Here is a 113,342-nt window from a genome sequence, read left to right on the forward strand (position 1 = left end):
CGCTCAAGCATCTGGAAGCGGCTGGCGCGATCGTCAGCGAAGTGCGTTTCGCGCCGCTCGACCGTTTGCCCGAGATCAACCGCTTCGGGTTCTCGCCGATCGAGGCGTATGCGTGGCATCGTCCGCTGCTGGAAAAGCATCGCGACCAATACGATCCGCGCGTGCTGGTGCGCATTCTGAAGGGCCAGCCGGCCAGCGCCGCCGACTATCTCGACCTGCTCGCCGAACGCGAGGCGATGCTGGCCGAAGCCGCCCGCACGCTGTGGCAACGTTTCGACGCGGTCGTGGCGCCTACGGTGCCGGTGGTGCCGCCGCGCGTCGCCGATCTGGTCGACGACGATGACGCCTTCGGCCGCACCAACGCGTTGATCTTGCGCAACCCGAGCGTGTTCAACTTCCTCGACACCTGCGCGCTGTCGCTGCCGTGCCATTTGCGCGGCGACGCGCCGGTCGGCCTGATGCTGGCCGGCGCGCCGCACGCCGACGACGCCCTGCTCGCCATCGGCCGCGGCGCCGAAGCGGTGCTCAAGGCGATTCGCTGATCAAGGAACGCCAACGCGCTCGATCGGGAAATACGCCGTAAAAGCAGGATAAGCGGCGGGGCGAGGGTTCGCGCTAGAATCGCGGGCACCCGCCCTTTCCGTTTCGAGACAGCCACACGATCCATGAATAACGACACTGCAATGCTGCGCCGCGAGCGCTCCCTGCTGGTTCTGCTTGGCCTGATCTGCGTCGCCCTCGTGGGTGGCGCGCTGTATCTGCAGTATTTCCTGCACGAAGACCCGTGCCCGTTGTGCATCATCCAGCGGTATTTCTTCCTGCTGATCGCGATCTTCGCGTTCCTCGGCGCGCGTTTCAACAACTGGCGCGGCGTGCGTCTGCTGGAAGTGCTGGCGGCCCTGTCGGCGCTGGCCGGTATCGTCACGGCCGTGCGCCATGTGTATGTTCAGGCGAATCCGGGCTTTAGCTGTGGCTTCGACGCGCTGCAGCCGTTGGTCGACAGCTTGCCGCCCGCGCATTGGCTGCCGGGCGTGTTCAAGGTCGCCGGCCTGTGCGAAACGGCCTATCCGCCGATCCTGGGTCTGACGCTGCCGCAATGGTCGCTGGTCGCATTCGTGGTCGCTTTCATCCCGCTGGTGCTGACGCTGGTGCGCAACCGTCGCCGGATTGCCTGACCGGTTCTGCCGCCCCGCGTTCACCGCGCTGAACAACGAACACCGGATTTTGCGCCGCCGAGTGCGACGACGCGGAATCCGGCGTTTTTTCGTCCCGAAGCCACGCTGCTTCTGGTCCGCCAGACCTTCCCTTTCCCCCGCAGCGCCCGGCCACGCCTGGCTTTCCGCCTTCCGTCCCGATTCACGCAACTTCCCGCCTTAGCGCGAATCGTACTTATCTCATGACCGCTTCCGAATAAGCTTCATGTGACATGGGAAATCTTTTTGGGACAAGGTAATGCTATCTTCGGGACTGGATGGCGATCTACGTGCGCGAGGCCGGCTTTGGCACGACCCCATGCGTAACGCGCGCCCGGTCCGCAGTGTCTTCTGGATTCGCCATGACAACGCAAACCATCCGCTTTTATCACCAGGGGGCCGTCCGTGAGGTCGCGGGCGTTCCTGCGTCGCGCACCGTGCTCCAGCACTTGCGCGAAGATTTGCATTGCACCGGCACGAAGGAAGGCTGCGCGGAGGGCGACTGCGGCGCCTGCACAGTCGTTATCGGCGAACTGGACGCGCACGGCGGCCTCGCGCTGAAAGCGGTCAATGCCTGCATCCAGTTCCTGCCGACTCTGGATGGCAAGGCACTCTTCACCGTCGAAGACCTGCGCGCCGCCGACGGCGCGCTTCACCCCGTACAACAGGCCATGGTCGCCTGCCATGGTTCGCAATGCGGTTTCTGCACGCCCGGTTTCGTGATGTCGATGTGGGCGCTGTATGAAAATCAGCCGGCCGCCGCCGGCCTGCCCACGCGCGATGAAATCAACGCCGCGCTCTCCGGCAATCTGTGTCGCTGCACCGGCTACCGGCCGATCGTCGACGCGTCGCAGAAGATGTTCGACTATCCGCAATACCCGCGCGTAACGCTCGACCGCAAGGCCGTCGCGGATCAGTTGCGCGAACTGCAACGGCGCGACACCTTCGAATACCACGCGCCCGACACGCGCGGCGCCGCGTTCGGCTCGCCTACCTTTTATGCGCCGATCTCTCTCGATGCATTTGCCAAGCTCCGCGCCGAGCATCCGCAAGCGCGACTGTTGGCCGGCAGCACCGACGTCGGCCTGTGGGTCACCAAGCAATTCCGCGATCTCGGCGACATTCTGTACATCGGCAACGTCGCCGAATCGAAGACGATCGAGCGCGATGCGCAGACGCTGACAATCGGCGCCGCCGTCACGCTCGAAGATGCGTACTCAGCACTCGCCGTCGACTACCCCGAACTCGCCGAACTGTGGACGCGTTTCGCGTCGCTGCCGATCCGCAATGCCGGCACGCTCGGCGGCAACGTCGCGAACGGCTCGCCGATCGGCGATTCGATGCCGGCGCTGCTCGCGCTCGGCGCCGAAGTCGTGCTGCGCCACGGTCCAAAAACGCGCACGCTGCCGCTCGACGCGTTCTACCTCGGCTACCAGAAGACCGCGCTCGCAGCCGGCGAATTCGTCGCGGCGCTGCGCGTGCCGCGGCCGGCCGGTAACCTGCGTTTTCGCACCTACAAAGTGTCGAAGCGTTACGACCAGGACATCTCCGCCGTGTGCGCGGCATTCGCGCTGCACCTCGGCGAACACGGGGTCATCGAGCAAGCGCGTATCGCGTTCGGCGGCATGGCGGCCACGCCGAAGCGGGCCGCGCAAACCGAAGCCGTCCTGAATGGCGCAAGCTGGGACGAAAGCACCGCGCGGCAAGCCATGAATGCGCTCGTCGCCGATTACCAGCCGCTCACCGACATGCGCGCGTCCAGCGCGTATCGACTGAAGGTGGCGCGCAATCTGCTGTGGCGCTTTCACCTCGAAACGCGCGATGACGCGCCGCTCGCCCTCTTCGACGTGAATGCGTTCGCGTTCGAAGCCGGCGCGCCGGACGCCGCCGTTGCGAAGGAGCCGTCGTGATGAACCGGACCGATGCTTTCGTCGAACATGCTGCCAGGCACGTCGCTCATGAGAGCGACGCGTCGATCGGCGTGTCGCTGCCGCATGAATCGGCTGCGCTGCATGTGAGCGGCGAAGCCACTTACACGGACGACGTGCCCGAGTTGCAAGGCACCTTGCACGCGGCGCTCGGCCTGTCGCGGCATGCGCACGCGCGGATCGTGTCGATGGATCTGGACGCGGTCAGGAAAGCGCCGGGCGTAATCGCCGTGTTGACCGCCGAAGACATCCCCGGTGAAAACAATTGCGGTCCGGTACTGCACGACGATCCGATACTCGCGGTAAATGAGGTGCTCTATCTCGGCCAGCCGGTGTTCGCCGTGATCGCCGAAAGCCACGAGCTCGCACGCCGCGCCGCCTCGCTCGCAAAAAGCGACGACGTGGTCCGCTACGAACCGCTCGAAGCCATCCTCACGCCCGCCGATGCCAAAGCCGCAAAGCAGTTCGTGCTGCCGCCGCTGCATCTGAAACGCGGCGAGCCGGATGCAAAGATTGCCGCAGCGCCGAACCGGATCAGCGGCACGTTCGAAGTCGGCGGCCAGGAACAGTTCTATCTGGAAGGCCAGATCGCCTACGCCGTGCCGAAGGAAATGGACGGCATGCTCGTCTACAGTTCGACGCAGCACCCGAGCGAAATGCAGCAGGTGGTCGCGCATATGCTCGACTGGCCGCAACACAATGTATTGTGCGAATGTCGGCGCATGGGCGGCGGCTTCGGCGGCAAGGAATCGCAATCGGCAGTGTTCGCCTGCGTGGCTGCGCTTGCGGCGAAACTGCTGCGCCGTCCGGTCAAACTGCGCGCCGACCGCGACGACGACTTCATGATCACCGGCAAGCGCCACGACGCGGTCTACGCGTACGAAGCGGGCTTCGAGGACAGCGGCCGCATTCTCGGCGCACGCGTCGAAATTGCGTTGCGCGCGGGCTATTCCGCAGATTTGTCCGGCGCCGTCGCCACGCGTGCTGTCTGCCACTTCGACAACGCGTATTACCTGTCCGACGTCGACATCGTCGCGCTTTGCTGCAAGACCAACACGCAATCGAATACCGCGTTCCGCGGCTTCGGCGGTCCGCAAGGCGCGCTCGTAATGGAAGTGATGCTCGACAGCATCGCGCGTCAGTTGAACTGCGATCCGCTCGACGTGCGGTTGGCCAACTACTACGGCATCGGCGAGCGCGACACGACGCCGTATGGACAGCGCGTCGAGGACAACATCATTGCGCCGCTGACCGACGAACTGCTCGCTACCAGCGACTATCGCGCGCGCCGCCAGGCGATCGCGGCCTTCAATGCAAGCAGTCCAGTGCTCAAGCGCGGCCTCGCGTTTTCGCCGGTGAAGTTCGGCATCTCGTTCAACGTGCCGTTTCTGAATCAGGCCGGCGCGCTGGTGCACGTGTACAAAGACGGTTCTGTGCTCGTCAATCACGGCGGCACGGAAATGGGCCAGGGGCTCAACACCAAGGTCGCGCAAGTGGTCGCCAACGAGTTCGGCTTGCCGCTCTCGCGCGTGCGAGTCACGGCAACCGACACTTCCAAGATCGCCAACACGTCGGCAACGGCCGCGTCGACCGGCAGCGACCTGAACGGCAAAGCGGCCGAAGCCGCGGCAAAAACCATTCGCGCGCGGCTCGCTGAACTCGTCGCCAAACAACTCGGCGGCACTTCGAACGACGTGCAATTTGCCAACGGCGAAGTATCGGTGAACGGTGGCGCGATGCCGTTCGAACAACTGGTCGGCGCTGCGTATCTGGCGCGCGTGCAGTTGTGGTCGGACGGTTTCTACACCACGCCGAAAGTGCATTGGGATGCGAAAACGCTGACCGGTCACCCGTTTTATTACTTCGCGTATGGCGCGGCGGTATCCGAAGTCGTGATCGACACGCTGACCGGAGAATGGAAACTCGTGCGCGCGGACGTGCTGCACGACGCCGGTCAGTCGATCAATCCAGCCATCGACATCGGCCAGGTGGAAGGCGGCTTCATTCAGGGCATGGGCTGGCTCACCACCGAAGAACTTTGGTGGAACCGCGATGGCCGTCTGATGACGCACGCGCCATCCACCTACAAGATCCCTGCGGTCAGCGACACGCCCGCCGCGTTCCACGTGCAGCTCTATCAAAACCGCAACGCCGAGCCGACCGTGTTCCGCTCGAAGGCCGTCGGTGAGCCGCCGTTGCTGTTGCCGTTTTCGGTGTTCCTCGCGATTCGCGACGCGATCGCGGCCGCGGTGCCGGATGCGCAGGAGGCGCCGCAGTTGCGCGCGCCGGCCACGCCCGAAGCGATTCTCGACGCACTGGACGCCTTGCAGCCGCCGCCAGCGCCGCAGCCGGCAACGGAACCCGCGACGACCGACACAACCGACACGACTGCGTGAAAAGATAACCCCAAGGTCTGACGCGACACGAACGCGTGAGGCCACACTCAACCGGCCGCACGGACACCCCGCGCGGCCACGTATGGAGAACGCCGGATGCAAGCCTGGCTACCTGACCTGCAACAACTGCTCGCGCACGGCGACGCTGCCGTGCTGGTGACGGTCGCGCGCGTCGAAGGTTCGGCGCCCCGCGAAGCCGGCACCAAGATGATCGTCACGCGCGATTCGGCGAAACACACCATTGGCGGCGGACACCTCGAATGGAAAGCCATCGAGACCGCGCGCCAGGTGCTGCGCGACGGCATGCGCTCGCCGCATATGCGTCGTCTGGAGCGTTTCGCGCTCGGCCCGAGCCTCGGCCAATGCTGCGGCGGCGCGGTGATTCTCGCGTTCGAGCGGCTCGACGTAGGCGACCTCGGCTGGATCACGACGCTCGCAAAACGCGTGGCCGCGGGCCAGTCGACGGTGCGTAGCGTATCATTCGGCCCCGCACCGGATGCGGTGATGCTGTCCGACCCCGAGCCGGGCGTCGACGCCGCTGACTGCCTGCTGTGGGACGGCGCCGGTTTCGACGACAGCGGCGCGCTGCTCACCGAAACCGTCGCGCCAGGCGACTTCTCGGTCGTGCTGTTCGGCGCCGGCCACGTGGGCGCCGCGCTGGTTCGCGTGCTGGCCACGCTGCCGTGCGCAGTCCGCTGGGTCGACGAACGCGACGCGCAATTTCCGCCCGCGGAAACGCTGCATGCTCCGAACGTGAAGATCGATCCGAACGACGCCCCCGACGAAGCCATCGACCAGGCCGCGCCGAACACGTACTTCATCGTGATGACGCACAACCATGCGCTCGATCTCGAGTTGGCCGAGCGCATTCTGCGACGTGGCGACTTCGCGTTCTTCGGCATGATCGGCTCGCACAGCAAGCGCAAGCAGTTCGAACACCGGCTGGCCGCGCGCGGTCTCGACCCGTCGCTGATCGCGCGGATGAAGTGCCCGCTCGGCGTGGACGGCATCGTCGACAAGTCGCCGGAGATCATCGCGATCTCGGCGGCGGCGCAGGTGCTTCAGGCCGTCGAAGCGAACGCGGGCGTGCATCACGCCACGCAGACGGTTTGATGCGCGGCATGTCGTCGATACGACGCCTACGCATACGGTGCGCGATGATTCCACAAGCGACTCCAATGAAATCCTGACCGACCATGACTACAACGACTGTTACCCCCACGCCGCTGGCCGAAAAAACCGCGCTGGCACCGAAGGCCGAATTGCATATTCATATTGAAGGCTCGCTCGAACCCGAACTGATTTTCGCGCTCGCCGAACGCAACGGCGTGAAGCTCGCCTACGACTCGATCGACGCCTTGCGCGCCGCGTACGCATTCACTGACCTGCAATCGTTCCTCGACATCTACTATGCGGGCGCGAGCGTGCTGCTGCATGAGCAGGACTTCTACGACATGACGATGGCGTACGTCGAGCGCTGCCTCGCCGACAACGTGATTCACAGCGAGATCTTCTTCGACCCGCAGACGCACACCGAACGCGGCGTGCCGATCGCGACCGTCGTGGCCGGCATCGAGCGCGCGCTCGCCGACGCGGAAAAGCGCGGCATGACGAGCAAGCTGATTCTGTGTTTCTTGCGTCATCTATCGGAAGAAGACGCGCTCGCCACGTTCGAAGAAGCGCTGCCGCTGTTCGAGCAGTACAAGCATCGCCTGATTGGTGTGGGTCTCGATTCGTCGGAACGCGGCCATCCGCCATCGAAGTTCGAACGTGTATTCGCCAAGGCGCGCGCGCTCGGCCTCAAACTCGTTGCCCATGCCGGCGAAGAAGGCCCGCCGTCGTATATCTATGAAGCGCTCGATCTGCTGAAAGTGGATCGCGTCGATCACGGCGTGCGCAGTATCGAAGATCCGGCGCTCGTCGCGCGTCTCGCGGATTCGCGCGTCGCGTTGACCGTGTGTCCGCTGTCGAACCTGAAGCTCTGCGTGTTCGACGACCTGACCAAGCACACGCTGAAGGACCTGCTCGATCGCGGCGTCGCCGTGACGGTGAATTCCGACGATCCCGCGTATTTCGGCGGCTACGTGAACGCCAACTATTTCGCCACCATCGACGCGTTGAAGCTCAACGATGCCGAGGTCTACACGATCATCCGCAACAGCTTCGAAGCGTCGTTCGTCACGCCCGAGCAACGCAGCGAACTGATCGCGAAGCTCGACGCGCACTGGCACCCAAGCGGCCCGCACTGACGGGCCGAACTAACGCAGCCGGCGGCGGCACGGGCTCATGAGTGAGCCGAGGATTCAACCGTCGTCCGGGCTGTGCAGCTTCCCACAATCGGAGACGGTTTTTCCATGACTCATTCCGCCAACCCGGCTAAAACGGCCCAATCGGCATTCCGCGCGCAACTGCTGACCTTCAACGGCGATCCCGCGCAATCGCCCAACGCGGCGGTTTTCAACGAGGACGGCCTGCTGATCGTCGAAGACGGCCATGTCGTCGCGGCCGGCGCGTATGCCGCGCTCGCGCCGCAACTCGCGCCCGGTACGCAAGTGCAGGAAATGCGCGACAAGCTGATCGTGCCGGGTTTCATCGATACGCACATTCACTATCCGCAGACGGACATGATCGCGTCGCCGGCGCCGGGTTTGCTGCCGTGGCTCGAAACGTACACGTTCCCGACCGAGCGCCGCTTCACGGACCCGGCCTACGCGCGCGACACCGCGAGCTTTTTCGTCGACGAACTGCTGGCGTGCGGCACGACCACCGCGCTCGTGTATTGCACGGTCCATAAGGAATCGGCCGATGCACTCTTCACCGAAAGCGAAGCCCGCAATCTGCGCATGGTGGCCGGCAAGGTGCTGATGGACCGCAACTGCCCCGAGTTCCTGCGCGACACCGCGCAATCGGGCTACGACGACAGCGCCGAGCTGATCGGCCGCTGGCACAATCGCGGCCGCCAGATGTATGCGCTCACGCCGCGTTTCGCGCCGACCTCGACCGAAGCGCAACTGGAAGCGTGCGGCGTGCTGGCGGGCAAGCATGCGGACATCTTCATTCAGAGCCACGTCGCGGAAAATCACGACGAAGTGAAATGGGTCGCCGATCTGTTCCCCGGCCACCGCAGTTATCTGGACATCTACGATCACTACGGTCTGCTGCGCCGCCGCGCTGTGTACGGCCACTGCATCCACCTCGACGAGGAAGACCGCAAACGCATGGCGCAAACCGGCACGGTCGCGTCGCATTGCCCGACCTCGAACCTGTTCCTCGGCAGCGGCCTGTTCGACTTCGACAAGGCCGATGAAGCCGGCATGCCGGTCGCGCTGGCGACGGACGTCGGCGGCGGGACCTCGTTCTCGATGCTGCAGACCATGAACGAAGCGCACAAGGTCGCGCGTCTGGGCGGCCATCACCTGACGGCCACGCGCATGTTCTATCTCGCGACCGCCGGCGCCGCCGAAGCGCTCGATCTGGCGGACAAGGTCGGCACGCTGAAGCCGAAGTCGGAAGCGGACTTCGTCGTGCTCGATCCGCGCGCGACGCCACTGCTTGCACGCCGCACCGCGCGCACTGAAACATTGGAAGAGTTGCTGTTCGCGTTCGCGCTGCTCGGCGACGATCGCGCGATCTATGAAACGTATGCCGCCGGCAAGCGCGTGCATCGTCGTGATGATGTGCGGCAAGCTGCGTCATCGGGCGCGGCGAGGATCGCCGCTTGATCTGCTTGATTTACGCGGCTGAATAAAGAAACGGCGCTTCGATAACGAAGCGCCGTTTTCATTGATGCGTTCCGCGCAGTTGCTTTAACGCTGCATGCACACCTCATGCAACGCATTCAACCGACGCACCGGATCCGCGACATACGGGTTCGTCTCATCCCACGCGTAACCCGCCAGCACCGAACTGATCATGCGGCGAATCGACGGCGTCTGGTCCGGATAGAAAATGATGTCCTGCAGCGCGCCCGAATACCAGCGCTCGACAAACGCGCGGAACGTATCGATCCCCTTGCGCAACGGGACGTCGTAAGCGGCCGACCAGTCGACCTGCTCGCCGTCGAGTTGCCGGTTCAACGTCTGCACCGCGAGATGCGCCGAGCGCAGCGCGATCGTCACGCCGGACGAAAACACCGGATCGAGAAACTCGCCCGCATTGCCGAGCAGCGCGTAACCCGGCCCGTGCAGACGCTCCACGTTCGCCGCATAGCCGCCGATGTGGCGCACCGGCATCAGGAACGGCGCGTTGCCGATCAGGCGGTTCAACGTCGGCTCCTGCTGGATCAGCGCGCGCAGTTTCGCGTCGCGCTCCGCGTCCGGCACGTCGAGAAAACTCGCCTCGGCGACACACCCCACCGACGACCGGCCACCCGCCAGCGGAATCATCCAGAACCACACGTCGCGATGTTCAGGATGCGTCGCCACGCAAATCTTGTTGCGGTCCGTCATGCCGGCCGGAATGCCGTCCTGCACGTGCGTGAAGATCGCAGCGCGCGTCGGCATGCGCGTCGGCGCTTCGAGGTTCAGCAAGCGCGGCAGCACGCGGCCAAAGCCGCTTGCGTCGAACACGAAACGCGCTTCGATCTGGTAAGCGTGGTCCGCTTCGTCGATCACATCGACCAAAGGTGTGGCGCCGGTGTGAATTGCGCGCACCGCATGGCCGAAGCGCACCTCGGCGCCCTGCTCTGCCGCGCAGCGAATCAGAATGTCGTCGAATACCGCGCGTTCGACCTGATACGTGGTGCCCCAACCAGGCGAATGCTTGTCGCGGAAGTCGAACGCCGACGACTGGTCGCGATACACGAAGTGCGCACCGTTCTTGTACTGGAAGCCTGCTTCGACCACGGCCTGCAGCATGCCGGCCTCTTCAAGATAAGCCATGCTTTGCGGCAACAGACTCTCGCCGATGGAAAAGCGCGGAAAGTGCTGGCGTTCGAGCACCAGAACGGAGCGCCCGGCTTTGCGCAACAAGGCTGCCGCAACCGCGCCTGCCGGTCCGGCACCGATGATCACGACATCGACGGTCGTGCGCTTTGACGAATGTGTACTCAAAATTGCCTCAATCGTTTGGCTTGCCCGGAGCAGCGTTTCGCTGCATCCTTACGTCTCGTTACAACTTCGCTTCACAGCAAGAACGCTATTTCGCCGGGAGCCCAGCGTGTCGCCATCCGAAACATCCAGTGTGCCTTTCGTGCCGGAAACGGCGTTCGGAATCTGGTTCCTGCGTACCTATACCTGGGAACATCATGTGCTGCGGGTTGCGATCAACGACCTCAAAGGCCTGATCGACACGCCCTTGCCCGAGGCGCCGGTGATCGTCGACGTCGGCTGCGGCCAGGGCATTTCCTTCCGTCTGCTCGCCGAGGCGTTCAAGCCGCGCCGCCTTATCGGTATCGACTTCCACGAACCGTCGTTGACGCTCGCCGCTCAGGCTGCAAACGCCTGCCGCGACAAGCTGGCGGATATCGAACTGCTGCACGGCGACTGCGCAAAACTGCCGTTGCCCGACGCGAGCGCCGATATCGTGTTCTGCCACCAGACCTTCCATCACCTCGTCGAGCAGGAGCGCGCGCTCGCCGAATTCCACCGCGTGCTCAAACCGGGCGGCGTGTTGCTATTCGCCGAATCCACCGACGCGTACATCAAATCGTGGGTAATCCGACTGCTGTTCCGTCATCCGATGCAAGTGCAAAAGAGCGCCGACGGCTACCTCGACATGATCCGCCGCGGCGGCTTTAACTTTAGCGAGCGCAACGTGTCGCTGCCCTACCTCTGGTGGAGCCGTGCGAAAGACTTTGGTCTGCTCGAACGGCTCGGCCTGTTTCATCCGCAACCCGGCAAGCGTCGCGAAACGCTGGTCAATGTCGCGGCGGTCAAAGCCGGTTAACACGCAGCAAGGCACGCGCCCGATGCGATAAAACAGCGCGAGGCGGCGTACACCGCCTTCCTGCTTGCCTCGCGCGCATGCGTGATACTCCGCGCTGACTTGCGCGCACCCACTCTTACTTGCGCAACGTCACCACTTCACCCGTCAACGCGACGCCGGCAACCACCGCGCCCGCACCGCACGTGTACTCGGTGGCGCTCTCACGCAACTCGTTCTTGTAGTTGCTCTTGATGTTGATCACCGCGTTGCCGCCTTCCTTGCGCGCGCGTTCCTGCAACTCGATCACCGCCGAGAGGAAAACGTGCTGGCAGGCTTGCAGATCGCTCTTGCCGAACGCGTTGGTCTTCTTGTTGGTGGCGAATTCACCCATCGTCTTCACGACTGCCGGATGGCGCTGGCCCGCGAAATACAGCGTGATGTCTTCGCTCACTTTGCCCGGTTCGCTTTGCAAGGCCTGCTCGACCGGAAAGTAGCTGACCGTGTCGCGGGCGAAGGCCGGCGCAGCGCTCAGCGTGGCAAACGAAGCAAACAATGCGGCAAACAGCAGATGGCGTTTCATTGAGACTCCTTGGTGGTTGTTGTTGCTCTGTGAGTTCTATTTCAATCAGCCTGGCTCGGCTCAGTTCGATTCCAGCACGACGAGTTGACCGCTCACCGCAATCGCGGCGGCGCTCGGACTCACGCCGCAGGTGAATTCGGTCGACGAGTTGCTCTCGGTGCTATGAAAACGCGTCGCCACGTCGATTACGGCATTGGCATGGCGTTCGTTGGCCGCCGCGCGCAGTTTCTGCACGGCTTCGGCAAGCGCTTCGTGACAGGCGTCGTCGGGACCGGCGACCTTACGCGCGATCCGCACCGAGTACGACACGTCGCCGAGCCGGCTCTTGACCGCCGGATGGTTCTGTTGCCCGAAATACACCGGCACGTTGCCGCGCGATTCGCCACCTGCCGCCGCAAGCGGCAACGACTTCACCTGCGTCGCGCATCCCGTCAGCGTCAGCGCCATGACTGCCAGCGCGCCAAGTACACCTGCTCTTTTCATTTTTATCGCCCTCGTTTTTTTAAAGTCGCGGCCGTTTCAGCCGCCCTGCCATGCTTCGAACACCAAACTCGCGCAACTGCCACCGAACCCGTACGACACCGACATCGCCGTGCCGATACGCGCGTCGCGCGCCGTGCGCACGAGCGGCATGCCGTCGAGCGCCGGCTCCGGCGTGTCGATATTCGCCGTGCCCGCGATAAAGCCGTCGCGCATCATCAGCAGCGTATAGATCGCCTCGTGCGCGCCGCACGCGCCGAGCGGATGCCCCGTCATGCCCTTGGTCGATGAAAACGCCGGTACGCGATGGTCGAACGCCGTGCCGAACACTTCGTTCAACGCGTGCAGTTCTTCGAGGTCGCCGAGCGGCGTCGACGGTGCGTGCGTGTTGACGTAGTCGGGCCGCTTGCCCGCTTCGTTCAGCGCACCGCGCATGGCCCGCGCAATCCCCGCCGCGCGCGGCGTGACCATGCCGGCGCTGTCCGTGCAGTCGCCGAAGCCGGTGAGCTCCACGTAGATCCGCGCGCCGCGCGCGAGCGCGTGATCGAGCGCTTCGAGCACCAGCACGCCGCCGCCCGACGCGATCACGAAACCGTCGCGCTCTGTGTCGTAGGGACGCGATGCCTTGTGAGGCGTGTCGTTGAAGCGGCGCGACAACGCGCCCATCGCGTCGAACATCAGCGTCATGTTGTCGTGCAACGATTCGCTTCCGCCGGCCAGCACGATCTGTTGACGGCCGGTCTGAATCAGTTGCATCGCCTGGCCGATCGCGAGCGCCGAAGTCGTGCACGCCGACGACGGCGAGTAGCTGACGCCTTCGAGCCCGAACACCTGCGCGACATTCGCCGACGCGGTGCTGCTCATCGCATGCGGCACGACGTAGGGCGGCACTTTCTCGACGCCGCGCGCGTTGGCGACCGCCATGGCCGCGTCGTAGCTCAGCATGTTGCCTACGCCCGAGCCGATCACCGTGCCAGCACGCGGCGAACGCAACTGCGCCGCGTCGAGTCCGGCATCGTCGATCGCCTTGCGCGCGGCGTGACACGCAAACCTTGCGGTGTCGCCCATGAAGCGTTCGAGCTTGCGCTCGAACGGCGTCTCATGCGCGACCGACGCAACGCCCGCGATCTGCGAGCCGAAGCCGCGCTCGCGCCACGCGTCGATCCGTTCGATCCGCGAGCGGCCCGTGCGCAACGCAGCGGACACTTCATCGAGCGAATTGCCGAGACACGAGACGATACCCATGCCGGTCACAACCACGCGTTGCATCGCCACGCTCATCGAACGCGCCTGAAAATCAGCGACGTGTTGATGCCGCCGAACGCGAAGTTGTTGCTCATCACGTATTCGGCGTCGATCTCACGCCCCGTGCCGACGATGTAATCCAACGGCGCGCAGGCCGGATCGACATTCTCCAGGTTCAAAGTCGGCGCATACCAGTTGCGCTTCATCATCTCGATGGTCCACCACGCTTCGAGCGCGCCGCATGCGCCGAGCGTGTGGCCGACATAACTCTTCAGCGAACTGATCGGCATGCGCGCGCCGAAGGTCTGCGCGGTCGCGTGGCTCTCGGCGATGTCGCCGCGATCCGTCGAGGTGCCGTGCGCGTTCACATACTCGATCGCTTCGGGTGGCAATTGGGCGTCGTTAAGTGCAAGCTGCATCGCGAGCGCCATGGTTTCGGCGGTCGGCTGGGTCATATGCGCGCCGTCCGAATTGCAGCCGAAGCCGACAATCTCCGCGTGTATCCGTGCACCTCGCGCCACTGCATGCTCATATTCTTCGAGCACCAGCGTAGCCGCGCCTTCGCCGACCACGAGGCCGTCGCGCGCGGCGTCGAACGGGCGCGGCGTCAATTGCGGCTCGTCGTTGCGCGTGCTGGTGGCGTATAGCGTATCGAACACGGCGACAGCCGGCCCCGACAATTCCTCCGCGCCGCCGGCCAGCATCAGCGTCTGCTTGCCGCTCTGGATCGCTTCGTACGCATAGCCGATCGCCTGGCTGCCCGACGCGCACGCGCACGAGGTCGGAATGATCCGTCCTTTCAGATCCCAGAACAGGCTGACATTGACCGCAGTGGTATGCGGCATCATCTGCACGTAGCTGTTCGACGTGACGTCGCTCATCGAGCCGGTTTCGAGCATCGTGCCGAACGCGCGGATCGGCTGCACCGAGCCCGACGACGAACCATAAGCGACGCCCATGCGGCCGTCCTTGATGGTGGCGTCGTCGGCGAGGCCCGCGTCGGCGAGCGCCAGTTCGCTGGCGCGCACCGAATACATCGACACCGGACCCATCGAACGGGTCTTCTTGCGCGGATAGTTCGCGGGCAACGTGAAACCCGGCAGCGGACAAGCGAGCCGCGTATGCAGCGATTCGAAGTAATCCCACTCGGGCATGCGGCGCACGGCGTTCACACCGCTTTTCAAGCGCGTTTCGATCACGTCCCAGCTATCGCCCAACGCCGTGACGCCGCCCATGCCTGTAATGACGACGCGCTTCATCAGATCATCCCGCCGTTGACGCCGATCACCTGACGCGTGACATACGAGGCCGCATCCGACATCAGGAAGCTGACCACGGACGCCACTTCGGCAGGCTGGCCGACGCGGTTCATCGGCACCGTCTTGAGCGCCTGCTCGAGCGGCATTTCATCGAGCATGCCGGTCTCGATCAGACCCGGCGCCACGCAATTGACGGTGATATTGCGCGACGCCAGTTCGACGGCGAGCGCCTTGCTCGCGCCGATCAGTCCGGCCTTCGCCGCGCTGTAGTTGACCTGGCCGCGGTTGCCCATCACGCCGGACACCGAAGCGATCGTGACGATGCGGCCGCCCTTGCGGGCGCGCACCATCGGCATGGTCAACGGATGGACGACGTTATAGAACGAGTCGAGACCGGTTTCGATCACGATGTCCCAGTCTTCTTCGGTGAGCGCGGGGAACGCGGCGTCGCGGGTCACGCCGGCGCTGCACACGATGCCGTAGTACGGGCCATGCGCCGCGACGTCCGCTTCGAGCACTTCGCGGCACACGGCGCGCTCGCGCACGTCGAATTGCAGCACGCGCGCCGTGCCGCCCTGCGCGGCGATGCCCGTTGCCACCGCATCGGCTTCGCTGCGTCCCGTGCGGCAATGCACGGACACCGCGAAGCCATCGGCGGCCAACTTGTACGCAATCGCGCGGCCAATGCCGCGGCTTGCGCCGGTAACGAGAACACGCCGGCTCATGAACTGAAACTCCCTTCGATGAATGACTGAAAATCGCGCGGTTGAAAAACCTTGATGACGGCTTCGGCGCACACCGCGTCGCCGTGCCGGATGATGCATTCGTAGGCGCCGTGGCCTTCTTCGCTGCGCAGCAGTTCCGAGACGTGGACCGATAACTGGGCGCCTGCGGAGAACGACGGCTGCAATGCCTTGTAGCTGCGCGAGCCGAGCAGCACGCCGGGGCGCGCGCGGCCGCCGCCGCGCATGGCCAGCAACGCGACGTGCGCGGCGATCGCCTGCGCCATCAGTTCGATGCCGATCCACGCGGGCATGGCGCCGTCGGTATCGGCATACCAGGCGTCGGCGCGCGCCGTGGCGCGCGCGGTCAGCGTTTCTTCGCTGAATGTGTCGACCGAGTCGATCAGCAGCATGGTGCCGCGATGCGGGATGATCGCTTCGATCGGCTGCTGGACCAGTTCGTCAACGGTGGGTGTCGGGTTCATCGTGCAACTCATCGGGCAAGGACAAGGCTGACATTGCTGCCGCCGAACGCAAATGAATTGCTCATCGCGTATTGCGCGCCGCCTCGCGGCATGAAGCGTTCGCTCACGACCAGGTCCAGCGCGGGCAACGCGGGATCGGCCTCGCCGTCCCACAGATGACGCGGCAGCGGCACGTTGTCATGCGCCAGCGAGAGCCACGTGAAGGCGAGTTCGGTGGCGCCCGCAGCACCGAGCTGGTGGCCGGTCAACGGCTTGGTGCCGCTCGTCGCCACGCCTTGCGGAAACACGCGCGACATCAAGCCCGCTTCCATCTCGTCGTTCTTGCGCGTGGCGGTGGCGTGCAGATTCACATAGCCGATCGCCGACGACTCGATGCCCGCGTCGGCCAGCGCCGCGCGCAAAGCGAGTTCGCCGCCCACGCCTTGCGGGTCCGGCGACGAAATGTGATGCGCGTCGCTCGATTCGCCGACGCCCGCAAGCCGCACCGCTGCTTCGTCGCGGCTCATCAGGAACACGGCTGCGCCTTCCCCGACGTTGATCCCGCACCGGTTGCGGCTCATCGGATTGCTGCGCACGTTGCTGGTCGATTCGAGCGATGCGAAACCCTGCACCGTCAGCTCGCACAACGAATCGACGCCGCCCACCACGACCGCGTCGCACAGCTGTAATTGCAGCAGCCGGCGCGCGGATGCAAAGGCCTTCGCGCTCGACGTGCACGCAGTCGAGATGGTGAATGCCGGACCATGCACGCCGAGCACGGCGGCCGCGAACGGCGCGGCGGTGCCGATTTCCATTTGCCGGTAGTTGAAGTTCGCGGGCAGATCGCCCGCTTGCGCCTGATAGACGAACGCGGCTTCGGCAGCCTCGATGCCGGACGTGCTGGTGCCGAGCACCACGCCGATGCGATGCGCGCCGTAGCGCTCGCGCGCCGCCTCGACAGCGGGCGCGATTTGCGTCAGCGCGGCGAGCAGCAAGCGGTTATTGCGGCAGTCGTAACGGGCGAGTTCGGCGGGCGGCGCCAGCTCCAGCGGCGCAAGCACGCTGCCGACGAACGCCTCGCCGATCCCCGTATGCGCGTTCGCCATACCCGGCGAACGACCGGCAGCGAGCGCCGGGACAATGCTGTCGAGGTCGCCGCCGAGCGCGTTGATCATGCCGAGCGCGTGCAAATAGACTGATGGCGCTTTCATGCGGCCCTCCTTGATTCCGATGGCATGCCGATCGGCGCGAGCAGTACCGAGACCGCGATGCCGAGCGCGAGCGTCGCGCCGAAACTCTTCAGCGCGGGCATCGCGCTCATGCCGAGCATGCCGAACGACAACAATGTCGTAGCCGCCGACAGCAGCACGCCCGTCCACACCGCGCCGAGATCCGCGTCCGCGCGCAGGCAGCCTTCGCGCAGGAACACGGCGTAGTTTGCGCCCACGCCGAGCACGAGCATCAGCGCGAGCCAGTTGAACAGATTGAGCGGCACGTGCGCATAGCCGAATACGGCGAGCGTGACGCCCACCGCGAGCAGCACCGGCAAGGTCACGGCGATGCCGCCGCGCACTTTGTATCGCACCATCAACAGAACGAGCACGAGTGCGAGTGCGCCGCCGAGCCACCAGCCGCTATCCACGCGATACGCGCCGAACAGTTTCGACACGCTGGCGGCCTTGTCGACGAACACGACGCCGGGCAAGCCTTGCTCGGTCGCGATTAACGCGGGTTCGTTCTGCGGCGTCACGCCCTGCGGGATGACGACCGCCGCATAGGCCTTGGTCGTGGAATCGACTTCGCCGAGCCAAAGGTGTTTGTACGGTTGCGACCACGGCGTCGCGAGCCACATATCGACTGTCAGCGGCGCTTGTGGTTTCGCGTACGCCGCGAGCCAGGCGTCGGCGACTTCGTCCTTGAAGCCTGCTTGCAGCAGCGTGGCGCGCAACGCGGCGGGATCATTGAACACGTGTTGCGCAAGCAACGCGCGGTCTTCACTCTGCTGCTTCGCGGAGGGCACGAACTGCGCAACCGACTGATAGCTGCCGACCTTGTTCGCGGTGCCGTTCAACGCATCCAGTTTTGTGCCCAATGCTTCCGCGCGTTGCAACACGACCTCGGGCGTCTCGCCGCGCACGATGAAAAACTGCGCACTGTTATCCACGCCAACAGCCGCGCGCACTTTGTCTTCCTGCGCGACGAGCGCCGGATCGCGCTGGATCAGCAGATGGATATCGTCGTCGCTGGTCAGACGCAGCCAGCCTGGAATCGCCAGCAACAGCAACAGCGCCGCCACGAACCACGCCCGCTTGCCGCCGATCGTGCGATGCCACACCGTCAGCACGCGCGCCGCACCTGCAAACACGCGCTTGGGGCTGCGTTTGGGCGCGCGCGTGAGCAGCGCGGGCAGCAGCCACAGCACGGACGCGAACGCCGTCGTAATACCGGCAATCGCGAAGCAGGCGATCTGCTTGAGCGCGGGAAACGGCACCCACGTGAGGATCGCGTAGCCGAGCAGGCTCGTGGCGAGCGCCACGCTCAACGCGGGACGCACCGCCCGCGCGCCCCGCCGCGCGTCCCAATCGCGTCGCGCGCCAAGATACACCACGAAGTACTGAATCGAATAATCGACGGCCTCGCCGATCAGGCTGGCGCCGAACACGAGCGTCAACAGATGCAGCTTGCCAAATATCAGCATCGTGACCGCCAGCGCGCAGACAATGCCGAGCGCGGTCGACACAAAGCCGAGCAACAACAGACGCGGCGAGCGGAACACCCACATCATCAGCAGCGCGATGCCGCACAGCGACGCAACGCCGATCAGATGCACTTCATGTTCCGATGCGCTGCGTGCCGATTCCGCGTAGAAGACGGCGCCGGTTCGCGCCACGGAGACATCGGGGAACGATTGTTTTAACGTGCTTTCGCCTTGAGCGAGCGCTGCAAGTACTGCGTGCTGCGTCTTCGTTTCGTACGCGGAGCCCGGCAGCGTCGCTACGATCAGCACGCTGGTTGCGGCGCCGCGATGCGCGACCAGCATGTTGTCTTCGAGTTCGAGATTCGAGGTGGCGAGCGGCGGGCCGCCGAGCCAGTGTTCGAGCCAGCCAAACGGATCGTCGGCGAGTGGTGTGGTGAGTCCGCCGCGTAGTGGGCTGTAGATGCGCTGGGCGAGCGCGTCGTGCAGCGTCGTATTGGCCGCGCCGCCTGCTGTACTTGCGAGCGCCGCGCGGTCTGCCGGCGCCAGCAAGCCGAATCGATAAGGCATGTACAGCGCCGCGATCTGCGACAGATCGAACGGCGGCAACTCAGCCGTCACCGAACCGAACGCGCCGCTCTTTTGCAACGATGCGCCGAGTTGCTTCGCCGCGGCTTTCGCGTGCGCGTCGTCGTTGCTGGTGACGAGAAAAACGGTGCGGTCGCCGAGCGCGCCCGCCAGTGTATCGACCGCCTTTTCAGCGACCGGATCAGCCTCTGTCGCCGGCAGCAACGCGAGCAAATTAGTTTGCAGCGGCGACGGTCCCGCGAATCGCCAGCTGCAATACAGCGCTGCAACGAGCGCGAGCAGCAGCCACGCGGCGCGCATGCCCCACGCCTGTTTCGCGGATCGCTGTTGCAGCATGTCCATTACGGCGCCCCGAGCAGACCGCGTTCAGCCGCGGTGAGTTCGGTCACGGCCGCGCTCTTCGTGAATTCGAGTTGGGTGATGTCATCGTTCGCGAGCGTGATGCGCAAGCGCTGCAGATAGTCGCCGCCGTGCATCTCCAAGCCTTTGATCGACTGCGCGATCTGCGGCTGATTCGGCGTGAGTTGCATACGCCACTGCGCGGCGCTGCCTTCGGCTTGCACGTCGAATTGGGAGTACAGCGCCGATAGATCGCCGCCGAGCATCGCGCGCATCATCTTCGAGACTTGCGCGACGCCGCGCGTGCCCTGCGCGCTGTGAGCCGTGACGCGCTGGCCGTTGGCGTTGACTTCGGCCACTCCGGCATCGGTGATCACGTAGGTGGCTTTGTATGGCGTATCGATTTGCCAGATCACGCCGCGCTCGCGGAAGAACAGCAGCGAGCCGGTGCTCACGAGCGGCTGCTTCATCGCGGCGAGCGTTTGCGTCTGCGTGAATTGCGCACGCACGCCCTTGGCCTGCGCGAGATGCGCGGCGATCTGCGAGACGAGCGCGGGATTGCCGGGCGCGGCTTCTTTCGTCGAGGCGGATGCAGCCGATGCGGGTTCCATCCATACGACTGTCGTGGCAATTACGCTCAATGCGCTCAACGTGCCCACGACGGCGGCGCGCAAATTCATCGTGCCCATACGCGCTCCAGCTTCTCGAACACGACCGGCGGCGAGACGAACTGCAACTCCTGGGTGGCGGCATCGACCGCGACCTGGATCGTATAGCCCTTGGTCAGCCGCGCACCGGTCGCGCAATCCACGATTTCATAGCCTATTTTCAGGCGGTTTTCGTGTTCGAGCAGTTGCGTGCGCACTTCGATCTGCTGACCGTAGGTAGCCGGCTTCACGTACTTGAGATGCGCTTCCACGATCGGCCATAGATAACCCGAGGCCTGCATCTCGCGATAGTCGTAGTCGAACGCGCGCAACAACGCCGCGCGGCCGATCTCGAAGTACTTCAGATAATGGCCGTGCCAGCACACGTTCATCGCGTCGACATCGTGGAACGGCACTTCCACCGTCGCGCTCGCGCTCAACACTTTGCAGGAACCGGTCATGCGCTCGGTCCTCCGCGATAGTCGCTTGCCAGATCGCACGCGGCAATGCGCGCGGTCAGCGCACGCAGTTCGTGTTCGAGCGCGCGGTCTTCGTCGACGAACGGCGACTGCGCGCCCACGCTGTCGATGAACGCCTGCAGCGGCGCCGGCACCGGCGTCGCGCTATCGATCTTCAAGCGCAGCCGCGCGGCTTGCACCGTTGCGAGCGTATGCGCGGCGGCGACCTGTTCGGTCAGTTCCAGCACGCGCAAACAGTCGCGCGCGGCGATCGTGCCCATGCTGACCTTGTCCTGATTGTGCGCCTCGGTGGAGCGCGAAAAGACGCTCGCGGGCATCGTGTTCTTCAATGCCTCGGCAGTCCATGCGGACGACGAAATCTGCACCGCCTTGAAACCGTGATTGATCGCGGCTCGCGCGGGCGCCGCGCCCGACAGATTGCGCGGCAAGCCGTTGTTGAAATTCACGTCGACCAGCAGCGCGAGTTGGCGGTCCATCAGATCGGCGAGATTGGCGACCGCGACTTTCAGCGAGTCCATCGCGAAGGCAATATGGCCGCCGTAGAAATTGCCGCCGTGCAATACGCGTTCGTTGTCCGGATCGATCAACGGATTGTCGTTCGCGCTGTTCAGTTCGTTCTCGACATCGCGGCGCACCCACGAAAGCGCATCGCGCGCCACGCCGATCACATGCGGCGCACAGCGAATCGAATAACGGTCCTGCAGACGGTGGCCCGGCGTATCGTCGCGTCCCGACAGGTCATCGCGAATCCATGCGGCGGCTTCGGCCTGGCCGGCATGCGGCTTCACTTCAAAGAGCATCGCGTCGAAGTGCGCGGCGCGGCCGTCGAGCGCGACAGTGCATAGCGCGGTCAGGCGCGCGGTGAGCCGTGTCAGATGGTCGGCGCGCGAGAACGCGAGACAGGCGAGACCCGTCATCACGGCCGTGCCATTCATCAGCGCGAGCCCTTCTTTCGGCGCGAGCGTGAGCGGCGCATGGCCGAGTTCGGCCCACACTTCGCGCACGTCACGCAGACGCCCTTCGAACATCACGTCGCGTTCGCCCGCGAGCGCGGCGGCCACATACGAGAGCGGCGTGAGATCGCCGCTCGCGCCGACCGAGCCTTCCGACGGAATGCGCGGCAAAACACGATGATTGATCAGATCAGCCAGGCGTTCGAGCAACACGGGACGCACGCCGGAAAAACCATAAGCGAGCGAGTTGAGGCGCGCGGCGATCACCGCGAGCGTTTGCGCGTCGTCGAGATATTGGCCCATGCCGCAGCCGTGATAGCGCGTGAGTTGCAGCGGCAAGGCTTCGACCAGTTCCATCGGCACGTCGACCACGCAGGCGTCGCCGTAACCGGTGTTGACGCCGTACACGGTCGCGCCCTCGGCCAGATGCCGGCGCAGAAAATCCGCGCCGCGCTGGATGCGCGCGCGCCATGCCGGATCGTCGCTCAAGGCGACCGGCGCGCGATGCTGCGCAATCGCGACGACCTCTTCGATCGTCAGCTTGCGGCCGCCGATCACCACAGCCGCGTTGCTCACATGTGCGCCCGCATTCGGCACATCGATCAGATCATGTTCGGCCATTCGCGCCTCGCTTGGGGCTGGCCCAGAAATCGAAGAAATTGAACCATTGATAAGGTGCCTTGCGGCAATAGTGTTCGAGACGCACGGCATAGCGCTGCGCCCACGCGGCGAGATGCTGCGCGCGTTCACGGCGCGGCAGTTCGATGCGCTCGGCGAACGGTTCGAAATACAAACGGTAGCCGTCACGCTCTTTCAGGCAGAAGAACAGGTAGACCGGGCAGCCGAGCGCGTGCGCGAGCACGTATGGGCCTTGCGCGAACGGCGCGGTCGAGCCGAGGAATTGCGCCTCGGTCGTGCGCCCCGCTTCGTGCGCGGGCACGCGGTCGCCGACGATCACCAGCAGCTCGCCGGCATCGACGCGCTCCTGCATCATCATCGCGGTCTCGGGACCGAAGTCGCTGACTTCGAGCAGATGCTTCGCGAACTCGCTATTGGCCGAGGCCAGCACGCTATTGAAGCGGCGCGCGTGTTCCGTATAGACGACCGCCGTGACCTTCGCATAAGCGCCCTGCGCGGCGAGCGCGCGGGTCATCTCCAGATTGCCGAGATGCGCGCCGATTACGAGCGCACCCTTGCCGCTCGCCACCAACGCTTCGAACGCCGAAGGATCTTCGAATTTGACGTCGGCGTTGTTCACGCGCCCCGACCATGCCGCGAGCTTGTCGAAGCCCGATTGCGCGAACGCCAGCATATGGCGATATGCGGACATCCAGCCTGGACGCGGCGTGTCCCCGTGCGGCGCAGCCTCGCCGAGATGCTTGAAATAGTTGCTGGAAGCTTCGCGCGCGGCGCGGCCCGTCAATAGAAAATACGCGACGATCGGATGCAGCCACAGCGCGGTAAAGCGCCGGCCGAACAGCTTGCAACTCAGTGCGAGCAGCGACATGCCCAGATGGCTGCCGCGTTCCGCGATGCGCCACCAGTCCTGGTTCTTTGCGTCCGAGGCGTCCGCACGTGCGGAGCGACGCGGCATGACCTTGTGCGCGAGCAGCATCGGCAGACGCCACAGCATGCCGAACACGAGCCGCGTATGACTGCGGCTGATGCGCACGTTGTCCCACAGCACGTCGAAATGCGAGACGCCGTCGCTTGCATAGGTGACGCGCGTGGGAATCGAGCGGAATGCGGCGCGCCGCCAATACAGACGCACGAGGATCTCGATGTCGAAGTCCATGCGCGTCGGCAACTGCACGCTGTCGATCAGATCGCAGGCGAGCGCCAGCGGATAAAGGCGAAAGCCGCACATCGAGTCGCGGATCGTCAGCGAAAGCGTTTCGATCCATACCCACACGTGCGTCAGATAACGGCCGTAGAGACGCGCTTTCGGCACGCTCTCGTCGTAGACCGGACGGCCGAGAATCACCGCGTCCGGTTCGGCACGCGCCGCTTCGATGAAACGCGGCACGTCGGAGGCGTCGTGCTGGCCGTCGGCGTCGATCTGCAACGCGTGCGTGTAGCCCGCCTTGCGTGCGGCGCGCAATCCCGCCATCACGGCAGCGCCCTTGCCGCCGTTCACCGGCAGACGCAGCAGCGTGAGCCGCCCGGCGTACTGCTGCGCGAGCGTGGCGAGCACCTGCTGGGTGGCCTCGTCGCTGCCGTCGTCGACGACGAAAAACGGCAGGCCGTGAACCGCAAGATGCGCGACGGTCGAGCCGATCGCGTCCTTATGGTTGTAGATCGGAATGACGATGCATGGGGAGAACGTCATCACGCGGCCTCCACGTAGACGATCACGCCTGACGCGCATTCACGGCTGTTCACGCGATAAGCAAACTGCACGCGCCGGCGCGCGGCGTCGTGCGCGAGCGTGAGCTTGAGCACCGCGCCTGGAGACACCGGCGCCATGAATTTCAGGCGATCGATCGACGCGACCGCGCGCACCGCCGGCACGTGCTCTGCGGCCAGACGCATCGCCCAATCCACCTGGACGACGCCAGGCAGAATCGGCAACCCGGGAAAGTGGCCGGCGAAATGCACGAGCGTCGGCGGCACGCGCAACTCGTAGTGCAGCGTGTCGCCGCTGCGCGCTTCGGCCAGCACTTCCATGCCTTCGCTGCGCGGCGCGAACGCGGCCGCCACGGCGGCGACCGGCAGTTTGCCGCGTGCGTCGAACGGCAACGCGACGCGAAAACGCCAATGGCGCGGCAGCACGACGACATCGAAATACTCGGCGAGATGCCGGCGCAGGACTTTCGCGAGCGCCACGCGGCCTTCGTCGCGCAAAGCCGCGCCGCCCGCTTCGGTCAGCGCTACGACCGCGCCGACGCGCTCGCGCGAGGCGCCTTCCAGCGGCACGATTGCCGCTTGCGCCACATGCGGATGCAGCGCGAGGCGCGCTTCCAGTTCCGGCAGCGAGACGCGTTTGCCGTCGAGCTTGAGCACGCGGTCGAGCCGGCCTTGCAGGCGGAAACGGCCCTCGGCGTCGAAGGCGATCTTGTCGTCAGTGCGATGCCAGCCGGCGTGATCGAGATGCGGCGAGCGGACGTTCAGCGCGCCGTCGTCGTCGCGGCGCACTTCGATGCCGGACACCGGTTGCCAGGCATCGGTCTGATCCTGGCGCCGCCACGCGATGCCGCCGGTTTCCGTGCTGCCGTAAATTTCAAGCGGCGCGGCGCCGTAGGCGGCGGCGTATTCCTGTGCGGCTTCGAGCGCGAGCGGGCCGCCCGACGAGAAAAACGCGCGCGGCGCCGGCGTCAGGTCCGCGAAGCCGGGCAACGCGGGCCAGCGCGACAATTGTGCGGGCGTTGACACGATCACCGCCGCGCCGCAGTGGTCGATCTGCGTTTGCAGATGCAACGGCTCGATGCTCACCGCGCGGTCGAACGCGCGGCCGGCTGCGAGCGGCCATAGCACGCGGAACAGCAAACCGTAGATGTGGTGATGCGGCACGCTCGCGAGCATCGTCGCGTCGCCGACTAGCGCGCCCCACTGCTTTTCGAGCGTATGCACTTCGGCGTTGAATTGCGCGAGCGTCTTGCGGATCGGCTTGGGGCGGCCGCTGCTGCCTGAGGTGTAGAGCGTGAGCGGGGCTTGAGGGTCGATCGGGTAAGCGGCGCTGGACGTGTGCGTTGAGGCAGCGTCGGCAGTAAACGCGAACGGCGGCAAATCCGCGTCCGTCAGCACCACTTCATACGCGTCGGCGAGATCGGCGAGATAACCCGGCGTCGAGTTGGCCGGAATCACCGGCTCCTTGCCGCACGCGAACAGCGCAAAGAGCGCGCAGGCGAAATCGAACGGATCGTCGATACATAACGCGTAGCGCTGCGCGTCATGCGTTTGCACGAGCGCGATCAGCGCGGCGACGCGCGCGCGAAACGCCGCGCGATCGAGCAGCGTGGCGCCGTCGCGGCATACGGGCGCATGCACCGCGGCAGCCTCGTCGGCCAACGACAACAGATGATGCAACGCGATCATGCCGCCTCCGAACGCGCGGCGCGCGGCAGCACGACCAGATAACGCCAGATGACCTCGGCCACCAGCAGCACGCCGATCAGCACATAGGCGATCGCGCCGTTGTAGAGCGACCAGTTCGCCCGGCTCCAGTACAACGCCGTGTATGCGGAAAACACGCCGTTTAGCGCGAAGAACGCGCACCACACCTGAGTCACGCGCAGCGTATGGCGCACCGCGCCCGGCGGCAGATTCGGATTGCCGAGGCGTGCGAATTTTTCGATCATCGACGGCCCGCGCACGAGCGTCGCGCCGAACGCAATCAACAACCCCAGATTGACGAGCGACGGATAAAGACGCAACAGCAGCTCGCTATTGGTCAACACGATCGCCGCCGACGCGCAACTCAGCAAGCCGACCACGGTCCAGTCGATCGAGGAGAGCCGCCGCAACGAGGTCGCCACCGGCCCGCTGCCGGCCCAGCGCTGCAGCCACAGGATCACGAACAGCATGCAGCCGACGTAGCGCGGCGTGTCCCATTTCCAGGCGCACAGAATCAACGCCGGGTATGCGAGCTTCAATAGCACCTGCACGACGGTTTTGCCCAGGTGGCGCTCAGTGCCGGACGAGGCATCGGCGGCCCGATCCGCCGCTGCTTGCGTTCGCGAGCGCACGGCGGGCATCAGCCTTGTGCCGCCAGCAGCGATTCGACCGCACCGATCACGTCGCCGACGGTGCGCACCGACTTGAACTCTTCCGGCTTGATGCGGCGCCCGGTCATTTCCTGCAGTTTGATTGCGAGGTCGACGGCGTCGATGCTGTCGAGATCGAGGTCTTCGAACAGATGCGCCTCGGGCGTGACACGCTCGGGCTCGATAGCGAAGTTCTCTTTGAAGATGGCGCGGATGCGCTCCAGAATCTCTGCCTCGGACACGATTTACTCCCCCTTTCTGTTTGTTTCGTTCACGGCGTGCACCGCTTCGCGCTGGCTCGCCACCAGCGCCGCCAGCGTGCTGATCGAGCGGAAGTGTTCGCGCGTGCGCTCGTCGTTCGCCGCGATGGTCAGTTGGTATTGTTTGCGCAGCACGATGCCGATTTCGAGCGCGTCGATCGAATCGAGACCGATGCCGTCGGTATCGAACAACGGGGCATCGTCGTCGATATCGGCCGGGCTCAGGTCTTCCAGATCGAGAGCTTCGATCAGGAGCTGTTTAATTTCCAGTTTTAAAGAATCCATAATCGAACAGGTGCTGGGTAATGTGGGCTTCGACGGCGCTCGTCACGCTGCGCGCCGCGAGAGCCGGTGGAGTGTCATGGGCCGCGAGCTGGTCGACGCCGAGCGGCTCGAGCACGTTCACGCGTATTCTGAACGCGCGCGCCGGCACGTCGTACCAGCGCATCTGCTTGGTGAAGGCGGGTGGATCGCAGTCCATCAGCACCGGGACGATCGGCGCGCCGACCTTCAGCGCCATGTGCGCGAACCCGCGCGAAAACGCGTGCAGCCGGTTCGGCGCGGGGCTGCGCGTGCCTTCCGGAAAAATGATCATGGTATAGCCTGCGGCCAGTTGCTTCGCGCCGGCCTCGACGAGCTCCGCGGGATCGGCATTGCTGACGTATTCCGCCGAGCGCACGATGCCCCAGAAACACGGGTTGCTCCAGTGCGCGTTTTTCACCACGCAGCAGGCATGCGGCGTGAGCGACAGCAGCACCATCACGTCGAGGTAGGTCGGGTGATTGGCGACCACGATCGCCGGGCCGCCCGCGCGCAACGCCTGCACACCCGACACTTCCAGTTCCATCACGCCGATGCGTTGCAATACCGCGACCAGCGCGCGGAAGAACCAGTGAATCACGCTCGTCACCGCAAATTGGCGCGAGGCGCGGTGCGGCCACACCCATGCAAGCGGAAACACCACCACGGAGAACAGCACGCCGCACACGCCGAAGACCACGAAAGCCATGCCGGTCGCGCAGAATCGCCAGAAGTAATCAAGCCGCGCGGTCATGCCACCTCCAATGCCAGGTGGTGCCGGCGTTTTGCCATGCGGTGGGCAGGCCGGTTTCCAGACAATGCTGCAGCGCCTGACTTTGGGTCGCGAAGAGGGTTTCCGGGGCGGCGCTTTCTGCTGCGTCTGTCCCGTCTGTTTTGCCAATTTCGCCTGCGCGGGTTTCGTTTAGGGGCGCGGAGTCTGACAGGACTGCGCGTGACACCGTGCACTCCAGCTCGCCCGTCGCCGTTTCGCTATCGAGCAGGATCGCGATCGCGCCGCCCTGCACTTCGTCTTCGATCGTGCCGTATGCCGGATCGGCCGGTTCGTCCGCGTAGACCAGCAGCGTCGGCGAATCCGGCTGGGCGGCATATTGCGCATGGGCTTCCAGGAGCGCGTAACCCAGCGTTTCCGCACCGGCGGAGATCGCGCTCGCCGCGGAGCGGTCGCCGCGCGCGATGCCGAACACGCCGGTCATGGCATTGAGCACCGAGAGGCTGAAGGCGGTCGGCGAGACCGGCTCGCCCGCGCTGATGGCGCGCAAGATATCCGTGGTGCGCCGCAATTCGCCGTGGCGCGAGGCGAACACGACCCGCACCGCATCGTTGGCGACACAATCGTGCGCAACCTTAAGCGCCACCTTGGACAGAGTGCTCAGACGACGCCGCACGATCGGCTCGATGAAGCCGATGTCGGGTGCGGCAGATGCGGCAGCAGGCCAGCTAGACCAGCGAGCGACCGGAATGGTCCAGTGCAGATCGGGCATATCGGTGTTCGCGCGTAGAAGCGAGGATAGGCTGAAGCGCCTGACGGAATACGGCACCGTCACAGCGTGTACGCGCCGCGCGGACCGGCAATCTCCAGCCGGGGTCGATCCAATCTTCTTATATAGGGTTCAGCGGATTAACGGCACTTGGCCCTGATTATTTAGCCGCCTTTGTCAATTCGTCCGAAGGATTGTCGGGGGCGCCCTATGGTCGCCGGAATCATACTGAATATTCTCGGATAAATCAGCTTCAAAAGACGTATCCATCTGTATCCGTCTCTCTCAAACGACGCCCGCCTGTAAAGCCATGGCACCGGCCTCCGGCGCCGTTTTCCGCCTCGCGAATGAACCCTCTGCCCATCAGCAGCGCGGCTTGCCGCCGATCCGGACGCGGAAATATTTCGCCGGAATAGCGCGATGCTTTCAATTAACTTTCTTGAAAAGTGTTTCAGATTGGAAGGTGCTTGCGTTGTTAGCCTGCCTCATTTGAATACGCGACGCACGGGCAACTCGGGGCTGCTGTTCAAGCGATGCAATAAGGTCGTGCGGATGCCCGAAGGCGGTATCGGGGCGTGACGCGTCGCGCTCTCCGGTCTTGAAAAGCAGAACGGCCCGACAGGGTAACCTGTCGGGCCGTTTATCTACCGCCGACGTCGCCGTTTGACGCGCGCCCGCCAGGTACTATTTACTGAACGACTTTCGCACCGGACGCCGGCATCGGCGCGGCGGCGGGCGCCGTGCCGGTCGCCACCATTTCGTTCGATGGCCCGTTCTTATCGACCGGAATCTTCACCGTATGAACCACGCCGTTGCCGAGCGGGAAATCGGCCAGCGCGCTACGCGCCAGATACGGCATGGCCCGAACCAGCGACGACTCGCCACCCGTATTGCGCGCCGTCACGTTGTAGACCTCCTTGCCGCTCGCACGCTCGGTAATCCGCACGCCCAGCAAATGGGTGAAGATCGGGTAGCTCTGGTTCACGTACGTAGCCGGGAATGCGCCCCACGGGCCCCACGGATCGAACGGCCGGCCATAGCCCCAGTACGGCGCCGGCCACGGGTTGTAATACACGGGCTCCGAGACCGTCACCATGTCCGAACGGATCCCGTAGGCCAGTCCAACCAGGTAGCGCGCCTGCGCACTGTCGACCTGGCGGAACGAATGCGTGGCGAGTTCGTTCGCAACCAGGCGCTCGTAGGTGGTGAGTTCAAGATTGTTCTGCTGGTCCGCCGCTCGCGTGAACGCATAAGTTCGGGTGGCGTCGTTGCCGCTCCAGTCGGAGAAGGCCGTGACCTGAGTGGTGACGTAGGTCGTGCAGCCGGAAAGCAGTACCGCCAGTGCGCCCAGCAGCAGCGTGGCGTGGCGGGTCCATCGATCGATTTTCATGGTCTACCTCGTGAAGCTTCCAAGTTGCCTCTGTATTGTCCGTCAAACCCGGCCCCGTCGACGCACAGGCTTTCCCGCACGCGGGCGCCCGATAATACGCTGACCAGCCAGCTCGGTAAAAAGTTCGCTCCGCACAATTCGCCGAGGCTTTGTACAATGGCTCGACATGCCCGGCCCGCACGCCAGAAGCGCGCTCGCCGGCTCGAGTTCCAACACTACAGAACGCCATGGCCGATACCGCAACGCCCAATGTGATTCGCCGCGCCGACTACGCGCCGCCCGCCTTCCTGATCGACACCGTCGCACTGGAGTTCGATCTGGTCCCCGAACGCACGGTTGTCCGGAACACGATGCGCGTGCGTCGCAATCCGGAGGCGTCGCGCGCCGCGCACCTGGAGCTGATGGGCGAACAACTGGAGTTCGTCGGCGCCGAGATCGACGGCCAGCCGTTCGCCAACGCCCACGCGCACGAACACGGCTTGCGGCTCGACAACGTGCCGGATCTGTTCGAACTGACGCTCACGAGCATCTGCAATCCGGCTGAGAACACAACGCTGTCGGGCCTTTACGTGTCGGGCGGCAACTTCTTCACGCAGTGCGAGGCCGAGGGCTTTCGCCGCATCACTTACTTCCTCGACCGTCCGGACGTGATGGCGACCTTCACGGTCACGCTGCGTGCCAGTAAAGCCGATTATCCAGTGCTGCTGTCGAACGGCAACCTGCTCGAAGAAGGCGATTTGCCGGACGGCCGCCACTTCGCGCGCTGGGAAGATCCGTTCAGAAAGCCGAGCTATCTGTTCGCGCTCGTGGCGGGCAAGCTGGTGTGTCTGGAAGAGCGCGTGAAGAGCGGCTCGGGCAAGGAAAAGCTGCTGCAAGTGTGGGTCGAGCCGCACGACCTCGACAAGACCCGTCACGCGATGGATTCGCTGATTCATTCGATCCGCTGGGACGAGGAGCGTTTCGGGCTCGAACTCGATCTGGACCGCTTCATGATCGTCGCGGTGAGCGACTTCAACATGGGCGCGATGGAGAACAAGGGGCTCAACATCTTCAACACGAAGTACGTGCTGGCGAACCCCGAAACGGCAACCGATACCGACTTCGCGAACATCGAGGCCGTGGTCGGCCACGAGTATTTCCACAACTGGACCGGCAACCGCGTCACGTGCCGCGACTGGTTCCAGCTGAGCCTGAAAGAAGGCCTGACGGTATTCCGCGATCAGGAGTTCTCGGCCGACATGGCGGGCGGCGCAACGGACGAAGCCGCGCGCGCCACTAAGCGCATCGAAGACGTTCGCGTGCTGCGCCAGATGCAGTTCGCCGAAGACGCGGGTCCGATGGCGCATCCGGTGCGTCCGGAAAGCTACGTCGAGATCAACAACTTCTACACGATGACGGTCTACGAGAAAGGCTCGGAAGTCGTGCGGATGTATCAGACGCTGTTCGGCCGCGACGGTTTCCGCAAGGGCATGGACCTGTACTTCAAGCGTCACGACGGCCAGGCCGTGACCTGCGACGACTTCCGCCACGCGCTCGCCGACGCGAACGGCCGCGATCTCACGCAATTCGAGCGCTGGTACAGCCAGGCCGGCACGCCGCGCGTGTCCGTGCGCACGCAATACGACGCCGCGCAGCAACGCTACAGCGTGACGCTCACCCAAGGCTACGGCGAAGGCGCGCCGGCCGCGCGCGAAACACAGAAAGGCCCGCTGCTGATTCCGTTCGCGATAGGTTTGATCGGCAAGGACGGCCGCGACCTGCCGCTGCAATTGCAAGGCGAAAACACGGCCTCGGCCTTCACCACGCGCGTGCTCGAATTCACGCAGACCGAACAGACTTTTACGTTCGTCAACGTGGCGCAGGAGCCGCTGCCCTCGCTGCTGCGCAATTTCTCGGCGCCGGTGATCGTCGAATACGACTACTCGGCGGAACAGCTCGCGTTCCTGCTCGCCCACGACAGCGATCCGTTCAACCGCTGGGAAGCCGGCCAGCGGCTCGCCACGCGCGAGCTGCTCACGCTTGCAGGACGCGCCGCCACCGGCGTGCCGCTGCAACTCGACGACTCCGTGGTAGCCGCGTTCGCCCGCGTGCTGACCGACGAAACGCTCTCGCCATCGTTCCGCGAACTCGCGTTGATGCTGCCTTCGGAAGCGTATCTCGCCGAGCAGATGGCCGAATCGAATCCGGCAGCCGTGCATGCCGCGCGGCAGTTCGTCCGCAAGCGTCTCGCCAACGCGCTCAAGGGCGACTGGCTTAAGGTGTACGAGCAACATCGCACGCCGGGCGCGTACGAAGCGACGCCCGAAGCGTCCGGTCATCGCGCGCTGAAGAATCTCGCGCTGTCGTACCTCGCGGAACTGGACAATCCGGCCGAGGCCGTGCGTCTCGCGTCCGCGCAGTACGATGCGGCGAACAATATGACCGACCGCTCGGCGGCGCTCTCCGCGTTGCTCAATGCGTCGGCGGCGAATGGCGGCAGCGCCGAGGCGCAGCAGGCGCTGGACGACTTCTACCGGCGCTTCGAAAAGGAGCCGCTCGTCATCGACAAATGGTTCGCCTTGCAGGCCACGCAGCGTGGCAGCGCGCAGCGTCCGGTGATCGAGATCGTGCGCAAGCTGATGACGCATCCGGCCTTCAACCTGAAGAACCCGAATCGCGCGCGCTCGCTGATTTTCAGCTTCTGCGCGGCGAACCCGGCGCAGTTCCATGCCGAAGACGGTTCGGGCTATGCGTTCTGGGCCGATCAGGTGATCGCGCTCGACGCCATCAATCCGCAAGTGGCCGCCCGCCTCGCCCGCTCGCTGGAACTGTGGCGCCGGTTCACGCCGACGCTGCGCGACGGCATGCGCGCGGCGCTGGAGAAAGTGGCGTCCCAGGTGAAATCGCGCGACGTGCGCGAGATCGTGGAAAAAGCGTTGGCATGATGCTCGCCTGAGCACCGTTGTCGTATCGGAAAGCCGGCACGCGTTGCCGGCTTTTTTTCGCCCTGGATTTTTTGCAGGCACCACGCGGCCGCGCGGCAAAAACGTTAGCCATCCGGACGACTGTTCGACTTGCGCTGAAGGGATGAAAGTAAACGCATTCATTTAACGGTTTACGTTTAACGCATCACGTTATATCATCCATGATCACGACATTCGGCGACAAAGCTACGGCGAGAATCTTTCAGGGCAAGTTCGTTTATTCACCGCCGCTTCACATGCAACAGCTCGCGCGCCGCAAGCTGTTCATGATCGACGCCGCGGAATCCATCCGCGACTTGCATGCGCCGCCTGGCAACCGGCTGGAAGCATTGCAGGGTCAGCGCAGCGGGCAATGGAGTATCCGGATCTATGCGCAATGGCGCATCTGCTTTCATTTCGTCGAAGGGGAGGCGCTGAATGTCGAAATTGTCGACTATCACTGATTATTGGGAGACCGGCATGGTCATCAAACGCTCCGATCTGGGCAGCATCAATTTCTCGGACATCGACACCGGCGACAGCATCCCGGAAGGCCATCCGGGCGAAATTCTGCGCAGCGAGTTCCTCGAACCGCTCGGCATGTCCGTCAACGCGCTCGCGCTTGCGCTGCGCGTACCGGCGCCGCGCATCAACGACGTGGTGCGTGGCAAGCGCGCCATCTCGGCCGACACGGCGCTGCGGCTGGAGCGCTACTTTGGCGCGAGCGCGCAGTTCTGGCTCAATCTGCAAATCGCCTACGACCTGCGCGTCGCGACCGCTGCGGCCGGCGAGCAGATCGAGCGGGAAATCGAACCCTTGCCGAAGGCTGAACGCCCGAAAATGCCGAAGGTTTCGGCGGAACACGCCCGCGCCGCCGCGCTCGCAGCGAGCGTGAGCGGCAAGCTCACAACCGGCAGGGCGCGCCGCAAAGCCTGAATTTCGCCACGCACCGGCATGTCCGGCGCGATCGCTGTGCACGGTTCCCACGCAAAAGCGCGGAAGCGACACAACGAACGGTTAAAATCAGAATATTCCTCAAGCCTTCCCGGAGTACAGCATGGCTTTGCAACGTCGTACCACACTCACGAAGTACCTGATCGAGCAGCAGCGCGAAACCAACAATCTGCCGGCCGATCTGCGCCTTTTGATCGAAGTCGTCGCGCGGGCGTGCAAGGCAATCAGCTACCACGTCAGCAAGGGCGCGCTGGGCGACGCGCTCGGCACAGCGGGCAGCGAGAACGTTCAAGGCGAAGTGCAGAAAAAGCTCGACATTCTGTCGAACGAAATCCTGCTCGAAGCTAACGAATGGGGCGGCAATCTCGCCGGCATGGCGTCTGAGGAAATGGAACAGTTCTTCCCGATCCCGGCGAACTATCCGAAGGGCGAATATCTGCTCGTGTTCGATCCGCTGGACGGCTCGTCGAACATCGACGTCAATGTGTCGATCGGCACGATCTTCTCCGTGCTGCGCTGTCCGGACGGTCAACAACCCACCGAACAGTCGTTCCTGCAGCCGGGCACGCAGCAGGTCGCCGCGGGCTATGCGGTCTACGGTCCGCAAACCGTGCTGGTGCTGACCACCGGCAACGGCGTGAACTGCTTCACGCTCGACCGTGAACTCGGCTCGTGGGTGCTCACGCAAAGCGATATGCGCATTCCGGTCGAAACGCGTGAATATGCGATCAATGCTTCGAACGAGCGTCACTGGTATCCGCCGGTCGAGCAGTACATCGGCGAATTGAAGGCTGGCAAAGACGGCTCGCGTCAAAGCGACTTCAACATGCGCTGGATTGCGTCGATGGTGGCGGACGTGCACCGTATCCTGAATCGGGGCGGCATTTTCATGTACCCGGCCGACAAGCGCACGCCGGACAAGCCGGGCAAGCTGCGCCTGATGTACGAAGCGAATCCGATGGCCTTTATCGTCGAGCAGGCGGGCGGCGCCGCGACCAACGGCGAGAAGCGCATTCTGGACATCCAGCCGAAAAGCCTGCATGAACGCGTCGCAGTGTTCCTCGGCTCGAAGAACGAGGTGGACCGGGTTACGCGCTACCATCTCGAAACAAAAAAGTGAGTTCAGGGGCTTGCCAAGCCGATAAAGAAGTCCCTATAATCTCGTTTCTCCTGATGCCGGAATAGCTCAGACGGTAGAGCAGCGCATTCGTAATGCGAAGGTCGGGGGTTCGATTCCTCTTTCCGGCACCATCAAGATTCAAGCAAAAAGCCCAGTCCTCGTGACTGGGCTTTTTGCTTTTCTGCGCATGCCTTTCTGGCCGGGTCCGCGCAAAAAAGCGACGGCGCAAGCAACCGCCCTAATGCTAACCCACAAAACCAGGCCGATCGAATTGCGCTGTCACGCCGAGGTTACGTGCCACAACGGAGTTTTCCGCGCGGGCCGGCTCTGGCTGGTGAGCGCTATAGGCCGCGACCGCTTCTTGCGGCGCCGAAGAAAACCACAAAATCCGGCCGGCACACTCGATTCCGACCTGACGACCTTTCCAGTACACAGCGTTTTCCATGGCGAACTCTCTGAGGGGCGCGAAGACTGCCATCTTCCGCGCCGGCAGTGGCGCGTCCGTTAGGCACCGCACTCTGCGCGCGGATAGTCGCTTCAATGATAGGCGGTGATTCCGGGGTTGACGGGGCTGCGTGCGCCCCGCTTTCACTGGCATCATCGGCACTTCATCGTCGGGCATGCTCCGTGCACCTTCATTAGCGTCGCCCGATGCGCCGGGCCATGCTTATTCGCCACCCATCGATATGGACGCCCCCCCCAACCAAGCTCGCTCTACGCCGCCGCCATCCGACGACCCCGCCTTCACCGGCTTCGTGCGCGTGCGCGGCGCTCGCGAACACAATCTGAAAAACATCGACGTGCAGATTCCGCGTGATGCGCTGGTCGTCTTCACCGGCGTGTCGGGATCGGGCAAATCGTCGCTGGCTTTCGGCACGTTGTACGCCGAAGCGCAGCGGCGCTATTTCGAATCGGTCGCGCCGTATGCCCGACGCCTGATCGAGCAGGTCGGCGTGCCCGAAGTGGACGCCATCGAAGGCCTGCCGCCCGCGGTCGCGTTGCAGCAGCAGCGCGGCACGCCGAGCGCGCGCTCGTCAGTTGGCAGCGTGACCACGCTGTCGAGTCTCGTGCGCATGCTCTATTCGCGCACCGGCGACTATCCGCCGAAGCAACCCATGCTGTTCGCCGAGGATTTCTCGCCGAACACGGTGCAAGGCGCCTGTCCGACTTGCCATGGACTCGGCCGCGTGTACGAGGTCACGGAAAAATCCATGGTGCCGGACGACTCGCTGACCATTCGCGAGCGCGCAATCGCCGCATGGCCGCCCGCGTGGCACGGACAAAATCTGCGCGACATTCTGGTGACGCTCGGCTACGACGTCGATAAACCGTGGCGCGATTTGCCGAAGAAAGACCGCGACTGGATTCTCTTCACCGACGAACAGCCGACCGCGCCCGTCTACGCCGGCCTCACACCGAAAGAAACCCGCGCCGCGCTCAAGCGCAAGGACGAACCAAGCTATCAAGGGACATTCACCGGTGCGCGCCGCTATGTCCTGCACACGTTCGCGAACACCCAAAGCGCGTTGATGAAAAAACGCGTATCGCAATACATGATCGGCAGCATGTGTCCGACCTGTCACGGCAAGCGGCTCAAGAAGGAAGCGCTGTCGGTGAAGTTCGCCGGGCTCGATATCGGCGAGTTTGCCCAGTTGCCGCTAGCCAGACTTGCCGAGATGCTCGAACCGATCGCACGTGGCGAATGGCCCGAGCCGGATGTCGCGCACTCGGGCAAAGCCGCCGGCAAAGGCAGCGTGCTGAGCAAGAACGCCATGCGCGATGCCGTCGATAAACGGGTCGCCGCAGGCGGTTCCGCGCACAAAGCCGCGCCCGACGTGCGGCGCACACCCAACCTGTCCGAGGAAAAACGCGTCGCCGCGCAACGCATTGCCGCCGAGTTGCTCGAACGCCTGACGACTCTGGTCGATCTGGGTCTGGGCTATCTCGCGCTCGAGCGCAGCACGCCCACGCTGTCATCCGGCGAATTGCAGCGCTTGCGACTCGCCACGCAGTTGTCGTCGCAGTTGTTCGGCGTCGTGTATGTGCTCGACGAGCCATCGGCCGGCCTGCATCCCGCGGATGGCGAAGCGCTCTTCAGCGCGTTGCAGAGCCTGAAAGCTGCCGGCAATTCGCTGTTCGTCGTCGAACACGATCTGGAGATGATGCGGCGTGCCGACTGGCTCGTCGACGTCGGTCCCGCAGCCGGCGAAGCAGGCGGCCATGTGGTTTATAGCGGGCCGCCCGCCGGGCTCGCGAAGGTCGAAGCGTCGCACACACGCCGGCATCTGTTCGCGCCACCTGCGCCCGTCGCACGCGCGACGCGCGAAACGGCCGGCTGGCTGCGGCTCGCCGGCATCACGCGCAACAATCTGCATGGACTGGACGCCGCGTTTCCGCTCGGCTGCCTGACTGCCGTCACGGGCGTGTCGGGCTCGGGCAAGTCGAGCCTCGTGAGCCAGGCGCTGCCGGAACTGGTCGCCAGCCACCTCGGACGCGTCTTCGAAAACCCGGACGACGACGAACAAGACCCGTTGCTCGCCACCGCGAGCGCGCCGACCGGCGGCCGCATCGCCGAAGGCATGGACGCGCTGCGGCGCCTCGTGCGCGTCGATCAGAAACCGATCGGGCGCACGCCGCGCTCCAACCTCGCCACCTACACGGGCCTGTTCGACCACGTGCGCAAGCTGTTCGCCGACACGCCGCTCGCCCGCAAGCGCCGCTACAGCACGGGCCGCTTCTCGTTCAACGTGGCGCAAGGCCGTTGCCCGACGTGCGAAGGCGAAGGCTTCGTCAGCGTCGAACTACTGTTCCTGCCGAGCGTCTATGCGCCCTGCTCGACCTGTCACGGCACGCGCTACAACACGCAGACGCTGGAAGTCACATGGCGCGATAAAAACATCGCCGAGGTGCTCGGCCTGACCGTCGACGCCGCCTGCGATTTCTTCGCCGACGAAACCAGCGTGATGCGCGCGCTGAAAGTGCTGCGCGACATCGGTCTCGGCTATCTGCGGCTCGGTCAGCCGGCCACCGAATTGTCCGGCGGCGAAGCTCAGCGCATCAAGCTCGCCACGGAACTGCAACGCGCACAACGCGGCGACACGCTGTATATCCTCGATGAACCGACCACCGGCCTGCATCCCGCCGACGTCGACCGGCTGATGGTGCAACTCGAGGGACTCGTGGATGCCGGCAATACCGTCGTCGTGGTCGAACACGACATGCGGGTGGCCGCGCAAAGCGACTGGGTCGTCGACGTCGGTCCGGGCGCCGGCGACGCCGGCGGCAAGATCGTGGCGAGCGGCACGCCGGCCGAGATCGTGCGCGTGAAGGAAAGCCGCACCGCCGAGTATCTGCGGCAATACCTTGTAGCGTGAAAGGAGGAAGCGTGTGCGCTAGCGAGCGCCGCGCTTCTCTTTCAGGAAGTCGATAAGCGCGCGCAGTCTGAGCGGCATTTGCGCTCGACTTGCCGTGTAGAGATAGAAACCCGGAAAGCTCGGACACCATGCGTCGAGTACGCGCAGGAGGCGGCCATTGGCAAGTTGCTCGCGTATGTAGTGCTCGATGACATGCAGCAGACCCACGCCCTGTTCCGCCGCTTGCACCATCGTGCGCAGGTCGTTGGTCGCTCGGCTCGCTCGACTTCACGCTCGCGCCGGAACTGATCGCGCGGCTCGACGCCGTGTCCGAACCGGCCCGCCCGTTCCCCTACTACATGTTTGCGGACGATCACCAGGCGCGGATTCACGGACAGGTCGAAGTGACTGACAAACCGGCCGCCTAATCCGCGTCAGTGAAAATCCCTGCACCGACGGCGTAAAAATAGCGTCTGACGAAAGCCCAGCGTTCGCTGCCGAACGTTGGGTTTTCTTATTCAGGCAAAAAATCTTAAAAAGTGTTTTTAGTCGTCAACGAAACGTGAGAATCGTTCGTTTACAAAAGATTAGAGGGCCGAATGGCGCGTCCTGAACCGACGGCAATTAACGAACGTTCGGCCTCTTAAGTAGAAAATCCTGTCGATGCGGCAGCGCACAAAAAACTCGGGGCAATTGGTTGATATCGGCCAATATGAGTGTGGAGTGCGCAAAATCGAGGGCTACATGCTGAACGCCCGCAGGATAAGGCCAGGAGGGAAGTGGCGCGGAGTATTGGATTGGCCGGGAGCGGTGACAGCGAAATAAGTCTATTAGCAGTCAGCCGATAAATTCTATTCAAACATTCGGCTCCATTGTTGACCTGTGCCGTTAAAGCAACAAACAACATGTGACCCGCATCTGCACGCTGGTGCAAAACGGGGACCGAGGCAGATAATCGGTTTGTAAAGGAGAGAGATCATGGATGCCAAACCACCGAAAGTTCCGACCCCGGATAAAGTCTTTTGCCCGGATCCGGAACCCGCTGGCGTCGAGTTTCTGGGTGCTGAACTGCCGGAGCACGTTCGCGCCTTTTTCGACGAACAACGCAAGTCGTGCGATTCGAAGTAACTGTGCCGTGGCGCAATGCAGCATCGACGTCCGCGCGTCTGGCGCGCGGCGGTTGCTTGTATACGTTTAACCGCTCGTTTTCTGCTCGATTCGTGACGCGGGGTCAGTCCGTCTGATTCGGATGACGCTGGGCCGTGCGGCCCGGCGTCCGTTTTTGCTCGCCTGTTCGGGTTAACGTCCGACGGTTTCCCGTCGGAAGACAGACGCACGCGCGGCGCATCGTCTATTCTTCTGGTTTTTCTTCCGCGGCCGCTCGGCCACTGCCATTTTCCATGAATCGTTCTTACCGCTTCGGCGCGTCATGCATGCTCGCGCTGCTGGCTGCTCTTGCATTCGCGCCAGCTCCCGCCATCGCGGATGGTGACGACACCGCGCTCACCAATCTGATCGCGCTTGCCTCGCAGCGCCTCGCGCTGGCGGAACCCGTGGCGCGCTGGAAATGGGCCAATCACCAGGACATCACCGACACGCCGCGCGAAAACGCCCTCCTTGCCGATGTCGAGAAGCGCGCTACCGCGGCGAACGTCGACCCGGCGTTTGCCCGTGCTTTCTTTCAGGATCAGATCGACGCCAGCAAGGACGTGCAAAACGCGCTGTTCGCCACGTGGCGCGGCAGCCAGCCTCCACAAGGACCCGCGCCCGATCTGGCGACCAGTACGAGACCGCAGCTGGACCGGTTGACGCAATCGCTCGTGGCCGGTCTTGCGCGCATTCAGCCGTTGCGCGTGGCACCGGATTGTCCGTCGCGCGTCGCGCAATTGCTGGCTAACTGGAAGTCGCTGACGCGCTACGACTCGGCTCATTCGAGCGCGTTGACACGCGCCCTCGGACACGTGTGTGAAACGGGCGGCGTGGGCGCGACGGGTTAGTTCGGGTGGGGTGAAGCGCGCAGTTAGGGCTGGCTAACGGCCGCGTACGCGGCGGCGGCGCGCGCTTGAAGCGGCTTTGAACAGCGGGCTATCGGTTAAGAACGAAGGCCCTAAAAACCGAACTGGCGAACGCCTTCAGGCAAGACTCGCCACCGCCGCTCCACTCGACACGCTCAACGGCATCACACGCAAACCGCGGGCGAGATGGCTCTGCAAGATGCGATAGGTCGACAACTCGAACGGTCCCGCCGCGCTCGATGCATGCAACTCCGCCGCCAGCGCGAGCGATGCCGCGTGCCCCACGTAACACCAACGGTCGACGACATGAAACGCGCGCGCCTGCGACGCCTCCTCACGCTCCTCGAATACGATCGGCCCGTCGAACGGCCAGGGCGCGTCAGCAGGATCGCTCTTCGCGACACGCGGCACCCGGTTATGGCCGGGGCGCAGCGTCGCGATCCATTGCGCCTCCGCGAGCATGGCGCCCAATTCCCCGCCGGTCGCGCGCCACTCGACACGCCGCACCTGCTGCGCAAGCCGGATATCTTTGGATGAGCGCCGCTCGCCGGTCAAATGTGAGCGCAGCCGCTGGCGTACGCGCACGCTTCGCCCGACATACAGCGGCAAATCCTCTTCCCCATAGAACGCGTAGACGCCGCAACCGGCCGGCGCGGTGTCGAGCAGATCTTCGGTGATGTCGCCCGCCAGCCGGTAGCGCCGCGTGGTGCGCTCGATCTGCGTACGCAATACGTCGAGCGGCACGAGGCCGTGCAGACGTTGCCAGAACTGCCAGATGAGATCGGCGTCGGCGAGCGCGCGGTGGCGATCGGACGGCACGAGCGCATGACGCTCGACCAAAGCGTCGAGACCGTGACGCTTTTCCGCCGGGAACAGCGCGCGCGAAAGGCGCACGGTGCACAGCACGTCCGGATCGAACGCCAGTCCCACCCGGCGAAACTCGCCGCGTAGAAATCCGCGATCGAAGCTGGCGTTATGCGCGACGAACAGTTTGCCGTTCAGACGCTCGAAGAGCTCCCGCGCGATCGCGTCGAAGGTCGGCGCGCCCCGCACCATCGCATTCGTGATGCCGGTGAGTTGCTGGATGAATGAGGGAATCGGCTGCTGAGGATCGACCAGACTGCTCCAGCGCGACACGCCGGCAGGGCCGATTTCGACCACACCCACCTCGGTGATGCGATGCTCGGCGGTCGAGCCGCCAGTGGTTTCAAGGTCGACGAAGACGATCGGCCCATCCAGGGCCGGTTCCGGCAAAAACTGTTCAGACATGGAAAAGGAGACTTTGGACGCGTGGCTTTGCGGCAAGTATGCACCAGTTGGCGGCCGAGTACCCGGATGGCGTCGCGTTACGCGTTACATCAAGTGACTTGGGACGCAAATGATCCTATCTCCAGCGTAAGCGACACGCCGCTCGGAAAACCCGAACTCATTACGTTTTCACGACGGATACAGAGGAATGACAGTGAAGCTATTTGGGAGATTTTGGCAGGCCGTTCAAACCATTCCAAACCGGATAGTTAAAACCAGTTGCTTCGGCGAAGTGACAATCAGGTATAAAAAAGCCCTCGCTTTAGCGAAGGCTTTCGTGCGCTCTGCCGCTCGCCCCTACGCCGAGCCGCGTTGACTGGCTTACAGCGGCTGAATGTTCGCCGCCTGCTTGCCCTTCGGGCCGGCCTTGACGTCGAACGAAACGCGCTGATTTTCCTTCAGCGACTTAAAGCCTTCCGCGCGAATCTCCGAAAAGTGCGCAAACAGATCTTCGCCGCCTGAATCCGACGTGATGAAGCCAAAGCCCTTAGCATCGTTGAACCATTTGACGATACCGGTTTCCATTTCCAGTTTCCTTCGATGATTTAATAAAATCGGGCATTGCCCTGAAACCGAATATCAGATTCGCGCCATGCAATCCAATCTGGCGGGCTGAAATTCAGCATTGCCGTTATACGGGGAACGAAGAATGGCCGTCAAGCGAATTTTCGATATGCGTTTATCACGCTGCACGATAAGCCCGCGCTTATCGGCTTCAAAATCTGGAATGCATATAAATATGCCCATCCAAATAATCAGACCAAGTCAATATTACTCGGCGGAGCCGTAGGGATGCGTTATAGCGGGAAAATTTTCAGCATATTGCCGAAAAATGTAACGAAAGATGTTTTCCGTAAGTGTTTGTCCGACTTGCTGCACCGCATGCATAGCAGGATGATTGAATTCAGCAGCGGTAGTAACGCGCATTAGGGAGATTGCCATGCTGTTCAATCAAATCCGCCGCCTCTTTACCCGGCTGATCCACTCGCATGCAAACACAGCTTCCGAACAATCCGCACCAGTCGCGGACACGCCGTCGATCTTCGAAATCGATCCCATGTGGCACGGCGATCATTGGCAAAACCTGCTGTCGTCCCCCATGGACGCGCGTCGCTACGTGATGGAAGACTGGAGCGTCTCGGTAGCGGACGACTGGAACGAGGTGGACGGCGCGGCGCCCGCCCACTGAGCGCGTCGTCAATCGGCGCAGCGCAGGCGAAAAAAAAGCGCGACTGGAAAAGTCGCGCCGACAAAGGTTTGGAGATCTTTTTCGTCAACGAAAAAGTCTGCTTCGGAAAGCAGAAATTTCATTATAGCGGTTCAGCTCCATTTCGATTATTCACATAAACAACAATCATCTGTTGCGGCAATAACAACAATCTAATTTTACGTTTTATTACGTTGTTTTTTTGCATCGATTTGTGTCGCGAATCAGCAACGCAATAGCATCCGCGCCTCGCCCCCATCTCTTAAAAATCGCTGGAAGCCTTTATCGATAAGGCTTCAACGGCTTTCACATATCGTTTCTTAACGCGTAATACTTTATTGCGGAAATCGGAACGTCCATTACGCAAAGTGTCTCTCTACACTCTGCCTAACCGGAAACCAGCGCGATTTTGTTCAGCGCGCATCTCACTCGGATTACGCCTCTCGCAGCGCCCGCGTGAAGGTCTCCTTAAGCCTGGGTTCAATGCCCACTCTCGCTCTCGGAGTTACAAGATGAAAAAGACACTTATGGTCGCGGCCCTCACGGGCGTTTGCGCAACCGCTGCGCATGCACAAAGCAGCGTCACGCTGTACGGTTTGATCGACGCCGGCATTACTTATACGAACAACCAGCATGGCCATAGCAACTGGCAGGAAACCAGCGGTTCGGTGAACGGCAGCCGCTGGGGCCTGCGCGGATCGGAAGATCTGGGCGGCGGTCTCAAGGCCATCTTTACGTTGGAAAACGGCTTCGGCATTAATGACGGCACGCTCAAGCAAGGCGGCCGCGAATTCGGCCGTCAAGCGTTCGTGGGTTTGACCAGCGACCAGTTCGGCGCCGTCACCCTCGGCCGTCAATACGACAGCATGGTCGACTATGTCGGCCCGCTGGCGCTGACCGGCACCCAATACGGCGGCACGCAGTTCGCGCACCCGTTCGACAACGACAACCTCAACAACTCGTTCCGCGTCAACAACTCGGTCAAGTACCAGAGCGCCAACTACGGCGGCTTCAAGTTCGGCGCGTTGTATGGCTTCTCGAACCAGGCCGACGGCTTCGCGAACAACCGCGCCTATAGCGCGGGTGCGTCGTACAACTGGGGCGGCCTGAACGTCGCTGCCGCTTACCTGCAATTGAACAGCAACGGCGCGACCGGCGCGGCTGCGGCGTTCAATTCGGGCGGCGCAGTGTCGAGCGACAACACGTTCTTCGCCGGCCGCCAGCAAACGTGGGGCGCGGGTGCCAACTACGCGTTCGGCCCGGCAACGGTCGGCCTCGTGTACTCGCAAACCAACCTGTCGAGCCTCGCCGGTATCGGCGCTGGCGCGTCGGGTCAAACGGGCGGCATCGCTTTCGGCAACAACAGCGCTCACTTCCAGAACTTCGAAGCGAACGCTCGCTATGCGCTGACGCCGGCGGTCAGCGTTGCCGGTTCGTACACGTACACCCGCGCGAGCCTGGCTGGCACACGTCCGCACTGGAATCAGTTCAACCTGCAAACCGCGTACGCGCTGTCCAAGCGTACCGACGTGTATCTGCAAGGCGAGTATCAGCAAGTCAACGAAAACGCTGTCGTGGATGCCGACATCAACGGTCTGGCCGCTTCGGGCAACAACAAGCAAGTCGCTGTGACCGCAGGCCTGCGTCACCGCTTCTAAAGCTGCGGGTAACACCCGTGGTCTCGAAGGCGCCGTTCACGGCGCCTTTTTTATGCTCGTCAGCGCCCGAGTTGAACGGCACGAAGCAGACGGAGCATCCGTCAGCGGGTGACTCAACCGCCCGTATCTGGCGGCGGATATTTGACATCGAGGATGTCGATCGGCTGCGGGCCGGCAGGCGTGTGCAAGGTGACCGTATCGCCGACCTTCGCCTTGAGCAGCGCGCGCGCAATAGGCGAGATCCAGCTCACGTAGCCGATGTCGAGATCGACCTCATCAATGCCGACAATCGTCACGGTATGCGCCTCGCCGTCCTCCGTCGCATATTCGACAGTTGCACCGAAGAAAACCTGGTCGACATTCTCCTGCTTGCTGCTGTCGACCACTTCAGCGAGGTCCAGGCGTTTGGTCAGAAAACGGATGCGCCGGTCGATTTCGCGCAACCGGCGCTTGCCATAGATGTAATCGCCATTCTCGGAGCGATCGCCGTTCGATGCCGCCCACGACACCAGTTTGACCACTTCCGGCCGATCTACGTCGATCAGATGCAGCAGTTCATCGCGCATGCGCCGGTAGCCGGCGGGCGTGATGTAGTTTTTCGTGCCAGCGGGAACGTCCGGCTGGGCGACGTCGAGGTCGTCGTCATTCTCTTCGCTCGACTCTTTGACAAAGGCCTTGTTCATGATGATCCGGTAACTGCAGCAAGCGACTGCCTATCAAGGGTACACGATCACGACTATGAGACAAATCGCAGTTACATGCTTCCCTTTTTCAAAACCTTTGCTATAATCTCGTTTCTGCGTGCGGCTGTAGCTCAGTTGGATAGAGTACTTGGCTACGAACCAAGGGGTCGTGGGTTCGAATCCTGCCAGCCGCACCACTTATTCGAGGGCCTTCCTCCGGGAAGGCCCTTACGTTTTACCCAAGTTTCAGTGCAGTAAGCATCACCCGTTTAGCGTGCGGCTGTAGCTCAGTTGGATAGAGTACTTGGCTACGAACCAAGGGGTCGTGGGTTCGAATCCTGCCAGCCGCACCACCTATGGAGGGCCTTCCGATCGGAAGGCCCTTTGTTTTTTGTCCGTCGAGTTAAGTTTCAACGGCCTTTGTCGCCACCCGAAGGCCTTGGCGGCAACAAACACGCCCCGTTATCGCGGCGGCGACTGAATATCCCCAATCTGCCCGTCCGGGCTCGGCACATCTCCGAAAGACGCTGCTGTTGCCGCCTGTTCGCCGCCAATTTCCCGCTCACCGATCGGCTGCGCCCGGTCGCCGGTCAGCGCTTGTGCTTCATGCAGCACATTTTCGACGGTTTCACCATAACGGCTCTCCACGAACGCCCGCAACAACGCGATCCGCAACGAGTCGCCCCGCCCTTCCACGGTTCGGTGGCCACCTTCGAATTCCGCGATGCAGTGCGCCGCGCCTTGGTGGCTCCGCTCACGCACTTCGAGCCGCTGGGCGCGCTCCAGCACCGCCGACGCCGCCTCCCATGACGTAGAAGGCTCAAAACGGCCGTCCCAGAGACGTCCGCGGTCATTGCCGCGAACCGCAACGGTTTCGCCGCTATCGGTAAAGTAGATTTCACGCACGAAGTCGTGCAGGCTGCGGGCGACCCAATAATCGAGTGCCAGGCCGGTGAGGTCGGATACGTTCACGAACATTCTCCCTGAGTTTCAGATGAGACTACGCGCGCAGCCGGTGCGTTCAGATTTGAAGAGGGAAATGAAGCGCCCCGAGGCCATCTCAAGGCGTCAAATGAAAAATCAGTAATCCGCGCGCTCGCGATCGATGCGCATCCCGCCGTCGTGACGGTGATGGCCGTCCTCGCTAGGCCGTTCACGCGCGATGCGCATGACGTCCGGGTTCGTGCGCACCCGACGCATGACGTTGGCCAGATGGACGCGGTCGCTGACCTGGATCACGAAGCGCAACACTGTGGATTCCTGCGACAGGTCCTCGTCCATTGCAATGTGGACGATGTTGGCATCCGCCGAGGTAATGTCAGCCGCCACGCGGGCAAACACGCCCTTGGTATTCTTGACCAGCACCTTCACGGCGACGTCGAACAGACGCCCCGGCTGCGGCGCCCAGGCGACGTCGATCCAGCGGCCCGGATCGCGACGGTGGATTCGTTGCGCGACGCGGCAATCCGTGGTGTGGATCGCCATACCGAGGCCGATACCGATATAGCCCATGATGTCGTCGCCCGGAATCGGACGGCAGCACGCGGAGAGCTGCACCGACATGCCCTCGGTCCCGGTGATGACCACCGGAGGCGCATGCGGCATATCGGAGTGGGAGCGCGAGCCGTCGTCGTCGGCGTCGCGGCCGCTCATCAACACTTCGATGCGTTTGGCCATGACCGCCGCGACACGCCGGCCCAAACCGATATCCGCGAAAATTTCCTGACGGTTCTTGTTGCCCGTCCACTGCACGAGCTTTTCCCAGGCTTCCGGCGTCACGTCGGACAGCGCGAACCCGTAGCCCTTCAGCGCCTGGTCGACGAGACGCTCGCCGAGCTGCACGGACTCGTTCAGACGCATCGTCTTCAGGTAATGGCGGATCGCCGAGCGCGCCTTGCCCGTGCGCACGAACCCAAGCCACGCCGGATTCGGCTTCGAATAAGGCGCCGTGATGACTTCGACGATATCGCCGCTCTTCAGCTCGGTGCGCAACGGCAGCAGTTCATTGTTGATCTTCACCGCGACGCACTGGTTACCCAGGTCGCTGTGGATCGAATACGCGAAATCGAGTGCCGTGGCGCCGCGCGGCAGCGCCATGATCTTCGACTTCGGCGTAAACACGTAGACCGCGTCCGGGAACAGATCGATCTTGACGTGTTCGAGGAATTCGCTCGAGTCACCCGCTTCGCTCTGAATGTCGAGCAGCGATTTCAGCCACTGGTGCGCGCGCTTCTGCACGTCGTTCAGGTCCGCGCCGCCGTTCTTGTACAGCCAATGCGCGGCCACGCCCGCTTCGGCGATCTCGTGCATCTTGCGCGTGCGCACCTGGAACTCGATCGGCGCGCCGAACGGGCCGACCAGCGTGGTGTGCAGCGACTGATAGCCGTTCACCTTCGGGATCGCGATGTAATCCTTGAACTTGCCCGGCACGGGTTTGTACAGCGCATGCAGCGCGCCGATGCAGGTGTAGCACTCCAGCGCGCTCTCGACCACGACACGAAAGCCGTACACGTCGAGCACTTGCGAGAACGACAACTGCTTGTCGCGCATCTTCTTGTAGATACTGAAGATGGTTTTCTCGCGGCCGGTGACTTCGGCGTCGAGCTTCGCGTCGGCAATGGCGCGCTGCACCGATTCGAGAATCTTGCCGACCACTTCACGCCGGTTGCCGCGCGCCGCCTTGACGGCTTTTTCGAGCGTGGCGTACCGATGTGGGTTGAAGTTCGCGAAGCTCAGGTCCTGCAGTTCGCGATAAGTATTGTTCAGGCCGAGCCGGTGAGCGATCGGCGCGTAGATGTCCAACGTTTCGCGCGCCACGCGGCGGCGCTTTTCGGGCGGCACCGCGCCTAGCGTGCGCATGTTGTGCAGCCGGTCGGCGAGCTTGACCAGAATCACGCGGACGTCGCGCGCCATCGCGAGCAGCATCTTGCGGAAGTTTTCCGCCTGCGCTTCTTCGCGATTACGAAACTCCATCTTGTCCAACTTCGACAAACCGTCGACCAGCTCGGCGACCTTCGGGCCGAAACGCTCGGCGAGTTCGGCCTTGGTCACGCCCTGGTCTTCCATCACGTCATGCAGCAACGCCGCCATGAGCGCCTGGGCGTCGAGATTCCAGCCGGCGCAGATTTCGGCGACGGCAACCGGATGCGTGATGTACGGCTCGCCGCTCTGCCGATACTGGCCGAGGTGGGCTTCGTCGCTGAAATGGAAGGCCGACTTGATGTCCTTGATCTCTTCCGGCTGCAGATAGCCGGACAAGGCGGACGTCAGTTTGGCGATGGAGACGACATCATGCCGGCGCGGTTGCTCCGGCGTGGCGGTCGGCCCGAACAGATGGCGAAACGACTGTTCGAGGACCGCGTCGATGTATTTCCGTGCAGACGAGGGCGAGTCGGCGTCGTGTTCCACTTCCGTGGCGGTGGGCGGGGTAGCACTCATGGTCGCCTCCGTAGCGGTTAGGGTTGGACGCCGGTCTGCACGTTGATGCAATTACTTGTGGTCAAACGGTGAAGCAAAAAGCGTGAAGCAAACGCGTGTGGCAAAAGGTCAATCGAAAACGGAACAGTGCGCGTTAAACCGGCACCTTCTTCAGCATTTCGACGCCGACCTGGCCGGCTGCGATTTCGCGCAGTGCGACGACGGTGGGCTTGTCGCGGCTTTCGATCTTCGGCGTGTGGCCTTGAGCGAGCTGACGCGCGCGATAGGTTGCGGCAAGCGCGAGTTCGAAACGGTTCGGGATCTGTTTGAGGCAGTCTTCGACGGTAATGCGGGCCATGTTGGGTTCCTTCTCAGTATGTTCGTTATTCTACCTTATGTGCTCGGCTGACCGCCGCGCTCACGCGTGTGGCAAGTGAATGCCGAGTTGCACGAAAAGCTGCGTGTGGCGTGCGTATTGCGAGGCGAAGCGCGAACGCGTCGCGGCCACCAGACATTGCAGTTCGCTGAGCGCGCGCTCGAACTTCTCGTTGATCACCACGTACTCCGCTTCCGCCGCGTGCGCCATCTCGCTGCCGGCCGCCAGCAGACGGCGCGTGATCACGTTCGGCTCGTCCTGCCCGCGCTTTCTCAGCCGCTCTTCCAGAGCTTCGAGCGACGGCGGCAAGATGAAGATTTCGACCGCGTTGTGAAACTGCTTTTTCACCTGCTGCGCGCCTTGCCAGTCGATTTCGAGCAGCACGTCATGGCCGTTCTTCATCTGGTCTTCGATCCACACGCGCGAGGTGCCGTAGTAGTTGCCATGCACTTCCGCGCTTTCCAGGAACTCGCCGGCATCGTGACGCTTCATGAAATCGTCGACGGTGGTGAAGTGATAGTGCTCGCCGTCCTGCTCCTTCGGACGCGGCGGACGCGTCGTGTACGAGATCGACAGACGGATAGCGTCGTCGCCGGCGAGCAGCGCGTTCACGAGCGTCGACTTGCCCGCGCCCGAGGGTGCTACGACCATGAACAGGTTGCCGGGGTAAGCACCGGCGTACGGGTTGCGCGGCGTTTCGCGTGGGTGGTGATGGTCGGTCATGTCGGTGGTGCTCCAGCCTTATTCCAGATTCTGTACTTGCTCGCGCATCTGTTCGATGAGCAGCTTCAAGGTCATCGACGAATCCGCCAGTTCCTTCGCGGCCGCCTTCGAACCGAGCGTGTTCGCTTCGCGGTTGAGCTCCTGCATCATGAAGTCGAGACGCTTGCCGACCTTGCCGCCCTTCTGGATCACGTGACGCGTTTCGTTCAGATGAGCCGTGAGGCGCGACAGTTCTTCGGCGATGTCGATACGGATGCCGTACATCGTCACTTCCTGGCGAATCCGCTCGTTGATCTCTTCACGCGAGACGATCGTCGCGGCGGTATCCGGTGCGGCGATACCGAGCGCTTCCTGCAAGCGCTCGACAATCTTCTGCTGATGCTTGGCGATGAGTTCAGGCACGAGCGGCGTGATCTTCGTGACGATCGCTTCCATTTCGGTGACGTTCGCGAGCAGCATCGTCGCCAGTTGCGCGCCTTCGCGGGCGCGCACGTCGATCAGGTCGGTGATGGCCTGCTTGCCGCAGGCGAGCACGGCGTCGCGCAGCACTTCAGGCGCCACGCCGCTTTCGGCCAGCATGCCCGGCCAGCGCAGAATCTCACCGGTGCGCAGCCGCTCGGCTTCCGGAAACGTCGAGAGCACCGTGCGTTCGAGCAGCGCGAGTTGCGCGAGCGTGTCGTGATTGATCGAACCCGCGTTGGCGGATTGTTCGCTGCGTTGCAGGTTGATACGGATATCGACCTTGCCGCGCGACAGCTTGTTCATCAGCATCTCGCGCAGCGTGGGTTCGCACACACGCACGTCTTCCGGCATGCGGAAGTTCAGATCGAGAAAGCGCGAGTTCACGGTGCGCAGTTCGACCGATACGCTCACGCCGCCGGTGCCCGAGGCCGCGACGAGTTCGCGTGTCGCGCTCGCATAGCCAGTCATGCTGTAGATCATCGTATTTCTCGCGATTGTGGCCATGCGTTCGACGATGGCCGGAGAGTCGAATCGCCCGGCGTGTACGAGACGCGGGGCGGGGAAACGGCATTATCCCATTTTTGGCGATAGGTCCCCTTGGAGAGCCCCGGCACATGCGGGCAGCCGCCTCGCCCGATCGGCTGTAAAATCGCGCTTTCCCTCCTGCTTTTCTTCCTGACCGATCCCAACATGACCAACGACACCCAACGCCCCAGCGGCCGCCAGGCCAATCAGCTGCGCGACGTGCGCATCACGCGCCACTACACGAAGCACGCGGAAGGCTCGGTGCTGGTCGAATTCGGCGATACGAAAGTGATCTGCACGGCGAGCATTGCCGAGAGCGTGCCGTCGTTTCTGCGCGACCGCGGCCAGGGCTGGCTGACCGCCGAATACGGCATGTTGCCGCGTGCGACGCATACGCGCAGCGACCGCGAAGCCGCGCGCGGCAAACAGACTGGCCGCACCCAGGAAATCCAGCGGCTGATCGGCCGCGCGCTGCGCTCGGTGTTCGATCTGGAGAAGCTCGGCGCGCGTACGCTGCATATCGATTGCGATGTAATCCAGGCCGACGGCGGCACGCGCACGGCCAGCATCACCGGCGCGTTCGTGGCCGCTCATGACGCGGTGGCCAAGTTGCTGGCCACGGGCCGCATCGAAAGCTCGCCGATCACGGATTACGTCGCGGCGATTTCGGTGGGCGTGTACGACGGCCTGCCGGTGCTCGACCTCGATTACGACGAAGACTCGCAATGCGACACCGACATGAACGTGGTGATGACGGGCGCGGGCGGCTTCGTCGAAATTCAGGGCACCGCTGAAGGCGTGGCATTTTCGCGCGACGAAATGAACGCGCTGCTGGATCTGGCGAGCGACGGCATCAATACGCTGATCGCGAAGCAGAAGGCGGCGTTGGAGCAAAAGAGTGAGTGAGGTTTTTCAACGCAATGGCGCAGCCGATTCAGGCGCGCCGTTGAAAAAAGTCGTGCTGGCGTCGAACAACGCGGGCAAGCTGCGCGAGTTCGCGGCGTTGCTCGGCGCGGCCGGCATCGAACTGATTCCGCAGGGCGAGCTGAACGTGCCGGAAGCCGAAGAGCCGCATCCGACCTTCGTCGAAAACGCGCTGACCAAGGCGCGTCACGCGTCGAAGCTGACCGGCCTGCCCGCGCTCGCCGACGACTCGGGCCTTTGCGTGCGCGCGCTGCGCGGCGCACCGGGTGTCTATTCGGCGCGCTACGCGCAGCTTGCCGGCGGCGAAAAGAGCGACGCTGCGAATAACGCACGCCTCGTCTCGGCGTTGCGAGGCGAGACCGATCGACGCGCGTATTACTTCTGCGTGCTGGCCTTGGTGCGTCACGCGGACGATCCCGAGCCGCTGATCGCCGAAGGCCGCTGGCATGGCGAAATGCTGGGCGCGCCGCGCGGCGCACATGGATTCGGCTACGACCCGTACTTCTTTTTGCCGTCGCTGAACGCGAGCGCCGCCGAACTTGAACCGGCGGTGAAGAACGCCAGCAGCCACCGCGCGATTGCGTTGCGCCAACTGCTCGAGCGTCTGACGGAGGAAGCGTGATTCCGATCAAACCGGCGCCCGCCGATATCGGCAACGGCGTCATCAAGGCCTTCACGTCGCCGGGCAGTATCCGGCTGACGTCGCTGCCGCCGTTGGCGTTGTATGTGCATTTTCCGTGGTGCGTGCGCAAGTGTCCGTATTGCGATTTCAACTCGCACGAATGGAAAGGCGACACGTTCCCGGAGAACGAGTATCTCGACGCCTTGCGCGCAGATCTCGAAATGGCGCTGCCGCTGGTCTGGGGACGGCAGGTGCATACGGTGTTCATCGGCGGCGGCACGCCCAGCCTGCTTTCGGCGGCCGGTTTGGATCGCATGCTGTCGGATGTGCGCGCGCTGCTGCCGCTCGACGCCGACGCTGAAATCACGCTCGAAGCCAATCCCGGCACCTTCGAAGCCGCCAAATTCGCGCAATTTCGCGCGAGCGGCGTGAACCGGCTTTCGGTGGGTATTCAGAGTTTCAACGAAGCGCATCTGAAGGCGCTCGGCCGCATTCACGACTCGGCGCAGGCGCGCCATGCCGTCGAGGTTGCTGCGACCACCTTCGACAACTTCAACCTCGATCTGATGTTCGCGCTGCCGGGGCAGACGCTCGCCGAATGCCAGGCGGATGTCGAGACGGCGTTGTCGTTCGCGCCGCCGCATTTGTCGCTGTACCACCTGACGCTCGAACCGAACACGTTGTTCGCGAAGTTCCCGCCCGCCCTGCCCGACGACGATGCATCCGCCGACATGCAGGACTGGATTCACGAGCGCACCTGCGCTGCGGGTTACGAGCGCTATGAGGTGTCGGCGTATGCGCAGCCGCATCGGCAGAGCAAGCACAACCTGAACTACTGGCGTTTTGGCGACTATCTCGGCATCGGCGCGGGCGCGCACACGAAGCTGTCGTTTCCGAATCGCGTGCTGCGCCAGGCGCGCTACAAGCATCCCACCACGTTCATCGAGCAGGCGAAGGCCGGCACGGCAGTGCAGGAAGAGCACGAAGTCGGGACGCGCGATCTGCCGTTCGAGTTCATGCTGAACGCGCTGCGGCTGGTGGAAGGGTTTCCGGTGCATCGGTTCATCGAGCGCACGGGCATGTCGATGACGTCGATCGAGCCGGCCTTGCAGGAAGCCGAACGGCGCAAGCTGATCACGCGCGACCACGAAAAGATCGCGCCCACGCCGCTCGGCCAGGCGTTCCTGAATGATTTGCAGGAGCTGTTTCTGAAAGATCCGCAGTGATTGCGGATCGACCGGACGCCGCAGCGAGGTTTTTTCAGGTTACAATTTAGGGCTTGGAGGTGTGGCCGAGTGGTTTAAGGCACCGGTCTTGAAAACCGGCGAAGGAGCAATCTTTCCGTGAGTTCGAATCTCACCGCCTCCGCCAGAATTAACATTCAGAAATTTCCGCAAAGACCCGCAGAGCCAAGCAGCACAAGGCTTTGCGGCGAATCCGAACCTCCACAAGCATCCAAGAAAAGCCGTAAAATCCCTCAATTTCCCGGGTACTTTTTCGGGTACTTTTTGAGGCGTATTTCCCGGCCATGCCTGAGAGTCTTCTCCGCGATCTTCAATGCCGCTCCGCCAAGCCACGTGCGGCCGCCTATCGCCTCAATGATGGCGGCGGTCTCGCGCTGCACGTCAAGCCTACTGGCCTCAAGTACTGGCAGTTCCGATATACGAAGCCGGATGGCCGCGAAGGCCTGATTCAAATCGGCCCGTACCCACGCGTTACGCTGGAGCTCGCGCGCGTCGCGCGTAACGAGCACCGTGCCGCTGTGGCGCGTGGTGATGATCCGGCGACGCTGCGTAAGCAGGACAAGGCGCGACGCAAGATCGAGACGGCCCGGTCGCTGACGTTCAAGCAATGCGCCGAGGCGTACATCAAGGCCCGCCGCGCCGAGTGGGCGAATCCGAAGCACACGCAGCAATGGGAAAACACACTCACTACCTACGCGTATCCGTTCATCGGCGCACTGCGGCCCGTAGATATCGACACTGACCTCGTGATGCACGTCTTACAGCCGATCTGGCTCACGAAGAACGAGACAGCCTCGCGACTGCGTGGCCGCATAGAGAACATCATGGACTGGGCGAAGGTAAGCGGCCTACGTGCTGGCGAGAATCCAGCGCGCTGGAGCGGCCATCTCGACCAGCTGCTACCCTCACCATCAAAGGTTCAGAAAGAAGGCCACCACGCGGCGCTACCGTATGACGAGATCGGCCCATTCTTCAACCAGCTTCGGGCCAACGATGCCACATCAGCGCGCCTGCTCGAATTCACGATCCTGACGGCGACGCGCACGGGTGATTCGCTGTACGCCGCGTGGCCTGAATTCGATCTGTCCGTGCCGGTATGGACCGTTCCAGCCCAGCGCACGAAGGCGAAACGGGAGCACCGCGTTCCTCTGTCGTCGGCGGCGGTGGCACTCCTGAAGGCACTGCCCACGTTCGGCGGCGCGGGCTTGGTCTTCGAGGGTATCAAGGAAGGCCGCCCGCTTTCGAACATGGCAATGCTGATGCTGCTGGAGCGCATGAAGCGCACCGATCTGACCACGCACGGCTTTCGCTCGACGTTCCGCGACTGGGCAGCCGAATGCACCGCCTTTCCGAACGAGGTTGCAGAGATGGCATTGGCCCATGCGATCCGGAACAAGACGGAGAGTGCCTATCGGCGTGGCGATCTGTTCGACAAGCGGCGTGAGCTGATGCAGGCATGGGCCGACTACATCGACCAGCAGAGCGGGGCGAACGTCATCCCGTTGCACGGCGATGCGGCGGCCGGTTGAGCGCGGCCAGACAGGCGGCGCGGGAATAATTCTCGCGTGGGCGTGGGGCTGACGACTCAGATTCTGACGGCGGAGCCTCGCACCAGACGTAGGGCGCTTGATACCCCCCCCACCCGAAACTTGCGCACACAAAAATGTTCCTAAACACGCGGTCCCATCCGGCGAAGGCCTAGACTTTTGGCCAGCCCCCGGTCGGGCCGTCTGCGGGGCGTCGGCATCGCTTCGGGACGCCACAACGGCCGCTGAGTTGGCTTCGGCTACCCTCGCATCCGGCCGCTTTACCGTGCGGAAGGCTCCGTCCGTTGCGCGCTAACCGGGCTTGAATTGCCCGTGACGGCAACCCATTCAGGAGCGCCCACGGACTGGCTGGAGTACCGATATGGCCGTCTGTTGGGCGCGCCAGCGCAGGGCAACGGGTCAGAAGTCACGTGCGGGAAATGGAGGACGCAGGCGCCGCCCGAGGGTGCGGCTCACTTTCGTTGATTGCGCAACAATGGCGGAGTGAGCCGATTGGCGACACCCCCCTTTCGAGGCGCGGTGAAATCGCGAAAACCCTTGCCGACATTGGCTTGATGGAGAGCGCCACGTGAATTCGCTGTCCGCTCATTGCGGTTTTCGGGTGAGACAGTGATACAAACCTTTCAATTCGCCTTTGAATGTTGACTGGAAAGGCTTTCCGCGTCTCACAATTCTGTATCACCTCGTCTCACTGCGGTGATACAGAATCAGCGCATCGTTGCAATACAGACAACAATCGGGACGGTCGATCCGCCCGCGTATCTGCGCTGGTGCGAGGGGCAAAGTGACTTTGATCCAACGCAAAGCCACTTTGCCGCGCAGAAATATTCCGCGCCGCCGCCCCATCGCGGCGGGCGGCGATGCTCAGAGATCGAGAGAAAAGATAGCTGGCAGGATGCGGTAGACGCGTGTCGGCCCGACAGTCGGGACACGCTCAGAGCGTGTTGCCTTGTCATCGGCACCGGGCTTCAATGCCCCGCGCTCGATCAGCAGGCGTTCTACGACGCGTGAATCAAAACCCTTGCAGACTTCGTTTCGAAACACGGCGGGCAACACCCAATACTCTGCTTCTGTTTTCTCAGCGTCGCCGTCGCTCATGGTCTCGCCGTACTCAGCCATGTAGTCCCTGTTCGTGGTCACGCCCACCGCCGCATCATCCGCAGCAACCTTGACCAGCTTCTTGAAGCCCGCACGCTGCATCGTGTTTGCACGGCGGTCATCCTTGACGCGGTGCAGCCACGTGAAGCGCGCGTCTGCGTGCGCCTCGAAGAAGTGGACCACCTGTCGCAGCATGTCTGCCTGGTCGGAGTTCCCTGCGCCGCCGCGCATGTGAAGCCAGCCGTCAAAGCACGTCCGGGCTGCATCTGTAGACGCGCCTTGCGGCCAGCCAGTCAGTCCGGCCGCCGTCGCCAGTTCGCCCGCCGCGCCGACCAGTGCGAAGCGCTCTGCAACCCGTGCTACCTGCGAATGCGCGCCGCCCGGAACCCATGCATGCACCAGCTCGACAATGCGTTCGCGCAACGAGTCGGGCAGTTCGTCAGCAACCTGTGACGCCCATTCAATGAACGCAGGACCGGCCGCACCATAGTGTCGGTTGGCGGCGTGTTTCAGATGCTCGACCAGCGCACGTGGCGAATCAAAGCCGTGCAGTTCCTCAATCACGCCCATGCCCTTGCCAGCGTCCGAAGGGATCACCGGTAGCCGCACCTCAATGCCGCCTTTCATCGGCTTGTTTGCCTCAGCCATCAGTGCGGCCACGCTCTTTTCGCCATTGGACAGGAACAGCAGGCGCCAGCTGAGGACGGGCTTTGCTGCGCCGGTACGCGTCGCACGTGCCTTGCCGGACTCGTTCGCTAGCATATAAATCACGTCCCCAACGAGGCGCGGCTCAACCTGCCCGATTTCATCAAGGATTAGCAGCGCGTCGCTATGCTGCGTGGCTACTGCTTCCAGTGCGTTGTCTGTCGCCTTCCATCCGCGCACGTAGTCTTTTGAGCCAAACACGGATGCCGCAATCGCGCCGCCCGTTGATTTGCCTTCTGACGTAGTACCGAGCATGTGAAAGCCTCCGGACTGAAGCCCGGAGAAGTGCAGCAGCGGCCCCGCAAACGCGCTTGCGACGCAGAACAGCAGACGGCTGTTCCCGACACAGTACGCGGCGACCTCGCGCCGCCAGTCGTCCAGCGTGCCGCTTTCCTTGAACTGGCTCTGGATCGGCGTATCGGCCTGATAGATCAGCGATTCACGGCCCGTGCCGATGACCCTATCCGGCAGCACGAATGCGCCGTTATGCCAGCCCACGCGCGGCACGCAGCGCACGCGCTCGTCCGGCTGCGCCATCTGGATATAGTTGGCGATCTGCTGCTTTGCCGTCTGTGTCACGCCGAGCTTGACGCCCATATCAAGCAGCATGCGGCGCAGCTCCGTTCCATCACCGGCGAAAAGACCGGCCGGGACGGCCCAGCGCTTCTGTACGCCGTCGCGGTCGGTAAATTCCAGCAGATATCCCCATTCGCTGTTGACCTCGTTGCGGGTCTCTGCGATCACGTCGATTCGTGTACTGACCCAGTGCGGCGGCAATGCTTCGCCCTGATTGTTGAAGCCGTGAAACCATACGCCGTTGTCATCGACCACAAAGCGCGATTTTCCATCCTGCGCGCGGGCCGTCTTAGGGCGTTTGACGGGCTTCTGTGTCGTGGGCGGTGTCTTGCCCTTGCTTGCACTCTGCGCGCCGCCCACGGCCAGCGCCGCGAACACCGCAGCGGCCACGGCTTCGCCGTTGCGATGTGCGGCCAGATCGTTGAAATCCGTTCCAGAGGAAGGGCGGTCATCGCCAAAGTCCGGCACGGCCACCACGCCGCCCACGGCATCCGCAGCCGCGCGAGCCTTGGCAATGCCCGGATTGCCCGGAGTCTTGTGGTCGTCGTCGGCGCACAGCACGATCCGGGCGTCTGGATGCTGAGCCCGCATCGCCGTCGCGATGGTCAGCAGGCCGCCCGCATCGAAGGCGACAGCGGAAGGAAAGCCCGTGGCGGCCGTGAGCGTGGCGCACGTCGCATAGCCTTCACCGATGAGCAGCGTTGTCGTCACCGCGCCGCCGGTCCACGCGAATGAGCCCGACTTGCGGCCGTTCGGCAGGTAGCGCTTCTGGCCATCCTCAAGGATAAATTCAACCGTCCATAGCTTGCCGGACACGTCCCGAGCTGGAACGATCAGCGCACCGTCACATGCGGCCGTGCCGATCCGCAGATCACCGCGATAGATGCGCAGCTTGCCAGCATCGATGCACTTGCGCACAAGATACGGGTGGTCGGCGCGAGCCGGTCCAGCAGCCGACCAAATTTGCTCAGCGAGCGCGGCCGCTGTCGCGTGCTTCGCTGCGTTGGCCTCCAGCTCAGCGGCTTCACTGGCGGCGCGTCCCGCTTCCCGGCGCTTGCGTTCCGCAGGATCGAGCGGCTTTGCTTTGTGGGCGCGCGGATCGAATCCGCCAGCCTTAGCAATATGAAAGAGCGTAGCCAGCCTGATTTTGCCTACCTTGACGGACTTCCAGACGTCCCGCGCGTCTTTCTCGTTAAACCCTTTGGCCTGTCGGCTCCAGTCGCTCCAGAGGGAAAATCCCTCGTCGCCAAACTCCGTTTTGAGTGCCATCGCCATCTTGACCCACGTATCGCGGTCGTCAGGCTCGATATAGCCGAGCGCGACCCTCGCGCGCTCGAATTCGGACATTGGTGTATCGCTCATATGTTCTCTGTTCGTGCGCGGACCGCGCGATTGCCACGGCCCGCCAGACCCTGCATCCCGGCGATTAGCAGTGCTTATCGCACAGGCAGAGCAGAGTTCCGCTCGTGAAACAAGGTACGGTCTAAGGGCTGGATTGCACCGCTTTGGCTATGTAGATTGCCGCCGCGGAGAGCGCCATTGCGCCGTTAGCCATGGGCATCAGGACGAGGTTAGTGCGCATGCGATACCTCCAGCACCGCGCCGCCAGCGCTCACATCGTTGCTGTAGGCGAATTTGCCAATGCGACATTCGCCAAGCGCATCATTGGCGGCCTCAAGCGCAGCGCCCACCGACGGCAACGCGGCGCGCAGCAGAGTTATCACCATGTCGTAGTCCTGTCGCGAGCCAGCTTGATCGGCTGCCCAAATCAGACCATCGAGTACTTCCATAGCGTCAGAGATACGAATCCCGGCCTTGCGCGCGTCAACACGATTGACTTCGGCAACGAACGTTTTCGACGTGGCCACGGTGGCTTTCTTGCTTGTTTTTGCCATGGTCCGCGCTCCCTTAATGCGCGCTGCGCGAATCGCGCGTGACCATGCCGAGAGCGGCGAGAAGGTGTTGCTGTACCCGGCCGATCAGACCCGCAGCGAACGCCTGACGGCTTACCGCCAGCCTGTGAGAGTCGAATGCATCGTCGTCCTGCATCCGGGCAGTCAGGCCGCGCGAAAACGCGTCGGTTTGATGCGCTGCATAGTTATGCAGCAACACGGTGCCCTTCAGTTCCAGCCAGGCATCCGCGCAGATCGCACCGAGGTTGACAGCGAATTGAAGCTCAATGGGAGCGCCCGTATCGAGCGGCGGCGCGTTCTCAAAGCCTTCGATGATTGCCGTGCGGGTCGTCTCAACCATGGCGCACCTCCCCACGGACGAGGCCCGCAATAGCGACCAGCGCAGCGCCGGTAGCATCGAGCGCGGATTGATACGTGTCGGCCGTCGCGGCGGCTCGCAAGGCGTCGCGGATGATCGATTGAATGAGGGGAGAGTTTTGCCCGGTAGGGGCGAACGGAGATACTGGACGCATGGTGCGGCCTCCAACGTTATGGTTGAAAGCCCGCTGTCCACTGCAAAATGGGGTGAGCGGGCGCATGACAGGGTTTGCAGACCGGAACGTTGGCACCGGCGAGCCCGAAGGCTCCCCCACCAAGGCCCGCCCATTGAAAAGGCGCGCGAAGGTGCACGGACGTAAAAAAACCGCGCTGCGGCGGTCGTCCGCCAACATTTTCAGGCTGCAAAACCCGGCCGCTGTTGTTTCAGCGACGCCCGCAGGATACTGCGGGCCGCCGAGCTGCGCAAGTGCCCGCCTCAGACCTGTCCCAGCGAGGGGGATCATGCGCAGCGTCCGGAGGCGCGCGGGGCGCCACGCCGCAAAGTGACTTTGAGCGCGTGTCATGCCGGGGCCTTTGGATCGAGCATGAACACCGCTTTCTTCATCATATCGACGGCCACTTTCGCGCGGGACGGCGTATGCCTCGCGTCCGCTTCGAGAAGGGCGGCCCCCTTGCTAATCCAGCGTGCAATTTCCGACCGTTCGGCATCTTTGCAACGACCGAAGGCGGCCGTGAAGCGTTCCCGTTGTCGTGCCATCAGCGCGGCATAGTGCCCAGCATCAGCGGCGTCAGCAGCGTGCCGCCTTGCGCTGCGGTCTGCGGCCGTGCGCTCGACAGCGGCGCGTGAAACTTCATCGCTTTGCGTCATGCTGCACCTCCGCTCGTCAGCGAATCGAGCCAAGCATCGACCTCCGACGAGAGAAAGCCAATAGCGCGCGGGCCGAGCTTCAAAGGTTTCGGAAATGTCCCCTTGTGAATCCGCCTTCTCAATTCGGACTCGCTCAATTGCACCCGCGCCAGAACGGACGGCATGCGCTCAATGCGTTTCTGTTGAGGTACGTGTAGATCGTTTTTTGCTGGCATGTTGCCCCCGTAATCATCCACGACCAATCGCGTGAATTCGGGAGCATTCTTGCGGCTTTGCGGAGTGGCCAAAACTCGCGATCTGGCTCGACGGGATTGCTGCTAGTAGCGTTCCCATTCGGCCAGATGGCGGGTTGACATTGGCGGCCAGTCCTGCTGGCTACACCTTGCAGGGGATATCTTCGCCCCGCCCCCATCTCGTGCACCACGTCTCGATTGATTTCACGCTTTGGACGTGCTCACACTTATCCAGCATATCCACCGCGAAAGCCGCATTGCTTTTGTATTGGCGACGACCCGCTTTCCAGTCTTGCCAGCAGTCATACACGAACCGCTTTTCCCCTTGTTTCGGATCGTTCTGCGCACGCGCCTTACCACCCTTCCCAGCGGGATTGCGATCAATCCCTTGATCGGTCAAGCCGAGCGCGCCCAGCGCCGCCAGATAGCAGCGTTGCGCCAGCATGGAAGCATTCACGGTCGCATCAATATCGTGATTCAGCCGTGCGAGGACGGCCGTATCGACACTTTGCAGGCCTGCATAGCAAAACTGCATCGCGACTTCGGTGGGCGCGGCCAGCTGCTCAGTGAAACGCATCGCCTGTGCGGAATAGCCCATGGTGAAGTGTTGCAGGTCCGGCTGCCATGCGGCCAGCGTCGGTCCATCGACAGTGCCCGACTCAGCCAGCTCAGACAGGACGGCACCCCGGTGACGGCGCATTAGATCGCGTCTCGCCTCTGCATCTCTCAGACCGTCGCGGATTCGTTCGTCCGTCACATCGGCTCCCGTGATATCGGCCAGCTGCGACGTTAGCGAAACCGCAACGCGCCATAGCATCATCGGCACTTGGACGCCAACAGGATTCCCTGCACGCACGACCGGCAAAACGACCAGCAAGCCGGGTATTTGGTCCGCGAAAGTACGCTCAGGACTCCACCGCAGGAGCCGCCCATAGCGGTGCGGGGATGGGATTGAACTGGCTGTCATGCATACCCTTCTCGTATGCCCCTTCAAGATTGCCAAGCCAGCCGGTGAAGGTATCCGGTTTTCGGGTGGCCGCCCTAGGCTTGACGGAGCGATTCTAACCCGTTGTAACTTATAGTTTCGAACCGCGATCATCCGCGACGATAGTGGTCATTCGTTCGGTTGATCCTCGCGCTGCTCCAGCACAAGCGCCGCTAATGCTTCGAGGCTCGCTCCAAAATCCGCGTAGTTATTTGCGGGGTCAAACTCCAGAATTTCCACGTTATACGTATTGGAGAATGCCGCGCGCATCGCCGGATGGATCCCCTGCGCCATGAGTGCATAGTGCGGATGGGCGCTTTGCGCCGTTATGGACGTGTTCTCAAGCAGAAGCTGTACGTCAGGATCGCTTAAGCTATATCCAATAAACAACAGAGTGTGCGTCAGGAACAAGCTTTCGAGAATCTTATAGAACCCCTGGTATTTCTCGCGAGCTGCGAAATAGTCCGAACGGGTTAGAACAGTTGCCTCAGGACGAGCAACCGAGCCATGCGCTTTTATGATCAAGCGCTTAGGCGAACGCATTCTCGCCAACAGTCCTTCGTCGTAGTAGTTGAGAACGACGTATCCATCCGCGCCGTCGCCTTGGCGGCATTGATCTTCGTACAGTGAGTCATAGTTAGTCGAGACGACGATCTTCTGGTCTATTTTCTCGATATGCGAGTGGATGTCCGTGGGTCTATATCCTTCGAATGTACGCGCCAATAGACGGCCGTAATCGGCATCGTGAATGCAGGTCGTCCGAAGCACTTCAGCGCAGTCAAGGTACTTTTCTCCGGCCAAGAGGCCGTTGGCAATTTCAAGATCGCCTTGATCTCCCCTGTTGTGTCCGTCACGCAAAATTTCCAAGAAACCCTTCCACGTTGGCGGATTCTGGTCGCCACCGGCAGTCCGCTTGGTGGCGCTGAGCGACGTTCCGGAGCCAAGAAAAATGATGCATCGACGTGCCGCTAGCTCGATTACTAACGATTCTGGCCAGTTAGTCACGCTGCCTTCTCCTTCACCTCGATTCCCAGGTTCGCTATCAGATGCGCGGCGATTGGCGAGACCATCTCCTTATAGTCTCGAACAGCTGAAAACTGCGATCCGACCAAGCCGTCAACGCTCTGTAAGCCGTGAATTGGGACAGCTTTCTTCTGTGCCAAGGGGACGAGGCTGTATAGATGTGGAATATCGCCCAGCTTGGCCAAAGAAGGGTCAGCGGTTAGCGCTGGACTGTAGTATCCATGCAGCGCACTGTGGATTTCTGCATCCACACTGCCAATGATGGACTCATATGCCTTAGTGGCGCGGCGCTCCTTGCCGTAAGACTTGGTGATGTATTGCTGAACCGTGTATCCGACGTAGCCCCCGATAATCGCTGGAGTGGGCAGCACCCCGTAGCGTTCGCTGAGATCGGTCCGTTCGGCGTCTTTGAGGGCATCCCACGAGTGCTTATAGTCGCCAATCCAGTTATCCAGCCATGAGGAAATGTTCTTCACTCCTATAATACTGAATACATCGGAGCCGAGCGGCGTCAGAAAGTGCTCGCAGCCCATCAAAACAGACCTATTGATCGACCCAAGGCTTGGTCCCAAGTCGTAAAGAACCAGATCGTACTTATCTTCAAGGTATCGGCACAAAAGGGTGTTCCAATTTGTTTGACGGAACCCCTGTTTGTCGCGCCCCTTCACTAAGCTCCAGGCCGCCCCCAGTCTATCCTCAATTACCGCAAACGCTGGATGGCCTGCGAGTAGGTCGACGTGAAACCGATTGCTGTTCGCACCTAAGAACGTCAAGTCAGTACTGATGGTTGAATCGCCGTCCTCAATCGGCTTAAGGACATCTGTGATAGTGCTGATCCGCGGGGCATTCTCTTCGCCCGTGTAAAGCGACGCGGCAGCTGGGACACCCATGATGAGCTGGGTCGCGTTGCACTGAGGATCACAATCGACGACAAGTACGCGAAGATTAAATTCCGTCGCTATGAATGAAGCGAGGTTACACGTCAGTGTTGTTTTGCCAACGCCGCCTTTATTATTGAACATCGCTACTGACTTCAAGTCTTTCTCCTGTCAAGGCCGGAACCGGAATACAAGCAACGACTCCGACTGCGACCCTTTGCAGTTTTTTCTCGCACGGCGCGCGTCCGGAATGTGGCTTTCAAGCACCTGATCGAGTTCGTAATCGTGCCACGTGTTTGTCACCAAGTCGGTAACTAACGTATCAAGACGCTTGCGTGTCGTATTGGTCGTATCACCAACCAATATCGCAAGCGTTCCCCCAGGTTTCAAAATACACCGCCAAGCATCCAAGCACTGGCCCATTTGCTTTACGAACTGAGCTGCATTTGGCGATACATCGCGATTCAACTCCTCCCAGTTTTTCACTCCGAGAAGATGAAGGCGGAGGCGATTGTCCCGCGCGTAGTCCAACTGCCCCATGTATGGTGGACTGGTAACAATCGCGTCCACCCGCTCGGTGACCTGCAAGGCGGCGGCGTCGCAAAGTTCGACGCTCCGTTGGATGGAGAAGTCCAAATCGGGCATTTTCGAACAAGCTCGAAGAATTTTCTTTTTCAAGCGCGGTAGTACCGCGCGGTACATATACATTTCGCCGAATTCTGATTCGGGAAACTTGCTGGTTCGCAAATATGGAATGGTGTGGCTCGCCGGGTAGGATAAAAAACCGGGCCGTTGGTGATGGGCAATCCCCAGCAAGCAAGCGAGCGCGAACGCATCATGGTGGCGACTGAGAGTGCTCACCCATCCCAGCAGGTCTCTGAGCGTCTCCGGATGAAAAAAACTAGCAACCCACGGGTCAACGTCCTGAAGCTGTGCGGCATCGGAGTCGTGCGCTGCCTCCGATGCATAAGCATCCAAAATCAGGTCAACATCGGCCTCCGATTTGGGTGCATATGGATTTAGTTTTGCCTGCGATATGAGCCACGCGTAGGGATTCAAGTCTGTCCCAATGGCACGGCGACCGCTGGCCCAAGCTTCCAGCAAGACCGTTCCAGATCCGCAAAACGGATCGTAAATGAGATCGCCCATTTCGCTCACGCATTCGATTGCCCACGCCGCGATTTCCGGGCGCATCTTTCCGATATATGGCGAGAGCGTATGTAACGAACTTGTGCGCCCCTCAAAGCCGGATGAAATTTCCGATGCAACTGATCGGCCCGTAGACCTCTGGCGACCCGTATTGGATGAATTTGCGTTTTCGTAAGCCATGAGTTCTTGTTCGTTTTTTACGCGCGGCGGCGCGCGCCTGATTCTAACTGCGATTGTCCAGCCTAGAAATAGCATTGAATTGTCTATGTACGAAACCGATCCCTTACGGACGCCCCTTTTTACCCCTGTCCGAAAATAAGGGTTTGCGTATTTCGGACATGTGCTAATATTCGTACACCCATTTCGGACTATTTGAGGAACACAGCATGTCCCGCACCTTTGCTTATGCCCGCGTCAGCACGGCCGATCAAACCACGGCGAACCAGATTCGCGAGATCGAGGCGGCCGGGTTCGCTGTTGATAAGCGCCGCGTGGTGACGGAGAGCATCTCAGGTAGTGTCAGCGCCGACCAGCGGCCGGGATTCGCCAAACTGCTCGACCGGATGGAAGAGGGTGATGTGTTGATTGTGACCAAGCTAGACCGCCTTGGCCGCAACGCGATGGATGTGCGTGCAACCGTCGAGGCGTTGGCGGCGCGTGGTGTGCGGGTGCACTGTCTCGCATTGGGTGGCGTTGACCTGACGAGCGCGGCCGGACGCATGACGATGCAAGTGCTAAACGCCGTGGCCGAGTTTGAGCGCGATCTACTGATCGAGCGGACGAACGCCGGTATCGCACGCGCGAAGGCCGAAGGCAAGGTTATGGGGCGGCCCTCTGCCCTTTCCGGCGAGCAACGTGCAGAGGTAGTACAACGCCTTGACGCAGGCGAAAGCGTGGCCGCCGTTGCGAAGCAATACGGCACAAGCCGCCAGACGATCATGCGGATACGCGACGCCGCGTGACGCCCCACCATTCAAAGTCACTTTCGCGGGCCGTGAGGCCCGTTTTCGTTTCGCGGCCGGGAGGGCGGCGGCGCGGGGAAATCTTTGCGCGCGGAACGTACCAGAGCGAGGGCGATTGAGCACAAACGGTGAGTCAGACCGCGCCGAACCGCCGTGCAAATAGCCGTGAGCTATCGACATGAGTATCACGTTTGTCTCACCATATATATGTGTGAGTGATACAAAAGTGATACGGCCAAACCCTTGTCCGCAAAGGCTCTCCAGCCATGCGAGAGCCTGTATCACTGCCTCACCGAGAAATTGCACTTTCCCGGCCGGAAATACGCCGCCGCGATGGTCCCGCAAGGCGCTGAAATTCCGGGTACTTTGACGGGTACTTTTTGGTTAAGCATGCCGGAAAGCCTTGCTGGGCAAGGCGTCTATGCGGACACCGCCTCCGCCAGAATGCGTTTACGAAAACGGGCCTCTTGGCCCGTTTTTCATTTCCTGCCACCGCGAGCGCAAGTGGTAACGCGAAGCTCGCGGCATCGGCTACAGCATTCACGCGGTTCGTTGAAATCGCCCCACTGCCGGGCACGCGCCAACGCTCAAGCCACCAGGTCAGTAACTAACGCTAAACCAGCGCGGTCGCCTCGACCTCGATCTTGAAACCGTAGTGCAACTGCGGAACCGGCACGACCGCGCGTGCAGGCCGTGCTTCACCGGCCCAACGCGCGTAGATCTGATTGAAGCTCATCCAGTGCTCGACATCGACAATGTAGACGCGCACCTGGACCAGTTGCGCAACGCTGCTGCCGGCGCTTTCGAGTGCGGCTTGCACGTTGGCCAACACCTGTTCGGCCTGAACCTCGAACGAGGCCTCGGATAGCTTGTCGCCTTGCGCCGTGATCGGCAATTGTCCCGAGACGAACACGAAACCATTTGCGACCGCGACATGACTGTAATGGCCGCCCGGCTGGGAAAGCGTAGCGGGATTGTCCATATGCGGCAGATGCGGGTCGTGCTGGCTACCAGCCATGAATATCACTCCAGATGTGACGACGGCACATGACACTGCGTGCGATTCATCCGCACGGCAGCATCCCATTTTGCAAAAGCGATGAGCAATCGCACGCGCAATTATGCAACGCTAGCGCTGCCCGCGCGAGGCACAGCGCCTCACATCAACACGCTTCTGCAAATGTGCCGCACACATCACACGCCAAGCAATTCCAGCTTCTCGCGCGCATCCGCGCAACGGCGGTTCAGATCGCGATGCATCAACTGACTGTCGAGCAGCGTCGATACATCAGACAAGCCGAAATCAAAGCGCAAGACGTATTCGATGTCTGTGTAATCGTGATAGGCGCCGCTGTCCGCCAGCTTCTGCGCTTCAGCGAAAGCGGCTTGTTGCCGTTCGCCGTTCATCAAATCTCTGATCGCCATGAATGCCGCTCCGAGGAACAGTGGATCCATCATAGCAACGGAAATTCAAACGCACGGTCGCGCGCACGCAACACCTGGTGTTTTCCGTAGACGCCGCGCGGCTCGCGCTTCATCAGTCCTCACACGGCAGCGACAGGCACCTTGGTCCCATGCCACCTGACAACCAGAATCCGGCCGAGGTAACACAACAAGCCCGCCACGCCCACCGTCACGCCCATGCCCTTGGGCGAACCGTCCTGCCAGAGTCCGACAGCAAGGCTCGACAACGCACCGAGCGCCAACTGCACGGCGCCGAACACGGCGGCCGCGGCGCCGGCATTCAGTGGATAGCGATGCATCAGATCCGTCGTGCAGTTGGCGGACAGAAGACCGACCACGCCGACCACGAAGAACAGGCCAAACACGATCGACCACAGACCACCCCAGCCGGTCAGCGACACGAGACAGACAAACAGCGACGCAATGCAGCTCACGGTCGCGGCGAAAGAAATGATCGGCAGCGAACCGAGGCGCCCGACGAGCCGCGTATTCATGAAGTTGCCGAACATGATGCCGACGATGTTCAGCGCGAACAGGAAGCCGTAATGCTGCGCCGACACATGGAAATATTCGATGTAGACGAACGGCGTCGCGGTGATATACGCGAACATCGACGCGAACGCCATGCCGCCGCACAGCATGTGCCCCCACGCAACCGGATCGCGCAGCAACTTGCCGTACGCGCCGAACGACTTCAGCAACGCCGAGTGCGCACGCTTCTCACGCGGCCACGTTTCCGGCACCTTGAGAAACGCGGTGATCGCGCACACCGTGCCGAACAACGTCAGCACGATAAACACCACACGCCAGCCGCCGAGCAGCAGCAACTGTCCGCCGATGAGCGGCGCGAGTAACGGTCCGATCGACGTGACGATGGCGAGCATCGACAGTACGCGAGCGGCATCGGTCGGGCCGTGGGCGTCGCGTGCGATGGCGCGCGCCAGCACCGAGGCCGCGCCCGCGCCTAGCGCCTGCACGAAACGGAACGTCACGAGCGAGCCGATCGAGAACGACATCGCGCAGGCGACGCTAGCCAGCGCGTACATGACGATGCCGCCGAGCAATACGGGCCGGCGGCCATAGGTATCGGACAGCGGACCATAGAGCAGCATGCCGATCGAAAAGCCGAACATGAAGCTGGTGAGCGTCGTCTGCGCGGCGCCGGTGCTGATGGCGAACGCCTGCGCGATGGTCGGCAGGCTCGGCAGATACATGTCGATGGAAATCGGCCCGCATGCGGCAAGCGCACCGAGCAACAGAATCAGCCGGCCATCGGGCCGGCTTCTGGTGACGTGAGACATGGGAATCCAGATGAAGCGCCGCGCCGTCATCGGCAGCGGAACAGGTGAAACGGGGAAAACAGCAACTTGACGGCCTCAATTGTACGCGACGGCTAATACCACAGCCGGGCTCTGGACCGGGTCGCAAAGACGCAGGTATGGCGTCGACGACTCGCGGCAGCCACGTTGCCGATCGGTTAAGCTGCCGCCTGAACGCTCGGGCGCCGCGCAACTCTTTGCGCAGCGCCCTTCCCGACCATTCTGTACGCGACCATGCGATGACCGCATTCCTGCTGATCTGGAGCCCCAAGAAATGGCCATGGCCCGAGTTGCCCGACGTGGCCAAGCGCGTGGCCTCAGGCGTCGCGGTGGCCGACGCATGGGGCTGCGGATTTGCGCGCAGCATCCTGCCGGGCGACCGGGTGTTCCTGCATCGTGTGGCACAGGAACCGAAGGGAATCTTCGGCTCTGGCTACGTGACGCGCGCGCCTTACGAGGTCCCCGATCCGGCCACGAAGCGCGGCTACCGTTTGTGCATCGACTTCGTGTACGACCGGCTCGTCGATGCACACGAAGGCGTGGTGATTCCGCGCGAGATGTTGCGCACGCATCCTTTCTCCGTACAGACGTGGGACGCGCAGAGCTCGGGCACCGTGATCAAGCCGATGGCCGAAGGCGCATTGGAAAAGCGCTGGGCGGAACTCACCGGCAAGCGCAAGCCGCCCAAGTTCGACACGCCGACGGGACCCACGCACAAAAACTAGCAAGCGGCCCGCTGCGCAGGCGCATCCGGAAAACCTGTTCACGCTGACTCCGGTACAATTTCCCCACCCATCCCAGCGCCGCGCGACTCGCCGACAGGCCACCCGCGTTGCTGCGCAACCCCAATTTCAGTCATCGCCATGTCCAGAAACGAAACCCTTTTCGAACGCGCGCAACGCACCATTCCCGGCGGCGTGAACTCGCCGGTGCGGGCCTTCCGCTCGGTCGGCGGCACGCCGCGCTTTATCGAACGCGCGCAAGGCCCGTACTTCTGGGATGCGGACGGTCAGCGTTATATCGACTACATCGGCTCATGGGGCCCGATGATCCTCGGCCACGTCCATCCGGAAGTTCTCGAAGCCGTGCAGCGCGTGCTGGGCAACGGCTTCTCGTTCGGCGCGCCAACCGAATCGGAAGTGGAAATCGCCGAAGAAATCTGCAAGCTGGTGCCCTCCATCGAACAGGTCCGCATGGTGTCGAGCGGCACCGAGGCGACCATGAGCGCGCTGCGTCTCGCGCGCGGCTTCACGAACCGCAGCCGTATCGTCAAGTTCGAAGGCTGTTATCACGGCCACGCGGACAGTCTGCTGGTCAAGGCCGGCTCGGGCCTGCTGACCTTCGGCAACCCGACTTCGGCGGGCGTGCCGGCGGATATCGCCAAGCACACCACCGTGCTCGAGTACAACAACGTCGCTGAACTCGAAGAAGCGTTCAAGGCGTTCGGCAACGAGATCGCCTCGGTGATCGTCGAGCCGGTGGCCGGCAACATGAACCTCGTGCGCGCTACGCCCGAATTCCTGCAAGCCTTGCGGCGCCTGTGTACCAAGCACGGCTCGGTGCTGATTTTCGACGAAGTGATGTGCGGTTTTCGCGTCGCCCTGGGTGGCGCGCAAGAGGTCTACGGCATCACGCCGGATCTGACGTGCCTCGGCAAGGTGATCGGCGGCGGCATGCCGGCAGCGGCTTTCGGCGGCCGGCGCGACATCATGGCCCACCTCGCGCCGCTCGGCGGCGTCTACCAGGCGGGCACGCTCTCGGGTAACCCGATCGCGGTCGCGGCCGGCCTGAAAACGCTGCAACTGATCCAGGCGCCGGGCTTTTACGACACGCTGGCCGCGCGCACCACGCGCCTCGTGCAGGGTCTCGCGAACGTGGCGCGTGAAGCCAAGGTGCCGTTCGCGGCCGATTCGCTCGGCGGCATGTTCGGCCTCTACTTCACGGACTCGATCCCGACCAGCTTCGCCGAAGTCACGAAGAGCGACGTGCCGCGCTTCAACGCGTTCTTCCACAAGATGCTCGACGCCGGCGTGTACTTCGCGCCGTCGGCGTATGAAGCGGGCTTCGTTTCGATCGTTCACGACGACGCGATCGTGGACGCCACGATCGACGCCGCGCGCGGTGCGTTCGCGTCGCTCGTGGCCTGAAGCCGGCGAGACAACATACGCTAAAACCAAACCCGTTAGAGCCTAGCCACCGTACCCGACCGGACACCGATGTTTTCGCAAACCGATTTCGTCCATATGGAACGCGCGCTCGCGTTGGCCAAGCGCGGCATGTACACCACCGACCCGAATCCGCGGGTCGGCTGCGTGCTCGTCAAGAACGGCGAGGTGATCGGCGAAGGCTTTACGCAACCGGCCGGTCAGGACCACGCTGAGATCCGCGCGCTGAAAGACGCGCGCTCGCGCGGTCACGATCTGCGCGGCGCCACGGCCTACGTGACGCTGGAGCCGTGCAGCCATTTCGGGCGCACGCCGCCGTGTGCGAATGCTTTGATCGAAGCCCAGGTCGCGCGCGTTGTCGCGGCAATGGAAGATCCCAATCCGCAGGTATCCGGACGCGGTCTCGCCATGTTGCGCGACGCCGGCATTGAAGTGCGCTGCGGACTGCTTGCCCACGAAGCGCACGAACTCAATATCGGCTTCGTCTCGCGCATGACACGCGGCCGCCCGTGGGTACGCATGAAAGTGGCGGCCTCGCTGGATGGCCGCACCGGCTTGCCTTCGGGCGACAGTCAATGGATCACCGGCGAAGCGGCGCGCGCCGACGGCCACGCCTGGCGCGCTCGCGCGTCGGCGATTTTGACGGGCATCGGCACGGTCAGGGAAGACGATCCGCGCATGACGGTGCGTGCTGTCGACACGCCGCGCCAGCCGCAACGCGTACTGATAGACAGCCAGCTCGACGTGCCGCCGGAGGCGCAGATTCTGGCCGGCGCACCCACACTGATCTTCTGCGGCAATCTCGATGGGCGACATACCGATCGCGCCAACGCGCTGCGCGATCGCGGCGCGGAGATCGTGCAACTGGCGAACCCGGCCGGCAAGGTCGATCTGCCCGCGGTGCTCAAAGTGCTCGGCCAGCGCAACGTCAACGAACTGCATGTCGAGGCGGGCTACAAGCTGAACGGCTCGCTGCTGCGCGAAGGCTGCGTCGACGAATTGCTCGTGTATCTCGCACCGAGCCTGCTCGGCATGGATTCGATGAGCATGTTCAATCTGAGCGCGCCCGAAACGCTCGAGGGCCGCGTCAAACTGAACTTCCATGCGGTCGACCGGATCGGCGAAGATGTGCGGATTCTCGCGCGCTTCATGCCCCAACCCGGACCCGGCAACGACCCCGCGTCCCCACCCGTTTCGAAATGATCGAGGATTAGTACGATGTTCACAGGAATCGTCGCGGCCGTGGGCCGCATTGAATCAGTCAAGCCGCTCGGCACGGACGGCGACGCGGGCGTGCGCCTGAACGTCGAAGCCGGTGGCCTCGACCTCGACGACGTGCAGCTCGGCGACAGCATAACCATTCAGGGCGCCTGCATGACCGTGGTCGCGAAGACCGCCCACTCGTTCGAAGTGGACGTCTCGCGCGAAAGCCTGAACTGCACGGCGGGCCTCGGCGAGACCGGCGAAGTCAATCTCGAGAAAGCGCTGCGCGCACACGACCGGCTCGGCGGCCACATCGTCTCCGGCCATGTGGACGGCCTCGGCACGGTCACGCACTTCGCGCCGGTCGGCGAATCGCACGAGCTGCGCGTGCTGGCGCCGCGCGAGATCGGCCGCTATCTGGCGTTCAAAGGCTCTATCACTGTCAACGGCGTGAGCTTGACCGTCAACTCGGTTAAAGATCGCGACGATGGCTGCGAATTCTCGATCAACCTGATTCCGCACACGGTCGAAGTGACCGCGCTCAAGCGCCTGCGTGAAGGTACGCAGGTGAATCTGGAGATCGATCTGATTGCGCGCTACGTCGAGCGCATGCTCAACGCGCCGAAATAACAGGCCGCAAGCCCGGCTACGCATGGGCTGGCGGCGGCTCGCCGCCTTCGGCCGGTTCACGCGGCCATCGTTTTCAACGAGCATAGCAACGGCGGACGGCTCATCGCCAGTCGGCCAAATGGCCTATGCCGTTCGGCGGAGGCGACTTGGGGCCGCGCGTGGCGTAAAATACGCGCTTTCTTCGAAACTCTCGCCAACATGACGCTCGCCTCCACTCTAGAGATCATTGCCGAACTGAAAGCAGGCCGGATGGTGATCCTCGTCGACGAAGAAGACCGCGAAAACGAGGGCGACCTCGTGATCGCCGCCGAATTCGTCACGCCGGAAGCGATCAACTTCATGGCCCGCTACGGCCGCGGCCTGATCTGCCTGACGCTCACGCAGGAACGCTGCAAGCTGCTGAACCTGCCGCTCATGACCTACCGCAACGGCACGCAGTACGGCACCGCGTTCACGGTCAGCATCGAAGCGGCCGAGGGCGTCACCACCGGCATCTCGGCGGCGGACCGCGCCCGCACGATTGCCGCCGCGGTTGCGCCGGACGCCAAGGCCGAGCACATCGTGCAGCCGGGTCACGTGTTCCCGATCATGGCCCAGCCCGGCGGCGTGCTGGTGCGCGCCGGCCACACCGAGGCGGGCTGCGACTTCACCCAGCTGGCCGGGCTCACGCCGGCCGCGGTGATCTGCGAAGTCATCAAGGACGACGGCACGATGGCGCGCCTGCCGGACTTGATGGAATTCGCCAAAGAACACGGTCTGAAAATCGGCACGATCGCGGATCTGATCCACTATCGCAGCCGCACTGAGTCGATCGTCGAGCGGATTTGCGAACGCACCATGCAGACCGCGCACGGCGCATTCCGCGCGGTCATGTATCTCGACCAGCCGAGCGGCCAGCCGCATATCGCGCTGGTGCGCGGCACGCCGTGCACGGATCAGGACACGCTGGTTCGCGTGCATGAGCCGCTGTCGGTGCTGGACCTGCTCGAAGTCGGCGAATCCACCCACTCGTGGACGCTGGACGCGGCCATGAAAGAAATCGCCGCACGGGATTGCGGCGTGATCGTGCTGCTGAACTGCGGCGACTCGAAGGATCATCTGATCGACGTTTTCAAAGCGTTCGACTCGAAGGAAAAAGCCGACGCGCTCAAACGCCGTCCGGTCGACTTCAAGACGTACGGCATCGGCGCGCAGATTCTGCGTGAGCTCGGTGTCGGCAAGATGCAGGTGCTGTCGAACCCGCGCAAGCTGGGCAGCATGTCGGGCTACGGTCTCGAAGTCACGGGCTTCGTGCCGATGCCGGGCGGCAAGGCACAGGCTCCGCAACAAGGCTGATCCGACCATTCACGCGCTTCGCGCCCACTCAAAACACTACGGAATTCACATGGAAATCGGACAATACCAACCGAATCTCGACGGCGACGGACTGCGTATCGGCATCGTGCAGGCGCGCTTTAACGAGCCCGTTTGCAATGGCCTCGCTGACTCCTGCATCGAAGAACTCGAACGCCTCGGCGTGACCGGCGAAGACGTGCTGCTCGTCACCGTGCCGGGTGCGCTGGAAATCCCGCTGGCGCTGCAAAAGCTCGCCGAAAGCGCGCAATTCGACGCACTGATCGCGCTCGGCGCGGTGATTCGCGGCGAAACGTACCACTTCGAACTGGTCTCGAACGAAAGCGGCGCGGGCATCACGCGTATCGGCCTCGACTTCGGCATTCCGGTCGCGAACGCCGTGCTGACCACCGAAAACGACGAGCAAGCCGTCGCGCGCATGACCGAAAAGGGTCGTGACGCAGCGCGCGTGGCTGTCGAAATGGCGAATCTCGCTGTCGCGCTCGAACAACTCGGCGGCGACGACGAGGAAGAAGACGAAGAAGAGGAAGAGGCATGAAGAGCGCACGCCGACGCTCCCGCGAACTGGCCACGCAGGGGCTTTACCAGTGGCTGCTGTCGGGCTCGCCCGGCGGTGAAATCGACGCGCAACTGCGCGGCGCGCAAGGCTTCGACAAGGCCGACCACGAACATCTGGACGCCATTCTGCACGGCGTGATCCGCGATTCGGAAGCACTCTCCGCGGCAATCGCTCCGTGTCTGGACCGTCCGATCGAGCAGCTCTCGCCGGTCGAACGCGCCGTGCTGCTGGTAGCCGCGTTTGAACTGAAGAATCACCTCGACATTCCTTATCGCGTGGTCATCAACGAAGCGGTCGAGCTCGCCAAGACGTTCGGCGGCGCGGACGGCTACAAGTACGTGAACGGCGTGCTGGACAAGCTGTCGGCACAACTGCGCGTGGATGAAACGCAGGCGGCTCGCAAGCGTTGAGCGCAAGGCGCAATGGCTGGCAGCCTGATTGCCGTCATGCGCCTCGCTGAATGAATGCGGCGCGAATGAATCGCCTGCAAGGACGCCGTTTCGCGCGTAAGCACTCGCGCCGAACGTCGTCCCGCTTTTGCTTCTGAACTGGATTTGATCGTATGAACTCCGTGACCGAACCCTTGGTGCGGCTTGCTGCACGTGTCGACGCCATCCAGCCTTTCTATGTGATGGAACTGGCCAAGGAGGCCGCGCTCCTCGAGCGCGACGGCCGCGACATCATTCATATGGGCATCGGCGAACCAGATTTCACCGCGCCCGAACCGGTTATCGAGGCGGCCGCGAGCGCACTGCGCCGTGGCGTCACGCAATACACCAGCGCGCTCGGCCTGCACGCGCTGCGCGAGGCGATTTCGGCGCATTACGCCGACTTCTATGGCGTCGACGTGAATCCGGCGCGGATCGTCGTTACCGCCGGCGCATCGGCCGCCTTGCTGCTGGCTTGCGCGGCGCTGGTCGATCGCGACGACGAAGTGCTGATGCCCGACCCGTGCTATCCGTGCAACCGCCATTTCGTGATCGCCGCCGAAGGCAAGCCGGTGATGGTGCCTAGCGGCCCGGCCGAACGTTTCCAACTCACCGCCGCCGACGTCGAGCGTCTCTGGAACGAGCACACCCGTGGCGTGCTGCTGGCGTCGCCATCGAACCCGACCGGCACGTCGATCGAGCCGGCTGAGCTGGAGCGCATCGTCAAGGCCGTGCGGGCGCGTGGCGGCTTTACCATCGTCGACGAGATCTACCAGGGGCTGAGCTACGACGCGAAGCCCGTGTCGGCGCTCTCGTTTGGCGACGACGTGATCACCGTCAACAGCTTCTCGAAGTACTTCAACATGACGGGCTGGCGTCTGGGCTGGCTGGTGGTGCCGCCCGGCATGGTCAGCGCGTTCGAAAAACTCGCGCAAAATCTGTTCATCTGCGCTTCCGCGCTCGCCCAGCACGCGGCGCTCGCCTGCTTCGAGCCGGAAACGATCGCGATCTACGAAGCGCGGCGCCAGGAATTCAAGCGTCGCCGCGATTTCATCGCGCCGGCGCTGGAATCGCTTGGTTTCTCCGTGCCGGTGATGCCCGACGGCGCTTTCTACGTGTACGCAGATTGCCGCACGGTCGCGCATGCCGCGGCCGGCGACAGCGCGGCGCTTACGAAGGCCATGCTGCATGATGCAGGCGTGGTGCTGGTTCCGGGCATGGATTTCGGTACGCACGCGCCGAAGGAATACATCCGGCTGTCTTACGCCACTGCCTATCCGAAGCTGGAAGAGGCCGTCGACCGGCTGGCGAGATTCTTCGGCAAAGCCTGAGCGAAGCAGCTCACCCTCAGTCGCCAGACGAAAAAAAGGACACCAGATGGGTGTCCTTTTTTTATTGCCGCTCCTGCATGGAGCCGCCAGTTCTACGCTTCCAGCCTCAAGCGCCCAACTCCGACGCCGATGCCACGTGCTTCGTCGCGTTGGCGCTCGCATCGTCCTGCTCGGAGGAAACCGGCGCCTTCACCGGTGTCGCCGCGCTCAACTGATGACTGCCCTCGAGCGTCACCTGCACGCGCTTGCCATTGCTGGCAGGCGCAGCCGTAGTCGTATTGGTCGACGCCGTCAAAACCGGTGCCTGCGGTGCGTTGATCGGCACCTTGCGGCCACGCGCCACGTCACGCAGACGGGCACGCTCGGCCATGACCTTGGCGCCGTAGCCGCCGTCGTCCGGCGAGGTCGAGCCGACGTACAGACGCAAGCCGCCCGGCAGCGAGCCGCCACGTGCGATGCAATCCTTCAGCACCAGCGCGCCCACCTTGATGTTCGCGACCGGTTCGAGCGCCGCGCTCTGACCGCCGAAATACTGGAATTTGTCCGAGTGCACCTTGGACATCACCTGCATCAGGCCTTGTGCGCCGACGCCGCTCTCGGCGTACGGGTTAAAGCCCGACTCGATTGCCATCACGGACAGCAACAGCAACGGATCGAGACCGACTTCACGGCCGGTGTCGAACGCCGCCTTCACGAGCTCGCTGACGGGCTCCTGAGCAACGCGATAGCGCCGTGCCAGAAATGACGCGACCAGGTCTTGCTCGCGGGTCGAGATCAAGACGCGATCGTCGCGTGCGTCGGCGGATACGCGCTGCGACGGGATCAGGCTCGCCAGCGCGGTAACGCTTTGCATGGTGCGCGGGTCGAGGCCGTTCAGCGCTGCGACGCCCATGCCGGTCGAGCCGGCAGCGTCGAAGGCGTTGTCAAAGCTGGTGTTGTTCGCGGTGACCGTGTTGCCGTTGTTGGTGCTGCTCACGCTCACGGCATCGGGGCCGTTCGAGCTGGCGGTCAGCGAGTCGTCGGAGGACGCGCGCGCGGGCGGTCCGAAAGCCGGCAGCGGATTGCCCTGCAGCAGACGGGCGGGACCGGCCTGCACAGCGGCGGAGATGACCGGCATCAACTTGGCGGCTAGCGTGCCGCGTAGGGCCGGCATCAGCCACAGTGCGACTGTCAGCACCACCGCGATACCGCCGACGATGCTGAACAGGTGATGACTCATTTGCGTCCCGCGACGCAGCGCACCACGCACAACTTGCGCGATACGCTCATTGGGACGCCACGATAACCAGGCGTTCATTCAGATCTCCCATGTTGCATGATCCGCGAACCCCGCCAGTTGAAGAGGCGGTGAGGCACGTTCGCAGAATCAAGACATCGCGCGCTCTGTCTGGTTAGGGCAGCAGCGACGTCGGGAAAACGGCAAATACCGTTTGTGGGGAGCCATCCTGAAAGAGGACCGCGGCATGTCAAAAAAGCATGCGGGCGGTGGCTCCCACGCGAAAAACCAGCGTCAGTTGGCGCTGGCGAGGACATCAAAGACCGTTAAATACCGTGCAGGGAGTCGGTAAGCGGTGACGCGTTGCGTCTGATGGGACCGGGGGCAGTGGTAAAAAGGTTCACGCCCTGCAACCAATGTGGACGGATTCTATGCAGGGTTTTATAGATCGTCAACACTATAGATAGGCAAATGTATAACTAATTGTAATAATGAACAGTGTTCAGACCGTCCAAAACCGCGCGGCGCGCGCCTTTTGAGCCATCTCGATTCCTCCTTCTCACCTAGGTCGTTTGGCTGAGCAACGTGCGCCTGCCAACACAGGTAAAATCGACAATCGTTCTGGCGCCGTTAAATCCTTCTGCGCCTCCCCTTTCCGCCGCTTGCGCGGCACTGAACAGCACCAGATGAAATACAAAGACCTGCGCGATTTCGTCGGACGTCTCGAGACGATCGGTGAACTGCGCCGCATCTCACAAAACGTCTCGCCTGTCCTGGAAATGACCGAGTTGTGCGACCGCGTGCTGCGCGCCGGCGGTCCGGCTTTGCTGTTTGAAAGCAAGGCACAGCATGCGTTCCCGGTGCTCGGCAACCTGTTCGGCACGCCTCGGCGGGTCGCGCTCGGCATGGGTGTGGACGCGCAAGCCGGCGAAGGCGACGGCGCCGCGCTCGAATCGCTGCGCGACGTGGGCCGGCTGCTCTCCGCATTGAAGGAACCGGAGCCGCCGAAGGGCCTCAAGGACGCCGGCAAACTGTTCTCGCTCGCGAAGGCGGTGTGGGACATGGCGCCCAAAACGGTGAGCGCGCCGCCCTGCCAGGAAATCGTCTGGGAAGGCAACGACGTCGACCTCGCAAGGTTGCCGATTCAAACGTGCTGGCCCGGCGATGCCGGGCCGCTAATCACATGGGGCCTGACCGTCACAAAAGGCCCGAACAAGAGCCGACAAAACTTAGGCATATATCGCCAGCAATTGATCGGACGTAACAAACTGATCATGCGTTGGCTCGCGCATCGTGGCGGCGCGCTCGATTTCCGGGAGTTCGCGCTGCAGAACCCGGGCAAGCCGTATCCGGTGGCCGTCGTGCTGGGCGCCGATCCGGCGACGATCCTCGGTGCGGTCACGCCGGTGCCCGACACGCTGTCCGAATACCAGTTCGCCGGGCTGCTGCGCGGCGGCCGTACCGAACTGGCGAAGTGCATCACGCCGGGCGTCGACGGCTTGCAGGTGCCGGCACGCGCCGAGATCGTGCTCGAAGGCTTCATCTATCCGCAGGAAGGCGCGCCTTCGCCCGCTCCCGCGGGCGCTCCGCCGCGGCCGGTCAAAGGCGCCTCGGCGGCCTACGAACATGCGCTGGAAGGCCCGTACGGCGACCACACCGGCTACTACAACGAGCAGGAGTGGTTCCCCGTCTTTACGGTCGAGCGCATCACCATGCGGCGCGACGCGATCTACCACTCAACGTACACCGGCAAACCGCCCGACGAACCGGCCGTGCTCGGCGTCGCGCTCAACGAAGTGTTCGTGCCGCTGCTGCAAAAACAATTCAGCGAGATCACCGACTTCTATCTGCCGCCCGAAGGCTGCAGCTACCGCATGGCGATCGTGCAGATGAAGAAGAGCTACCCCGGCCACGCCAAACGCGTGATGTTCGGCGTGTGGAGCTTCCTGCGGCAGTTCATGTATACGAAGTTCATCGTCGTGGTCGACGAGGACGTGAATATCCGCGACTGGAAGGAAGTGATCTGGGCGATCACCACGCGCATCGATCCGGCGCGCGACACGGTGCTGGTGGATCGCACGCCGATCGACTATCTGGATTTCGCCTCGCCCGTGGCCGGCCTCGGATCGAAGATGGGGCTCGACGCGACCAACAAGTGGCCAGGCGAAACCGATCGCGAATGGGGCCGCCCCATCGTGATGGACGACGCGGTCAAACAGCGCATCGACACCTTGTGGAACGAGTTGGGCCTCTGAGGCAAACCGTACAACGAGACTGAAATAACAAAGCTAACGGAGCCGTTGCGCGGATGCATGCTTTTTCAATGATGTCGGATGGATTTTTTCTGTCGCTGTCGCTGTGTCTGGATATCGGTCTCGTGAACGTCGCCATGATTTCCCTGACGCTCTCGCATGGCTTCAAACCGGGCTTCTGGCTCGGCCTCGGTTCATGCATCGGCGATCTGATTTACGCGGCGCTCGCGCTCGCGGGCATGGCGGCTTTGCTGCAGTTCGAATCGGTGCGCTGGGTGGTATGGATCGGCGGCGCGGCGATCCTGCTCTTCCTGACCTGGAAGATGGCGCGTGAAGCGATGTTCCCGGCGACCGCGCCCGCGGTGGCCGGCGAGGCGGACGCGAATGCGCCGCATCTTTCCGCGTGGCGCGGTTTCTTGCGCGGCGTCTTGCTGGCGGTGTCGTCGCCTTCGGCGATTTTGTGGTTCGCCGCGGTCGGCGGCGCGCTGATCGCTAAGGCCGGCGCCACGAGCGTGACCACCGCGCCGGTGTTTCTCGGCGGATTCTTTCTCGGCGGCCTGTGCTGGACCATCTTTATCTGCGGACTCGGCAGCCACGGGCGCAAACGCGCGGGCACCGGTTTGCTGCGAGCCTGTCACGTATTGTCCGCGCTGCTGTTTGCATACTTCTCGTACAGCGTGATCGTCAACGGGTATCGCGATCTGATCGTGCAAACCGCACGCGTGGCAAGCTGACGTGAAAACGGCTCGCGTTGGCGAGCCGTTTTCGATCGAGCACCGGGCGAGCGTGACAGCGCCTGCCCACGCGATGTATCAGGCGAGATACTGCGCGAGCTTTTCCAGGTCGACGTTGCCGCCGCTCACCAACACGCCGACACGCTTGCCCTTCACCGGCACGATGCCGTTGAGCACCGCGGCCGCGGCGAGACAGCCCGTCGGCTCGACCACGATCTTCATGCGCTGCGCGAAAAAGCGCATCGTTTCGATCAACTGCTGGTCGCTGACCGTTTCGATCTGGGCGACCAGCTTGCGAATAATCGCGAACGTGTAGTCGCCAAGATGCGTAGAGGCGGCGCCGTCGGCGATCGTGCGCGGCGTGTCGATATGCACGATCTCGCCGCGTGCCAGCGACTGCTGGCCGTCGTTGCCCGCTTCCGGCTCAATGCCGATCACCGTGCACGCCGGGCTCAAAGCCGCCGCGGACAACGCGCTGCCGCTGATCAATCCGCCGCCACCAAGGCAGACGAACAGCATGTCAAGCGGGCCGGTTTCCTCGATCAACTCCTTCACCGCCGTGCCCTGCCCGGCGATCACGTGCGGATGATCGTACGGCGGAATCAGCGTCATGCCGCGCTCTTCAGCGAGCCGTCGGCCGATCTCTTCGCGGTTCTCCGTGTACCGGTCGTAGGTGATCACTTCACCGCCGTAACCCTTCGTTGCCGCGACCTTGGCCGCGGGTGCGTCCTGCGGCATGACGATCGTCGCGTGGATGCCGGCAAGACGTGCCGACAAAGCGATCGCCTGAGCATGGTTACCCGACGAATATGTCAGTACGCCGGCCTTGCGCTGCTCCGCGTCGAAATGCGAGATCGCGTTATAGGCGCCGCGAAATTTGAAGGCGCCCATGCGCTGAAAATTCTCGCACTTGAAGAACACCGACGCCCCGGTGCACTCATTGAAAGTGCTCGAGGTCAGAACGGGAGTACGGTGGGCGACGCCGTTCAGACGCGCAGCGGCGTCGAGTACGTCGTCGAAAGTGGGAGCGGGAAGCGCTTGCATCGGCGAAACTCTCCAGAGCGGTGGCGAAATAGCCATTCTCCCAGCTTCGACCGAGGTTTGGAACGTCAGGCGTGAAGTGAGCTTCTGTGGCGGCGACTCTTCGCCCCGTCCCGCCGGCGCGAATGCAAAACCGTCATTCCGACGAGATGCCTCAAATTGACTGCAAAAAAAGCCGACAACAAAATACAAACGGCGTAACCCGGCGATGAAGCCGGCGTTACGCCGTCAACAAAATAGCGCTGCGTGCCGCGATTAACGGCGATAGTAGCCGTGACCGTAATAACCGCGGTAATAGCCGTGGTGATAGTAAGGACGCCCATAGCCACCGTAATACCCGCCCACCACGACTGGCGGCGGTGCATAAACGACCGGCGGCGCATAAACCGGCTGCGGCGCGTAGTAAACCGGCGGCGGCGCGGCATAAACCGGGTAAGCCGGCGCAACCGGAACCCCGATGCCGATACCCACGGAAACGTGCGCCTGAGCGGCACCCGCAAGTCCCAAGCCGAGTGCTGCGGCAACGACAAACGGAACGATCTTTTTCACTTTTATTCTCCTAGCGCGGCCCACCAAGGTCGCCGACTTCGCATGCCCTGCATGCTATGAAATCAATGTATCGAAAAAGACCGCGGCTATCTGTTCGCATTTGTTGCAAATTGCAATTGGCGGCAAAACCTCGCAATTCCCGCAGACGCCATAAGCGACCAATGGGCTTCGTAATGCGCTGAAAACTCAGGGATTGCGCGTGCCAACACGCAAGCAACGCGCCGCAGTGCCCGCATTGCTGCTTGAACCATTCGTCTCACGGTAATCTTTGATTACAAATTAGCTTCAATCCTGACGGCGTCTAATTGCGCCCTAAAATGAAAAATGCCCGGCCGACAGACCGGGCATTTCCTTACCTACGATGGCCGCTACGTCAGCCGACCTTCACATACGCGAACTCGCGGGACACGCTTGGCGGCACATAAGCGCCGCTGATCCGCACGCGCGGCGTCAGGCGCTTTTTCTGGTCCCACCAGCGACGGCGCTGTGCCTGCGTCAGGAACCGCAAGTGCTTTCGGTAAGAAAAAATATTCATCGTGAACCTCCCGAATCTGACTGCGAGACGAAATACCCAGAACAGCAACTGCCAAACCGGTTTTGAAGAATTGTGAGCAGTTTTCTTGCCCGCGGGGCGCACGCCGCCGGATGACCGGCCGGGCGCGCCATATCGCAGGCGCACTGATCAAGGGAAAGCCGACGTTCAGCCGCGCCGCGAGCGTGGCGGATGCGCGATACTTCTGCTTTCCCAATGTTCCGTCTGGAGCAGGCACCCATGTCCCAGCCCTCTCTGCCGCGCCTCGGCTTTATCGGTGCAGGCCGGCTCGCGCGTTGTCTCGCGCTGAGCTTTTCACGCGCCGGCTATCCGGTCACGGCGGTGGCAAGTCGCTCGGCGAGTTCCGCCGGTCGCCTTGCCAGTCAAATCGAGCATTGCGCGGTATTCGAGAACCCACAACAGGTTGTCGATGCCGCCGATATCGTCTTTTTAGCTGTTCCCGATGACAGCATCGGTACGTCAGCGCACACACTCCGGTTCAGCCCGGACGACGCGGCCGGCGCGCACGGCAAGGCGCTCGTGCACTGCAGCGGGGCTTCGCCGGTCGAATTGCTCGCCCCGGCACGCGACCAGGGCGCCTTGATCGGCGGTTTTCATCCACTGTACCTCTTTAGCGGCGAACTCGCCGATCTGGAGCGCATCGCCGGTTGCTCGGTGACGATCGAGGCCGACGGCGCCCTGAAGGACACGTTGACAGCGCTCGCCGTCGCGCTGCGCTGCCATCCGCTGTCGATTCCGGCGGGCGGCCGCATGCTCTATCACGCCGCCGCGCACTACGCCGCCAGCTTCGCGCTGTGCAGCCTCGCGGAATGCGTCGCGCTGTGGCGCACGCTGGGGTTTGCCGAAGACGACGCGCTGCGCGCGCTGCTGCCGATGCTTTCCGGCACCATCGAAACCGCCCGCGACAAGGGTTTGCCCAACGCGCTCGCGGGTCCGGTATCGCGCGGCGACACGGGCGTGGTTCAGAAACAGCTGGCGCTGCTGGAAGGCCTCGGCGGCGACCACGCCGCGCTGTACGGGCTGATGTCGCGGCGCGCGGTCGGACTGGCCGAGCGCCGCGTCACGCCGCCCGCTGCGATCGACGCCATCTCCGAGGCCGTGGAAGAATCGCTCAACCGGTCGCTGAATCAGGCCGCGGCAGGTGCAAGCGTCAAGTAAGCCGTGATAATGTGACGTCCGGCGCCGCGCGCAATCCGCCAGCGCCGCGCATCGGGACCAACAGACGAGAACGCACAATGATCAAGGTCAGCATCCTCTATCCGTACCGGGAAAACGGCCACTTCGACGTGAACTATTACTGCGTCACGCATATGCCGCTCGCGGCGAAGTTGTTCGGGCCGTCGCTGAAGGGCTGGTCGGTCGACGTCGGCATCAATGCCGGCCCGCCTGGAACGCCGCCGCCGTACGTCGCCGCGGGCCACTTCCTGTTCGACAGCGCGGACGACTTCTACAAAGTCTTCAAACCGGCTTCCGAGCAATTGGTGGCCGACATTCCCAACTACACGGACGGTGGCAACGGCACGATTCTGATCAGCGAGATCAAGATTTCCGTGTGACGCCGCGCGGAAGCGGGACGAATCACGGGCTTTAATACAGTGAGCCGTTGAGCGCAACCCACAAACCGTGGCATCGCAACACCACGCGGCCACTTCAAACGACGCGTAACGCGCCCGAATGCGGAAAGGGCGCGAGAAATTCAAATGAAACCGCCGGCGCGCCGTTCGGAAAGCGCCGGCACCCTGCGGCCGGTCTGCGGCCGTCATTCGAAGGATAAGGACACGAGATGTTTGGCGATATCGCCCGTTTTCTGCTCAATACCGTCTTCACGCTGTTCGGCGCGGCCCTGTTGCTGCGCGCATGGCTGCAGGTCGTGCGCATGCCGCCCTACAACCCCGTCACGAACGCCGTGCTGCAAGTCACCAACTGGATCGTGCTGCCGCTGCGGCATATCTTGCCGAGCACGCGCAAGATCGATTGGGCAAGCCTTGTCGCAGCTCTCCTTGCGGCCATCGTGTATGTGGTGCTGATGGTGGTACTGACCGGCGCCGATCCGCTCACGCTGTTGCCGACGCTGCTGATCGTCGCGGTGCTGACGCTGATCAAGTGGGCGCTGAATCTGATCATCTGGTTGACGATTCTGATGGCGCTGCTGTCGTGGCTCAATCCACGTTCGCCGGCCATGCCGATTCTGTACCAGCTCACGGCGCCGTTTCTGAACCCGCTGCGCCGCGTGGTGCCGCAACTCGGCGGCATCGACCTCTCGCCGATCCTCCTGTTCGTGATCGTGCAGGTGCTGCTGATGGTGGTCACCCGCGCGGCCGTTCAACTGACTTACTTCGTGATCTGAACGCACAGGCAGCGAACATTCAGAAGCCGCCGCCCATCAAAAAGGCGGCGGCTTTGTTTCATGCGCCGTTTGTTGTTTCCGCTTATTGCTTCGTCAACTGACCGTAGGCGACTGTGGTGTTGGTCGCTGTCTTGACCATGAAGAAAATCGTGCGGACGTACAGGTTGCTGCCCGTGATCGGCAGGAACGTAATCGCGGCATTGCCCGTATATGTCGCGCCCGATTTCAGCGTGCAGGATGCGGTCGTGCCGGTCACGTTCAACGTGTAGAGATTCTTGCTGGATGACGGCGTGGCGAGCAGCAGCGTGCCGGAGACCGGGCAGTTGCTCAATGTCCCGCTCAGCGTGCCGTCGTTTGCAATCGTCAGCGATGAGCCGGTTTCCGCCCACGTACCCGCCACGCTCGACTGGGTAACAGCGAGCGCGTTCGCCGCGTCGTAGTTCCAGGACAGGTTCACCGTGGTGCTGTTCTCGACATAGCTGCCGGTGAACGTCTGGTTATTCACGAACGTGCCCGAGCCGGAGGTCGTCGGAAAATAGAAGCCGCCGATGAATGCCGTACCCGAGGTGAGAGTCCAGTTCGGCGCGGCGGGCGCGATGACGCCGAAGAATTCCGACAAGCCGATGCCGCTTACCGTATTCAGGTAAGAGATGTTGCCCTGCGGATCGACGAGCGCCGTGGTCTTGTCGACGCCGAACTGGCTGGTCCAGACCCCCTCTACACCGTTGCCCGTGGCCGCAGCCGAACCGCTCTGCGGGCTCGTCAGACTCGGCAGTTGCTCGCCGCTGAGGGCGGGCGAAGAAGCCGGAACCGGGGCGCTTGCGGGACCGGGAGCACTTGCCACAACCGGCACCGAAGCGCTGCCGGCCGCAGGCGCGGCCGCCGAATTACCCCCGTCGCCGCCACCGCCACACGCGGCCAGCGCGAGCGAAGCGAGCAGGGATAACGTCAATTTAGCTTTGATTTTCATATCCATTTTTGTTTTTGGGCGAGTGTGCTGCCAATCAGATTGGCAGTGTCACGCCGTTGGTCATTTTGATCTCGATGTTGCCGTCAGCGCCGATTCGTTGATTCATTCCAGAAATCCACTTGACAGAATCAAATCAAACGGATTCTTGTAACTTTTTGAAAGGACGCCAAAGAAGTAAACGGCGGCATTCCGACAAGCTTTAATATTTATTCGAACTTTCTGAGAGACCGCTCAATCGAGCCTGATCAAATATCATGCATAACGAATTAAATAATCGAAGCAGGCAGTGCGTAACTATTTGATTGGTCTTGTATTTATATCGGCTTCTAGCGGCATTCAATTTCCGCGATCTGCTTGGCGGTCGAAGCGTTGATCGGCAGGTTCCGCGCTGTGCGCGGTAGCGGGCGGTGCCTGCTTCAGCATACTCAGCTGCGGCGCCTGACAACGGCGCCGCAACTTCGTGCACGTCAAATAGCAACCGCAAGGGGGATAGCCCACCGAATGGGCGAGAGCACGCAACGAACCGCTGAATATGGCCGGCTTGGTGCAGTAATTCGGCGCGGCGCGGCGCGGAACACCGCGCACGCTCCCGCGGCGAGCACGCGCCCAGATGGGCCGCAATCGCCCACGTTTGCCAAATTGCGTGAAACCCGCGTAGAATGGCGTGCTCTGCGGGCGTCGTATAATGGTAATACCCTAGCTTCCCAAGCTAGAGCCGTGGGTTCGATTCCCATCGCCCGCTCCAGATACTTTCTAGTCAGCTCTTGAGCAACCGGGCAGATTCGCGAAAGGATCTGACTCTACCGCTCTTCTCGTCCTGACCCGTTAAAAAGCTTTTCCCGACCGTCAAATCCGGCAATCGATTCGCTTACGCAAACCGGCAGAGAAAAATGTCAAGTAACGACGCCGCCGCGAATGGCATCTCATAACGAAGTGCGCGCCACCGGTAGTTGCAACAACAGTAAGACCGCCGGCGACGACACGCATATTCGCTGATGATCGTTGCTCGCCCCAGATAATCGCCCCCAAGAAAATACCTTACAAAAAATTAAATCAATTGCGCGGGCACCTGCGTTATTTAAATGTAATATTCCCACCCAGATCCATACTACTGCCGTTCGCAGTCCGTCTGGACGCGCCCTTTTCGGTTGTGCTACCTTACGCGCACTTGCAACGCCCGCTCCACATTCCTGCTGACGCCTTCAGCAGAATCCAGCACGAGCCGCCTCCATGAAGGCGGCTTTTTTGTCATAGCGGCGGCCTGGCGCAGCGACCCGTCACCTCGCGCTCACCAGCCGTGCCTGTCGGAGTTCGCCGCCCATACCACGCGAGCTCCGACGGACACCGTGCAGCACGCGAGGCAAGCCGCGAAGCCCTTCACCCTTGTAGCAGCATCGACGATGATCCACGATCCAAACGACGCCGGCCTGCCGGATGACCTCCCGACGCCCTCCAGCGATACCGAACACCAGTCGGACGCCGACGGCAACGCGCCGCAAGAAGCCCTGCACCGGCGCCGCATCCGCAGCTTCGTCACGCGCGCCGGCCGCGTCTCGACCGGCCAGCGCCGCGCCATGGACGAACTCGGCCCGCGCTTCGTGGTCCCCTTCGCGCCGCAGCAGCCTGAATGGAATGCCGTATTCGGCCGCGAGGCGCCACGCGTGCTGGAAATCGGCTTCGGCATGGGGGCAACCACCGCTGAGATCGCCTCGCACCGTCCCGGCGACGATTTTCTCGGCGTCGAAGTACACGAGCCGGGCGTCGGCGCGCTGCTGAAACTGATGGGTGAACAGAATCTGTCGAACATCCGCATCATTCAGCACGATGCGGTCGAGGTGCTCGAACAGATGATCGCGCCGGATAGCCTCGACGGCGTGCACATCTTCTTTCCGGACCCGTGGCACAAGGCGCGCCACCACAAGCGCCGGCTGATCCAGCCGAAGTTTGTCGCGCTGCTCGTATCGCGCCTGAAACCCGGCGCCTATCTGCATTGCGCAACGGACTGGCAAAACTACGCCGAACAGATGCTCGAAGTACTGGGCGCCGATCCGGCGCTGGAGAATACCGCCGACAGCTATGCGCTGCGTCCGGAGTATCGCCCGGTGACGAAGTTCGAACGCCGTGGATTGCGGCTCGGACACGGCGTGTGGGATCTCGTCTTCCGCAAACGCGGCGCTGCATAAACGCCCGGCGAGTTTGCCACGCAACGAAAAAGGTCCGCAAACGCGGACCTTTTCTCATGGCTCAAGCGAAACGCACGCGCTCACTCCGTCCAGCTCAACGCACCGCTATAACCAACCAGCAGGATCAGCAGTCCGAAGCCGATGCGATACCACGCAAACGCGGTGAAATCGTGCGCGGCGATGTAGCGCAACAGCCAGCGCACGCAGGCAAAAGCACTGACGAACGCCGCCACGAAACCGACCGCGAAGGTGCCGAGCGCGTCGACGGAAAGCAGGTGCCAGTCTTTGTACAGTTCGTAAGCGGTCGCGCCGAAAATGATCGGAATCGCGAGGAAGAAGGAAAACTCCGTGGCGACGCGCCGGTCGAGACCGAACAGCATCCCGCCGATGATCGTCGAGCCAGAGCGCGACATGCCCGGAATCAGCGCGAAACATTGCGCGAGGCCGACTTTCAGCGCGTCCAGCGCGCTCAGGTCGTCCACGCTTTGCACGCGCGCTTCCCTCTCGCCTTGCGCGCGCTGACGCGCCTCCGCCCACAGGATCACGACGCCGCCCGCCACCAGCGCGAACGCGACCGGAACCGGCGAGAACAACGCCGCCTTGATGGATTTCTCGAACAGCAAGCCGAGCACGATCGCCGGAATCGTGGCGATGATCACGTTCAGCGTGAAGCGGCGCGCATCCGGCCGGCTCGGCAGACCGGACACCACACTGCCGATGCGGCGGCGGAATTCCCAGCACACGGCGAGAATCGCGCCGAGCTGGATCACGACATCGAAGGTTTTCGCGTGCTCATCGGTAAAGTTCAGCAGACTGCCCGCGACGATCAAATGCCCGGTGCTCGACACGGGCAAAAACTCCGTCAATCCCTCGACGACGCCCAGAATCAGCGCCTTGCAAGCCAATAGCCAGTCCATCCCTGCCCCTAATCGCTGTAGTTAGTCGGAACGAACAGGGCCGGCACGGAAAGCGCGCGGCCCTGCCGGCCGCGCGCTGCGTCATTTTTCGACGATTTGCACGCGTATGCCGTTTGTAAGGATGGTGATTGTACCGGGTTCGTAATTCACTCCGGCAAATTGCAGCTGTTCGGGCTTGAATGTATAGATCGGATAGTTGGTCAGCAACTGCGTGGCGAGCACCGCCGCTGCCGCATTGATCTGCTGCGTATAGGCTTGCGCCTGTCCGCTCACGCTGACGTTGTCGACGTTCGGCGACTTCAGCACGACCGATTTGCTGGCGGCGTCGTACGCCAGTTCGCTCGACAGCGTGAACACGCCGTCGACCGGCTGCGGCATGAAGGGACTCACGAGGCGTGCATCGAGCTTCACCGTGATGCGGTTCGCGTCGGGCAGCAAACCGACTACCGGGTGCGTCAGCGCAACGTCGAACACTTGCGAAACCGTGCGCTGATACGGGAATTTGCGCTGCACCGCGTCCTGCACCTGCTGCTGCGAGAACGTGTAATGCGAAGGGATGAACGGAAAAGTCGAGGTTGCGCAGGCCGAGAGCGAAACGGTGATGCCGAGCGCGCTACAGCCCGTCAGCGCGGCAAGCAGGAAGCGGCGCCGGGCCGGCGCAGCGGGTCGAGTCATGCGAAATCTCCTGTGGAAACCTGTTCGGGCATGCGATTGCGGTGTTCGTTTTAGCTTGTGGTTTTGCAGTTTGCGGTTTGCGCCTGGCGGCGATTCGCTTGCGCGCGCTAGAGCTGAGCCACCGGTTGTGCGTTCGGTTGTGCGTTCGGTCGAGTCTGCATCTCGAGCTGCGTGAGCCACGCGAGCGCCTCGCCGCGATTCGTGCCGCACATTTCCATCTGCGGCTGCAGACCGGAACAGCACGCCGGCCGCTCAGGCCGACCGAAGATCGCGCAGCGCAGATCGTCGCCGAGTTGCGCGCAGCGTACGCCCGCCGGCTTGCCATTCGGCATGCCCGGAATCGGACTTGAAATCGACGGCGCAATACAGCACGCGCCGCAATCGGGGCGGCACGCGTGACCGGCCACGTGGAACGGAGACTCGCGCTTCACGGCGCTGTTCGGCACATCACTCACGACATTTTCCTGAACCCGACAACGGGCAATGCACTATCAGACCCGCATTGTGCCACTGCATTCCATGCGACCTTTTTACGCAATCGGGCGAATGGTCACTCGCGTAAACTCGAAAGATCTTAAAGGCCATACGCAAGGGGCGCCTGCGCGGATCGATCTGGTCGCGCGAGTCGCAGCGGTCCGCCTCTTCCTCGATGGCCGCAGCCAGTCCTCGAGTCCCTCATGTCTATCGCCAGCACGCTGTTCCGCCCTGACCTGCTCGCCAAATACAGCGCGAACGGCCCACGGTATACGTCCTATCCGACCGCCCTGCAGTTCCGCGACGAGTTCGACCGCGCCGACTATTTACGCGCCGCCGCCGACCCAGGCGCCTCGGCCACGGATCTCTCGCTGTACTTCCACATTCCGTTTTGCGACACCGTGTGTTTCTACTGCGGCTGCAACAAGGTCGCCACGAAAAATCGCGCGCATGCGCGTCCGTACCTCGATCGGTTGAAACGCGAAATGGTGTTGCAGGCGGCCTGTTTCGACACGCGGCGTCCGGTATCGCAATTGCATTGGGGCGGCGGCACGCCGACGTTTTTGTCGCACGACGAAACGGCCGAACTGATGGCCGCCACGCGCGAGCATTTCAAGCTGCTGCCCGACGCCGAAGCCGAATATTCGATCGAAGTCGATCCGCGCGAAGCGTCGCCCGATACCATCGCGCATTTGCGCAAGCTGGGTTTCAACCGGCTGAGCCTCGGCGTGCAGGACTTCGATCCGGTCGTGCAGCAGGCGATCAACCGCATTCAGCCGCTCGAAATGACCTCCTCGGTAATGCAGGCGGCGCGCGACTCCGGCTTTCACTCGATCGGTGTCGATCTGATTTACGGACTGCCGCATCAAACGGTCGAGAGTTTCAGCCGCACGCTCGACACGATGCTCGCGCTCGCGCCCGATCGTCTCTCGGTCTTCGCCTATGCGCACATGCCGCAGCTCTTCAAGATGCAACGTCAGATGGACCCCGCCACGCTGCCTTCCCCTGAAGTGCGACTCGCGATCCTGCAGCGTGTGGTCGAACGTCTGACGGGCGCGGGCTATGTGTACATCGGCATGGATCACTTCGCGCTGCCCACCGACGAACTCGCGCGCGCGCAAGCGCAGCGCACCTTGCATCGCAATTTTCAGGGCTACAGCACGCGGGCGGAATGCGATCTGATCGGCTTCGGCGCATCGTCGATCGGCAAAGTCGGGGACGTGTACGCGCAGAACGTCAAGGATTTGCCGGGCTATGCCGCGGCGATCGATGCAGGCACGCTCGCCATCGCACGCGGCGTGCGCCTCACCGCCGACGACCGTCTGCGCCGCGACGTGATCACGCAACTGATGTGCAACCTGGAATTGCGCTTCAACGAGTTCGAAGCGGCGTATGGCGTCCGCTTCGCCGAGACGTTCGCGCCGGAGTTAGAGCGTTTGCGCAGCTTCGAGCAGGACGGCCTGGTGTCGCTCGAAGCGGGCAAGCTTGAAGTGCGGATGGCCGGCCGCATGCTCGTGCGCAACATCGCGATGGTGTTCGACCGCTATCTCGGCCAACAGACACTCGAACGATTTTCGCGCACGGTTTGAGGCCCCTGCAGCGGATGAAAGCAACTGGCTTGCCCGTCGCCGAATTTTCGGCCATAATCTGCGTCTTCGCCGCGCGCCAGCTTCTGTCGCGTGCGTTGCAAGACCTGCCCAGGTGGTGAAATTGGTAGACGCAGGGGACTCAAAATCCCCCGCCGCAAGGCGTGCCGGTTCGATTCCGGCCCTGGGCACCAAAGAATTCGAAAGACCGCAGTTGCAGTATTTCCTCGAACCCCGCCAGCACATGCTGCTCGCGGGGTTTGTCGTTTCTGGCCCGTCTGAAAGCCTCAAGGGACTCAAACGGCGTGAGCGCGAACGTCGCCCCTCACGCCATTCGAGACACCTTACCGCCCCGCGACCCGCGCCCCACCCTGCACAGCCGCGCGCCGGCGTTTGAACACATATCCGGCCCACATCACCACCAGCCACGCCGGCACCAGCCACACCGAAACCGACAGACCCGGCGTCATCGCCAGAATCACGAGGATCAGCGCCATGAACGCGAGGCAGATCCAGTTGCTGACCGGGAACCAGAACGACTTGAACACGAGCGTCTCGCCGGCCGCGACCATCGCCTTGCGCGACTTGAGATGCGTCAGGCTGATCAGCGCCCAGTTCAGCACGAGCGCGGCTACAACCAGCGCCATCAGCAAGCCGAGCGCTTCGGCGGGAATCAGATAATTGACGATCACGCACGTGAACGTGGCGAGCGCCGACAAGCCGATCGCCATATACGGCACGCCGCGCCGGTCGACCTTCATCAGCGCGCGCGGCGCGTTGCCCTGCTCAGCGAGGCCGTACAGCATGCGGCTATTCGCATACACGCCGCTGTTGTACACCGACAGCGCCGCGGTCAACACCACCACGTTAAGAACGTTCGCGGTCAGCGTCGAACCGATCTGCGAGAAGATCATGACGAACGGACTGCCGCCGGCCGCCACTTCATTCCACGGGTACAACGACAAGAGCACCGTCAGCGAGCAGATGTAGAAAATCAGAATCCGGTAAATCACCTGATTCACGGCCTTCGGAATGCTCTTCTGCGGCTGGTCGGCTTCGGCAGCTGTAATGCCGATCAACTCGAGCCCGCCGAATGAAAACATGATGACCGCGAGCATCATGAACAGGCCATGAAACCCTCGCGGGAAGAATCCACCGTGGGACCAGAGGTTGGTGATCGAAGCTTGCGGGCCACCGTGGCCGCTGATCAGCAGGTAACCGCCGAACACGATCATACCGATCACCGCCACGACCTTGATGATCGCGAACCAGAACTCGGTTTCGCCGTAGGCTTTGACGTTGGCGAGATTGATCGCGTTGATCAGAGCGAAGCACACCAGCGCCGACACCCACGTCGGCACGCCCGGCCACCAATAGTGAATGTAAGTGCCGACAGCGGTCAGCTCCGCCATGCTGACGAGCACGTACAGCACCCAATAGTTCCAGCCGGACAGAAAGCCGGGAAAGTCGCCCCAATACTTGTACGCGAAGTGGCTAAACGAACCGGCCACCGGCTCCTGCGCCACCATTTCGCCCAACTGCCGCATGATCATGAAGGCGATGATGCCGCCGATCGCGTAGCCGAGAATCATCGACGGTCCGGCTGCCTGCAACACGCTGGCGGAGCCGAGAAACAGGCCGGTGCCGATCGCGCCGCCCAGCGCGATGAGCTGGATATGCCGATTCTTGAGCCCGCGCTTCAGGCCGTCTTGCTGCTGTGCACTATTCAACATTGCGCCCCAGTGTATGGATATCGATCACCCGATCGGACTTGTGGTCCGGCCCGGCGGAACCTGAAATTTTACCGTGGCCGATAAAGCCTAAATACTGGGAGCAACCCGTGCTTGGTTCTGCGCCGCACTTAACGGCGAGGATAGTGATTGTCACTGGCGCAGGGCTTCTGTATGTTGCCCTAGTCGAGCTGTCAGCCTTCGGAGATTCAACATGTCGCCCAAACATTTGCTTTGCGCCGCCGCTGTGTGTCTCTGCTTTACGGGGGCCGCCGCGCTCGCCCAGACCAACGCGCCCGCCGCGACGCCCGCGCCTGCGCCCACCATGGCGCCGAGCATGGCGCCCGCAGCCGAGCCCGCCGACGAGCCGGGCACGGAGGCAAGCGCGCCCGACGCGCCGACGCCGGCACCCATGGCACCGAGCATGACACCCGCCGCGCCACCCGCCAAAGCCGCCGCCGCGACGCCGCCCGCGACGCCCGCCGCGCCCATGACCGGCCCGGTGCGCAACGTCGTGCTGGTGCATGGCGCGTTCGTCGACGGATCGAGCTGGAACGGCGTGGTCGCCAAATTGCAGCAGAAGGGCTATCACGTGAGCTCGGTGCAGAATCCGCTCACCTCCCTCGCCGACGATGTCGCCGCGACCCGCCGCGTCCTCGCGCGTCAGAACGGCCCGACCATTCTGGTCGGGCATTCGTGGGGCGGCGTCGTGATTACCGAGGCGGGCGCGAACGCGCCGAACGTCGCCGGCCTGGTGTATGTCGCGGCGATCGCGCCGGACCTGCACGAGTCGACCATGGATCTGATGAAGCGCGCCGCGCCGGCGCCCGCCGGCGCCGGCATCATGAAGGATTCGAGCGGTTTTCTCTGGCTCGATCGCACGAAATACCGCGCCGATTTCGCTGCCGATGTCCCCGAGAATCTGACCCGCGTGCTGGCCACCGCGCAGGTGCCGATCGCCGCGACAGCTTTCAGTGAAACGGTCAGCCAGGTCGCGTGGAAGGAAAAACCGTCGTGGTACGTGCTCACGACTCGCGACCGCGCGGTGTCGCCGGAAGTGGAAAAATTCATGGCCGACCGGATGGGCGCCAAGATCGTGCCGATGGCGTCGAGCCACCTGGCGCCCGTGTCGCACGCGGGCGCGATCGCCGACGTGATCGACCGCGCGGCGCGTGAATTGAGCCGGCAGCAATAGTGGAAGTCACGCGTATGCGCGAATGCCATCGCGCATACGTCCTTCGAAACGCATTAACCCAACGCGTCTCAGCGCAGATTGGTCGTCGCCAGTTCGACGACCTCATCCCCGCGACCGTTCAGCACCGCCTTCAGCATATACAGACTGAAGCCCTTGGCCTGCGCCCACTGGATCTTCGGCGGCATCGCGAGTTCATGCTTCGCGGTCACCACGTCGATCACGGCCGGACCCGGATGCGCGAACGCCTCGCGCAACGCCGGCTCGATGTTCTCCGACAGTTCGATTCGGACACCGTATATTCCCGCGCCTCGCGCGATCGCCGCGAAGTCGGTCGTCGCCAGATCGGTGCCGGCCTCCAGATAACCGCCCGCCTTCATCTCCATCGCGACGAAGCCGAGCACGCTGTTGTTGAACACCACGACCTTGATCGGCAGATTGAGCTGACGCGCGGTGAGCAGATCGCCGAGCAGCATCGACAGGCCGCCGTCGCCCGATAGCGAAATCACCTGGCGGCCCGGCTCGGCCGCCTGCGCGCCCAAGGCCTGCGGCATCGCATTAGCCATCGAGCCGTGATTGAACGAACCGTGCAGCGTGCGCTTGCCGTTCATGGTCAGATAACGGGCGGCCCAGAGCGTCGGCGTGCCGACGTCGACGGAGAATACCGCGTCCTCGTTGGCGACTTTGTCGACGATGCTGGTGAGGTATTGCGGATGGATCGCGCGCCCCGGCGCGGACGGCCGTGCGAGATCGTCGAGGTCCTTGCGCGTATCCGCATAGTGCTTGCGCGCATTCTCCAGGAAACGCCGGTCGCTCTTGTGCTTGAGCCGCGGCATCAGCGCCTGCAAGGTCGCCTTCACATCGCCGACCAGACCGAGCTTCAACGGCGCGCGCTTGCCGAGCGCGGAACCGCGCCGGTCGATCTGCACCACGTTGCCGTGCGACGGATAAAAGTTGCGATACGGGAAATCGGTGCCGAGCATCACGAGCGTGTCGCACGACATCATCGCGTGATAGCCGGAGCTGAAGCCGATCAGGCCGGTCATGCCGACATCGAACGGGTTGTCCCACTCCACGTATTGTTTGCCGCGCAGCGCATGCACCGTCGGCGCGCCGAGCTGATCGGCGAAGGCGACCACTTCATCGTGCGCGCCCGCGCAGCCGCTGCCGCACAGCAGCGTCACGGCGCCCGCCTGGTTGAGCAGATCGGCGAGGCGGTCGAGATCCGCCTCGGACGGCACCACCGTCGAGCGTTCCAGCGTGCCGGCCCAGGCCGGCGTCTCGTCGGGCGCATCGCCTAACGCGACGTCGCCCGGCAGCACGATCACGGCGACGCCGCGTTCTTCGATCGCGGTGCGCATGGCGCGCGCCAACACGCGCGGAAACTGCGACGGGTTCGTGACCAGTTCGACGTAGTGACTGCACTCCTTGAACAGCTCTTGCGGATGGGTTTCCTGAAAGTAGCCGAGGCCGATTTCCGACGACGGAATATGCGCGGCAATCGCGAGCACAGGCTGATGATTGCGATGACAGTCGTACAGGCCGTTGATCAAGTGCAGATTGCCGGGACCGCAACTGCCCGCGCAGACGGCGAGCTTGCCGGTCGCGGCGGCATCGGCGCCGGCGGCGAAGGCGGCCACTTCTTCGTGGCGCGTGTGCATCCAGCGAATCGAACCGAGGCGTTGCAAGCTATCCGACAGGCCGTTCAGGCTGTCGCCCGTCACGCCCCAGATTCGCTCGACGTCCGCCGCCGCGAGTGTTTTGGCCAGATAATCCGCGATAGTCTGCTTACCCATACTGTACCCCGCTCAGTGAGAAAGACGCCGCCTCCGGAATGCAGGAGAGTAACGCTTCCTCACGAAACGTGCAGTCACGGTGCCGCTGTAAGCGTGGTGAAATGGCCGCGTATGAGAACGGCCCGTTGCCGCGCGCTCAGCGCAACACGAACGACATAGCCGACAGGCAATTCAGCATGCGCACCACATGTTCCGCCGACGCCGCGCTAAAGCGCAGCGTGACCGCGTCGACACGCGTGAGCGTCGGCCATTGGCAGAACAGATCGGCGAGCGCGCTGCTTTGCACGCGCAGTTCGCATTCCACCGGCTTCGCTTCGGCGCAAGTGGATTCGCGCGCGTGTCCATTGGCGAGATGCTGCTGAACCACTTCACGCGCGGCGGCTTCGATCGCGGCGCGCGCGCTGGCCGGCGATTGCGTGACGCCGCTCGCATGCCCCGTCGCGCTCTTGGTGACGACAAAACGTGCGTCCGAAAAACGCGGCGCGGTTTCTTCGGCGAAGACGTCGTCGCCGGATAAAAGCGCGACCTGTGCGCCATATTCTTCCGCCAGCGCGCCATAGATGCCCGCCTCGCCGACCTCGACGCCGTTCAGCGAAACGCGTGCGAAAGCAAAGCTGTTGATGGTGTGCGCGAGGATGCCGCGCGTTTGCGACATGGCGTGATAGCCGATCATAAAGACTAGTGCCGCGCCGTATTCGAGCCCGGCCATCATGCCCAAAGTGCGCGGCTTGCCGAGCACGATCTGCGCGCGCGCGTCGAGCAGGTCGGGCAGCAGATTGCGAAAGCCGCCGTGCGAATCGTTGACCCACACTTGCGTCGCGCCGCCGGCGAAGGCGCCTTCGATGGCGGCGTTGGCTTCGAGCGTCATCCAGCGGCGCGCGGCTTCGTATTCGCCGTTGCCCGCGCGCGTCTGTTCGGGATGAAACACACCGGCAATGCCTTCGATGTCGGCGGAAATGAGGACTTTCATCAGCGAGTGCGTTCGAGTAGTTGGGCGAGATCGGGCACTGAGTCACGCAGCGATAGACGCTGGTGAGCGTCGCGCCCGGTTACGGATATGGCGCTCCACAAGGCGTCGAGAATTGCCTGCTCGACGCTGTCAGCGCATGCGCGAAAGAGCGGGTCGAGACGTTCGTCGGCGAGGAGCGGTGGGAAAGTGATGAAGTCGGCGCCGTGCGGCACGGTATAGGCCGTTGAAAACGCGAGCGCGATATCGCCGCTGCCGTGGCCGTAGACGGAACCGGTGCGTGCGAGACCCGCCGCCGCGCGTAACGAGAGGCGCTTGAGCTGGCGTGCATCGAGCGGCGCGTCGGTGGCGACGATCATGATGATCGAGCCTTGCTCTGGCTTCGTTGACTCTTTGTTCGCGCGTTCGGCCAGCACACGGCCGATCGGCGTGGCGTCGATGGTCAGCATCGGCAGCCGGCCGAAGTTCGCCAGCACCAAAGCGCCGACGGTATAGCTACGCCCCGCTGCTTTCACCACGCGCGACGCGTTGCCAATGCCGCCCTTCATATCGAAGCACGACATGCCCCGCCCCGCGCCGACCGATCCGCTTGCGACATCCGCGCTGGCCGCGGCATACGCATCGTCGAAATGCTGCGCGGTGACGGCCAGTGCCTGGATATCGTTCAGATACCCGTCATTGCATTCGAACACCAGCGGATTGACCGTCGACCACTCGCGCCCAATCCGCGGATTCGCGCGAATGGCCGCACGAATCTGCGCCTGCGCGACGGCGCCGACGCCGAACGTATTGGTCAACGCGATCGGCGTTTCCAACGTGCCGAGTTCTTCGACCTGCACGAGCCCGATGCTTTTGCCGAACCCGTTGATCACCGACGCCGCCGCTGGCACCTTCGCGAGAAACGGATCGCCGTCATGTGGACGAATCACGGTCACGCCGGTTTGCACGTCACCTTGATCGAGCGTGCAATGTCCGACTGTCACGCCCTGCACATCGGCAATCGTGCCGAGTGGACCGCGTGGCAACGTGCCGATATGCGGCGCGTTTTGAAGCTCGGTCGAATTCATGGCCGGTCGAGCTTCGGATCGAGCGCATCGCGCAAACCGTCGCCGAGCAGATTGAACGCCAGCACGGTCAGGAAAATCGCGAGACTCGGAAACAGCGCGATATGCGGCGCCGTGACCATGTCGGCGCGCGCTTCGTTGAGCATCGCGCCCCACTCCGGCGTCGGCGGTTGCGCGCCGAGACCGAGAAACGACAGACTCGCCGCGGTGATGATCGAGGTGCCGATACGCATCGTGAAGTACACCACCACCGAGGAAATCGTCCCCGGCAAAATATGTCGCACGATGATCGTCCAATCCGAAGCGCCGATGCTGCGCGCCGCCTCGATATACGTGAGCTGCTTGAGCATCAGCGTATTGCCGCGCACGAGCCGCGCGAACGCCGGAATACTGAAGATAGCGACCGCGCAGATCACGTTGATCATGCCGTTGCCGAGAATCGCCACCACGCCGATCGCCAGCAGAATGCCGGGAAACGCGAACAGCACGTCGGCCACGCGCATGGTGATCCGATCCCACCAGCCTTCATAGTAGCCGGCGAGCAAGCCGAAGAACGTGCCGATCACCGCGCCGATCGCAACGGACAGAAAACCCGCTTCGAGCGAAATGCGCGAGCCCGCGAGAATACGGCTGAAAATATCGCGGCCCAACGAATCCACGCCGAACCAGTGCGCCGCGGACGGCCCTGCATTCAACGCATCGTAGTCGAAGAAATTCTCCGGATCGTACGGCACGATGTGCGGCGCGACGATCGCGACCGCAATCAACAGCAGCACGAAGATGCCGGCGCCGAGTGCGACATGCTGCTTACGGAATTTGCGCCAGAACTCGCTCCATGGCGTACGGATGGCGGCTTGTGCTTTCACGGTGTTGGCCGCAGTCGGCTCGGTGGCGGTCGTGCTCATGCGGGCCTCACTTGAAACGGATGGTCGGGTTGATCACGGCGTACAGCACGTCCACGACCAGATTGATGATGATGAATTCCAGCGAGAACAACAGCACTTCAGCCTGAATCACCGGATAGTCGCGCATCGAAACGGCATCCACCAGCAGGCGTCCGAGGCCTGGCCAGTTGAACACCACTTCGACCACGATCGAACCGCCCAGCAGAAAACCGAATTGCAGACCCATCATCGTGATGACGGGAATCATCGCGTTACGCAGGCAGTGTTTGACGATCACGAGACGCTCGGGCACGCCCTTGGCGCGCGCGGTCCGCACGAAGTCTTCGTTCATCACTTCGACGAACGAGGCCCGCGTAAAGCGCGCCATCACCGCCGCGACGGCCGCGCCGAGCGTGAGCGACGGCAACACGTAGCTCTGCCACGAACCGTCGCCGACAATCGGCAGCCAGCCCAGCTTCACCGAAAAGATCTCCATCAGCAGCATGCCGAGCGCGAAGGCGGGAAAGGAAATGCCCGATACCGCGAGCGTCATGCCGAGCCGGTCGGGCCAGCGGTTGCGCCACACGGCCGAGACGATGCCGATGCCCATGCCCAGCACGACCGCCCACACCATGCTGGCGAGCGTGAGCAGCAGCGTCGGCATGAAGCGCTCGCCGATTTCCTGGCTGACCGGCCGCTTGCTGCGCGTCGAAATGCCGAAGTCGCCGTGCGCGATCTTCACGAAGAAGCTCGCGAACTGCTGCGGCATCGGCTTGTTCAGGCCGAGGTCGGCACGCACCAGCGAAACGGTCGCCTCATCCGCGTCGGGACCGGCAGCGAGCCGCGCCGGATCGCCCGGCAGCATATGCACGAACAGGAACACCAGCACGGCGACGATGAACAGCGTCGGCAGCAGGCCAAAGAGACGTTTGACGAGGAAATTCAGCATGACATTCAATCCGGCAATGATGCGGGAAACGAAAGATCTTGTGCGGCGCGTAGTGGTGCAAAGCGGCGACCGTGCAGCGCGGCGTGCTAATGAAACGGCACGCCCGCGCACACGCTCAGCTCATCACTTGATCGCGATCTCGTCGAAATTGAACGAACCGTCCGGCGCCACATACGCACCCGACAGACGCTTGCTGCGCGCGTACACGACCTTCTCCTTGACGAGGAAAATCCACGGCGCGTCGGCCCAGATGCGTTTTTGCGCATCGGTATAAAGCTCGGCTTTCTTCGTACGGTCGGTGGTTTCGAGCGCCTGCTTCAGATCGCTGTCGACGGTATCGTTCTTGTAGTACGCGGTATTGACCATCTTCGGCGGGAACGAGACCGACGCGAGCAGCGGCGTGATCGCCCAATCCGCTTCGCCCGTCGACGACGACCAGCCCGCGTAGTACATGCGAACCGGCGCCGTCGCGGCATCCTGCGCGCTTTCCACCTTGGCGACGCGCTGACCCGCTTCGAGCGCTTCGACCTGCGCCTTGATGCCCACTTGCGCGAGTTGCTGCTGCACGAACTGGATCACCTTTTGCGCGGTCGAGTAGTTATACGCGGACCACAGCGTGGTTTCGAAGCCGTTCGGATAGCCCGCTTCCTTCAGCAACGCGCGCGCCTTGGCCGGATCGTACGGCCACGGACCCTGCTTCACCGCGTAGTCGACGCCTTGCGGCACCACGCCATCGGCCGGCGTCGCGTAACCGGCGAACACGACCTTGGTGAGCGCGTCCTTGTTGACCGCGTAGTTCAGCGCTTCACGCACCTTCGGATTGTCGAACGGCTTCTGGTTCACGTTCAGGCTAATGTAGCGCTGAATGATCGACGGCGACGCGATCAGATCGACCTTCGGGCTCGACTGCAATTGCGCGGCCTGTTCGAACGGCACCTGGAACGCGAAATCCGCTTCACCGGTACGCATCAACGCAGCACGCGTGTTGTTGTCGACCACCGGCTTCCAGTCGATCGCGTCGACCTTCGGGTAGCCCTTCTTCCAGTAGCCGGCAAACTTCTTCACCGTCAGGTCGCCCGCCGGATCCCACTTCACCAGTTCGAACGGACCCGTGCCGACCGGATGGAACGCGATGTCCTTGCCATACTTCTTCAACGCGTCCGGCGAAATCATCACCGCCGACGGATGCGCCAGCACATTGACGAACGCCGAGAACGGCGCCTTCAGCGTGATCTTCACCGTGTACGGATCGACCACTTCGGTCTTCTCGATACGGTTGAACATGTTGTAGCGCTTGAGCTTGTTCGCCGGATCCGTTACGCGGTCGAAGTTCGCTTTCACCGCCGCTGCGTTGAAGTCGGTGCCGTCCTGGAACTTCACGCCATGGCGCAGCTTGAACGTATAGACCTTCGCATCCGGGCTGGCTTCGTAGCTGTCGGCCAGCACGTTGACCAGCTTCATGTCCTTGTCGAAGCCGAACAGCCCCTGATAGAACGACTTGGCGACGGCTTGCGAGAGCGTGTCGTTGGCATCGTACGGATCGAGCGTCGTGAAGGTCGAGGCGACGGCCATCACGGCCGTGGTGTCGGCGTGCGCCGCATTGCCCGCGAGCATTGCGAACACCACCGCGCCGCCGCTGACCAGCGCGCGCAAACGAAACGGAGAAGACGGGACCAGCAGGTTCATGAGGTTGGCTCCAGGCTGCGAAATGAAAACAGGTTGTGATGCTGCGAGAAGAAACGTGTGGCTAGAGGTTGTAGTACGTGGTTTCAGTACGCGCCGCCCACGTGATGCTGGGCGACGAAATGATCCGGGCCGACTGCCACGAGCGGCGCGACGATAGGTTCATCGTCGAGCGCGCGGATCGGGCTCGGAATCTCGTCGGCGGCGAGCATGCGCTTTGCGTGACGGCGCGCCGGATCGGCGACCGGCACCGCGCCCATCAGCTTCTTCGTGTACGGATGCTGCGGCGCTTCGAACACCGCGCGGCGCGGGCCGATTTCGACGATCTGGCCGAGATACATCACCGCGACGCGATGACTGACGCGTTCGACCACGGCCATGTCGTGCGAAATGAACAGATACGCGACGCCGAGTTCACGCTGCAAATCGAGCATCAGATTGACGATCTGCGCTTGCACGGAGACGTCGAGTGCCGACACGGATTCGTCGGCGATCACGACTTTGGGGTTCAACGCCAGCGCACGCGCAATCGCGATGCGTTGCCGTTGACCGCCGGAGAATTCGTGCGGATAGCGCCGCGCGGCTTCGGACGGCAAGCCGACTTTGTCGAGCAGCCACGCCACCCTTGCCTGCGCTTCGGCGCCGTGCGCGACGCCGTGCACGAGCAGCGGCTCCATGATCGAGAAGCCGACCGTCAAACGCGGATTCAGCGAGGCGAACGGGTCCTGGAAAATGAACTGGATATCGCGCCGCAGCGCCTGCAACGCGGGGCCCGTTAGCGAACTGATTTCCTTGCCGTTGAATTCGATCGACCCGCTTTGACTTTCGACGAGACGCAGCAGCGAGCGGCCCGTGGTCGATTTGCCGCAACCGGATTCGCCGACCAGTGCGAGCGTCTCGCCGGGCCGCAAATCGAAGCTGACTTTCTCCACCGCATGCACGCGGCCCGTCAAGCGGCCGAACAATCCGCTCTTGACGGGAAAGCGCGTGACCAGATCGCGGACTCGCAGAATCGGCGGCGTGCTTTCCTGCACCAGCGGCTGCGTTTCTTCGGCGACAGCGGCAGCGGGACGCACGGCTTGATCCGCGCCGCTCAGGCTCGCCTGCTCGACGGTCAGGATCGGAAACTTGGCCGGCTGATCGGTGCCTTGCATCGCGCCGAGACGCGGCACGGCGGCGAGCAACGCCTTCGTATAAGGATGCGACGGCGCGGCGAACAACGCATCGGACGCGCCCTCTTCCACCTTCTCGCCGCGATACATCACCAGCACGCGGTCCGCCACTTCGGCGACCACGCCCATGTCGTGCGTGATGAAGATCACGCCCATGTTCATCTCGTCCTGCAAGCCGCGGATCAGTTGCAGAATCTGCGCCTGGATCGTCACGTCGAGCGCGGTGGTCGGTTCGTCGGCGATCAGCAATGCAGGTTTGCACGACAGCGCCATTGCGATCATCACGCGTTGGCGCATGCCGCCCGACAGTTGATGCGGAAACCGCGCCGCCACGCGCCGCGCCTCGGGAATGCGCACGAGTTCGAGCAGACGCAGCGTTTCAGCGTGCGCGGCAGAGCGGCTCTTGCCCTGATGCAACGCGATCGCCTCGCTGATCTGATCGCCCACCGTGAAGACCGGATTGAGCGAGGTCATCGGCTCCTGAAAAATCATCGCGATGTCGGCGCCGCGAATCGAACGCATCGTACCGGACGACGCTTTCGCGAGGTCGAGCACGCTGCCGTCGCGGCGCCGGAAAGCGATGCTGCCGCCGGCAAGGCGCCCACCGCCGTGCTCGATCAGCCGCATCAACGCGAGCGAGGTCACTGATTTGCCCGAACCCGATTCGCCGACGATCGCCAGCGTCTCGCCGCGCTCGACCGTCAGCGAGAGATTACGCACCGCGTTGAAGGTGGTGTCGCCGCTGCGGAATGCGACCGACAGATCGTCGACCGCGAGCACGCGTTGCGGCGGCAAGGTTTCGATAAGCGGACGGGCGGTGTGCGATGAAGTCGGCACGGTGGTTCCTTTGAATTCGAACGCGGCTAACGGGGGTTCAGGCGGTTATCTAACGCACGGATTAGCGGTAAATCGCCGTCACCGGCGTTTCGCCGAGCCGCGCAAAACCGCGGTACATGCCTTCGGTGTTGAACGGCAGCGTGACGTTGCCGCGCGCATCGACGGCGATCAGGCCGCCGCGTCCGTCGATCTTCGGCAGGCGGTTCATCACCACGTCGTCGGCTGCTTCCTGCAGCGACACGTTGCGGTAGGCCATTTGCGCGGCGACGTCGTAGGCCGCGACCATGCGCATGAACATTTCGCCCGAGCCGGTGGTCGAGACCGCGCAGGTCGCGTCGTCCGCATAGCAGCCCGCGCCGATCAGCGGCGTATCGCCGACCCGGCCAACCTGCTTGTTGGTGACGCCGCCTGTCGATGTCGCCGCCGCTACGTGACCGTGCTGATCGAGCGCGACCGCGCCGACCGTGCCGAACTTGCGGTTCGGATCGATCGGTTCATGCGGCGTGGGATCGTCATCGTTCGACGATGGCGCGGCCGCGAGCGTCGCGCCATCGTGATCGAGCATGGCGCGTTGCTGACCGCGCGCGATCAGCCATTGACGATGACGCGCTTCGGTATGGAAATACTCCGGCTCGGCGAATTCGAGTCCTTGCGCGGCGGCGAACGCTTCCGCGCCTTCGCCGGTGAACAGCACATGCTCGCTGCGTTCGAGCACGCGGCGCGCGGCCAGAATCGGATTGCGCACGCGCTTCACGCAGCAGATCGCGCCGGCTTCGAGCGTGCTGCCGTCCATGATCGCCGCGTCGAGTTCGTGCGTGCCGGCCGCCGTGTAGACCGCGCCGCGGCCCGCGTTGAAGAGCGGACAGTCTTCGAGCAGGCGCACGGCTTCGCTGACGGCGTCGAGCGCGCTGCCGCCTTCGGCGAGCACGCGCTGGCCGGCGCTCAGCACTGCGTGCAAGGCGGCGTGGTATTCGGCTTCGGCGCTGGCCGACATCGACGTGCGCAGGATCGTCCCTGCCCCGCCATGAATGGCAATGACTGCGTTGGAGTTCATCGTTTGGCTTTCGTAGTGCGAGGAGTGCGGGAAGTGCGGGTGGTTCGGGCCGCGCCGCGCGCGGGTCGCGCGTTCGTGCCGGCGGCCTCGGCTTGTGGATCGACGAGCCACGGCAGCAGGAATTCGCTGACTTCGGCGGCGGCCTTCACTGAGCGTTTCGCGCGATACGCCACCGCGTCGCACAGCGCTTCGATCACGGCGAGAACGGCCGAATCGGCGTTCGCCGCGAGCCGCCGGTCGGCGCGGATGTAGAGCGAGATGTCGGCGAACTGCGCGAGCGGCGAACGCGGACTGTCGGTGAGCGCGAGCACGCGGGCGCCACGGCCTGCCGCGCGATGCGCGAGCTCGATCGTATCTTCGACGTAGCGCGGAAAAGCGATGCCGATGACGAGATCGCTCTCGTTGGAAGCGAACAGACGTCGCGCGGCATGCGACGGTCCGCCCATCAGCGCGAGCGACTGCACGTTGTCGTGATACGGCATCAGGCCGTGTTCCATCAGACCCGCGAGAAACGCGCTGGCGCCGAAGCCGAGCACGAACACGCGGCGCGCGGCGATGATCGCTTCGACGGCGGCTTCGGCCGCGGCGCTGTCGATTGCCGTGCGGGTGGCGTGCAGATTGTTGGCGGCCTGTTCGAGCGAGGCGTCGACCACGTCGTCGCCGGCTGCGAGCGACTCCTGCGCACTGCGCAAGCGTTCGACCGGTGCGAGCGTCGCCTCGAAACCGCGCACCAGCGCCTCACGAAACTGCGGATAGCCGTCGAACCCGAGCGCGCGGGCGAAGCGGTTTGCCGTCGCCACCGAGGCGCCCACCACGCTGGCCAGTTCGTCGATCCGCATGGTCGCCGCGCGAAAAAGATTGGCCAGCACGTAGTCGCCCATACGCCGGTGAATCGGCGTGAGGGTCGGCATGGCCGCGGCAATGCGCGCGGCGATGGCCTGCTCGGCGGAATCGGATGCAACGGACGGTTGATGAATCATGCGAACGAGGCGGCGTGGCGCTTGGCGTAATCAAAATGAATGAAAGTATATTTACACGGAAATCTCGCAGAAAAAAATTCATTTTCATTTTTGAGGGTTTTCACGGAGGCACTGTGCTGAAAAACGACGTGTGTCGCGCGCACCGACACGCAGTATGAAAATCTGTTTTCAGCAAACCGCGGCGCTTTGCTCGGGAATGCGAGCCAGCCGCGCCGCCGGCGACATCACGATGATCAACGCCTGCACGAGGAAGGCCACCGTCGCCGCGACCAGACACGCGTCCATGCCCCAGCGCGCGCTGATCGCCGCGCCGAGCAATGCGCCGAGCGGCCGCGCGCCGTAGGTGGCGGTGCTGTTGAGCGCGGAGACGCGGCCCATCATCCGTTCCGGTGTGATGGCCTGACGCAGCGTGGTCGAGCCGACCACCCACAGAATCGGTCCGGCGCCGAGCAGGAAAAAGCTCAGCATCGCCAGCCAGAACGACGGCGTAACGAGTGTCGCCACCATCACGAGCGACGCGAGCAGCCCGCACGACGGCCCGATGATCAGCACGCGGCCGAATGCGAGGCGTCGCGCGATGGCGGGCGCAGCGAGCGCGCCGCACACCATGCCGACACCGTAGGCGCCGAGCGTCACGCCAACCGCCGACGCGCTCAGACCCAGCCGATGCACCGCGTACGGCACATACACCGCTTGCAGCACGAAGAAGCCGAGGTTGAAAAAAACCGCGGTTGCGAGCATCGGACGCAGTAACGCATCGCGCAGCACGAAACGCGTACCGTCGCGCAGTTCCAGCATGAAGTGACGTTGCGGCAAGGCCGTGCGCGGCGGTTCGTGCAAGCCCGCCAGCAACGCGACGGCCAGCGCCGACAGCGCGGCCGCGCAGCCATAAGCCCAACCCGCGCCGATCCAGCCGACCAGCAGGCCGCCGAGCGCCGGCCCCGCGGAATACGCCACGCTGCGCGCGAGTTCGAGCCGGCCGTTCGCGCTGGCGTACGCTTCGCGCGGCACGAGCGCGGGCACTAGCGACGGCGCCGCGACGTTGTAGGCCACCGTGCCGGTCGCGGCGATGAAGCCGAGCGCGGCGAGCAGCGGCAAGCTCAGCGTATGGGTCATGACGAGCAGCAGCACGCACAGCATGGCGATCACGCGCACGCTTTCGGCGAGTGTCATCAACGTGCGGCGCGAGCGGCGGTCGGCCCAGACGCCGAGCGGGATCGACAGCAACAGGAACGGCAACGTCTGCGCGGTTTGCAGCAGACCCGTGTCGCGCGCGTCGGCGCCGAGTGCAAAGACCGCGACGAGCGGCGCGGCGGCGAGGCTGATCTGTTCGGCGGATTGCGCGACGAGGTTCGACCACCCGAGCCGCTGAAAGGCGGCCGGCAGTCGGGGCGCGGAAGATGTTGAGGATGTAGCGTGCATCAATGAACTCCTGCGACGTGACATGAAGGAGTTCATCGTGTTCCGACTCGCGCCGCGGGGCGCTCCGCTTCTTGCGGTGTTATTCTTCGCTCGCCATGAATCTCGAAAGCCTCCTCTTCACTCAAGGTTTCGGCTCGCGCCGCCAATGCCGCGCGCTGATCGCCGACGCGCGCGTGAGCATTGGCGGCACTGTCTGCACCGATGCCGACACCGATTTCCCCACCGGCGACACTGCCTTCTCCTTCAGCGTGGACGGCGTCGTCTGGCCGTATCGCGAGCACGCCTATCTGCTGCTGAACAAGCCGGCGGGCTACGAATGTTCGCGTGATCCGCAGCATCATCTGAGCGTGTTCAGCCTGTTGCCGCCGCAGTTCGCCGAGCGCGGCGTGCAATGCGTGGGCCGCCTCGATCAGGACACGACCGGCCTCTTGCTGCTCTCCGACGACGGCAAGTTCGTGCACCTGTTCACATCGCCGAAACGCAAAGTGCCGAAGGTGTATGTCGCGACCATGCGTCATCCGCTCGACGACGCGCAATTGGGCGCGCTGCGCGACGGCGTGCTGCTGCACGGCGAGCCCAAACCGATTGCCGCAGTCGACGCAGCGGCGCGCGGCGCTCACACGCTCGCGCTCACCGTGATGGAAGGCAAGTATCACCAGGTCAAGCGGATGATCGCCGCGGCCGGCAACCGTTGCGAAGCGCTGCATCGCGAGCGGATCGGCGGGCTCGCGTTGCCCGAAACGCTTGCGCCGGGCGCATGGCAATGGCTCGACGAAACCGACCTCGGATCTTTACGGAGCGGGTAAACCGGTAGCGCCCCTTTAAGCTCTTGATGCGGCAGGAAAACGCATGAGCGGCTGCCCACATAGCGCGCGCGGCGCCTGCTTGCGCGCTGCGTCGCAGCATGATCTTCCTTACACCCCGCCCTATACTCGCTTAAACAAAGACTACAAAGAGTTCAAGGAGGGGCGCCATGGTCATCCACGATGGTTTCCAGATTTCGTCCGTGATGATTGCTTTCGTGTGCGTCGGACTGGTCCTGATCGGCGGATTGCTGGTCATGATGCGGTTGCGGCACAAATATCATCCGAACCTGATCGGCGCGTTGATCGGCGCGATGCTGTGTTTCCTGTTGCTGGAGGCATTGCCCGCGCTGACGTAGGCCTCGCGAGGCCGCGTCGCGCTGATGCAGTGGAGCGCGGCGCGGATGGGACTTTCCGGGCGACGCCTGGTGAGATGGCTTTTTGCCGCGCTTTTTCGTGGGTTTCTGCGGTGCGTGAGGCGACTTGAAACGGCGTGCTTCGGGCTACTCTTTCACGCCTTCACGCAGAAAATCTTCCACGCTCGGATACCGCAAGCGCACCCGCAACTCATCTTTAAGACGCCGGTTGATCAGCCGCCTCGATTCACGCATGAACGACAGCAAGGTCGGCTCGATCTGCGACTCCGCTTCGGCTCGCGTGATGCGCGGCGCGCGCGCGAGGCCGAACGCATCGGCGACCTCGTCGAAGTACTCGCCCATTTTCAGCGACGTGTCGTCGGACGCATGCACTACGCGCCCCGGCCGCCCGTGCGTAGCGATGCGTACGAGGATCGCGGCGAGATCGTCGGCGTGAATGTGGTTAGTGTAGACGTCGTCGGCATCGATCAGGGCTGGCGTGCGCTTTTCGAGCCGCGCGAGCGGCAGGCGGTTGCCCGCGTAGATGCCCGGAATCCGCGCGATGCTCGCCGCGACGCTGCCGCGCGCGGTCGCGCGCCGCAATTGCCGCTCGGCCGATACGCGCCGTTTGGCGCGCGGATTGGCGGCTTGCGTCGCGCGGGTCTCGTCGATCCACGCGCCGCCGCAGTCGCCATAGACGCCCGTCGTGCTCGCGTACACGAGGCGCACGGGTGCACGCGAACCGGCGGTCCGGCGCACCCCGTCGGGTACAATATTGGCTGTTCCAGATTCCGCCCACGAGGCACGAAGTTGGCGCAACCGCCCCACCGGCGCGGCCGCAGGCGCCACGGCGGCCCGCGCTGAAGCGCGGCGCGTGCTTAAAGTAGCGAGCAAGGCGCGGGTACGGCGGTCGTCGTCGCCGGTTTTCTGTGGCGGCGCGAGATGCAGCACCGTCGGTGCGAGGCCCGCCAACCGTTTCAGGCTGCCGCGCACGTCGAGATCGCCGACCAGCGGCGTAACGCCCGCGGCGCGCAATTCGGCGCAGCGCCCGGCGTGGCTGGTCAGCGCGAAGACATGCGCGCGTGGCCGCAGCAAGGGCACGCAGCGCATGCCGACATCGCCGCAACCTACGATTAACACGCGCGGCCGGCGGAAGTTTCGTGTCGCTTTCATGGTGGACGCATTGTAGCCGTCAAGCGCGGCACGTACCGCGCAGTTGACACGCCGGGTCCGATCGCACGGGTCCCATAACGATTACCGACTTTTCGATTTCGAACACTTTATGGCATTTAACGTCACGCTCCGGCAAAGCGGCCGGCAGTTTCAGGTAGAACAGGACGAACCGGTGCTGAGCGCCGCCTTGCGCCAGGGCATCGGCCTGCCGTACGGCTGCAAGAATGGCGCCTGCGGTTCGTGCAAGGGCACTGTGGTCAGCGGGGAAATCGAACAGCGCCCGCATTCGTCGTCGGCTTTGTCGAACGACGAAAAGACGCGCGGCATGGCGCTCTTCTGCTGCGCGACCGCTTGCACCGATCTCGAAGTGGACATCCGCGAAGTGGCGGGCGTCGGCGACGTGCAGGTCAAGAAGCTGCCGTGCCGCGTGAACGCGATCGAGCGCAAGGCCGACGATGTCGTCGTGCTGAAGCTGCAATTGCCCGCCAACGAGCGTCTGCAATATCTCGCCGGCCAGTACCTCGAATTCATTCTGAAAGACGGCAAGCGCCGCAGCTATTCGATGGCGAATGCGCCGCACACGGAAGGTCCGATCGAATTGCACATCCGTCACATGCCCGGCGGCGCGTTCACTGATCACGTGTTCAACACCATGAAGGAGCGCGACATTCTGCGCTTCGAAGCGCCGCTCGGCACGTTCTTCCTGCGTGAAGATTCGGATAAGCCGATCGTGCTGCTCGCGTCGGGTACGGGTTTCGCGCCGCTGAAGGCGATCGTCGAGCACGCGCTGTTCAAGAACCTGAACCGGCCGATGACGCTCTACTGGGGCGCACGTCGCAAGAAGGACCTGTATCTCCTCGAGCTGGCCGAACAATGGGCGCGCGAGATTCCGAACTTCAAGTTCGTGCCGGTGCTCTCGGAACCGGACGCGGGCGACGCATGGACAGGCCGCGTCGGTTTCGTGCATCGCGCGGTGATCGAGGATCTGCCGGATCTGTCGGCGTATCAGGTGTATGCGTGCGGCGCGCCGGTAATGGTCGAGTCGGCGCAGCGCGATTTCACGCAGCATCACGGTTTGCCGGAAGACGAGTTCTACGCGGATTCGTTCACGAGCGCAGCGGATCTGGCGAACGCGGTTTGATGGGAGCGGCATCGACGCAGGGGCGTCGATGCTCGCCATGCGCATTTCTGGAAGCGCGGCTATGCAAATGGCCGCGCTTCGTGCATTGATGGTTCGCACCGACGCAAATCTCGATTTTGCGCTGAAGCACGTGCGCCTGATTCTCGAGCGCGGCATGTTCGGACTCCAGCATTTTATGCAACGGGGTACGGCCATCGCCGCCCGCCGCTCCCAGATTCGAAGCCAGAAAATCCACCGCGCTCAGCGTGTCGAACAGCCTGTGACCATACACAGGTTCATGGTGTGCAACGCGATTGCGGGTCTGGTAGATGCGCTCAAGCTGAACGGCAACCGCGGACCTGTCGATCCGCTTTTCCGGAAAAATGCGCTTTAGCGCCGGTTTCCACAGTGTCTGTTCGTAGTCGCGGGAAAAAAGGCGCTTCCAGAAGTACATCGTGAGTTGGGTAATCACCTGACCGCTTCGAACAGCGATCGCTTTTTGCCGCGCGTCGACCCGATGCTCATGTTCCAGGCCCGCTGGCACGCCGCGACGGAACACGGTTTGGTCGAGCGCGCGCTTGTCAGAAGCTGTTAGCTTGGCATACGCTGCGCGTTGCGCTCCGCGCACCGCCGCTTCGATCTTGCTCCGCTCCTCAACTTTCCAAACGAACGACGCGGGTGGACGACGCAACCAGCCGTCGACGCCAAAGTGATCGCTCAGCCGATCGCACACCGCATTGCGCAGCGCTATTTCGACGACCGCCGTCACGCTCATCAATGCCCCGGCGAGTTGCAGCATCTGCTGATGGAGCGCAACGGCCGCGCGAGTCGTGCCCGCCATCGCATGAAAAGTACTCAAACGTTCTCCGGAAAGCAGCGCTGCGACTGCGGAAATTTCCTGGTCTGTGAGGTGGTCCATTGACGGGAACCTCCTTGGATTTTAGAATTGTTGGCGATAAGTCGGGATCAGCGTCGGCAGCTATCTTCGGATGGGCGGACCCCCGGCTTCCTGATTCAGAATGGGCGCTCAGATGAGCGCCCATTTGCATTTCCGGCGACTGTTCTCAGTTGTTCGTTGCGAGTCGCCCTGCCCGTCGGACAGTCGATTCAGAGCGCCGCCGTCACATTTTAGTCAGCCGGACATCTCATAATCCGCAAGCCGCATGAACTCGCGCCGCGGACAAAAATATCCGTCCAACGCAAATTCATGGTTTACACCAGCGCTTTCCTTGTCGTATTCTTTCGCGCATGAACCGCATCCAATCCGAACTTCGACGTCGCCGCTCGCCGCTCCCCTAGGGACGCCGCTGGCTTCGTCACGGATTCGCGCCACACCAAGGCGCAAGCTGTTCGAATCATGAAAGCCACGGCATGCCGTGGCTTTTCTGTTTTTCCGGCCCCTGGTTCGTCGTTGGCCAATCTTCATCCACCCTTCACCCCCGCTGTCTGGAGCCTGCCGTCATGAATTTCAATGAATATCCGATCGAGTCGCTGATGTACATCACGAACCGGCCCGAAATCGTTTTCACGCACGGCAAAGGCTCGTGGCTCTACGACAACAACGGCAAGCGATATCTGGACTTCATCCAGGGCTGGGCGGTCAACAGCCTCGGCCATTGCAACGACGGCATGATCGAAGCGCTGAACAAGCAGGCGCAACTGCTGATCAACCCATCGCCGGCCTTCTACAACCAGCCGATGGCGCAACTCGCCGGCCTGCTCACGCAACATAGCTGCTTCGACAAGGTGTTCTTCGCGAACAGCGGCGCAGAAGCTAACGAAGGCGCGATCAAGCTCGCCCGCAAGTGGGGCAAAAAATTCAAGGACGGCGCGTTCGAGATCATCACGTTCGATCACAGCTTCCACGGCCGCACGCTCGCCACCATGTCGGCGAGCGGCAAGCCGGGTTGGGACACGATCTATGCACCGCAAGTGCCGGGCTTCCCGAAGGCGGATCTGAACGACATCGCGTCGGTGGAAAAACTCATCAACGCGAAGACCGTTGCCGTGATGCTCGAACCGATTCAGGGCGAAGGCGGCGTGATTCCCGCCACCCGCGAGTTCATGCAGCAGCTGCGCGAGCTGACGAAGAAGCACAACCTTTTGCTGATCGTCGATGAAGTGCAAAGCGGCTGCGGCCGTGCCGGCACGCTGTTCGCGTACGAACTGTCGGGCATCGAGCCGGACATCATGACGCTCGGCAAGGGCATCGGCGGCGGCGTGCCGCTCGCGGCGCTACTCGCGAAAGCAGAGATCGCCGTGTTCGAAGCGGGCGATCAGGGCGGCACCTACAACGGCAATCCGCTGATGACCGCGGTCGGCTACTCGGTGATTTCGCAACTCACGGCGCCGGGCTTCCTCGAAGGCGTGCGGGCGCGCGGCGAGTATCTGCGCGCGAAGCTGCTGGAGTTGTCGGAAGAGCGCGGCTTCAAGGGCGA

At 63.0% G+C, this 113,342-nt stretch carries 106 protein-coding genes and 6 tRNA genes (2 of these 112 cut by a window edge); 48 read left to right on the forward strand and 64 right to left on the reverse strand.

Translation table 11 applies throughout. The annotated features are described in order from the left end of the window. The 7 genes from PQR54_RS20305 to guaD form a co-directional block, all read left to right on the forward strand. Window positions 1-542, forward strand: partial view of an amidase gene (locus PQR54_RS20305; protein ID WP_408249257.1) — the end only. It extends 838 nt beyond the left edge of the window; only the last 542 of its 1,380 coding nucleotides appear in the window; its start codon lies beyond the left edge, outside the window; it ends in the stop codon at window positions 540-542. A gap of 123 nt (window positions 543-665) precedes the next feature. Continuing rightward, entirely contained in the window at window positions 666-1,175 is a 510-nt protein-coding gene (locus PQR54_RS20310) for a disulfide bond formation protein B (protein WP_408248776.1), read from the forward strand. Window positions 1,176-1,555: 380 nt separating this feature from the next. Next, the gene (gene xdhA, locus PQR54_RS20315) at window positions 1,556-3,103 is read left to right on the forward strand and encodes a xanthine dehydrogenase small subunit (protein ID WP_408248778.1); all 1,548 of its coding nucleotides are present in this window, start codon (window positions 1,556-1,558) and stop codon (window positions 3,101-3,103) included. Further along, a complete protein-coding gene (xdhB, locus tag PQR54_RS20320; RefSeq protein WP_408248780.1) occupies window positions 3,103-5,517 on the forward strand; it encodes a xanthine dehydrogenase molybdopterin binding subunit in 2,415 nt (804 codons plus the stop codon). Before xdhA ends, xdhB begins: the two co-directional genes overlap by 1 nt. Window positions 5,518-5,613: 96 nt before the next feature. Next, entirely contained in the window at window positions 5,614-6,630 is a 1,017-nt protein-coding gene (xdhC, locus tag PQR54_RS20325; protein WP_134458093.1) for a xanthine dehydrogenase accessory protein XdhC, read from the forward strand. 83 nt (window positions 6,631-6,713) lie between these two features. Then, entirely contained in the window at window positions 6,714-7,766 is a 1,053-nt protein-coding gene (locus tag PQR54_RS20330) for an adenosine deaminase (protein ID WP_408248782.1), read from the forward strand. A gap of 105 nt (window positions 7,767-7,871) precedes the next feature. After that, a complete protein-coding gene (gene guaD / locus PQR54_RS20335; protein WP_408248784.1) occupies window positions 7,872-9,239 on the forward strand; it encodes a guanine deaminase in 1,368 nt (455 codons plus the stop codon). An 84-nt stretch (window positions 9,240-9,323) separates the two neighbouring features. Here the strand turns inward: guaD and PQR54_RS20340 are convergent, their stop codons facing one another. Then, window positions 9,324-10,568 (reverse strand): NAD(P)/FAD-dependent oxidoreductase, encoded by a 1,245-nt coding sequence (locus PQR54_RS20340; RefSeq protein ID WP_408248786.1) that lies wholly within the window; start codon window positions 10,566-10,568, stop codon window positions 9,324-9,326. Window positions 10,569-10,674: 106 nt separating this feature from the next. Here PQR54_RS20340 and PQR54_RS20345 point away from each other — a divergent pair, with 106 nt between their 5' ends. Beyond that, window positions 10,675-11,403 carry a class I SAM-dependent methyltransferase gene (locus tag PQR54_RS20345; RefSeq protein WP_408248788.1) on the forward strand — a complete coding sequence of 243 codons (729 nt, stop codon included), beginning with the start codon at window positions 10,675-10,677 and terminating at the stop codon, window positions 11,401-11,403. A 115-nt stretch (window positions 11,404-11,518) separates the two neighbouring features. Here the strand turns inward: PQR54_RS20345 and PQR54_RS20350 are convergent, their stop codons facing one another. The 19 genes from PQR54_RS20350 to PQR54_RS20440 form a co-directional block, all read right to left on the reverse strand. Continuing rightward, window positions 11,519-11,962 (reverse strand): excinuclease ABC subunit A, encoded by a 444-nt coding sequence (locus tag PQR54_RS20350; protein WP_408248790.1) that lies wholly within the window; start codon window positions 11,960-11,962, stop codon window positions 11,519-11,521. 60 nt (window positions 11,963-12,022) lie between these two features. After that, window positions 12,023-12,445 carry a signal peptidase gene (locus tag PQR54_RS20355; protein WP_408248792.1) on the reverse strand — a complete coding sequence of 141 codons (423 nt, stop codon included), beginning with the start codon at window positions 12,443-12,445 and terminating at the stop codon, window positions 12,023-12,025. A gap of 36 nt (window positions 12,446-12,481) precedes the next feature. After that, window positions 12,482-13,723 carry a beta-ketoacyl-[acyl-carrier-protein] synthase family protein gene (locus PQR54_RS20360; RefSeq protein ID WP_408248794.1) on the reverse strand — a complete coding sequence of 414 codons (1,242 nt, stop codon included), beginning with the start codon at window positions 13,721-13,723 and terminating at the stop codon, window positions 12,482-12,484. Continuing rightward, on the reverse strand, window positions 13,720-14,946 hold the full coding sequence (locus PQR54_RS20365; RefSeq protein WP_408248796.1) for a beta-ketoacyl-ACP synthase: 1,227 nt from the start codon (window positions 14,944-14,946) through the stop codon (window positions 13,720-13,722). The genes PQR54_RS20360 and PQR54_RS20365 overlap by 4 nt, the downstream gene beginning before the upstream one ends. Next, window positions 14,946-15,671, reverse strand: coding sequence for a 3-ketoacyl-ACP reductase FabG2 (locus tag PQR54_RS20370; RefSeq protein WP_012434023.1), 726 nt, complete (start codon window positions 15,669-15,671; stop codon window positions 14,946-14,948). Before PQR54_RS20370 ends, PQR54_RS20365 begins: the two co-directional genes overlap by 1 nt. Next, window positions 15,668-16,153, reverse strand: a complete 486-nt coding sequence (locus tag PQR54_RS20375; RefSeq protein WP_408248798.1) for a hotdog family protein — start codon at window positions 16,151-16,153, stop codon at window positions 15,668-15,670. The genes PQR54_RS20370 and PQR54_RS20375 overlap by 4 nt, the downstream gene beginning before the upstream one ends. Before the next feature lie 8 nt (window positions 16,154-16,161). Then, window positions 16,162-17,343 (reverse strand): beta-ketoacyl-[acyl-carrier-protein] synthase family protein, encoded by a 1,182-nt coding sequence (locus tag PQR54_RS20380; RefSeq protein WP_408248800.1) that lies wholly within the window; start codon window positions 17,341-17,343, stop codon window positions 16,162-16,164. Next, window positions 17,340-19,757 (reverse strand): MMPL family transporter, encoded by a 2,418-nt coding sequence (locus PQR54_RS20385; RefSeq protein WP_408248802.1) that lies wholly within the window; start codon window positions 19,755-19,757, stop codon window positions 17,340-17,342. Before PQR54_RS20385 ends, PQR54_RS20380 begins: the two co-directional genes overlap by 4 nt. Continuing rightward, window positions 19,757-20,443 carry an outer membrane lipoprotein carrier protein LolA gene (locus tag PQR54_RS20390; RefSeq protein ID WP_408248804.1) on the reverse strand — a complete coding sequence of 229 codons (687 nt, stop codon included), beginning with the start codon at window positions 20,441-20,443 and terminating at the stop codon, window positions 19,757-19,759. Before PQR54_RS20390 ends, PQR54_RS20385 begins: the two co-directional genes overlap by 1 nt. Next, on the reverse strand, window positions 20,431-20,862 hold the full coding sequence (locus PQR54_RS20395) for an acyl-CoA thioesterase (protein ID WP_408248806.1): 432 nt from the start codon (window positions 20,860-20,862) through the stop codon (window positions 20,431-20,433). The genes PQR54_RS20390 and PQR54_RS20395 overlap by 13 nt, the downstream gene beginning before the upstream one ends. Continuing rightward, entirely contained in the window at window positions 20,859-22,454 is a 1,596-nt protein-coding gene (locus PQR54_RS20400) for an HAL/PAL/TAL family ammonia-lyase (protein ID WP_408248808.1), read from the reverse strand. Before PQR54_RS20400 ends, PQR54_RS20395 begins: the two co-directional genes overlap by 4 nt. After that, a complete protein-coding gene (locus PQR54_RS20405) occupies window positions 22,441-24,162 on the reverse strand; it encodes a glycosyltransferase family 2 protein (RefSeq protein ID WP_408248810.1) in 1,722 nt (573 codons plus the stop codon). Before PQR54_RS20405 ends, PQR54_RS20400 begins: the two co-directional genes overlap by 14 nt. Continuing rightward, window positions 24,162-25,868 carry an ApeI family dehydratase gene (locus PQR54_RS20410; protein WP_408248812.1) on the reverse strand — a complete coding sequence of 569 codons (1,707 nt, stop codon included), beginning with the start codon at window positions 25,866-25,868 and terminating at the stop codon, window positions 24,162-24,164. Before PQR54_RS20410 ends, PQR54_RS20405 begins: the two co-directional genes overlap by 1 nt. Next, window positions 25,865-26,527 carry a COG4648 family protein gene (locus tag PQR54_RS20415; RefSeq protein WP_408248814.1) on the reverse strand — a complete coding sequence of 221 codons (663 nt, stop codon included), beginning with the start codon at window positions 26,525-26,527 and terminating at the stop codon, window positions 25,865-25,867. The genes PQR54_RS20410 and PQR54_RS20415 overlap by 4 nt, the downstream gene beginning before the upstream one ends. Then, window positions 26,527-26,778 (reverse strand): acyl carrier protein, encoded by a 252-nt coding sequence (locus tag PQR54_RS20420; protein ID WP_007180827.1) that lies wholly within the window; start codon window positions 26,776-26,778, stop codon window positions 26,527-26,529. Before PQR54_RS20420 ends, PQR54_RS20415 begins: the two co-directional genes overlap by 1 nt. Before the next feature lie 3 nt (window positions 26,779-26,781). Then, a complete protein-coding gene (locus PQR54_RS20425; RefSeq protein WP_408248816.1) occupies window positions 26,782-27,081 on the reverse strand; it encodes a phosphopantetheine-binding protein in 300 nt (99 codons plus the stop codon). After that, entirely contained in the window at window positions 27,056-27,850 is a 795-nt protein-coding gene (locus PQR54_RS20430; protein ID WP_408248818.1) for a lysophospholipid acyltransferase family protein, read from the reverse strand. Before PQR54_RS20430 ends, PQR54_RS20425 begins: the two co-directional genes overlap by 26 nt. Then, a complete protein-coding gene (locus PQR54_RS20435) occupies window positions 27,834-28,598 on the reverse strand; it encodes a beta-ketoacyl synthase chain length factor (RefSeq protein ID WP_408248820.1) in 765 nt (254 codons plus the stop codon). Before PQR54_RS20435 ends, PQR54_RS20430 begins: the two co-directional genes overlap by 17 nt. Before the next feature lie 685 nt (window positions 28,599-29,283). Further along, window positions 29,284-29,985 (reverse strand): DUF4136 domain-containing protein, encoded by a 702-nt coding sequence (locus PQR54_RS20440; protein ID WP_408248822.1) that lies wholly within the window; start codon window positions 29,983-29,985, stop codon window positions 29,284-29,286. A 227-nt stretch (window positions 29,986-30,212) separates the two neighbouring features. Between PQR54_RS20440 and pepN the strand changes: the two genes are divergently transcribed. From pepN to PQR54_RS20465, 5 genes are all read left to right on the forward strand, one after another. Next, the gene (gene pepN / locus PQR54_RS20445; protein WP_408248824.1) at window positions 30,213-32,909 is read left to right on the forward strand and encodes an aminopeptidase N; all 2,697 of its coding nucleotides are present in this window, start codon (window positions 30,213-30,215) and stop codon (window positions 32,907-32,909) included. Window positions 32,910-33,109: 200 nt separating this feature from the next. After that, window positions 33,110-33,391, forward strand: coding sequence for a type II toxin-antitoxin system RelE/ParE family toxin (locus PQR54_RS20450; RefSeq protein WP_408248826.1), 282 nt, complete (start codon window positions 33,110-33,112; stop codon window positions 33,389-33,391). 16 nt (window positions 33,392-33,407) lie between these two features. After that, a complete protein-coding gene (locus PQR54_RS20455; protein ID WP_408248827.1) occupies window positions 33,408-33,863 on the forward strand; it encodes a HigA family addiction module antitoxin in 456 nt (151 codons plus the stop codon). Between the two features lie 121 nt (window positions 33,864-33,984). Further along, window positions 33,985-35,001, forward strand: a complete 1,017-nt coding sequence (locus tag PQR54_RS20460; protein ID WP_106283319.1) for a class 1 fructose-bisphosphatase — start codon at window positions 33,985-33,987, stop codon at window positions 34,999-35,001. A 55-nt stretch (window positions 35,002-35,056) separates the two neighbouring features. Further along, window positions 35,057-35,132: transfer RNA gene (locus tag PQR54_RS20465), tRNA-Thr, on the forward strand. Between the two features lie 113 nt (window positions 35,133-35,245). Here PQR54_RS20465 and PQR54_RS20470 read toward each other — a convergent pair. Then, window positions 35,246-35,446 (reverse strand): hypothetical protein, encoded by a 201-nt coding sequence (locus tag PQR54_RS20470; RefSeq protein WP_408249259.1) that lies wholly within the window; start codon window positions 35,444-35,446, stop codon window positions 35,246-35,248. Window positions 35,447-35,687: 241 nt separating this feature from the next. Between PQR54_RS20470 and PQR54_RS20475 the strand changes: the two genes are divergently transcribed. Then, window positions 35,688-38,375: an excinuclease ABC subunit UvrA gene (locus tag PQR54_RS20475; RefSeq protein ID WP_408248829.1), complete on the forward strand. Its 2,688-nt coding sequence runs from the start codon at window positions 35,688-35,690 to the stop codon at window positions 38,373-38,375. Window positions 38,376-38,393: 18 nt separating this feature from the next. Here PQR54_RS20475 and PQR54_RS20480 read toward each other — a convergent pair whose 3' ends face one another. Then, entirely contained in the window at window positions 38,394-38,606 is a 213-nt protein-coding gene (locus tag PQR54_RS20480) for a LysR substrate-binding domain-containing protein (protein ID WP_408248831.1), read from the reverse strand. A gap of 726 nt (window positions 38,607-39,332) precedes the next feature. On the opposite strand from PQR54_RS20480, the gene PQR54_RS20485 reads away from it, so the two are divergent. Together PQR54_RS20485 and PQR54_RS20490 are read left to right on the forward strand one after the other, a co-directional pair. Then, window positions 39,333-39,482, forward strand: a complete 150-nt coding sequence (locus tag PQR54_RS20485; RefSeq protein ID WP_007180815.1) for a hypothetical protein — start codon at window positions 39,333-39,335, stop codon at window positions 39,480-39,482. Window positions 39,483-39,754: 272 nt separating this feature from the next. Further along, on the forward strand, window positions 39,755-40,351 hold the full coding sequence (locus PQR54_RS20490; protein WP_408248833.1) for a chorismate mutase: 597 nt from the start codon (window positions 39,755-39,757) through the stop codon (window positions 40,349-40,351). Window positions 40,352-40,486: 135 nt separating this feature from the next. On the opposite strand, the gene PQR54_RS20495 is transcribed toward PQR54_RS20490, so the two are convergent. Then, window positions 40,487-41,638, reverse strand: a complete 1,152-nt coding sequence (locus PQR54_RS20495; RefSeq protein WP_408248835.1) for an exonuclease domain-containing protein — start codon at window positions 41,636-41,638, stop codon at window positions 40,487-40,489. 360 nt (window positions 41,639-41,998) lie between these two features. Continuing rightward, window positions 41,999-42,202 (reverse strand): cold-shock protein, encoded by a 204-nt coding sequence (locus PQR54_RS20500; protein WP_064268598.1) that lies wholly within the window; start codon window positions 42,200-42,202, stop codon window positions 41,999-42,001. Between the two features lie 415 nt (window positions 42,203-42,617). Between PQR54_RS20500 and PQR54_RS20505 the strand changes: the two genes are divergently transcribed. Both PQR54_RS20505 and PQR54_RS20510 read left to right on the forward strand, forming a co-directional pair. Further along, window positions 42,618-42,866 (forward strand): hypothetical protein, encoded by a 249-nt coding sequence (locus PQR54_RS20505; RefSeq protein ID WP_408248837.1) that lies wholly within the window; start codon window positions 42,618-42,620, stop codon window positions 42,864-42,866. 530 nt (window positions 42,867-43,396) lie between these two features. Continuing rightward, window positions 43,397-44,542, forward strand: coding sequence for a porin (locus PQR54_RS20510; RefSeq protein ID WP_408248839.1), 1,146 nt, complete (start codon window positions 43,397-43,399; stop codon window positions 44,540-44,542). 113 nt (window positions 44,543-44,655) lie between these two features. Here PQR54_RS20510 and greB read toward each other — a convergent pair whose 3' ends face one another. After that, window positions 44,656-45,225, reverse strand: coding sequence for a transcription elongation factor GreB (gene greB, locus PQR54_RS20515; protein WP_408248841.1), 570 nt, complete (start codon window positions 45,223-45,225; stop codon window positions 44,656-44,658). A gap of 120 nt (window positions 45,226-45,345) precedes the next feature. On the opposite strand from greB, the gene PQR54_RS20520 reads away from it, so the two are divergent. After that, window positions 45,346-45,422, forward strand: a tRNA-Arg gene (locus tag PQR54_RS20520). Window positions 45,423-45,501: 79 nt separating this feature from the next. Further along, window positions 45,502-45,578, forward strand: a tRNA-Arg gene (locus PQR54_RS20525). A 109-nt stretch (window positions 45,579-45,687) separates the two neighbouring features. Here the strand turns inward: PQR54_RS20525 and PQR54_RS20530 are convergent. The 5 genes from PQR54_RS20530 to PQR54_RS20550 form a co-directional block, all read right to left on the reverse strand. Further along, window positions 45,688-46,197: a phage protein NinX family protein gene (locus PQR54_RS20530; protein ID WP_408248843.1), complete on the reverse strand. Its 510-nt coding sequence runs from the start codon at window positions 46,195-46,197 to the stop codon at window positions 45,688-45,690. Window positions 46,198-46,305: 108 nt separating this feature from the next. Continuing rightward, window positions 46,306-48,663, reverse strand: a complete 2,358-nt coding sequence (locus tag PQR54_RS20535) for a RelA/SpoT family protein (protein ID WP_408248845.1) — start codon at window positions 48,661-48,663, stop codon at window positions 46,306-46,308. A 133-nt stretch (window positions 48,664-48,796) separates the two neighbouring features. After that, window positions 48,797-49,000: a DNA-directed RNA polymerase subunit omega gene (rpoZ, locus tag PQR54_RS20540; protein WP_006025620.1), complete on the reverse strand. Its 204-nt coding sequence runs from the start codon at window positions 48,998-49,000 to the stop codon at window positions 48,797-48,799. Window positions 49,001-49,060: 60 nt separating this feature from the next. Beyond that, window positions 49,061-49,741, reverse strand: a complete 681-nt coding sequence (gene gmk, locus PQR54_RS20545) for a guanylate kinase (protein ID WP_134458061.1) — start codon at window positions 49,739-49,741, stop codon at window positions 49,061-49,063. 18 nt (window positions 49,742-49,759) lie between these two features. Beyond that, window positions 49,760-50,683 carry a YicC/YloC family endoribonuclease gene (locus PQR54_RS20550; RefSeq protein WP_408248848.1) on the reverse strand — a complete coding sequence of 308 codons (924 nt, stop codon included), beginning with the start codon at window positions 50,681-50,683 and terminating at the stop codon, window positions 49,760-49,762. 210 nt (window positions 50,684-50,893) lie between these two features. Between PQR54_RS20550 and rph the strand changes: the two genes are divergently transcribed. The 5 genes from rph (at window position 50,894) to PQR54_RS20575 (ending at window position 55,047) form a co-directional block, all read left to right on the forward strand. Next, entirely contained in the window at window positions 50,894-51,634 is a 741-nt protein-coding gene (gene rph, locus PQR54_RS20555) for a ribonuclease PH (RefSeq protein WP_012434054.1), read from the forward strand. Further along, a complete protein-coding gene (rdgB, locus tag PQR54_RS20560) occupies window positions 51,627-52,274 on the forward strand; it encodes an RdgB/HAM1 family non-canonical purine NTP pyrophosphatase (RefSeq protein WP_408248850.1) in 648 nt (215 codons plus the stop codon). Before rph ends, rdgB begins: the two co-directional genes overlap by 8 nt. Further along, a complete protein-coding gene (hemW, locus tag PQR54_RS20565) occupies window positions 52,271-53,500 on the forward strand; it encodes a radical SAM family heme chaperone HemW (protein WP_408248852.1) in 1,230 nt (409 codons plus the stop codon). Before rdgB ends, hemW begins: the two co-directional genes overlap by 4 nt. A 55-nt stretch (window positions 53,501-53,555) precedes the next feature. After that, window positions 53,556-53,645 (forward strand) — tRNA-Ser (locus PQR54_RS20570). Window positions 53,646-53,802: 157 nt separating this feature from the next. Then, window positions 53,803-55,047 (forward strand): tyrosine-type recombinase/integrase, encoded by a 1,245-nt coding sequence (locus PQR54_RS20575; RefSeq protein WP_408248854.1) that lies wholly within the window; start codon window positions 53,803-53,805, stop codon window positions 55,045-55,047. Window positions 55,048-55,929: 882 nt separating this feature from the next. Here PQR54_RS20575 and PQR54_RS20580 read toward each other — a convergent pair. The 10 genes from PQR54_RS20580 to PQR54_RS20625 all read right to left on the reverse strand — a co-directional run bounded on the left by PQR54_RS20580 (window position 55,930) and on the right by PQR54_RS20625 (window position 64,991). After that, on the reverse strand, window positions 55,930-58,791 hold the full coding sequence (locus PQR54_RS20580) for a DUF927 domain-containing protein (RefSeq protein ID WP_408248856.1): 2,862 nt from the start codon (window positions 58,789-58,791) through the stop codon (window positions 55,930-55,932). A 224-nt stretch (window positions 58,792-59,015) separates the two neighbouring features. Further along, complete coding sequence (locus PQR54_RS20585; RefSeq protein ID WP_408248857.1) at window positions 59,016-59,339, reverse strand: hypothetical protein; 324 nt, start codon at window positions 59,337-59,339, stop codon at window positions 59,016-59,018. A gap of 13 nt (window positions 59,340-59,352) precedes the next feature. Further along, entirely contained in the window at window positions 59,353-59,697 is a 345-nt protein-coding gene (locus tag PQR54_RS20590; protein ID WP_408248859.1) for a hypothetical protein, read from the reverse strand. Beyond that, window positions 59,690-59,869 carry a hypothetical protein gene (locus tag PQR54_RS20595; RefSeq protein WP_408248861.1) on the reverse strand — a complete coding sequence of 60 codons (180 nt, stop codon included), beginning with the start codon at window positions 59,867-59,869 and terminating at the stop codon, window positions 59,690-59,692. The genes PQR54_RS20590 and PQR54_RS20595 overlap by 8 nt, the downstream gene beginning before the upstream one ends. Window positions 59,870-60,234: 365 nt before the next feature. Beyond that, complete coding sequence (locus PQR54_RS20600) at window positions 60,235-60,543, reverse strand: hypothetical protein (RefSeq protein ID WP_408248863.1); 309 nt, start codon at window positions 60,541-60,543, stop codon at window positions 60,235-60,237. Next, window positions 60,540-60,830, reverse strand: coding sequence for a helix-turn-helix transcriptional regulator (locus PQR54_RS20605; RefSeq protein WP_408248865.1), 291 nt, complete (start codon window positions 60,828-60,830; stop codon window positions 60,540-60,542). Before PQR54_RS20605 ends, PQR54_RS20600 begins: the two co-directional genes overlap by 4 nt. An 88-nt stretch (window positions 60,831-60,918) precedes the next feature. Continuing rightward, entirely contained in the window at window positions 60,919-61,743 is an 825-nt protein-coding gene (locus PQR54_RS20610) for a hypothetical protein (RefSeq protein WP_408248867.1), read from the reverse strand. Between the two features lie 147 nt (window positions 61,744-61,890). After that, window positions 61,891-62,766, reverse strand: a complete 876-nt coding sequence (locus PQR54_RS20615; RefSeq protein ID WP_408248869.1) for an SIR2 family NAD-dependent protein deacylase — start codon at window positions 62,764-62,766, stop codon at window positions 61,891-61,893. Beyond that, the gene (locus PQR54_RS20620) at window positions 62,763-63,821 is read right to left on the reverse strand and encodes a ParA family protein (protein ID WP_408248871.1); all 1,059 of its coding nucleotides are present in this window, start codon (window positions 63,819-63,821) and stop codon (window positions 62,763-62,765) included. Before PQR54_RS20620 ends, PQR54_RS20615 begins: the two co-directional genes overlap by 4 nt. 12 nt (window positions 63,822-63,833) lie before the next feature. Next, the gene (locus PQR54_RS20625) at window positions 63,834-64,991 is read right to left on the reverse strand and encodes a DNA methyltransferase (protein WP_408248873.1); all 1,158 of its coding nucleotides are present in this window, start codon (window positions 64,989-64,991) and stop codon (window positions 63,834-63,836) included. A 206-nt stretch (window positions 64,992-65,197) separates the two neighbouring features. Here PQR54_RS20625 and PQR54_RS20630 point away from each other — a divergent pair, with 206 nt between their 5' ends. Next, window positions 65,198-65,773, forward strand: coding sequence for a recombinase family protein (locus PQR54_RS20630; protein ID WP_408248875.1), 576 nt, complete (start codon window positions 65,198-65,200; stop codon window positions 65,771-65,773). Window positions 65,774-66,386: 613 nt separating this feature from the next. On the opposite strand, the gene PQR54_RS20635 is transcribed toward PQR54_RS20630, so the two are convergent. The 3 genes from PQR54_RS20635 to PQR54_RS20645 all read right to left on the reverse strand — a co-directional run bounded on the left by PQR54_RS20635 (window position 66,387) and on the right by PQR54_RS20645 (window position 68,538). Next, on the reverse strand, window positions 66,387-66,791 hold the full coding sequence (locus tag PQR54_RS20635) for a RidA family protein (RefSeq protein WP_408248877.1): 405 nt from the start codon (window positions 66,789-66,791) through the stop codon (window positions 66,387-66,389). 176 nt (window positions 66,792-66,967) lie between these two features. Beyond that, on the reverse strand, window positions 66,968-67,198 hold the full coding sequence (locus PQR54_RS20640) for a hypothetical protein (RefSeq protein WP_106313883.1): 231 nt from the start codon (window positions 67,196-67,198) through the stop codon (window positions 66,968-66,970). 119 nt (window positions 67,199-67,317) lie between these two features. Beyond that, the gene (locus tag PQR54_RS20645; protein ID WP_408248879.1) at window positions 67,318-68,538 is read right to left on the reverse strand and encodes a Bcr/CflA family multidrug efflux MFS transporter; all 1,221 of its coding nucleotides are present in this window, start codon (window positions 68,536-68,538) and stop codon (window positions 67,318-67,320) included. A 257-nt stretch (window positions 68,539-68,795) separates the two neighbouring features. On the opposite strand from PQR54_RS20645, the gene PQR54_RS20650 reads away from it, so the two are divergent. From PQR54_RS20650 to PQR54_RS20685, 8 genes are all read left to right on the forward strand, one after another. Further along, the gene (locus tag PQR54_RS20650) at window positions 68,796-69,281 is read left to right on the forward strand and encodes a hypothetical protein (RefSeq protein WP_408248881.1); all 486 of its coding nucleotides are present in this window, start codon (window positions 68,796-68,798) and stop codon (window positions 69,279-69,281) included. 138 nt (window positions 69,282-69,419) lie between these two features. Continuing rightward, window positions 69,420-70,703, forward strand: coding sequence for a glutamate-1-semialdehyde 2,1-aminomutase (gene hemL, locus PQR54_RS20655; RefSeq protein ID WP_408248883.1), 1,284 nt, complete (start codon window positions 69,420-69,422; stop codon window positions 70,701-70,703). A 69-nt stretch (window positions 70,704-70,772) separates the two neighbouring features. Then, window positions 70,773-71,924 carry a bifunctional diaminohydroxyphosphoribosylaminopyrimidine deaminase/5-amino-6-(5-phosphoribosylamino)uracil reductase RibD gene (gene ribD / locus PQR54_RS20660; protein ID WP_408248885.1) on the forward strand — a complete coding sequence of 384 codons (1,152 nt, stop codon included), beginning with the start codon at window positions 70,773-70,775 and terminating at the stop codon, window positions 71,922-71,924. 15 nt (window positions 71,925-71,939) lie between these two features. Then, the gene (locus PQR54_RS20665) at window positions 71,940-72,554 is read left to right on the forward strand and encodes a riboflavin synthase (RefSeq protein ID WP_012434067.1); all 615 of its coding nucleotides are present in this window, start codon (window positions 71,940-71,942) and stop codon (window positions 72,552-72,554) included. 198 nt (window positions 72,555-72,752) lie between these two features. After that, entirely contained in the window at window positions 72,753-73,889 is a 1,137-nt protein-coding gene (gene ribBA / locus PQR54_RS20670) for a bifunctional 3,4-dihydroxy-2-butanone-4-phosphate synthase/GTP cyclohydrolase II (protein ID WP_408248887.1), read from the forward strand. Window positions 73,890-73,938: 49 nt separating this feature from the next. Next, window positions 73,939-74,445, forward strand: a complete 507-nt coding sequence (ribH, locus tag PQR54_RS20675; protein ID WP_006050161.1) for a 6,7-dimethyl-8-ribityllumazine synthase — start codon at window positions 73,939-73,941, stop codon at window positions 74,443-74,445. Next, entirely contained in the window at window positions 74,442-74,876 is a 435-nt protein-coding gene (gene nusB / locus PQR54_RS20680; protein WP_091799810.1) for a transcription antitermination factor NusB, read from the forward strand. Before ribH ends, nusB begins: the two co-directional genes overlap by 4 nt. A 152-nt stretch (window positions 74,877-75,028) precedes the next feature. Next, window positions 75,029-76,225: a pyridoxal phosphate-dependent aminotransferase gene (locus tag PQR54_RS20685; RefSeq protein WP_408248889.1), complete on the forward strand. Its 1,197-nt coding sequence runs from the start codon at window positions 75,029-75,031 to the stop codon at window positions 76,223-76,225. Between the two features lie 106 nt (window positions 76,226-76,331). Here PQR54_RS20685 and PQR54_RS20690 read toward each other — a convergent pair whose 3' ends face one another. Beyond that, window positions 76,332-77,522 carry a transglycosylase SLT domain-containing protein gene (locus PQR54_RS20690; RefSeq protein WP_408248891.1) on the reverse strand — a complete coding sequence of 397 codons (1,191 nt, stop codon included), beginning with the start codon at window positions 77,520-77,522 and terminating at the stop codon, window positions 76,332-76,334. A 605-nt stretch (window positions 77,523-78,127) separates the two neighbouring features. On the opposite strand from PQR54_RS20690, the gene PQR54_RS20695 reads away from it, so the two are divergent. Further along, complete coding sequence (locus PQR54_RS20695; protein ID WP_408248893.1) at window positions 78,128-79,696, forward strand: UbiD family decarboxylase; 1,569 nt, start codon at window positions 78,128-78,130, stop codon at window positions 79,694-79,696. 53 nt (window positions 79,697-79,749) lie between these two features. Further along, entirely contained in the window at window positions 79,750-80,427 is a 678-nt protein-coding gene (locus tag PQR54_RS20700) for a LysE family translocator (protein WP_408248895.1), read from the forward strand. 78 nt (window positions 80,428-80,505) lie between these two features. On the opposite strand, the gene PQR54_RS20705 is transcribed toward PQR54_RS20700, so the two are convergent. The 3 genes from PQR54_RS20705 to PQR54_RS20715 form a co-directional block, all read right to left on the reverse strand. Then, window positions 80,506-81,471 carry a threo-3-hydroxy-L-aspartate ammonia-lyase gene (locus PQR54_RS20705; protein ID WP_408248897.1) on the reverse strand — a complete coding sequence of 322 codons (966 nt, stop codon included), beginning with the start codon at window positions 81,469-81,471 and terminating at the stop codon, window positions 80,506-80,508. A gap of 252 nt (window positions 81,472-81,723) precedes the next feature. Then, entirely contained in the window at window positions 81,724-82,017 is a 294-nt protein-coding gene (locus PQR54_RS20710; protein WP_408248899.1) for a hypothetical protein, read from the reverse strand. Between the two features lie 373 nt (window positions 82,018-82,390). Beyond that, entirely contained in the window at window positions 82,391-82,552 is a 162-nt protein-coding gene (locus tag PQR54_RS20715) for a hypothetical protein (protein WP_408248901.1), read from the reverse strand. Between the two features lie 237 nt (window positions 82,553-82,789). Between PQR54_RS20715 and PQR54_RS20720 the strand changes: the two genes are divergently transcribed. The 3 genes from PQR54_RS20720 (at window position 82,790) to PQR54_RS20730 (ending at window position 84,917) form a co-directional block, all read left to right on the forward strand. Further along, window positions 82,790-83,728, forward strand: a complete 939-nt coding sequence (locus PQR54_RS20720) for a Rossmann-like and DUF2520 domain-containing protein (RefSeq protein WP_408248903.1) — start codon at window positions 82,790-82,792, stop codon at window positions 83,726-83,728. A 77-nt stretch (window positions 83,729-83,805) separates the two neighbouring features. Beyond that, window positions 83,806-84,126: an EthD family reductase gene (locus tag PQR54_RS20725; protein WP_408248905.1), complete on the forward strand. Its 321-nt coding sequence runs from the start codon at window positions 83,806-83,808 to the stop codon at window positions 84,124-84,126. Between the two features lie 227 nt (window positions 84,127-84,353). Next, window positions 84,354-84,917: a YggT family protein gene (locus PQR54_RS20730; RefSeq protein ID WP_106313896.1), complete on the forward strand. Its 564-nt coding sequence runs from the start codon at window positions 84,354-84,356 to the stop codon at window positions 84,915-84,917. Between the two features lie 82 nt (window positions 84,918-84,999). On the opposite strand, the gene PQR54_RS20735 is transcribed toward PQR54_RS20730, so the two are convergent. Further along, complete coding sequence (locus PQR54_RS20735; RefSeq protein ID WP_408248907.1) at window positions 85,000-85,893, reverse strand: hypothetical protein; 894 nt, start codon at window positions 85,891-85,893, stop codon at window positions 85,000-85,002. 665 nt (window positions 85,894-86,558) lie between these two features. Between PQR54_RS20735 and PQR54_RS20740 the strand changes: the two genes are divergently transcribed. After that, window positions 86,559-86,632: transfer RNA gene (locus tag PQR54_RS20740), tRNA-Gly, on the forward strand. A 655-nt stretch (window positions 86,633-87,287) separates the two neighbouring features. After that, entirely contained in the window at window positions 87,288-88,070 is a 783-nt protein-coding gene (trmB, locus tag PQR54_RS20745) for a tRNA (guanosine(46)-N7)-methyltransferase TrmB (RefSeq protein ID WP_408248908.1), read from the forward strand. Window positions 88,071-88,150: 80 nt separating this feature from the next. Here the strand turns inward: trmB and PQR54_RS20750 are convergent, their stop codons facing one another. The 3 genes from PQR54_RS20750 to PQR54_RS20760 all read right to left on the reverse strand — a co-directional run bounded on the left by PQR54_RS20750 (window position 88,151) and on the right by PQR54_RS20760 (window position 90,117). Further along, on the reverse strand, window positions 88,151-88,987 hold the full coding sequence (locus PQR54_RS20750) for an undecaprenyl-diphosphate phosphatase (RefSeq protein WP_408248910.1): 837 nt from the start codon (window positions 88,985-88,987) through the stop codon (window positions 88,151-88,153). Between the two features lie 81 nt (window positions 88,988-89,068). Further along, window positions 89,069-89,662, reverse strand: coding sequence for a DUF1439 domain-containing protein (locus PQR54_RS20755; protein ID WP_408248912.1), 594 nt, complete (start codon window positions 89,660-89,662; stop codon window positions 89,069-89,071). A gap of 107 nt (window positions 89,663-89,769) precedes the next feature. After that, window positions 89,770-90,117: a YkgJ family cysteine cluster protein gene (locus PQR54_RS20760; RefSeq protein ID WP_408248914.1), complete on the reverse strand. Its 348-nt coding sequence runs from the start codon at window positions 90,115-90,117 to the stop codon at window positions 89,770-89,772. 222 nt (window positions 90,118-90,339) lie between these two features. Here PQR54_RS20760 and hemN point away from each other — a divergent pair, with 222 nt between their 5' ends. Beyond that, entirely contained in the window at window positions 90,340-91,725 is a 1,386-nt protein-coding gene (gene hemN, locus PQR54_RS20765) for an oxygen-independent coproporphyrinogen III oxidase (protein ID WP_408248916.1), read from the forward strand. A 106-nt stretch (window positions 91,726-91,831) separates the two neighbouring features. Beyond that, a tRNA-Leu gene (locus tag PQR54_RS20770) sits at window positions 91,832-91,916 on the forward strand. Window positions 91,917-92,066: 150 nt separating this feature from the next. Here the strand turns inward: PQR54_RS20770 and PQR54_RS20775 are convergent. After that, window positions 92,067-93,452 carry an amino acid permease gene (locus tag PQR54_RS20775; protein WP_408249261.1) on the reverse strand — a complete coding sequence of 462 codons (1,386 nt, stop codon included), beginning with the start codon at window positions 93,450-93,452 and terminating at the stop codon, window positions 92,067-92,069. A 214-nt stretch (window positions 93,453-93,666) separates the two neighbouring features. Here PQR54_RS20775 and PQR54_RS20780 point away from each other — a divergent pair, with 214 nt between their 5' ends. Next, window positions 93,667-94,647 (forward strand): alpha/beta fold hydrolase, encoded by a 981-nt coding sequence (locus tag PQR54_RS20780; RefSeq protein ID WP_408248918.1) that lies wholly within the window; start codon window positions 93,667-93,669, stop codon window positions 94,645-94,647. Between the two features lie 68 nt (window positions 94,648-94,715). Here PQR54_RS20780 and poxB read toward each other — a convergent pair whose 3' ends face one another. The 10 genes from poxB to PQR54_RS20830 form a co-directional block, all read right to left on the reverse strand. Continuing rightward, window positions 94,716-96,440 carry a ubiquinone-dependent pyruvate dehydrogenase gene (gene poxB, locus PQR54_RS20785; protein WP_408248920.1) on the reverse strand — a complete coding sequence of 575 codons (1,725 nt, stop codon included), beginning with the start codon at window positions 96,438-96,440 and terminating at the stop codon, window positions 94,716-94,718. Between the two features lie 136 nt (window positions 96,441-96,576). Beyond that, window positions 96,577-97,410 carry a M55 family metallopeptidase gene (locus PQR54_RS20790; RefSeq protein WP_408248922.1) on the reverse strand — a complete coding sequence of 278 codons (834 nt, stop codon included), beginning with the start codon at window positions 97,408-97,410 and terminating at the stop codon, window positions 96,577-96,579. After that, window positions 97,410-98,474: a DmpA family aminopeptidase gene (locus tag PQR54_RS20795; protein WP_408248924.1), complete on the reverse strand. Its 1,065-nt coding sequence runs from the start codon at window positions 98,472-98,474 to the stop codon at window positions 97,410-97,412. The genes PQR54_RS20790 and PQR54_RS20795 overlap by 1 nt, the downstream gene beginning before the upstream one ends. Further along, window positions 98,471-99,376: a glutathione ABC transporter permease GsiD gene (gene gsiD / locus PQR54_RS20800; RefSeq protein WP_408248926.1), complete on the reverse strand. Its 906-nt coding sequence runs from the start codon at window positions 99,374-99,376 to the stop codon at window positions 98,471-98,473. Before gsiD ends, PQR54_RS20795 begins: the two co-directional genes overlap by 4 nt. A gap of 7 nt (window positions 99,377-99,383) precedes the next feature. Further along, window positions 99,384-100,304 carry a glutathione ABC transporter permease GsiC gene (gene gsiC / locus PQR54_RS20805; RefSeq protein ID WP_106313907.1) on the reverse strand — a complete coding sequence of 307 codons (921 nt, stop codon included), beginning with the start codon at window positions 100,302-100,304 and terminating at the stop codon, window positions 99,384-99,386. Between the two features lie 123 nt (window positions 100,305-100,427). Then, complete coding sequence (gsiB, locus tag PQR54_RS20810; protein ID WP_408248928.1) at window positions 100,428-101,990, reverse strand: glutathione ABC transporter substrate-binding protein GsiB; 1,563 nt, start codon at window positions 101,988-101,990, stop codon at window positions 100,428-100,430. Between the two features lie 83 nt (window positions 101,991-102,073). Further along, window positions 102,074-103,996, reverse strand: coding sequence for a dipeptide ABC transporter ATP-binding protein (locus PQR54_RS20815; RefSeq protein WP_408248930.1), 1,923 nt, complete (start codon window positions 103,994-103,996; stop codon window positions 102,074-102,076). A gap of 61 nt (window positions 103,997-104,057) precedes the next feature. Then, window positions 104,058-105,050 (reverse strand): isoaspartyl peptidase/L-asparaginase family protein, encoded by a 993-nt coding sequence (locus tag PQR54_RS20820; protein WP_408248932.1) that lies wholly within the window; start codon window positions 105,048-105,050, stop codon window positions 104,058-104,060. Next, on the reverse strand, window positions 105,047-106,030 hold the full coding sequence (locus PQR54_RS20825) for a MurR/RpiR family transcriptional regulator (protein WP_408248934.1): 984 nt from the start codon (window positions 106,028-106,030) through the stop codon (window positions 105,047-105,049). The genes PQR54_RS20820 and PQR54_RS20825 overlap by 4 nt, the downstream gene beginning before the upstream one ends. Before the next feature lie 168 nt (window positions 106,031-106,198). Beyond that, window positions 106,199-107,452 (reverse strand): MFS transporter, encoded by a 1,254-nt coding sequence (locus PQR54_RS20830; protein WP_408248936.1) that lies wholly within the window; start codon window positions 107,450-107,452, stop codon window positions 106,199-106,201. Window positions 107,453-107,547: 95 nt separating this feature from the next. Here PQR54_RS20830 and PQR54_RS20835 point away from each other — a divergent pair, with 95 nt between their 5' ends. Further along, window positions 107,548-108,258 carry a pseudouridine synthase gene (locus PQR54_RS20835; protein WP_408248938.1) on the forward strand — a complete coding sequence of 237 codons (711 nt, stop codon included), beginning with the start codon at window positions 107,548-107,550 and terminating at the stop codon, window positions 108,256-108,258. A 167-nt stretch (window positions 108,259-108,425) separates the two neighbouring features. Further along, window positions 108,426-108,614: a hypothetical protein gene (locus PQR54_RS20840; RefSeq protein ID WP_408248940.1), complete on the forward strand. Its 189-nt coding sequence runs from the start codon at window positions 108,426-108,428 to the stop codon at window positions 108,612-108,614. 144 nt (window positions 108,615-108,758) lie between these two features. Here PQR54_RS20840 and PQR54_RS20845 read toward each other — a convergent pair whose 3' ends face one another. Beyond that, complete coding sequence (locus PQR54_RS20845; RefSeq protein ID WP_408248942.1) at window positions 108,759-109,784, reverse strand: NAD-dependent epimerase/dehydratase family protein; 1,026 nt, start codon at window positions 109,782-109,784, stop codon at window positions 108,759-108,761. Between the two features lie 109 nt (window positions 109,785-109,893). Here PQR54_RS20845 and PQR54_RS20850 point away from each other — a divergent pair, with 109 nt between their 5' ends. Continuing rightward, on the forward strand, window positions 109,894-110,925 hold the full coding sequence (locus PQR54_RS20850) for a CDP-6-deoxy-delta-3,4-glucoseen reductase (protein WP_408248944.1): 1,032 nt from the start codon (window positions 109,894-109,896) through the stop codon (window positions 110,923-110,925). On the opposite strand, the gene PQR54_RS20855 is transcribed toward PQR54_RS20850, so the two are convergent. Next, window positions 110,891-111,823 carry a hypothetical protein gene (locus PQR54_RS20855; RefSeq protein ID WP_408248946.1) on the reverse strand — a complete coding sequence of 311 codons (933 nt, stop codon included), beginning with the start codon at window positions 111,821-111,823 and terminating at the stop codon, window positions 110,891-110,893. The two genes, PQR54_RS20850 and PQR54_RS20855, sit on opposite strands and share 35 nt — an antisense overlap. Before the next feature lie 542 nt (window positions 111,824-112,365). Between PQR54_RS20855 and PQR54_RS20860 the strand changes: the two genes are divergently transcribed. Further along, window positions 112,366-113,342, forward strand: partial view of an acetylornithine transaminase gene (locus PQR54_RS20860; RefSeq protein ID WP_408248948.1) — the 5' portion only. The gene runs 208 nt beyond the window's last position; 977 of the gene's 1,185 nt are visible here — the first part of the coding sequence; it begins with the start codon at window positions 112,366-112,368; its stop codon lies beyond the right edge, outside the window.

The sequence above is a fragment of the Paraburkholderia phytofirmans genome, from assembly GCF_046028095.1.
Classification (GTDB): Bacteria; Pseudomonadota; Gammaproteobacteria; order Burkholderiales; family Burkholderiaceae; genus Paraburkholderia; species Paraburkholderia phytofirmans_A.

What these genes read in the sequence shown, in the direction of transcription:
- PQR54_RS20310 (WP_408248776.1), top strand. Translation starts at nt 666, where the DNA reads ATGAATAACGACACTGCAATGCTGCGCCGCGAGCGCTCCCTGCTGGTT.
- xdhA (WP_408248778.1), top strand. Translation starts at nt 1,556, where the DNA reads ATGACAACGCAAACCATCCGCTTTTATCACCAGGGGGCCGTCCGTGAG.
- xdhB (WP_408248780.1), top strand. Translation starts at nt 3,103, where the DNA reads ATGAACCGGACCGATGCTTTCGTCGAACATGCTGCCAGGCACGTCGCT.
- xdhC (WP_134458093.1), top strand. Translation starts at nt 5,614, where the DNA reads ATGCAAGCCTGGCTACCTGACCTGCAACAACTGCTCGCGCACGGCGAC.
- PQR54_RS20330 (WP_408248782.1), top strand. Translation starts at nt 6,714, where the DNA reads ATGACTACAACGACTGTTACCCCCACGCCGCTGGCCGAAAAAACCGCG.
- guaD (WP_408248784.1), top strand. Translation starts at nt 7,872, where the DNA reads ATGACTCATTCCGCCAACCCGGCTAAAACGGCCCAATCGGCATTCCGC.
- PQR54_RS20350 (WP_408248790.1), bottom strand. Translation starts at nt 11,962, where the DNA reads ATGAAACGCCATCTGCTGTTTGCCGCATTGTTTGCTTCGTTTGCCACG.
- PQR54_RS20355 (WP_408248792.1), bottom strand. Translation starts at nt 12,445, where the DNA reads ATGAAAAGAGCAGGTGTACTTGGCGCGCTGGCAGTCATGGCGCTGACG.
- PQR54_RS20360 (WP_408248794.1), bottom strand. Translation starts at nt 13,723, where the DNA reads ATGAGCGTGGCGATGCAACGCGTGGTTGTGACCGGCATGGGTATCGTC.
- PQR54_RS20365 (WP_408248796.1), bottom strand. Translation starts at nt 14,946, where the DNA reads ATGAAGCGCGTCGTCATTACAGGCATGGGCGGCGTCACGGCGTTGGGC.
- PQR54_RS20370 (WP_012434023.1), bottom strand. Translation starts at nt 15,671, where the DNA reads ATGAGCCGGCGTGTTCTCGTTACCGGCGCAAGCCGCGGCATTGGCCGC.
- PQR54_RS20375 (WP_408248798.1), bottom strand. Translation starts at nt 16,153, where the DNA reads ATGAACCCGACACCCACCGTTGACGAACTGGTCCAGCAGCCGATCGAA.
- PQR54_RS20380 (WP_408248800.1), bottom strand. Translation starts at nt 17,343, where the DNA reads ATGAAAGCGCCATCAGTCTATTTGCACGCGCTCGGCATGATCAACGCG.
- PQR54_RS20385 (WP_408248802.1), bottom strand. Translation starts at nt 19,757, where the DNA reads ATGGACATGCTGCAACAGCGATCCGCGAAACAGGCGTGGGGCATGCGC.
- PQR54_RS20390 (WP_408248804.1), bottom strand. Translation starts at nt 20,443, where the DNA reads ATGGGCACGATGAATTTGCGCGCCGCCGTCGTGGGCACGTTGAGCGCA.
- PQR54_RS20395 (WP_408248806.1), bottom strand. Translation starts at nt 20,862, where the DNA reads ATGACCGGTTCCTGCAAAGTGTTGAGCGCGAGCGCGACGGTGGAAGTG.
- PQR54_RS20400 (WP_408248808.1), bottom strand. Translation starts at nt 22,454, where the DNA reads ATGGCCGAACATGATCTGATCGATGTGCCGAATGCGGGCGCACATGTG.
- PQR54_RS20405 (WP_408248810.1), bottom strand. Translation starts at nt 24,162, where the DNA reads ATGACGTTCTCCCCATGCATCGTCATTCCGATCTACAACCATAAGGAC.
- PQR54_RS20410 (WP_408248812.1), bottom strand. Translation starts at nt 25,868, where the DNA reads ATGATCGCGTTGCATCATCTGTTGTCGTTGGCCGACGAGGCTGCCGCG.
- PQR54_RS20415 (WP_408248814.1), bottom strand. Translation starts at nt 26,527, where the DNA reads ATGCCCGCCGTGCGCTCGCGAACGCAAGCAGCGGCGGATCGGGCCGCC.
- PQR54_RS20425 (WP_408248816.1), bottom strand. Translation starts at nt 27,081, where the DNA reads ATGGATTCTTTAAAACTGGAAATTAAACAGCTCCTGATCGAAGCTCTC.
- PQR54_RS20430 (WP_408248818.1), bottom strand. Translation starts at nt 27,850, where the DNA reads ATGACCGCGCGGCTTGATTACTTCTGGCGATTCTGCGCGACCGGCATG.
- PQR54_RS20435 (WP_408248820.1), bottom strand. Translation starts at nt 28,598, where the DNA reads ATGCCCGATCTGCACTGGACCATTCCGGTCGCTCGCTGGTCTAGCTGG.
- PQR54_RS20440 (WP_408248822.1), bottom strand. Translation starts at nt 29,985, where the DNA reads ATGAAAATCGATCGATGGACCCGCCACGCCACGCTGCTGCTGGGCGCA.
- pepN (WP_408248824.1), top strand. Translation starts at nt 30,213, where the DNA reads ATGGCCGATACCGCAACGCCCAATGTGATTCGCCGCGCCGACTACGCG.
- PQR54_RS20450 (WP_408248826.1), top strand. Translation starts at nt 33,110, where the DNA reads ATGATCACGACATTCGGCGACAAAGCTACGGCGAGAATCTTTCAGGGC.
- PQR54_RS20455 (WP_408248827.1), top strand. Translation starts at nt 33,408, where the DNA reads ATGGTCATCAAACGCTCCGATCTGGGCAGCATCAATTTCTCGGACATC.
- PQR54_RS20460 (WP_106283319.1), top strand. Translation starts at nt 33,985, where the DNA reads ATGGCTTTGCAACGTCGTACCACACTCACGAAGTACCTGATCGAGCAG.
- PQR54_RS20470 (WP_408249259.1), bottom strand. Translation starts at nt 35,446, where the DNA reads ATGGAAAACGCTGTGTACTGGAAAGGTCGTCAGGTCGGAATCGAGTGT.
- PQR54_RS20475 (WP_408248829.1), top strand. Translation starts at nt 35,688, where the DNA reads ATGGACGCCCCCCCCAACCAAGCTCGCTCTACGCCGCCGCCATCCGAC.
- PQR54_RS20480 (WP_408248831.1), bottom strand. Translation starts at nt 38,606, where the DNA reads ATGGTGCAAGCGGCGGAACAGGGCGTGGGTCTGCTGCATGTCATCGAG.
- PQR54_RS20485 (WP_007180815.1), top strand. Translation starts at nt 39,333, where the DNA reads ATGGATGCCAAACCACCGAAAGTTCCGACCCCGGATAAAGTCTTTTGC.
- PQR54_RS20490 (WP_408248833.1), top strand. Translation starts at nt 39,755, where the DNA reads ATGAATCGTTCTTACCGCTTCGGCGCGTCATGCATGCTCGCGCTGCTG.
- PQR54_RS20495 (WP_408248835.1), bottom strand. Translation starts at nt 41,638, where the DNA reads ATGTCTGAACAGTTTTTGCCGGAACCGGCCCTGGATGGGCCGATCGTC.
- PQR54_RS20500 (WP_064268598.1), bottom strand. Translation starts at nt 42,202, where the DNA reads ATGGAAACCGGTATCGTCAAATGGTTCAACGATGCTAAGGGCTTTGGC.
- PQR54_RS20505 (WP_408248837.1), top strand. Translation starts at nt 42,618, where the DNA reads ATGCTGTTCAATCAAATCCGCCGCCTCTTTACCCGGCTGATCCACTCG.
- PQR54_RS20510 (WP_408248839.1), top strand. Translation starts at nt 43,397, where the DNA reads ATGAAAAAGACACTTATGGTCGCGGCCCTCACGGGCGTTTGCGCAACC.
- greB (WP_408248841.1), bottom strand. Translation starts at nt 45,225, where the DNA reads ATGAACAAGGCCTTTGTCAAAGAGTCGAGCGAAGAGAATGACGACGAC.
- PQR54_RS20535 (WP_408248845.1), bottom strand. Translation starts at nt 48,663, where the DNA reads ATGAGTGCTACCCCGCCCACCGCCACGGAAGTGGAACACGACGCCGAC.
- rpoZ (WP_006025620.1), bottom strand. Translation starts at nt 49,000, where the DNA reads ATGGCCCGCATTACCGTCGAAGACTGCCTCAAACAGATCCCGAACCGT.
- gmk (WP_134458061.1), bottom strand. Translation starts at nt 49,741, where the DNA reads ATGACCGACCATCACCACCCACGCGAAACGCCGCGCAACCCGTACGCC.
- PQR54_RS20550 (WP_408248848.1), bottom strand. Translation starts at nt 50,683, where the DNA reads ATGATCTACAGCATGACTGGCTATGCGAGCGCGACACGCGAACTCGTC.
- rph (WP_012434054.1), top strand. Translation starts at nt 50,894, where the DNA reads ATGACCAACGACACCCAACGCCCCAGCGGCCGCCAGGCCAATCAGCTG.
- PQR54_RS20575 (WP_408248854.1), top strand. Translation starts at nt 53,803, where the DNA reads ATGCCTGAGAGTCTTCTCCGCGATCTTCAATGCCGCTCCGCCAAGCCA.
- PQR54_RS20580 (WP_408248856.1), bottom strand. Translation starts at nt 58,791, where the DNA reads ATGTCCGAATTCGAGCGCGCGAGGGTCGCGCTCGGCTATATCGAGCCT.
- PQR54_RS20585 (WP_408248857.1), bottom strand. Translation starts at nt 59,339, where the DNA reads ATGGCAAAAACAAGCAAGAAAGCCACCGTGGCCACGTCGAAAACGTTC.
- PQR54_RS20590 (WP_408248859.1), bottom strand. Translation starts at nt 59,697, where the DNA reads ATGGTTGAGACGACCCGCACGGCAATCATCGAAGGCTTTGAGAACGCG.
- PQR54_RS20595 (WP_408248861.1), bottom strand. Translation starts at nt 59,869, where the DNA reads ATGCGTCCAGTATCTCCGTTCGCCCCTACCGGGCAAAACTCTCCCCTC.
- PQR54_RS20600 (WP_408248863.1), bottom strand. Translation starts at nt 60,543, where the DNA reads ATGACGCAAAGCGATGAAGTTTCACGCGCCGCTGTCGAGCGCACGGCC.
- PQR54_RS20610 (WP_408248867.1), bottom strand. Translation starts at nt 61,743, where the DNA reads ATGACAGCCAGTTCAATCCCATCCCCGCACCGCTATGGGCGGCTCCTG.
- PQR54_RS20625 (WP_408248873.1), bottom strand. Translation starts at nt 64,991, where the DNA reads ATGGCTTACGAAAACGCAAATTCATCCAATACGGGTCGCCAGAGGTCT.
- PQR54_RS20630 (WP_408248875.1), top strand. Translation starts at nt 65,198, where the DNA reads ATGTCCCGCACCTTTGCTTATGCCCGCGTCAGCACGGCCGATCAAACC.
- PQR54_RS20635 (WP_408248877.1), bottom strand. Translation starts at nt 66,791, where the DNA reads ATGGCTGGTAGCCAGCACGACCCGCATCTGCCGCATATGGACAATCCC.
- PQR54_RS20640 (WP_106313883.1), bottom strand. Translation starts at nt 67,198, where the DNA reads ATGGCGATCAGAGATTTGATGAACGGCGAACGGCAACAAGCCGCTTTC.
- PQR54_RS20645 (WP_408248879.1), bottom strand. Translation starts at nt 68,538, where the DNA reads ATGTCTCACGTCACCAGAAGCCGGCCCGATGGCCGGCTGATTCTGTTG.
- PQR54_RS20650 (WP_408248881.1), top strand. Translation starts at nt 68,796, where the DNA reads ATGACCGCATTCCTGCTGATCTGGAGCCCCAAGAAATGGCCATGGCCC.
- hemL (WP_408248883.1), top strand. Translation starts at nt 69,420, where the DNA reads ATGTCCAGAAACGAAACCCTTTTCGAACGCGCGCAACGCACCATTCCC.
- ribD (WP_408248885.1), top strand. Translation starts at nt 70,773, where the DNA reads ATGTTTTCGCAAACCGATTTCGTCCATATGGAACGCGCGCTCGCGTTG.
- PQR54_RS20665 (WP_012434067.1), top strand. Translation starts at nt 71,940, where the DNA reads ATGTTCACAGGAATCGTCGCGGCCGTGGGCCGCATTGAATCAGTCAAG.
- ribBA (WP_408248887.1), top strand. Translation starts at nt 72,753, where the DNA reads ATGACGCTCGCCTCCACTCTAGAGATCATTGCCGAACTGAAAGCAGGC.
- ribH (WP_006050161.1), top strand. Translation starts at nt 73,939, where the DNA reads ATGGAAATCGGACAATACCAACCGAATCTCGACGGCGACGGACTGCGT.
- nusB (WP_091799810.1), top strand. Translation starts at nt 74,442, where the DNA reads ATGAAGAGCGCACGCCGACGCTCCCGCGAACTGGCCACGCAGGGGCTT.
- PQR54_RS20685 (WP_408248889.1), top strand. Translation starts at nt 75,029, where the DNA reads ATGAACTCCGTGACCGAACCCTTGGTGCGGCTTGCTGCACGTGTCGAC.
- PQR54_RS20690 (WP_408248891.1), bottom strand. Translation starts at nt 77,522, where the DNA reads ATGAACGCCTGGTTATCGTGGCGTCCCAATGAGCGTATCGCGCAAGTT.
- PQR54_RS20695 (WP_408248893.1), top strand. Translation starts at nt 78,128, where the DNA reads ATGAAATACAAAGACCTGCGCGATTTCGTCGGACGTCTCGAGACGATC.
- PQR54_RS20700 (WP_408248895.1), top strand. Translation starts at nt 79,750, where the DNA reads ATGCATGCTTTTTCAATGATGTCGGATGGATTTTTTCTGTCGCTGTCG.
- PQR54_RS20705 (WP_408248897.1), bottom strand. Translation starts at nt 81,471, where the DNA reads ATGCAAGCGCTTCCCGCTCCCACTTTCGACGACGTACTCGACGCCGCT.
- PQR54_RS20715 (WP_408248901.1), bottom strand. Translation starts at nt 82,552, where the DNA reads ATGAATATTTTTTCTTACCGAAAGCACTTGCGGTTCCTGACGCAGGCA.
- PQR54_RS20720 (WP_408248903.1), top strand. Translation starts at nt 82,790, where the DNA reads ATGTCCCAGCCCTCTCTGCCGCGCCTCGGCTTTATCGGTGCAGGCCGG.
- PQR54_RS20725 (WP_408248905.1), top strand. Translation starts at nt 83,806, where the DNA reads ATGATCAAGGTCAGCATCCTCTATCCGTACCGGGAAAACGGCCACTTC.
- PQR54_RS20730 (WP_106313896.1), top strand. Translation starts at nt 84,354, where the DNA reads ATGTTTGGCGATATCGCCCGTTTTCTGCTCAATACCGTCTTCACGCTG.
- PQR54_RS20735 (WP_408248907.1), bottom strand. Translation starts at nt 85,893, where the DNA reads ATGGATATGAAAATCAAAGCTAAATTGACGTTATCCCTGCTCGCTTCG.
- trmB (WP_408248908.1), top strand. Translation starts at nt 87,288, where the DNA reads ATGATCCACGATCCAAACGACGCCGGCCTGCCGGATGACCTCCCGACG.
- PQR54_RS20750 (WP_408248910.1), bottom strand. Translation starts at nt 88,987, where the DNA reads ATGGACTGGCTATTGGCTTGCAAGGCGCTGATTCTGGGCGTCGTCGAG.
- PQR54_RS20755 (WP_408248912.1), bottom strand. Translation starts at nt 89,662, where the DNA reads ATGACTCGACCCGCTGCGCCGGCCCGGCGCCGCTTCCTGCTTGCCGCG.
- hemN (WP_408248916.1), top strand. Translation starts at nt 90,340, where the DNA reads ATGTCTATCGCCAGCACGCTGTTCCGCCCTGACCTGCTCGCCAAATAC.
- PQR54_RS20780 (WP_408248918.1), top strand. Translation starts at nt 93,667, where the DNA reads ATGTCGCCCAAACATTTGCTTTGCGCCGCCGCTGTGTGTCTCTGCTTT.
- poxB (WP_408248920.1), bottom strand. Translation starts at nt 96,440, where the DNA reads ATGGGTAAGCAGACTATCGCGGATTATCTGGCCAAAACACTCGCGGCG.
- PQR54_RS20790 (WP_408248922.1), bottom strand. Translation starts at nt 97,410, where the DNA reads ATGAAAGTCCTCATTTCCGCCGACATCGAAGGCATTGCCGGTGTGTTT.
- PQR54_RS20795 (WP_408248924.1), bottom strand. Translation starts at nt 98,474, where the DNA reads ATGAATTCGACCGAGCTTCAAAACGCGCCGCATATCGGCACGTTGCCA.
- gsiD (WP_408248926.1), bottom strand. Translation starts at nt 99,376, where the DNA reads ATGAGCACGACCGCCACCGAGCCGACTGCGGCCAACACCGTGAAAGCA.
- gsiC (WP_106313907.1), bottom strand. Translation starts at nt 100,304, where the DNA reads ATGCTGAATTTCCTCGTCAAACGTCTCTTTGGCCTGCTGCCGACGCTG.
- gsiB (WP_408248928.1), bottom strand. Translation starts at nt 101,990, where the DNA reads ATGAACCTGCTGGTCCCGTCTTCTCCGTTTCGTTTGCGCGCGCTGGTC.
- PQR54_RS20820 (WP_408248932.1), bottom strand. Translation starts at nt 105,050, where the DNA reads ATGAACTCCAACGCAGTCATTGCCATTCATGGCGGGGCAGGGACGATC.
- PQR54_RS20825 (WP_408248934.1), bottom strand. Translation starts at nt 106,030, where the DNA reads ATGATTCATCAACCGTCCGTTGCATCCGATTCCGCCGAGCAGGCCATC.
- PQR54_RS20830 (WP_408248936.1), bottom strand. Translation starts at nt 107,452, where the DNA reads ATGCACGCTACATCCTCAACATCTTCCGCGCCCCGACTGCCGGCCGCC.
- PQR54_RS20835 (WP_408248938.1), top strand. Translation starts at nt 107,548, where the DNA reads ATGAATCTCGAAAGCCTCCTCTTCACTCAAGGTTTCGGCTCGCGCCGC.
- PQR54_RS20840 (WP_408248940.1), top strand. Translation starts at nt 108,426, where the DNA reads ATGGTCATCCACGATGGTTTCCAGATTTCGTCCGTGATGATTGCTTTC.
- PQR54_RS20845 (WP_408248942.1), bottom strand. Translation starts at nt 109,784, where the DNA reads ATGAAAGCGACACGAAACTTCCGCCGGCCGCGCGTGTTAATCGTAGGT.
- PQR54_RS20850 (WP_408248944.1), top strand. Translation starts at nt 109,894, where the DNA reads ATGGCATTTAACGTCACGCTCCGGCAAAGCGGCCGGCAGTTTCAGGTA.
- PQR54_RS20855 (WP_408248946.1), bottom strand. Translation starts at nt 111,823, where the DNA reads ATGGACCACCTCACAGACCAGGAAATTTCCGCAGTCGCAGCGCTGCTT.